This is a genomic window from Fundidesulfovibrio butyratiphilus (genome assembly GCF_054657235.1).
In genome coordinates this window covers 1,000,248-1,113,365 of record NZ_BAAHXA010000001.1, presented here as the reverse complement: position 1 = coordinate 1,113,365, position 113,118 = coordinate 1,000,248, and the positions used below count along the sequence as shown (strand labels likewise).

At 65.1% G+C, this 113,118-nt stretch carries 95 protein-coding genes, 2 tRNA genes, 1 pseudogene and 1 CRISPR repeat array (2 of these 99 running past the window's edge); of the genes and pseudogenes, 39 read left to right on the top strand and 59 right to left on the bottom strand.

What is annotated here, in order from left to right:
- The 3 genes from ACYQ01_RS05420 to gatB all read right to left on the bottom strand — a co-directional run.
- Positions 1-185, bottom strand: the 5' portion of a protein-coding gene (locus tag ACYQ01_RS05420; protein ID WP_459932809.1) for a cupin domain-containing protein. It extends 169 nt beyond the left edge of the window; 185 of the gene's 354 nt are visible here — the first part of the coding sequence; it begins with the start codon at positions 183-185; its stop codon lies beyond the left edge, outside the window.
- A 176-nt stretch (positions 186-361) separates the two neighbouring features.
- Positions 362-1,402, bottom strand: coding sequence for an S-methyl-5-thioribose-1-phosphate isomerase (gene mtnA / locus ACYQ01_RS05415; RefSeq protein ID WP_459932808.1), 1,041 nt, complete (start codon positions 1,400-1,402; stop codon positions 362-364).
- A gap of 169 nt (positions 1,403-1,571) precedes the next feature.
- Positions 1,572-3,002: an Asp-tRNA(Asn)/Glu-tRNA(Gln) amidotransferase subunit GatB gene (gene gatB / locus ACYQ01_RS05410; protein ID WP_459932807.1), complete on the bottom strand. Its 1,431-nt coding sequence runs from the start codon at positions 3,000-3,002 to the stop codon at positions 1,572-1,574.
- 333 nt (positions 3,003-3,335) lie between these two features.
- On the opposite strand from gatB, the gene ACYQ01_RS05405 reads away from it, so the two are divergent.
- Positions 3,336-4,355: a sialate O-acetylesterase gene (locus ACYQ01_RS05405; protein ID WP_459932806.1), complete on the top strand. Its 1,020-nt coding sequence runs from the start codon at positions 3,336-3,338 to the stop codon at positions 4,353-4,355.
- Between the two features lie 195 nt (positions 4,356-4,550).
- Positions 4,551-4,892 (top strand): hypothetical protein, encoded by a 342-nt coding sequence (locus tag ACYQ01_RS05400; RefSeq protein ID WP_459932805.1) that lies wholly within the window; start codon positions 4,551-4,553, stop codon positions 4,890-4,892.
- A 375-nt stretch (positions 4,893-5,267) separates the two neighbouring features.
- Here the strand turns inward: ACYQ01_RS05400 and ACYQ01_RS05395 are convergent, their stop codons facing one another.
- The 3 genes from ACYQ01_RS05395 to ACYQ01_RS05385 all read right to left on the bottom strand — a co-directional run bounded on the left by ACYQ01_RS05395 (position 5,268) and on the right by ACYQ01_RS05385 (position 11,074).
- Positions 5,268-8,474, bottom strand: coding sequence for a UvrD-helicase domain-containing protein (locus ACYQ01_RS05395; protein ID WP_459932804.1), 3,207 nt, complete (start codon positions 8,472-8,474; stop codon positions 5,268-5,270).
- 130 nt (positions 8,475-8,604) lie between these two features.
- Positions 8,605-9,867 (bottom strand): HD-GYP domain-containing protein, encoded by a 1,263-nt coding sequence (locus tag ACYQ01_RS05390; RefSeq protein WP_459932803.1) that lies wholly within the window; start codon positions 9,865-9,867, stop codon positions 8,605-8,607.
- 409 nt (positions 9,868-10,276) lie between these two features.
- Positions 10,277-11,074, bottom strand: coding sequence for a MogA/MoaB family molybdenum cofactor biosynthesis protein (locus tag ACYQ01_RS05385; RefSeq protein WP_459932802.1), 798 nt, complete (start codon positions 11,072-11,074; stop codon positions 10,277-10,279).
- A 191-nt stretch (positions 11,075-11,265) separates the two neighbouring features.
- Between ACYQ01_RS05385 and rfbA the strand changes: the two genes are divergently transcribed.
- The 3 genes from rfbA to ACYQ01_RS05370 all read left to right on the top strand — a co-directional run bounded on the left by rfbA (position 11,266) and on the right by ACYQ01_RS05370 (position 15,632).
- Positions 11,266-12,147, top strand: a complete 882-nt coding sequence (gene rfbA / locus ACYQ01_RS05380) for a glucose-1-phosphate thymidylyltransferase RfbA (RefSeq protein ID WP_459932801.1) — start codon at positions 11,266-11,268, stop codon at positions 12,145-12,147.
- A gap of 2 nt (positions 12,148-12,149) precedes the next feature.
- The gene (gene argJ / locus ACYQ01_RS05375; RefSeq protein WP_459932800.1) at positions 12,150-13,349 is read left to right on the top strand and encodes a bifunctional glutamate N-acetyltransferase/amino-acid acetyltransferase ArgJ; all 1,200 of its coding nucleotides are present in this window, start codon (positions 12,150-12,152) and stop codon (positions 13,347-13,349) included.
- Between the two features lie 297 nt (positions 13,350-13,646).
- A complete protein-coding gene (locus ACYQ01_RS05370; protein WP_459932799.1) occupies positions 13,647-15,632 on the top strand; it encodes an alkyl/aryl-sulfatase in 1,986 nt (661 codons plus the stop codon).
- 244 nt (positions 15,633-15,876) lie between these two features.
- On the opposite strand, the gene ACYQ01_RS05365 is transcribed toward ACYQ01_RS05370, so the two are convergent.
- The 3 genes from ACYQ01_RS05365 to pyk form a co-directional block, all read right to left on the bottom strand.
- The gene (locus ACYQ01_RS05365) at positions 15,877-16,521 is read right to left on the bottom strand and encodes an HAD family hydrolase (RefSeq protein WP_459932798.1); all 645 of its coding nucleotides are present in this window, start codon (positions 16,519-16,521) and stop codon (positions 15,877-15,879) included.
- Positions 16,521-16,988 (bottom strand): L-2-amino-thiazoline-4-carboxylic acid hydrolase, encoded by a 468-nt coding sequence (locus tag ACYQ01_RS05360; RefSeq protein WP_459932797.1) that lies wholly within the window; start codon positions 16,986-16,988, stop codon positions 16,521-16,523. Before ACYQ01_RS05360 ends, ACYQ01_RS05365 begins: the two co-directional genes overlap by 1 nt.
- 96 nt (positions 16,989-17,084) lie before the next feature.
- Positions 17,085-18,506: a pyruvate kinase gene (pyk, locus tag ACYQ01_RS05355; RefSeq protein ID WP_459932796.1), complete on the bottom strand. Its 1,422-nt coding sequence runs from the start codon at positions 18,504-18,506 to the stop codon at positions 17,085-17,087.
- Between the two features lie 216 nt (positions 18,507-18,722).
- On the opposite strand from pyk, the gene ACYQ01_RS05350 reads away from it, so the two are divergent.
- The 4 genes from ACYQ01_RS05350 (at position 18,723) to ACYQ01_RS05335 (ending at position 23,331) form a co-directional block, all read left to right on the top strand.
- A complete protein-coding gene (locus ACYQ01_RS05350) occupies positions 18,723-19,889 on the top strand; it encodes a pyridoxal-phosphate-dependent aminotransferase family protein (RefSeq protein WP_459932795.1) in 1,167 nt (388 codons plus the stop codon).
- 153 nt (positions 19,890-20,042) lie between these two features.
- Positions 20,043-20,363 (top strand): DUF1844 domain-containing protein, encoded by a 321-nt coding sequence (locus tag ACYQ01_RS05345; RefSeq protein ID WP_459932794.1) that lies wholly within the window; start codon positions 20,043-20,045, stop codon positions 20,361-20,363.
- Between the two features lie 180 nt (positions 20,364-20,543).
- Positions 20,544-21,593 (top strand): N-acetyl-gamma-glutamyl-phosphate reductase, encoded by a 1,050-nt coding sequence (argC, locus tag ACYQ01_RS05340; protein ID WP_459932793.1) that lies wholly within the window; start codon positions 20,544-20,546, stop codon positions 21,591-21,593.
- A 427-nt stretch (positions 21,594-22,020) separates the two neighbouring features.
- The gene (locus ACYQ01_RS05335) at positions 22,021-23,331 is read left to right on the top strand and encodes an EAL and HDOD domain-containing protein (RefSeq protein ID WP_459932792.1); all 1,311 of its coding nucleotides are present in this window, start codon (positions 22,021-22,023) and stop codon (positions 23,329-23,331) included.
- 124 nt (positions 23,332-23,455) lie between these two features.
- Here ACYQ01_RS05335 and ACYQ01_RS05330 read toward each other — a convergent pair whose 3' ends face one another.
- From ACYQ01_RS05330 to ACYQ01_RS05225, 22 genes are all read right to left on the bottom strand, one after another.
- Positions 23,456-24,886, bottom strand: coding sequence for an EAL domain-containing protein (locus ACYQ01_RS05330; protein ID WP_459932791.1), 1,431 nt, complete (start codon positions 24,884-24,886; stop codon positions 23,456-23,458).
- Between the two features lie 173 nt (positions 24,887-25,059).
- Positions 25,060-26,367: a phenylacetate--CoA ligase family protein gene (locus ACYQ01_RS05325; protein WP_459932790.1), complete on the bottom strand. Its 1,308-nt coding sequence runs from the start codon at positions 26,365-26,367 to the stop codon at positions 25,060-25,062.
- A 9-nt stretch (positions 26,368-26,376) separates the two neighbouring features.
- A complete protein-coding gene (locus ACYQ01_RS05320) occupies positions 26,377-27,279 on the bottom strand; it encodes an EamA family transporter (protein WP_459932789.1) in 903 nt (300 codons plus the stop codon).
- Positions 27,280-27,579: 300 nt separating this feature from the next.
- A complete protein-coding gene (gene trpA / locus ACYQ01_RS05315; protein ID WP_459932788.1) occupies positions 27,580-28,350 on the bottom strand; it encodes a tryptophan synthase subunit alpha in 771 nt (256 codons plus the stop codon).
- A 195-nt stretch (positions 28,351-28,545) separates the two neighbouring features.
- Positions 28,546-29,718 carry a tryptophan synthase subunit beta gene (gene trpB / locus ACYQ01_RS05310; protein ID WP_459932787.1) on the bottom strand — a complete coding sequence of 391 codons (1,173 nt, stop codon included), beginning with the start codon at positions 29,716-29,718 and terminating at the stop codon, positions 28,546-28,548.
- Positions 29,719-29,788: 70 nt separating this feature from the next.
- Positions 29,789-30,409 (bottom strand): phosphoribosylanthranilate isomerase, encoded by a 621-nt coding sequence (locus ACYQ01_RS05305; protein ID WP_459932786.1) that lies wholly within the window; start codon positions 30,407-30,409, stop codon positions 29,789-29,791.
- Positions 30,410-30,584: 175 nt separating this feature from the next.
- Positions 30,585-31,349 carry an indole-3-glycerol-phosphate synthase gene (locus ACYQ01_RS05300; RefSeq protein WP_459932785.1) on the bottom strand — a complete coding sequence of 255 codons (765 nt, stop codon included), beginning with the start codon at positions 31,347-31,349 and terminating at the stop codon, positions 30,585-30,587.
- The gene (trpD, locus tag ACYQ01_RS05295) at positions 31,342-32,340 is read right to left on the bottom strand and encodes an anthranilate phosphoribosyltransferase (RefSeq protein WP_459932784.1); all 999 of its coding nucleotides are present in this window, start codon (positions 32,338-32,340) and stop codon (positions 31,342-31,344) included. The genes ACYQ01_RS05300 and trpD overlap by 8 nt, the downstream gene beginning before the upstream one ends.
- 68 nt (positions 32,341-32,408) lie before the next feature.
- Positions 32,409-33,116, bottom strand: coding sequence for a DUF2971 domain-containing protein (locus ACYQ01_RS05290; RefSeq protein ID WP_459932783.1), 708 nt, complete (start codon positions 33,114-33,116; stop codon positions 32,409-32,411).
- Positions 33,117-33,131: 15 nt separating this feature from the next.
- The gene (locus ACYQ01_RS05285; RefSeq protein ID WP_459932782.1) at positions 33,132-33,704 is read right to left on the bottom strand and encodes an anthranilate synthase component II; all 573 of its coding nucleotides are present in this window, start codon (positions 33,702-33,704) and stop codon (positions 33,132-33,134) included.
- Positions 33,685-35,097 carry an anthranilate synthase component I family protein gene (locus ACYQ01_RS05280; protein ID WP_459932781.1) on the bottom strand — a complete coding sequence of 471 codons (1,413 nt, stop codon included), beginning with the start codon at positions 35,095-35,097 and terminating at the stop codon, positions 33,685-33,687. The genes ACYQ01_RS05285 and ACYQ01_RS05280 overlap by 20 nt, the downstream gene beginning before the upstream one ends.
- The gene (locus ACYQ01_RS05275; RefSeq protein WP_459932780.1) at positions 35,094-35,873 is read right to left on the bottom strand and encodes a prephenate dehydrogenase/arogenate dehydrogenase family protein; all 780 of its coding nucleotides are present in this window, start codon (positions 35,871-35,873) and stop codon (positions 35,094-35,096) included. Before ACYQ01_RS05275 ends, ACYQ01_RS05280 begins: the two co-directional genes overlap by 4 nt.
- Positions 35,870-37,177, bottom strand: coding sequence for a 3-phosphoshikimate 1-carboxyvinyltransferase (gene aroA / locus ACYQ01_RS05270; protein WP_459932779.1), 1,308 nt, complete (start codon positions 37,175-37,177; stop codon positions 35,870-35,872). Before aroA ends, ACYQ01_RS05275 begins: the two co-directional genes overlap by 4 nt.
- A 5-nt stretch (positions 37,178-37,182) precedes the next feature.
- The gene (pheA, locus tag ACYQ01_RS05265) at positions 37,183-38,349 is read right to left on the bottom strand and encodes a prephenate dehydratase (RefSeq protein ID WP_459932778.1); all 1,167 of its coding nucleotides are present in this window, start codon (positions 38,347-38,349) and stop codon (positions 37,183-37,185) included.
- Position 38,350: 1 nt separating this feature from the next.
- The gene (locus tag ACYQ01_RS05260; RefSeq protein WP_459932777.1) at positions 38,351-39,322 is read right to left on the bottom strand and encodes a 3-dehydroquinate synthase II family protein; all 972 of its coding nucleotides are present in this window, start codon (positions 39,320-39,322) and stop codon (positions 38,351-38,353) included.
- Positions 39,323-39,345: 23 nt separating this feature from the next.
- A complete protein-coding gene (locus ACYQ01_RS05255) occupies positions 39,346-40,143 on the bottom strand; it encodes a 2-amino-3,7-dideoxy-D-threo-hept-6-ulosonate synthase (protein WP_459932776.1) in 798 nt (265 codons plus the stop codon).
- A 339-nt stretch (positions 40,144-40,482) separates the two neighbouring features.
- Positions 40,483-41,247, bottom strand: coding sequence for a M15 family metallopeptidase (locus ACYQ01_RS05250; protein WP_459932775.1), 765 nt, complete (start codon positions 41,245-41,247; stop codon positions 40,483-40,485).
- A gap of 281 nt (positions 41,248-41,528) precedes the next feature.
- Positions 41,529-41,762 (bottom strand): hypothetical protein, encoded by a 234-nt coding sequence (locus ACYQ01_RS05245; protein ID WP_459932774.1) that lies wholly within the window; start codon positions 41,760-41,762, stop codon positions 41,529-41,531.
- Between the two features lie 165 nt (positions 41,763-41,927).
- Complete coding sequence (locus tag ACYQ01_RS05240; protein WP_459932773.1) at positions 41,928-44,435, bottom strand: PP2C family protein-serine/threonine phosphatase; 2,508 nt, start codon at positions 44,433-44,435, stop codon at positions 41,928-41,930.
- Positions 44,432-46,645 (bottom strand): ATP-dependent helicase, encoded by a 2,214-nt coding sequence (locus tag ACYQ01_RS05235; protein WP_459932772.1) that lies wholly within the window; start codon positions 46,643-46,645, stop codon positions 44,432-44,434. The genes ACYQ01_RS05240 and ACYQ01_RS05235 overlap by 4 nt, the downstream gene beginning before the upstream one ends.
- On the bottom strand, positions 46,635-47,990 hold the full coding sequence (locus ACYQ01_RS05230; RefSeq protein ID WP_459932771.1) for an alkaline phosphatase family protein: 1,356 nt from the start codon (positions 47,988-47,990) through the stop codon (positions 46,635-46,637). Before ACYQ01_RS05230 ends, ACYQ01_RS05235 begins: the two co-directional genes overlap by 11 nt.
- Before the next feature lie 576 nt (positions 47,991-48,566).
- A complete protein-coding gene (locus tag ACYQ01_RS05225; RefSeq protein ID WP_459932770.1) occupies positions 48,567-49,766 on the bottom strand; it encodes an amidohydrolase family protein in 1,200 nt (399 codons plus the stop codon).
- 295 nt (positions 49,767-50,061) lie between these two features.
- Here ACYQ01_RS05225 and ACYQ01_RS05220 point away from each other — a divergent pair.
- Both ACYQ01_RS05220 and cas3 read left to right on the top strand, forming a co-directional pair.
- Positions 50,062-50,150 (top strand) — tRNA-Leu (locus ACYQ01_RS05220).
- 105 nt (positions 50,151-50,255) lie between these two features.
- Positions 50,256-52,970, top strand: a complete 2,715-nt coding sequence (gene cas3, locus ACYQ01_RS05215; RefSeq protein ID WP_459932769.1) for a CRISPR-associated helicase Cas3' — start codon at positions 50,256-50,258, stop codon at positions 52,968-52,970.
- 77 nt (positions 52,971-53,047) lie between these two features.
- A CRISPR array of direct repeats spans positions 53,048-53,809; the repeat unit is 29 nt; unit sequence GTGTTCCCCACGCACGTGGGGATGAACCG.
- Between the two features lie 174 nt (positions 53,810-53,983).
- On the opposite strand, the pseudogene ACYQ01_RS05210 reads toward cas3, so the two are convergent.
- From ACYQ01_RS05210 to ACYQ01_RS05115, 20 genes and pseudogenes are all read right to left on the bottom strand, one after another.
- Positions 53,984-54,160 (bottom strand): annotated as a pseudogene (locus ACYQ01_RS05210) (hypothetical protein); the annotation flags it as partial.
- Between the two features lie 502 nt (positions 54,161-54,662).
- Positions 54,663-54,959 carry a type I-E CRISPR-associated endoribonuclease Cas2e gene (cas2e, locus tag ACYQ01_RS05205; protein WP_459932768.1) on the bottom strand — a complete coding sequence of 99 codons (297 nt, stop codon included), beginning with the start codon at positions 54,957-54,959 and terminating at the stop codon, positions 54,663-54,665.
- Positions 54,940-55,851 carry a type I-E CRISPR-associated endonuclease Cas1e gene (cas1e, locus tag ACYQ01_RS05200; RefSeq protein WP_459932767.1) on the bottom strand — a complete coding sequence of 304 codons (912 nt, stop codon included), beginning with the start codon at positions 55,849-55,851 and terminating at the stop codon, positions 54,940-54,942. Before cas1e ends, cas2e begins: the two co-directional genes overlap by 20 nt.
- Positions 55,848-56,522 (bottom strand): type I-E CRISPR-associated protein Cas6/Cse3/CasE, encoded by a 675-nt coding sequence (cas6e, locus tag ACYQ01_RS05195; protein ID WP_459933890.1) that lies wholly within the window; start codon positions 56,520-56,522, stop codon positions 55,848-55,850. Before cas6e ends, cas1e begins: the two co-directional genes overlap by 4 nt.
- Positions 56,522-57,265 (bottom strand): type I-E CRISPR-associated protein Cas5/CasD, encoded by a 744-nt coding sequence (cas5e, locus tag ACYQ01_RS05190; RefSeq protein ID WP_459932766.1) that lies wholly within the window; start codon positions 57,263-57,265, stop codon positions 56,522-56,524. The genes cas6e and cas5e overlap by 1 nt, the downstream gene beginning before the upstream one ends.
- Positions 57,266-57,267: 2 nt before the next feature.
- Positions 57,268-58,428: a type I-E CRISPR-associated protein Cas7/Cse4/CasC gene (gene cas7e / locus ACYQ01_RS05185; protein ID WP_459932765.1), complete on the bottom strand. Its 1,161-nt coding sequence runs from the start codon at positions 58,426-58,428 to the stop codon at positions 57,268-57,270.
- Between the two features lie 10 nt (positions 58,429-58,438).
- On the bottom strand, positions 58,439-58,996 hold the full coding sequence (gene casB, locus ACYQ01_RS05180; RefSeq protein ID WP_459932764.1) for a type I-E CRISPR-associated protein Cse2/CasB: 558 nt from the start codon (positions 58,994-58,996) through the stop codon (positions 58,439-58,441).
- Between the two features lie 8 nt (positions 58,997-59,004).
- Complete coding sequence (gene casA / locus ACYQ01_RS05175) at positions 59,005-60,687, bottom strand: type I-E CRISPR-associated protein Cse1/CasA (protein ID WP_459932763.1); 1,683 nt, start codon at positions 60,685-60,687, stop codon at positions 59,005-59,007.
- A 201-nt stretch (positions 60,688-60,888) separates the two neighbouring features.
- Positions 60,889-62,193, bottom strand: a complete 1,305-nt coding sequence (locus ACYQ01_RS05170) for a hypothetical protein (RefSeq protein WP_459932762.1) — start codon at positions 62,191-62,193, stop codon at positions 60,889-60,891.
- Positions 62,194-62,391: 198 nt separating this feature from the next.
- Entirely contained in the window at positions 62,392-64,545 is a 2,154-nt protein-coding gene (locus tag ACYQ01_RS05165; protein ID WP_459932761.1) for a hypothetical protein, read from the bottom strand.
- A complete protein-coding gene (locus tag ACYQ01_RS05160; protein WP_459932760.1) occupies positions 64,538-65,698 on the bottom strand; it encodes a hypothetical protein in 1,161 nt (386 codons plus the stop codon). Before ACYQ01_RS05160 ends, ACYQ01_RS05165 begins: the two co-directional genes overlap by 8 nt.
- Positions 65,695-67,437, bottom strand: a complete 1,743-nt coding sequence (locus ACYQ01_RS05155; protein WP_459932759.1) for a hypothetical protein — start codon at positions 67,435-67,437, stop codon at positions 65,695-65,697. Before ACYQ01_RS05155 ends, ACYQ01_RS05160 begins: the two co-directional genes overlap by 4 nt.
- A 37-nt stretch (positions 67,438-67,474) precedes the next feature.
- Entirely contained in the window at positions 67,475-67,996 is a 522-nt protein-coding gene (locus ACYQ01_RS05150) for a hypothetical protein (protein ID WP_459932758.1), read from the bottom strand.
- Positions 67,997-68,011: 15 nt separating this feature from the next.
- Positions 68,012-69,148, bottom strand: coding sequence for a phenylacetate--CoA ligase family protein (locus tag ACYQ01_RS05145; RefSeq protein WP_459932757.1), 1,137 nt, complete (start codon positions 69,146-69,148; stop codon positions 68,012-68,014).
- A gap of 104 nt (positions 69,149-69,252) precedes the next feature.
- Complete coding sequence (locus tag ACYQ01_RS05140) at positions 69,253-70,512, bottom strand: phenylacetate--CoA ligase family protein (RefSeq protein WP_459932756.1); 1,260 nt, start codon at positions 70,510-70,512, stop codon at positions 69,253-69,255.
- A gap of 5 nt (positions 70,513-70,517) precedes the next feature.
- A complete protein-coding gene (locus ACYQ01_RS05135) occupies positions 70,518-73,100 on the bottom strand; it encodes a hypothetical protein (protein ID WP_459932755.1) in 2,583 nt (860 codons plus the stop codon).
- A 1-nt stretch (position 73,101) separates the two neighbouring features.
- The gene (locus tag ACYQ01_RS05130) at positions 73,102-74,187 is read right to left on the bottom strand and encodes a hypothetical protein (protein WP_459932754.1); all 1,086 of its coding nucleotides are present in this window, start codon (positions 74,185-74,187) and stop codon (positions 73,102-73,104) included.
- A 2-nt stretch (positions 74,188-74,189) separates the two neighbouring features.
- Positions 74,190-75,773, bottom strand: coding sequence for a hypothetical protein (locus ACYQ01_RS05125; RefSeq protein ID WP_459932753.1), 1,584 nt, complete (start codon positions 75,771-75,773; stop codon positions 74,190-74,192).
- Complete coding sequence (locus ACYQ01_RS05120) at positions 75,763-76,764, bottom strand: RAD55 family ATPase (RefSeq protein ID WP_459932752.1); 1,002 nt, start codon at positions 76,762-76,764, stop codon at positions 75,763-75,765. The genes ACYQ01_RS05125 and ACYQ01_RS05120 overlap by 11 nt, the downstream gene beginning before the upstream one ends.
- A 15-nt stretch (positions 76,765-76,779) precedes the next feature.
- Positions 76,780-78,498 carry a hypothetical protein gene (locus ACYQ01_RS05115; protein WP_459932751.1) on the bottom strand — a complete coding sequence of 573 codons (1,719 nt, stop codon included), beginning with the start codon at positions 78,496-78,498 and terminating at the stop codon, positions 76,780-76,782.
- A 528-nt stretch (positions 78,499-79,026) separates the two neighbouring features.
- On the opposite strand from ACYQ01_RS05115, the gene ACYQ01_RS05110 reads away from it, so the two are divergent.
- The 8 genes from ACYQ01_RS05110 to ACYQ01_RS05075 all read left to right on the top strand — a co-directional run bounded on the left by ACYQ01_RS05110 (position 79,027) and on the right by ACYQ01_RS05075 (position 86,122).
- Positions 79,027-79,917: a radical SAM protein gene (locus ACYQ01_RS05110; RefSeq protein ID WP_459932750.1), complete on the top strand. Its 891-nt coding sequence runs from the start codon at positions 79,027-79,029 to the stop codon at positions 79,915-79,917.
- Positions 79,918-79,936: 19 nt separating this feature from the next.
- On the top strand, positions 79,937-80,983 hold the full coding sequence (locus ACYQ01_RS05105) for a hypothetical protein (protein WP_459932749.1): 1,047 nt from the start codon (positions 79,937-79,939) through the stop codon (positions 80,981-80,983).
- A gap of 77 nt (positions 80,984-81,060) precedes the next feature.
- Complete coding sequence (locus ACYQ01_RS05100; RefSeq protein ID WP_459932748.1) at positions 81,061-81,594, top strand: SLOG cluster 4 domain-containing protein; 534 nt, start codon at positions 81,061-81,063, stop codon at positions 81,592-81,594.
- Positions 81,587-82,282: a hypothetical protein gene (locus tag ACYQ01_RS05095; protein ID WP_459932747.1), complete on the top strand. Its 696-nt coding sequence runs from the start codon at positions 81,587-81,589 to the stop codon at positions 82,280-82,282. The genes ACYQ01_RS05100 and ACYQ01_RS05095 overlap by 8 nt, the downstream gene beginning before the upstream one ends.
- Positions 82,279-82,788 (top strand): pyruvoyl-dependent arginine decarboxylase, encoded by a 510-nt coding sequence (locus ACYQ01_RS05090; RefSeq protein WP_459932746.1) that lies wholly within the window; start codon positions 82,279-82,281, stop codon positions 82,786-82,788. The genes ACYQ01_RS05095 and ACYQ01_RS05090 overlap by 4 nt, the downstream gene beginning before the upstream one ends.
- A gap of 165 nt (positions 82,789-82,953) precedes the next feature.
- Entirely contained in the window at positions 82,954-84,129 is a 1,176-nt protein-coding gene (locus ACYQ01_RS05085) for a 4Fe-4S binding protein (protein WP_459932745.1), read from the top strand.
- Entirely contained in the window at positions 84,126-85,247 is a 1,122-nt protein-coding gene (locus tag ACYQ01_RS05080; RefSeq protein ID WP_459932744.1) for a hypothetical protein, read from the top strand. The genes ACYQ01_RS05085 and ACYQ01_RS05080 overlap by 4 nt, the downstream gene beginning before the upstream one ends.
- A 17-nt stretch (positions 85,248-85,264) precedes the next feature.
- A complete protein-coding gene (locus tag ACYQ01_RS05075) occupies positions 85,265-86,122 on the top strand; it encodes a spore photoproduct lyase family protein (protein WP_459932743.1) in 858 nt (285 codons plus the stop codon).
- A gap of 90 nt (positions 86,123-86,212) precedes the next feature.
- Here ACYQ01_RS05075 and ACYQ01_RS05070 read toward each other — a convergent pair.
- A tRNA-Lys gene (locus tag ACYQ01_RS05070) sits at positions 86,213-86,288 on the bottom strand.
- 200 nt (positions 86,289-86,488) lie between these two features.
- On the opposite strand from ACYQ01_RS05070, the gene ACYQ01_RS05065 reads away from it, so the two are divergent.
- From ACYQ01_RS05065 to ACYQ01_RS05045, 5 genes are all read left to right on the top strand, one after another.
- Positions 86,489-87,532, top strand: a complete 1,044-nt coding sequence (locus tag ACYQ01_RS05065; protein ID WP_459932742.1) for a PSP1 domain-containing protein — start codon at positions 86,489-86,491, stop codon at positions 87,530-87,532.
- Positions 87,533-87,534: 2 nt separating this feature from the next.
- Positions 87,535-89,484, top strand: a complete 1,950-nt coding sequence (gene metG / locus ACYQ01_RS05060) for a methionine--tRNA ligase (RefSeq protein ID WP_459932741.1) — start codon at positions 87,535-87,537, stop codon at positions 89,482-89,484.
- Positions 89,485-89,494: 10 nt separating this feature from the next.
- Positions 89,495-90,031 (top strand): hypothetical protein, encoded by a 537-nt coding sequence (locus ACYQ01_RS05055; RefSeq protein ID WP_459932740.1) that lies wholly within the window; start codon positions 89,495-89,497, stop codon positions 90,029-90,031.
- Between the two features lie 244 nt (positions 90,032-90,275).
- Positions 90,276-90,974, top strand: a complete 699-nt coding sequence (locus ACYQ01_RS05050) for a type 1 glutamine amidotransferase (RefSeq protein ID WP_459932739.1) — start codon at positions 90,276-90,278, stop codon at positions 90,972-90,974.
- Position 90,975: 1 nt separating this feature from the next.
- On the top strand, positions 90,976-91,440 hold the full coding sequence (locus ACYQ01_RS05045; RefSeq protein ID WP_459932738.1) for a pyridoxamine 5'-phosphate oxidase family protein: 465 nt from the start codon (positions 90,976-90,978) through the stop codon (positions 91,438-91,440).
- A gap of 37 nt (positions 91,441-91,477) precedes the next feature.
- On the opposite strand, the gene rlmD is transcribed toward ACYQ01_RS05045, so the two are convergent.
- Entirely contained in the window at positions 91,478-92,821 is a 1,344-nt protein-coding gene (gene rlmD / locus ACYQ01_RS05040) for a 23S rRNA (uracil(1939)-C(5))-methyltransferase RlmD (RefSeq protein WP_459932737.1), read from the bottom strand.
- Positions 92,822-92,906: 85 nt separating this feature from the next.
- Here rlmD and ACYQ01_RS05035 point away from each other — a divergent pair, with 85 nt between their 5' ends.
- Positions 92,907-93,872 carry an SPOR domain-containing protein gene (locus ACYQ01_RS05035; protein WP_459932736.1) on the top strand — a complete coding sequence of 322 codons (966 nt, stop codon included), beginning with the start codon at positions 92,907-92,909 and terminating at the stop codon, positions 93,870-93,872.
- 309 nt (positions 93,873-94,181) lie between these two features.
- Here ACYQ01_RS05035 and ppnP read toward each other — a convergent pair whose 3' ends face one another.
- From ppnP to ACYQ01_RS05020, 3 genes are read right to left on the bottom strand one after another with little or no spacing between them, the layout of a single operon-like run.
- Entirely contained in the window at positions 94,182-94,505 is a 324-nt protein-coding gene (ppnP, locus tag ACYQ01_RS05030; protein ID WP_459932735.1) for a pyrimidine/purine nucleoside phosphorylase, read from the bottom strand.
- Positions 94,506-94,547: 42 nt separating this feature from the next.
- Positions 94,548-95,486, bottom strand: coding sequence for a hypothetical protein (locus ACYQ01_RS05025; protein ID WP_459932734.1), 939 nt, complete (start codon positions 95,484-95,486; stop codon positions 94,548-94,550).
- A 2-nt stretch (positions 95,487-95,488) separates the two neighbouring features.
- A complete protein-coding gene (locus tag ACYQ01_RS05020) occupies positions 95,489-96,472 on the bottom strand; it encodes a pentapeptide repeat-containing protein (RefSeq protein ID WP_459932733.1) in 984 nt (327 codons plus the stop codon).
- 145 nt (positions 96,473-96,617) lie between these two features.
- Here ACYQ01_RS05020 and ACYQ01_RS05015 point away from each other — a divergent pair, with 145 nt between their 5' ends.
- Complete coding sequence (locus tag ACYQ01_RS05015) at positions 96,618-98,144, top strand: sigma 54-interacting transcriptional regulator (protein WP_459932732.1); 1,527 nt, start codon at positions 96,618-96,620, stop codon at positions 98,142-98,144.
- A gap of 291 nt (positions 98,145-98,435) precedes the next feature.
- Here the strand turns inward: ACYQ01_RS05015 and ACYQ01_RS05010 are convergent, their stop codons facing one another.
- Both ACYQ01_RS05010 and ACYQ01_RS05005 read right to left on the bottom strand, forming a co-directional pair.
- The gene (locus ACYQ01_RS05010; protein ID WP_459932731.1) at positions 98,436-99,275 is read right to left on the bottom strand and encodes a cyclase family protein; all 840 of its coding nucleotides are present in this window, start codon (positions 99,273-99,275) and stop codon (positions 98,436-98,438) included.
- A gap of 150 nt (positions 99,276-99,425) precedes the next feature.
- Entirely contained in the window at positions 99,426-101,405 is a 1,980-nt protein-coding gene (locus ACYQ01_RS05005; protein ID WP_459932730.1) for a peptidase U32 family protein, read from the bottom strand.
- A 293-nt stretch (positions 101,406-101,698) separates the two neighbouring features.
- On the opposite strand from ACYQ01_RS05005, the gene ACYQ01_RS05000 reads away from it, so the two are divergent.
- From ACYQ01_RS05000 to ACYQ01_RS04960, 9 genes are all read left to right on the top strand, one after another.
- Positions 101,699-102,886, top strand: a complete 1,188-nt coding sequence (locus ACYQ01_RS05000) for a pyridoxal phosphate-dependent aminotransferase (protein WP_459932729.1) — start codon at positions 101,699-101,701, stop codon at positions 102,884-102,886.
- A 130-nt stretch (positions 102,887-103,016) separates the two neighbouring features.
- Positions 103,017-104,468: a signal recognition particle protein gene (gene ffh, locus ACYQ01_RS04995; RefSeq protein ID WP_459932728.1), complete on the top strand. Its 1,452-nt coding sequence runs from the start codon at positions 103,017-103,019 to the stop codon at positions 104,466-104,468.
- Between the two features lie 119 nt (positions 104,469-104,587).
- Positions 104,588-104,833, top strand: a complete 246-nt coding sequence (gene rpsP / locus ACYQ01_RS04990; RefSeq protein WP_459932727.1) for a 30S ribosomal protein S16 — start codon at positions 104,588-104,590, stop codon at positions 104,831-104,833.
- A 534-nt stretch (positions 104,834-105,367) separates the two neighbouring features.
- Positions 105,368-105,601 (top strand): KH domain-containing protein, encoded by a 234-nt coding sequence (locus tag ACYQ01_RS04985; protein WP_459932726.1) that lies wholly within the window; start codon positions 105,368-105,370, stop codon positions 105,599-105,601.
- 85 nt (positions 105,602-105,686) lie between these two features.
- Positions 105,687-106,217, top strand: a complete 531-nt coding sequence (gene rimM / locus ACYQ01_RS04980; protein ID WP_459932725.1) for a ribosome maturation factor RimM — start codon at positions 105,687-105,689, stop codon at positions 106,215-106,217.
- Between the two features lie 6 nt (positions 106,218-106,223).
- Positions 106,224-107,501, top strand: a complete 1,278-nt coding sequence (gene trmD, locus ACYQ01_RS04975) for a tRNA (guanosine(37)-N1)-methyltransferase TrmD (RefSeq protein WP_459932724.1) — start codon at positions 106,224-106,226, stop codon at positions 107,499-107,501.
- Positions 107,502-107,537: 36 nt separating this feature from the next.
- Positions 107,538-107,891 (top strand): 50S ribosomal protein L19, encoded by a 354-nt coding sequence (rplS, locus tag ACYQ01_RS04970; RefSeq protein ID WP_459932723.1) that lies wholly within the window; start codon positions 107,538-107,540, stop codon positions 107,889-107,891.
- Between the two features lie 403 nt (positions 107,892-108,294).
- Entirely contained in the window at positions 108,295-108,960 is a 666-nt protein-coding gene (rnhB, locus tag ACYQ01_RS04965) for a ribonuclease HII (RefSeq protein WP_459932722.1), read from the top strand.
- A complete protein-coding gene (locus ACYQ01_RS04960) occupies positions 108,942-109,334 on the top strand; it encodes a YraN family protein (RefSeq protein WP_459932721.1) in 393 nt (130 codons plus the stop codon). Before rnhB ends, ACYQ01_RS04960 begins: the two co-directional genes overlap by 19 nt.
- A 9-nt stretch (positions 109,335-109,343) precedes the next feature.
- Here the strand turns inward: ACYQ01_RS04960 and ACYQ01_RS04955 are convergent, their stop codons facing one another.
- The gene (locus ACYQ01_RS04955; protein ID WP_459932720.1) at positions 109,344-109,544 is read right to left on the bottom strand and encodes a hypothetical protein; all 201 of its coding nucleotides are present in this window, start codon (positions 109,542-109,544) and stop codon (positions 109,344-109,346) included.
- A gap of 94 nt (positions 109,545-109,638) precedes the next feature.
- Here ACYQ01_RS04955 and rsmI point away from each other — a divergent pair, with 94 nt between their 5' ends.
- The 4 genes from rsmI to ACYQ01_RS04935 all read left to right on the top strand — a co-directional run.
- Positions 109,639-110,508, top strand: a complete 870-nt coding sequence (gene rsmI / locus ACYQ01_RS04950; RefSeq protein ID WP_459932719.1) for a 16S rRNA (cytidine(1402)-2'-O)-methyltransferase — start codon at positions 109,639-109,641, stop codon at positions 110,506-110,508.
- Complete coding sequence (locus ACYQ01_RS04945; protein ID WP_459932718.1) at positions 110,508-112,025, top strand: two-component system sensor histidine kinase NtrB; 1,518 nt, start codon at positions 110,508-110,510, stop codon at positions 112,023-112,025. The genes rsmI and ACYQ01_RS04945 overlap by 1 nt, the downstream gene beginning before the upstream one ends.
- Positions 112,026-112,124: 99 nt before the next feature.
- The gene (locus ACYQ01_RS04940; RefSeq protein ID WP_459932717.1) at positions 112,125-112,484 is read left to right on the top strand and encodes an Hpt domain-containing protein; all 360 of its coding nucleotides are present in this window, start codon (positions 112,125-112,127) and stop codon (positions 112,482-112,484) included.
- Positions 112,485-112,765: 281 nt separating this feature from the next.
- On the top strand, positions 112,766-113,118 hold the 5' end (the start) of the coding sequence (locus ACYQ01_RS04935) for a glycosyltransferase family 2 protein (protein ID WP_459932716.1). It continues 2,431 nt past the right edge of the window; the window shows 353 of its 2,784 coding nt (coding positions 1-353); its start codon is at positions 112,766-112,768; the stop codon falls past the right edge of the window.

The following is a 113,118-nucleotide window of genomic DNA, read 5'->3' as shown; positions in this document are numbered from 1 at the left end:
ATCTCGTGCTCCCAGGCGTGGGTGTGGCGCGGGGTATGGCCTCCCGGGGCGATCTCGAAGACGCGCATGCAGAAGTTTGACGCGCCGTCGGCCTTGCCGATGACCACGCGGCCTTCAAGACCTTTGGCCGGATCGGTGTTGAACCGGGTGGAGGGAGCCTTGGAGTAGTGATCGAGGTGTTTCACGGGGGGTCTCCTTGCGGGACGGACGTGTCGTCCGCCGGGGATGGCGCCGGGCGGGCACGGTGCGGTCCGCCCGGCGGGGCAAACTGTCTGGATGGGAACGTCTCGAACGCGCGGCGCTTGGTCCTCGGGCGCCGCGACGGGTCTGGCCGAACCTTGCGCGTTCCGGTTCGCCGGCTTCAACCGCCGATGATGCGGGCGATGTTTTCCCGGTAGGGGGCGCGGATGACCCCGCGCTCGGTGACGATGCCCGCGATGAGCTCCGAGGGGGTGACGTCGAAGGCGAAGTTGTACACGCCGACGCCCTTCGGGGTGATCTGGTGCTCGCCGATGTGGGTGACCTCGCGCGGGGTGCGGTCCTCGATGGGAATCTGTGCTCCCGAGGCCATGTTCAGGTCGAAGGTCGAGGCCGGGGCGGCCACGTAGAAGGGCACGCCGAAGTGCTTGGCCAGCAGGGCCACGCCAAAGGTGCCGATCTTGTTGGCCGCGTCGCCGTTGGCCGCGATGCGGTCGGCCCCCACCACCACCTTTTGCACCATGCCGCGCTGCATGAGCAGGGCGCAGGCGTTGTCGCAGGCCACCTTGACGGGCAGTCCGTCCTTGGCCAACTCGTAGGCGGTCAGGCGCGCGCCCTGTAGAAAGGGCCGGGTCTCGTTGGCGATGACCGAAATCTTCTTGCCCTGCTCGAAGGCTCCCCGGATCACGCCCAGGGCCGTGCCGTAGCCGGCCGTGGCCAGGGCGCCGGCGTTGCAGTGGGTCATGACCGTGTCGCCGTCGTCGATCAGATCGGCCCCGTGACGGCCGATGGCCTTGTTGATCTCGATGTCCTGGACGTGAATGTCCTTGGCCATTTCCAGCCATTTGGCCTGCAGGCGGGGCAGACTCAGGTCGGAATCGGCCTGCCAGGCCCGGCGCATGATTTCCACGGCCCAGCGCAGGTTCACGGCCGTGGGTCGGGCTTCTTCGAGGTCGTGCAGGAGTTTTTCCAACCGGGCCTTCCACTGGGCGTCGGCGGGGTCGAGTTCGCGAGCGGCCAGGTAGCAGCCGTAGGCAGCGGTCACGCCGATGGCCGGAGCGCCCCGCACCACCATGGTTTGCAGGGCGTAGATGCAGTCCTTGGTGGTCTTGACCGTGAACATTTCCTCCCGGCCGGGCAGAATGCGTTGGTCGAGCAACAAAAGGGCGTCGTCACCCACGGAAAACTGAATATGGTCGGTCATTGGCGTTTCTCGAAAAGGGTTAGCGGTCCGTTGGAAAAATCAATCCTTGGGGCCTGTTCAAAAACCGCGCCGGCAAGCCGAAAACAAGCAGAGCCGAAGCCCGGTCCCCATACGAAAGGACCCGGTCCTTCCGCAACGACCCGGCCGGAGGGGCGTTTTTCGCAGGCTGCTAGCCGAGCTTCTTGCGAAGCATTTCGTTGACCAGGCCGGGATTGGCCTGGCCTTTGGTGGCCTTCATCACTTGTCCCACGAAAAAGCCCATGAGCTTGGTCTTGCCGCCGCGATAGGCCTCCACCTCGGAGGGGCTGTCGGCCAACACCTTGTCCACGGCCGCCTCCAGCGCGGAAGTGTCCGAAATCTGGACCAGGCCCTTGGCCTTGACCAGTTCCTCGGGGTCGGTCCCGGTGGCGAAGAGTTCGGAGAAGATCTGCTTGCCGATCTTGCCCGAAATGAGCCCCTCGTCCACCAGACGCACGAGTTTGGCCAGGTTGGCCGGAGTGAGGGGCGAGTCCTGGGCGGGCTTTTTGGCCTCGTTGAGTTCGCGGGCCAGCTCGCTCATGATCCAGTTGCAGAGTTTTTTTGGCTGGTCGTAGGCGGCCACGGCGGACTCGAAATAGTCGGCCAGGTCGCGTTCGGCGGTGAGCAGGCCGGAGTCGGCGGAACTCAGGCCGAGTTCGCGCTCGAAGCGCTCCCGCCGGGCCCTGGGCAGTTCGGGCAACTGGGTCCGCCAGGCGTCGATCTTGCCTGCGTCAAGGCGCACGGGCACCAGATCCGGGCAGGGGAAGTACCGGTAGTCGTTGGCTTCTTCCTTGCCGCGCATGGAAACGGTGACGTTTTTTTCGGCGTTGTAGAGCCTGGTTTCCTGCACCACGGGTACGCCGTCCTCCACGCATTCGGTCTGGCGTTCGATCTCGTACTCGATGGCCTTTTGCACGTGGCGGAAGCTGTTCAGGTTCTTGAGCTCGGCCCGGGTGCCGAACTCGCGCTGACCCTTGGGCCGGATGGACACGTTGGCGTCGCACCGGAACGAGCCTTCCTCCATGTTGCCGTCGCAGATGCCCAGATACACCAGGATGGCGCGCAACTCCTTGAGGTAGGCCACGGCCTCGGTCGCGCTTCGCATGTCCGGCTCGGAAACGATTTCGATAAGCGGCACGCAGGACCGGTTGAGGTCCACGTAGCTGGCGTTTTCGCCCTGGGCGTGGATGTTCTTGCCCGCGTCTTCCTCCATGTGGATGCGCGTGACGCCCACGGTCTTGGGGCCGGCCTCGGTGAGGATGTCCACGTGTCCGTGTTCGCAGATGGGCAATTCGTACTGCGAGGTCTGATAGCCCTTGGGCAGGTCGGGGTAGAAATAGTTCTTGCGGGCGAAAACCGAGACGGGATTGATGGCGCAATCCACGGCCAGGCCCATCTTGGCGGCGTATTCCACCACTTTCTCGTTGAGCACGGGCAAAACGCCAGGCATGCCCGAACACACGGGACAGACGTTCTCGTTGGGCTCGGCGCCGAACGTGGTGGAGCAGGTACAGAAAATTTTGCTCTGGGTGCGCAGTTGGGCATGGACTTCCAGTCCGATGACCGCCTCGAACTCGGCCATGAATCGCTCCTTGGCTAGGGGGAATGGCTTGCCTGTGCGTCGGAAAAGTCGAACCGCTCGGCCTGGATTCCGATGGAAAAGGCCGTCATCTCGGGACGGACGCGGTCAGGCGTTGTCCGGTCACGGTCTTACAGGCAGGGCCGGGTCCGGTCAATGGGAAGCGCCCGTCGTCGACGTTGACTTCCGGGCGGGTTTTGTGCTGCACTCCGGAAAAGGTAAGAAGCGCTGTTGTTTTTGTGTCTTTCACGGGAGGGTCTGATCGTGAGGAGTGTTCGAGAGTCGTTTGTTGTGTTTGTCGCTGTTGTTGTTGCAAGTGCGATCGGATTTGGAAGCGTGAATGCGCAGTGCGCTTCAATCGATAAAGATAAATCTGTCGTCGCATGGAATCTTCCTGTTGATAATCAAATCATACAGAGAGAAAGTTCGGGAAATGGGAAAGTACAAATTCAGTTTTCAGGCGGAGCCGATGGTAATGTTGTCGTAAAATTGCAGTCTGAAAACAACAGGATAAAACGGGAGTTGACAGTTCCCCTGGTGGGTGGAAACGGCCAGGGTGCTTTTGTGGACATCCCGCCCGGAATGTATGTCCTGGCGACCGAAGCCTCTGGGAAAAAAGAATCACGACGTATCGGTGTCGGCGACGTATATATTGTGGCGGGACAATCGAATGCGTTGAGTTACTTCGCCGGGCATGCCTGGCCCCGTTCCAACACAAACAAGGTGAGCGCGAACATGGCCGCCGGCATGGACATGCAGACGGGTAACGCTTTGAGCGTCAAACGCTATCCTGACCTTGACCACTTCTTCATGCCCGTAAAGAAAGGGCGATTGACCACGAGCGTCTGCTGGTTCGCCTGCGGCGACATGCTTGTCAGGAATTTTGGCGTTCCAATCGGTTTTGTCAATGTTGCGGTGGGCGGGAGCAATTCCTCGCAATGGCTGCCGGGCGGAAAGAATTTCGCACTCCTTGCCGAAGCCGCCACGCGCTATCCCTGCAGAGCCGTCCTCTGGGTGCAGGGCGAGTCGGACGTTCGCAACCTCTCCCAGGAAAAAAGTTATGAGAACTTGGTTCGTATCATATCGGAAACGCAAAAAATCACAAAAGCGCCCTGGGTCGTGGCCCTCACGTCCTGCCGGGTTGATTCGCCAGGTTCAGAAGCTCCTGTTCGCCAGGCTCAGAAGCAGGTCATTTCTTCAAAACTCGCTTTGCAAGGCCCGGATACGGATACGCTGCGGTACGTCCCGGGCTATACCATCGTGGACGGGCTGGAACTCGTCGGGCCCGGGTTGGATCAGTATGGAAAGATGTGGTACGAGGTGTTGAAACGCTATATCGTCGAAAAGCGTATTTGATGGAAATAGAATTCCCGGGCGATGGGGCGCGGGTATTTTGCCTTGAGCCTGTGGCGTCAGGTGGGCCGCGTTTGGCCTCTGCGCTTTTGAGAGACATCCGTGTGGACAGACCAAGCCCGTCGTCGACGTTGACTTCCGGGCGGGTTTATGCTGCACTCTGAAAAAAGTATCCGTATTTATCACGGGAGCATACCCATGGTCGCATCGATTCTCCGGCTCGCGCCGGTCGTTCTTCTTCTGATCCTGCCGCTTTTTGGTTGCACGGAGTATTCGCAAGGCGGAGGCTACTACGCCCCGCCGCCTCCGGGCTACTACGGCAATCCCTATCAGGGCTACACCCGCTCCCCGCGCTCCTACGACGAGGAATACGCCAACTACAAGGCCTACGAGGAGCGTCGTCGCAAGGTGGAAGTCAATTGCACCATGGGGTGGCAGAACTGCATGAACATGTGCAACGCATCACGCGATCCCCACCAGCGCAACATGTGCGTGGCCAACTGCAACAACGCCAGGAACAACTGCTTGCGGAACTTCTAGCTGCCTGTTGAAAAGTTCCCGCTGGCCGCGTCGCGTAGAAGAAGTCAAACCCGCCGGTATGAGCAATACCGTTCGGGCTTGACTTTTTCTTGCGCCTCGCCGGCGCCTTCTGTTGAACAGGCTGCGAGAATCGACTTTTTTCAACGGGCTGAGAGGGGAAGCAATGTATACCAATCCGACCAATCGAAAGAGGGGGGCCCAACGGGGCGGGCCCCTTTGGCCGCCGGAGACATTTCTTCCCTCGTCCCCCTCCCGCGCCGACATACAGCCCCGCGCCCGGTGACACGCCGTACGCGCCCGGCCCTTCTTCATTCGTGAGCCGGCCATAGCTTTCGCATACCCGGCCCGCGCGTCCCTTCCCCTCCCCGCGCCGTTTCAGCCCAACAGGCCGAGCTGCGTTTCCTTGCGCACGGTCTTGGCCACCATGTGGGAGCGGGTGGCGCCGGCCAGGTCGAGTTTCTTGAGTAGTCGTGAGGGCTTGAGCGTGAGCTGGCGGCCGTAGAGCTCACGCTTCCGGGCGTGGCTCAGGTAGAGGCGCGATTTGGCGCGGGTCAGGCCCACGTAGAAGAGGCGTTCTTCTTCGCGTTCGTCGGGCGGTGTCTCGCCGGGAGAGGGCGTGCCCGTGAGCAGGCCGGCCCCGGCGAAGGGCAGGATGCCGTCCTCCAGGGCGGGCAGAAACACGGCTTCGAACTCCAGGCCCTTGGACGCGTGCAGGGTCATGATGCGCACCTTTTCCGCGCGCCGGCCCACAAGCTCCAACTCGGTCTGCCCGTTGACGAAGGAGAGCAGACCAGGCCATCCGCCCTGGGCGGCGTAGACGTCGCACAGTTGGGCGAACTCTCGGCTTTGCCAGAACAGGCGGTCAAAGGGCTGGATGTCGCGCAGGTGGAGGGCGATCTCCTTGGGACCCCTGGCCAGCACCTGGTCCGGGCAGGTCAGGGGGAGCGCGCCTTCTCTGTCGGTCAGGCCCAGGAATCGGCCGGCCGCGTTCAGAATGGCCTGGACCCGGGCGTCGGCCCAGAAGGCTTCGGCCTCGGGAACGGAGCAGGGCACGCCGAATTGGGTGAGCGCCTTTCGGATGGGGCCCATGAGGCCCTTGAAGCGCACGAGAACGGCCACGTCGCCGGGGGAGAGCCCGGCCCCGGGTCGCGTTCCGGCCAGGGTGGCCGACGTGGGGCCGAGCAATGCGCGAATTTTTTCCGCCATCCAGGAGACTTCCCGCAGGGCAGAAGGCGCGGTGAACTCGACGATTTCTCCGGCTGGGCCCTGGCGCGTGGCCAGGAGACTGGGCGAGTCGGGAAAGACCCCATGGGCCAGATCGAGGATGGCCTGGGTGGAGCGGTAGTTCTCGGCCAGGCTCACCACCGCGAGATCGGGCCAGAAGTCGGTCAGGGTGCGTTCAACATGGCTGACCGCGCCCCGGAAGGCGTAGATGGACTGCTTGGGGTCGCCGATGGCGAAGAGGCTTCGGCCGTGAGCGCCGACCAGGGCGCGCACGATGGCCAATTGCAGGGGGGAAAGATCTTGCGCTTCGTCCACGAGAACGTGCTGGAAGGGGATTTCGGGGACGCCGGATTCGATTTTTTCCAGCCAGAATTCGAGCAGGTCGGTGTAGTCGACCAGGTTCCAGGAGGCCTTTTGCCGGGCGTAACGCGCGGCCGCTTCCCGGGCGGGGTCTGCCGCGGAACTCGGGGCGGGAGTGGTTCCCGGCGGGGCCTGCGCCGCATGGTACGACCCGCCTTGCTCCCGTGGCCGGCGCAGGCATTCCCGATCCAGGCCGAGGTCGCGCCAGGCCTGTTTGCGCTGCGCTCCGGTCAGTTCCGGGTTGGCCTGGGCGAAAAGGCGGGACGCGGCGTCTTCCGAGAGCAGCACCGGTTTTTCGCCGTAGGCTTCGGTCCAGGAGTCGTAGGCCAGGGCGTGCAGGGTGTCGGCCGTCACCGGCAGGGCCCCCAGGCGTTCGCGGAGTTCCTGGGCGGCGCGGCGGGTGAAGGTGACCACCAGCACCGAGCCGGGGGCCGCCCCGTTTTCCACCAGGGAACGGATGCGGGCCACCAGGGTGTGGGTCTTGCCCGTGCCCGGACCGGCCAGCACCAGGGTATGGGCGGACGCGGCGGTCGCGGCCCTGGCCTGGGCGGGGTTGAGCGCCGGAGCGGATGCCGGGGGGGATGCGGGCTCGGGGTCGGGATCGGCCGGGTCGGTGCCGGAGGGAGCGCCGCCGGGCGCATTGTGGCCGGTGGCCTCGGGACGGCTCTTGGCCCGGGCTGGCTGGGCGGCGCGGTCCGGCGGTGGGGCCAGGCCTACGCCCCGCGAGAGGCGGGTCAGTTCGCCGGGGGCGAAGACGCTGATGCGTCCGTACTCGCCGTCGAAGCCGGGGCGGCGAAACACCCGCCCCTGGCGCATGCGGCTGATGGCCTCGGCCAGCAGGGGGCTGTCGGCGGAAAGGTCTTCCAGGGGCGCGTCGGAAAGGATGTGCATTTCCGGCCCCAAGCGTGCGAGGAGTTTGGCCATGTGAGCCCGGACTTTCTTGGTGGCCGGGCCGGCCTGATGAAGTTCGCCCAGCACTTCGGACAGGGGGACGAGCGAGACGAAGCCCGGGCGTCCCGGGGGATGCTTGGGCTCCTGGCGGTCGGCCAGATCCATGACCCGATGCAGCACGCCGATGGTCAGGGGCTTGCCGCAAACGGGGCAGAGTCCGCCCTTGGCCTTGGTTTCCTGGGGGTCCAGGACCACCGAGCAGGCCCGGTGCCCGTCCAGATGGTATTTGCCCTCTTCGGGAAAAAATTCCACCGTGCCCAGGAAGTCGTGCCCCACGCCCTCTCCGCGAAGCGCCCGATAGATGCCTTCGTAGGAGGCCGGGCCGGAAAAGAGGTTGGCCTCGCGTCCGAGCTTTTCGCCCGAGTGCGCGTCGGAGTTGGAGATGAGCCGGAACCGGTCCAGGCTGGAGAGCAGCCAGTTCATTTCGGGATCGGAGGACAGTCCGGTCTCCAGGGCGAAAATTTCGTTGGAAAGCGGCCCGAAGCACTCTTCGATGCTGTCGAATCCGGATTTGGACCCGAACAGGGAGAACCATGGGGTCCAGATGTGGGCGGGCACGAGAAAGGCCAGGGGGTCGGTTTCGAGCACCATCTCCAGCAGGTGGCGGCTGTCCAGGCCCAGGATGGGCCGTCCGTCGGACTGGAGGTTGCCCACCCGTTCGAGCTTGGCGTTGAGCTTGAGCACGGCTTCGAAGCTCGGCATGTACACGAGGTTGTGCACCTTGCGCACCTTGCCGTCGCGCTTGTAGATGGAGCTGATTTCGGCGGACAGAATGAATTTGGAGTCCCCGGGCACGGGGCAGCCGTCCAGCCACGGGATTTCGGCCTCCAGGCCCTTGGGGTCCTTGAGACGATAGAGTCCCTGCCCGTCCTCCACCAGGGTTTCCGAGAGTTCGGAAAGCCAGGCCGGATGCGTAAAGTCGCCCGTGGCCACCACGTCGATTCCCTTGACCCTGGCCCAGGCGGCCAGGTTGCGGGGAGTGAGGCCTTTGCTGGTGGCCCTGGAGTACCGGGAGTGGACGTGCAGGTCGGCCCTGTACAGGTCCATGATATGTTGCCGCCTTTTGTCTTTCCCGAGGGTGTATCCGCTTTGTCCGCCGTGCGCAACGCCGGCGGCGGGGCGACGCTTCAGGCCTCGGGCGCCGTTTCGCACAGGCCGCGCCTGGCGGCCGATGGGCTTACCGGCGCACCTGGCCGCAGGAGGCGGCGAAGCGCTGGAAGTCTGTGCGCGCCTGGTCCTGGGCCTTGCGCCGGGCCGCGTCCACCACGTCCAGGCGGCGGATGAGGGCCAGGGTGACGTCGGGATCGTGCGCGCCCATTCGGGCCGAGTCCTCCATGATGCGCACCGCGCTGGGCAGCGCCATGCCCGCCCGGTAGGGACGGTCCTCGGCCAGGGCGGTGAAGATGTCGGCGATGGCCAACACGCGTGAGCCCAGGTCCAACCCGGGGGCGACCACCTGGTGGGGATACCCCTTGCCGTCCAGGCGTTCATGGTGGTTGACCACCCAGCCGGCCACGGTTTCGAAACCCGGCGCTTTGCACAGGGCCGCGTGGCCGAACAGGGCGTGGTTGCGCATGAGGCGGGTTTCCTCCTCCGTGAGGGCGGCCGGCTTCATGATGATTTCGGCGGGCACGCCCAGCTTGCCCAGGTCGTGCAGTTCGCCGGCCAGCCCCAGCCTGGAGAGGGTGCGGGAGTCCATGCCCATCTCGCGTCCCAGGGCCACGGCCGTGGCGGCCACGCCCAAGGAGTGCGTGGCCGTGAACCGGGAGCGGAAGTCGATCACCTGGGAAAACAGGCGCGACAGGGAGCGCACTTCGCCCGGTTCCAGCCTGGGATTGTGACCGTCCGGGAGCAGGGCGCAGGTGGTTTCCGGGTGGGGGGTGTCCAGGCCGCTCCAGAAGGTCGAATCCGCGGCCAAGTCTTCGAAGGCCTGGACATAGAGGGGATTGAAGGACTTGTCCGCGCCCTGGCGAAGACGCGCGATCAGGCGTTTGCGGTCCACTCCCTTGTTCGAGGCTCGGGGCAGTTGCGTGTCCACCCGGTCGGCCAGGCAGAGCAGGTTGGCCAGTTCGGCTTCGGCGCGCACGGTTTCAGGGCTTTGCAGGGTTTTGGTCCAGGGGTCGTGATGGCGGCGCACCAGTTCTGCGGCGCGGGCCAGGCGGGGATGGCCGTGGAGCAGGCGAAAGCCCACCTCGGCGTGGGTGCGGTCCCAGGCGTCGAAGGCCAGGGCCTGGAGTCGGTCCTGCAGGGAGAACGCGCCCACGTCGTGCACGAGTCCGGCCAGGATGAGCTCGGCCCAGTCCTTGTCGTCGAGGCCCAGGGTTTGTCCGAGCCGGCCGGCGATGGAGCTCACCCGTCCGTGGTGGCCCACCACGGCGGGACTGACCAGGTCCATGGCCGCCGAAAGGCAGCCGATCATGTCGAGCAGGCTCATGCGCATGGGAAGCGTTCCCTTTGATGAGGCGAACAGGTCGTTTCGTCAGGAGGCGTTCGATCCGGGGGGCGAACGCGCTTCCTGCCCTTGGTGCGTCGGGTAGGGGGAAATGCGACAAAAGAACGCCGGTATTTGAAAAGAGAATAATCCGGACCAATCCCATGGGCAAGCGTCCGGACGCGCCCAAAATCGGGAAGAGGCCATGGGACCGCGGCGCGCGGCGCCGGCGGCCGCGCGGCGTGGTTGTCGCGCGCCGGCGTCCTAGCAGCCCGCCCAAAAAGTCGATTCTTGCAGCCTGTGCAAAAAATTTGCTGGCAAGGCGCGCAAAAAAGTCAAGCTCGAAGCGTAGTTGGCATCCGTTGAGGGGGTGCGTTTTTCGCAGCAACGCAGCCAGCAAGGATTTTTCAACAGACTGCTAGGACGGGGCGCAGTCCGAGGGATCGCCCTTGAGCTTGTCCAGGGCATGTTCGATCGCCGGCAGCACGGCCGCAAGATTGTCGCGCACGCCGCCCGGCGACCCCGGAAGATTGAGGACGATGGCGCGTCCGAGGGTCCCGGCCACGGCCCGGGAGATGACGCCGCGCGAGGTGGCCTTGAGACTGGCGATGGTCATGGCCGTCTCGAAGCCGGGCAGCCTTTTTTCGATGACGTCCTGGGTGGCTTCGGGGGTGATGTCGCGCGGGGCCAGGCCCGTGCCTCCGGTGGTGACCACCAGGTCGAAGCGCTGGGTCAGGCAGAGGTCCACCAGCAGCGCCTTGAGCCGGGCCGGCTCGTCGGGCAGGATGTGCCCCTGGATGACCGAGAGGGTCAGGGCCTTGGCCACCACGTCGGCCACCAGGGGGCCGGAGGCGTCGCGGCGCAGTCCGAGCACGCCCTTGTCGGACAGGGTGATCCAGGCCAGGCTCAGGCCCTTGGTCCAGGCGTGCAGGGTGGTGGCCCCGGCGTTGACGGACACCATGTCGAGCGCGTCGGCCAGGACCACGTCCAGGGCCGGTCCGGTTCCCCCCTGGGGCCAGCGCATGCGGCCGGCCACCTGGAACAGGGCGTGCCCCGGGGTGCGGCCCAGGTAGGCTCCGACGGGCAGGGCGGGCAATCCGCCCACGGCGGTGAATGCGGGATGAAGGCCGCCGGCTTGACCGGGGACGAGAAACGCGCGCTGTCCCGTGGGCACGGTCATGGCTTGGTCGATGGCGAGGAGCAAAGTGTCGTGCATGGGGCCGCCTGGTGGTTGCTGGTGGTGCGGGTGGACCGGGCGGGCGCTCGGGGGAAAGCGCGGCCCGGCGGGACGAGCGCCCGGACGTGCGGGAGAAAAAGAAGGGCCCGCGTGGGTCCTGGGGGCGTAAACGGTTGCAAAAAGCGCCGCGTTGGGCCAAAAGCCTCGAAACCTCTTCACGCGAGGAGCACATGAAAGGCATCATCCTGGCCGGCGGCTCCGGCACAAGGCTTTATCCTATCACCAGAGTCATCAGCAAGCAGCTGTTGCCGGTCTACGACAAGCCGATGATTTATTATCCCTTGTCGGTGCTCATGCTGGCGGGCATCCGCGACATCCTGGTCATCTCCACTCCGGGTGATCTGCCCCGGTTCGAAGAAATGCTCGGGGACGGGTCCTTCGTGGGGCTCAATCTTCAGTACAAGGTGCAGCCCAAGCCCGAGGGATTGGCCCAGGCCTTCATCCTGGGCGAGGAGTTCATCGGGAGCGACAAGGTCTGCCTGGTGCTGGGCGACAACATCTTCTACGGCCAGGGCCTGGCCCGGGTGCTGCAACGCTGCGCCCGGCTCGAAAAGGGCGGCGTGGTCTTCGGCTACAAGGTGCGCGACCCGGAACGCTACGGCGTGGTGGAGTTCGACGCCGACCGCAAGGTCATCTCCATCGAAGAAAAGCCCGACAAGCCCAAGAGCAAATTCGCGGTCACGGGCCTGTATTTCTACGACAACGACGTGGTGGACATCGCCAGGAACCTGAAGCCCTCGGATCGGGGAGAGCTCGAAATCACCGATGTCAACAACGCCTATCTGCGACGAGGACAGCTTTCCGTCGAGTTTCTCGGACGCGGCTACGCCTGGCTCGATACCGGGACCCACGAGTCCCTGCATCAGGCCGCGTCCTTTGTTCAGGCCATCCAGGACCGGCAAGGCCTCAAGGTCGCCTGCCTGGAGGAGATAGCCTTTCGCATGGGCTACATCTCGGACGCCCAGCTCGAACATCTGGCCCAGGACATGCTCAAGAACTCCTATGGGCAGTACCTCATGGAGGTCGTCCGCGAGGCCAGGGGAGAAAACTAGCCATGAAAGACGTCATCGCCGTTCCCAAGGGATTTTCCTTCGCCGCCCACGCCGGAGGCCTGCGCTACCAGGGCCGCGACGATCTGACCCTGATGGTTTCGGACCGGCCGGCCGCCGCCGCCGGGGTGTTCACCAAGAATCTCTTCACCGCCGCCCCGGTGACCTGCGCCCGCGAAAACCTGGCCGCCACACAGGGCCGGGCCCGGGCTTTTCTGGTCAACGCCGGCCAGGCCAACGCCTGTACCGGCGCGCAAGGGCTGGAAAATTGCCGTGAAACCCTGGATCTGGTGGGAGCCGCGTTGGGCATCGCCCCCCAAGAGATCCTGCCCGCCTCCACCGGAGTGATCGGGCCGCAATTGCCCATGGAGGTCTTCCGGGCCCAGGTGCCGGGGCTTGCGGCCAAGCTCGGGGTTTCCGGCCCCGTGGACGCGGCCAAGTCCATCACCACCACGGACGCCTTCCCCAAGACGGCCTGGGCCGAGGTGGAACTGGACGACGGGCGCGTCGTCACCCTGTTCGGCATGTGCAAGGGCGCGGGCATGATCTGCCCCAACATGGCCACCATGCTGGGCTTCGTGCTCTGCGACGCCGAGGTCGCCCCCGACGTCTGGCAGGATCTGCTGGGCGCGGCCGTGGACGCCAGCTTCAACGCCGTCACCGTGGACGGCGACACCTCCACCAACGACTGCGTGCTGGCCATGGCCAACGGCGCTTCCGGGGTGGCGTTCGAGTCCGAGGAGGATATCGACGCCCTGGGCATGGCCCTGACCGAAGTCTGCCAGGCCCTGGCCTACATGGTGGTGGAAGACGCCGAAGGCGGCACCAAGGTCATTCGCATCCACGTCACGGGAGCGGCCGACAACGCCCAGGCCGAACTCGCGGCCCGGACCGTGGGGCATTCGCCCCTGGTCAAGACGGCCATGTTCGGGCGCGACGCCAATTGGGGCCGCATCGTGGCCGCCCTGGGCAGAAGCGGGGCCGCGTTCGATCCCGACCGGGTGAGCGTGTCCATCGGCCAGATTCCGGTCTTTGCGGAAGGCCAGCCCGTTCCTGGCGATCTGGACAGCCTGCTCGCCCCCCACATGCGCCGGGGCGAAATCGCCGTGGACATCACCCTGGGCGACGGCGAGGGCGAATATTTGCTCCTGGCCGCCGACCTGACCTACGATTACGTCAAGCTCAACGGCGATTACCGCTCCTAGCGGCGCTGTTCGCAGGGCTTTTCAGGCGGCGTTCCGACCGGTCGGGACGCCGCCTTTCGTTTTTTCGCGTTTCGGCCGGCGACGGGAAGGGCTTTTCCGTACAGACACGGACCGGCGCTTTCGTGTATGGAATCCGCGAACCGAACACGGGACGCCGGGCGCCCGGGAGGTTCCGGCGACGAGGCGTCTCCACGCGCGGGACGCCGGTCTGAAACAAACGCAAAGCGGGGAGTGGCGAAAATGGCGCATGTCGTTGCATCGGGCGGTTCCTACGAGCCCGGCACCAGGAGGAAAAGCGTGGCGACCTTCGTTTGTCTGATGTTTTGTGCCCTGTGGATTTTGTTCCCGACGCGCAGCGCATGCGCCGCCGACCAACCCAAACCCGCCTCCCAGGTCACCTTGGCCGCCAACGCCAAGCTCAAAACCCTGCTGGATTTCGGAGACAAGCAGGATTTCGAGGACGCCACGCGGGGGTTCGTCGCCCCGTTGCCGGACGGCGGCAAGATCGTAGACGCCAAAGGCAAGCCCGTGTGGGACATGACCCGATTCGCCTTTGTCGCCAATCAGGAGAACGCCCCGGACACGGTCAATCCCAGCCTTTGGCGGCAGTCGCGCCTGTGCATGCAGGGCGGGCTTTTCAAGGTGGTGGACGGCATCTATCAGATCCGCAACGCCGACCTTTCGAACATGACCGTCTACGAGGGCAAGACCGGCATCATCGTGGTCGATCCCCTGGTCTCGGCCGAAACGGCCAAGGCCGCCCTGGACTTGTATTACGCCCAGCGACCGAAAAAACCGGTGGTGGCGGTGATCTATTCCCACAGCCACGTGGACCATTACGGCGGCGTGCGCGGCGTGGTGGATGAAAAGGACGTCGTTTCCGGCAAGGTCAAGATCGTCGCGCCCAAGGGCTTTCTGGAGGCGGCCATCACCGAGAACCTGCTGGCCGGTCAGGCCATGGGCCGCCGGGCCGCCTACATGTACGGCAACCTGCTGCCGCCGTCGCCGGTGGGGCAGGTGGGCGCGGGCCTGGGCACGACCACGTCCGAGGGAACCGTGACGCTGATCGCCCCCACTCAGCTCATCACGCACAACGGCCAGACGCTCAATATCGACGGCCTGGACTTCGAGTTCATGCTGGCCGAGGATTCCGAGGCGCCCGCTGAGATGCACTGGTACATCGAGCAGTTCAAGGCCCTGACCGTGGCCGAGAACTGCACCCACACCCTGCACAACACCTACACCCTGCGCGGGGCCAAGATCCGCGATCCCCTGTCCTGGTCCAAGTACCTGAACCAGGCCCTGACGCTTTGGGGAGACAAGTCCGTGGTCATGTACGGCATGCATCACTGGCCCGTGTGGGGAGCCGACCGGGTGAAGCGCATGTTGGCCCTGCAGCGCGACGCCTACCGCTACATCAACGACCAGACCCTGCGCCTGGCCAACCTGGGCTACGGGCCGGACGAACTGGCCGACGCCATGGCCTTTCCCGAGCCCATCCAGAAGTTCTGGGCCCTGCGCGGCTATTACGGCACGCTGTATCACGACGCCAAGGCCACGTTCGTGAAGTACCTGGGCTGGTTCGACGGCAATCCGGCCACGTTGCACGTGCTCGCGCCCGTGGAGCGGGCCAAGAAGTACGTGGAGTACATGGGCGGGGCCGACGCCGTGCTCGAACGCGCCCGCAAGGACTTCGCCAAGGGCGAGTACCGCTTTGTGGCCGAGGTGCTCAACCAGGTGGTGTTCGCCGATCCCAAGAACCAGGCCGCCCGCGACCTGGAAGCCGACGCCCTGGAGCAGATGGGCTATCAGGCCGAGTCCGGGCCCTGGCGCAACTTCTACCTGAGCGGCGCGCAGGACCTGCGCCAGGGCCGCCAGCCCCGGCCCGAGGGACGCGCCACCAACGCCGACGCCATGCGGGCTTTGACCACGGACATGCTTTTCGACTTCCTGGGCGTGCGTCTGGACGGCCCCAAGTCCGCCGGGAAGCGCCTGGCGCTCAACCTGCGCTTTACCGATCTCAAGGAAGACGACGTGCTGATTCTGGAAAACGGCGCGCTGTCCCACACCCTCAAGTCGCAGGACAAGGACGCCGACGCCACCTTGACCATGGACCGCAAGACCTTTCTGGCCCTGGTCATGGGCGCCAAGACCGTGGACCAGGCCGTGGCCGACGCGTCGCTGGCGATGCAGGGCGACAAGGCCGCCTTCGAGACCCTGGTGTCCCTGCTCGACAGGTCCACCGTGTGGTTTAGCCTGGTGACGCCCAGAAACACGCCGTAATCCCCGACCTGGTTCCTGACGCCCCCCGGACGCCCCCGAATCGAGGGGGTCCGGGGAGAATCGTTCCCCCCGGCCGCCGGAAGCGACTGAACGCTTTGTCGCCGAGGCGGAAGAGCAAGACTGAAAGACGTTTCCGGCAGCCAGAGGGGGTGACCCCCTCTGGACTCCCCGGTTGCCTGCTGTATTGGGGACGGCTGGGCCAGGCCACGGACAGGCGCGTCGGGCCGGGGAATGACGGGGCGAATTACAAGTAGTTCAGCACGTCCCGGGGCGCGTAAGCCAAGCGGGTGGCGCCGGAGGCGCGCAGGACGGACTCGGGGCGAAATCCCCAGGTCACGGCCACGGGGGTCATGCCCGCGCCCAGGGCGGCATGCACGTCCATGGGCGAATCCCCCACCAGCAGACAGTCGGCCGGGTTCTGGCCCAACAGCCGAGCGGCGCGGACGGCTCCGGCCGGGTCGGGCTTGCACGGTGTCTGGGGGGTGACCCCCACGCAGGCGGTGAACGGCCAGCGAGCGAAAATGTGGTCCGTGATGAGCTTGGCGAAATCGTCGGGTTTGTTGGAAAGCACCCCCAGGGCCAGACCCTTGTCGGCCAGGGTGTCCAGCAGCTCGGGAATGCCTGGGTAGGGCGCGCTCTTGACGCCCCAGCGCCCCGCGTATTCGCGGCGCATGGCCGTGACCGCGCGGGGAATGTCGTGCTGGGCGCTTTCGGGCAGGGCGCGGCTCACGAGCGTCTCCATGCCGTCGCCCAGAAAGGCGGCGTAGTCCGGCACGGGGTGGGGCGGATACCCCAGGCCGACCAGGGCCGCGTTGCAGGAGTCGGCCAAGTCGTCCAGGGAGTTGAGCAGGGTGCCGTCCAGATCGAAGACAACGGCTTTTGCGGGCATCAGTCTCTCCAGGTAAAGCGAAAGGCGCAGCCGGGCGCGCCTGTGGCAAGGGTTTGCGGCCTTTCCAGGGCCAGTTTCGGGCTGTAGCCCCGGGCGAAGGGCTCGTCGCGTCCGCAGGAGACGAGGCCGACCAGTTCCTCGGGCAGTCCCATGGTCCGGTAGCGCTCCACATAGGCGCAACGGGTCACGGTGAAGGTGAGTTCGCGGCCGGTCTGGCGCGCGTTTTCCACTTCGAGCGCGCCGGAAGCGCGCCAGATGTCCAGGATGGTGGCGAAATGGTCGAAGCTCGGTCCGTTCGGGGCGGTGGCGGCAAAGGCTTGGCCGGCGGTCAGGCCCAGGGCTTCCACGGCTTCGGCCACGGCGGCCAGGGCGGCGGTCTTTCCGGCCTTGGCCGAAAGCGTCAGGTAAAAGGCGCGAAAGATTTGGGCTTCAATGGCGCGCTGTTCGATGAGAGGCGGTGCGTTCATGGCGTACAAAAGCGGCGGGCGGGGCGTGGACCTCGCCGGGGCGCGGGCTTGGGGGTGAAGGAAACGGCGGGAGGCGATCGCCCCCCGCCGGACGGGTCACTTGTAATACAGCTTGATCTCGTTCGTAAACCGTTCGCTCTGTCCGGGAGTGGGCTGCCCGGCCGTGAGCACGGCCGAGTCTCCGGGAGCGAATTCCGGGCTCGCCGCCACGAAGGCTTCGGCCCGGGCCATGTGGGATTCGGCCGTGGCGTCGATGAGCTTGGGGGTCACGCCCCAGACGAAGTTCATGTAGTGCAGCACCGGGGATTCGGGGGTCAGGGCGTAGATGGGCAGGTCGGGCCGGCGCGAGGAGAGCAGGCGCGCGGTGGCTCCCGAGACCGAATGGCTCACCAGGGCCTTGGACTGGGCGTTGCCGGCCAGTATGCAGGCCGCATAGGCCAGGTACTTGGAGGGATTGACCTCCCGGCTGGGGACGTAAGGGCCCTGCATGCGTTCGAGGTAGTAGTTCACGGCGTTGTCGGAAATTTCGCGCATGAAGCGCACGGCCTCCACCGGGTAGTCGCCGACGGCGGTTTCCTCCGAGAGCATGACGCAGTCGGCCCCGTCCAGGATGGCGTTGGCCACGTCCGTGGATTCGGCCCGGGTGGGGATGGGGTTTTTCACCATGGAAAGCAGCATTTGCGTGGCCACTATGGCCGGCTTCTGGGCGTGGCGGCAGGCCCGGATGATCTTTTTCTGGATGATGGGCAGCATGGGGATGGGGCATTCCAGGCCCAGGTCGCCACGGGCCACCATGATGATGTCGGACAGGGCCACGATCTGGTCGATGCGGTCCACGGCGTTCTGGCGTTCGAGCTTGGCCACCACGGGAACCCACACCCCGTGTCCGGCGATTTCGTCCTTGACCTGGCGGATGTCCTGGGCCGACTGCACGAACGAGATGGCCACGGCGTTGATGCCGGCGTCGAGCCCTTCGTGCAGGTCCTTGACGTCTTTTTCCGTGAGGGCGGGCAGGGCGTGGTGCTTGCCGGGAAAGGCGATGCCCTTTCGCGAGGAGAGCACGCCGGCGTTGTTGGCCCGCAGTTCGTAGAGGGCGTCCTTTTTCAATTCGCGGGTGACGGTGAACTGGAGCAGGCCGTCGCTTAGGTTCACGGGCATGTCGGGCTTGAGTCCGGCCAGCAGCTCGGGCATGTCCAGGGGGGCGAACGGCGTGTCCGGGTCTCCGGGGTCTTCGCCGTCCAGGCCCAGGTAGACGAGCTGGCCTTTTTCGATCTGGCGGGGGGCGTTGGCCACCTCGCCGATGCGGGTTTTGGGACCGCACAGATCGCCCAGGGCCGTGAGGGGCACGCCCAACTCGGACTCCACGCGGCGGATGTCCGCGATGACGGGCACGAAGTCTTCCGCCACGCTGTGGGAGAAGTTCAGGCGGAATATGCTGGCTCCGGCCAGGGCCAAGGCCTTGATGGTCTCGTGGTTCATGGAGGCCGGGCCCAGGGTGGCGATGATTTTCGTGGTCATGGGGATCCTCCGATCCGGTGTTTTCCGGACACGATAGCCCACGCCGGGGGCGTTTGGGTAGCCCAAATTCCCTGAAAGCGCCGGTCACAAAACGGATGAATCCCGATGGCGTTTGGTGTACAAGCCCCCCACCGACGCCCTGGGGAGAAAACGCTTCGCTCCTGTCGCGGACCGTTCGCCGGCCCGCCCCAGAGCCGCCCGGCAAGGAGATTTCCCATGCTCAACAGGCAACGACTGCTCACGCCCGGTCCCACGCCGCTTCCCGAGGAAGTGCGTCTGGCCATGGCCCGGGACATGATCCACCATCGCAAGCCTGGCTTTTTGCCCATCGTGGAACGGGTGCGCGAAGGCCTCAAATACCTCTTCGGCACCAGTCAGGAGGTGCTGCCCCTGGCCTGTTCCGGCACCGGCGCCATGACCGCGGCCCTGACCAACCTCTTCGCGCCCGGCGAGAAGATTCTGTGCGTGGAGGCGGGCAAATTCGGCGAACGCTTCGGCGAAATTTGCGACATGCACGGGCAACAGGCCCTGCGCATGCCCGTGGAGTGGGGACAGGCCGTGCGACCGGCCGACGTGGCCGCCGCCCTGGACGCCGATCCGTCCATCAAGGGCGTGTGCGTGCAGGCGTCCGAGACGTCCACCGGGGTGATGCACCCCGTGCGCGAATTGGCCAAGATCACCGGCGCGCGCGAGGTGCTGCTCGTGGTGGACGGCATTTCGTCCGTGGGCATCTCGCCCTGCCCCATGGACGCCTGGGGCGTGGACTGCCTGCTCACCGGCTCGCAGAAGGGGCTCATGCTGCCTCCGGGGTTGGCGTTCGTGGCCCTGTCGGCCAGGGCCTGGGACAAGTGCGCCCGGGTGCCGGCATCCAATTTCTATTTCCAGTTGCAGGGCGAGTTGGAAAAAATCCGCAAGAACCAGACCATGTTCACCCCGGCCATCGGCCTGTTGGTGGGGCTGGACGAAAGCCTGCGCCTGTTTCGCGAATTCGGTCTGGAAAACATGTTCCGCAAGCAGTGGGCCCTCACGTGCATGACCCGGGCCGCCGTTTCGGCCATGGGGGTGGAGTTGTTCGCCAAGGACCACTTCACCTGGGGACTGACCGCCATCCAGATGCCCCTGGGGGTTTCGAGCGCGGACGTGCTCAAGACCGCTTCGGCGGACTTCGGCGTGGTGCTGGCCGCGGGGCAGGGGCACATGAAGGACCGGATCGTGCGCCTGGGACACATGGGCTACGTGGATTTCGGCGACGTGCTGGCCGGTTTGGCCGCGTTTCGCCGGGGCTTTGAAAAGGCCGGCGGATTCGTGGGTTCGGACAACGCCCTGGAACAGGGCATGGTCGCCTACGAGGAGGCCCTTCACAAGGGTCCGGCGGCCTGCTAACAGCGTTGCATGTCGCCGCGAACGCCGGTTTTGGCGCTGGCGGCGGCGCGTGGCGGGCGGCGTTCTTGCGTCCGATCGTAAAAGTCTTAACACAGGGCAATCACGTTTTTCGCACCGGGCGAAAAACCCGCCGCTAGAGGGAGTGACACCGCGATGAGCCAGGAAACCGACGCGAAACCGGACTGCGGCACCTGCCCGGATGGACAGGCCGACTACATGGGGACCTGCCTGCCCTCTGTGGATTTCGCCACTTTCGCCCTTTCGCTCTACATCTCCGCCCTGGTGCACCTGGGGGAAAATCCCGATCCCGAGTCCGGCGCGGTGAAGGTGAGCCTGCCCCTGGCCAAGCACACCATCGACACCCTGGCCATGCTCGAGGAAAAGACCATGGGCAACCTCTCGCCCGACGAGGCCAGGCAGTTGCGCGAGATGCTCTACCACCTGCGCATGTCCTACCTGCGACGAGCCGGCTAGGCTGTTGTCGCCGGGGCCCGGAGATTCCTCCCGGCCTTCGAGAGGCGCGGCCGAACGCCTCGCGCCGCCGGATGTTTCCGCGCGGGCCAAGCGTTTCCCCCCGCCGTCGTCAAGTCATCCCATTTCGTCACTCAAGCCACACCGGGCCCGTCCCTTCGCGGCCCGCACAAGGAGGCGACCATGGCGCGCATTCCCGTCGGACTCGTCGGCATCACCGGATACACCGGCATGGAGCTGGCCAGGATCCTCGTCAACCATCCCGATTTCGAACTGATCAAAGCCACCTCGCGCACCGAGGCCGGCAAGCGCCTGGTGGAGTTTTATCCCTTCGTGCAAAACACCCGGTTGGAAAACGTGGTGCTCTGCCTGCCCGAAGCCAAGGAACTGGCCGGGTGCGAACTGGTTTTTCTGGCCGTGCCCCACGGCGCGGCCATGGACATGGCCGCCGAACTGTTGGCCGCCGGACTCAAGGTGGTGGATTTGAGCGCCGACTTCCGCCTGCGCGATCCCAGCGTCTACGCCGCCTGGTACGGCCAGGCCCACCGTCATCCCCACCTCATCGCCGAAGCGGCCTACGGTCTGCCCGAACGCTACGAGCAGGACATCAAGGCCGCGCGCCTGGTGGCCAACCCGGGGTGCTACCCCACGTCGGTGTTTCTGGGATTGTGGCCGGCCCTGGCCGAAGGGCTCATCGATCCGTCCAGCGTGGTGGCGGACTCCAAGTCCGGGGCGTCGGGAGCCGGGCGCGGGGCCTCGGTGGCGTCCCTGTTCAGCGAAGTGCACGACTCCTTCAGGCCCTACAACCTGGCCAAACACCGCCATACCCCGGAAATGGAACAGGAACTCTCCGCCGTGGCGGGCTGTCCCATGACCATCACCTTCAGCCCGCACCTCGTGCCTCTGCAACGCGGCATTCTCTCCACCCTGTACGCCAAGCTCAAAAATCCCATGGAACAGCAGGATGTCCAGGCCATCTACGAAAAGCACTACCAGGGCCGGCCGTGGGTGCGGGTGCTGCCCGCAGGAAAGTTGCCCGAGACGCGTCACGTGCGCGGCTCCATGTACGCCGACCTGGGCGTGGTGGTGGACAGCCGCACCGGACGCCTCATCGTGGCCAGCGCCATCGACAACATGTGCCGGGGCGCTTCCGGCCAGGCCGTGGCCTGCGCCAACCTTATGTCCGGTCTGCCCGTGGACGCCGGCCTGAACCTGGCTCCGCTCATGCCCTGACGCGGCGTCCGCGAAACGCGCTCGCGCGGGCTTTCGGTCAACGCCGCCTCGGGGGCGTTTGTCTCCATGAACACGCCGCGTGGGGTTTCATGGACGCGGTGCGCCCGGGCGGGAGCCCGCTTCAGGACCTTTCCAAGCCCTCATGACGGCCTGGCCGATTTGTCGGTCGGGCCGTTATTCCTTGGTGCGCGAAAATTCGTTTGCCAGACGAACGCGCTTTGTCGCGGCGATGATTGCATGCATGAACAACCCGCTGGGAACGAGGAAGGATTCTCGGCCGCCATTGCCAACTGGGGCAAGCTGGTATACATTTCAACAAGACTCGTGAATGTATTGCCTTGAAGAAAAGTTTTCGCTTTAAATCTCTCTGGAGAGATACAGAATGAGCGAATGACAGTCGGCTTTCTTTTTGGGAGAAGGTTTGCACATGGACGCTGATCATTCCACTGTCTCGCTGGACGAAACCGCCAGCGAAGCCCTTTTCGTGGCCCGGCAGCCCGTGTTCGACACCCGTATGAATGTTTGGGGATACGAACTCCTGTATCGCCAAGCCGAAACCAGCTCCACGGCGGAATTCGCCGACGGCGCGGCGGCCACCTCGAAAGTGATCGCCGACGGCGTCTCCCTGGGACGTTCCGGGCTTTCCGACATGGAAAAGACCCTGATCAACTTTCCCAGCCGGCTCCTGATCGAGGGGTACGGCTTCGCGTTGCCGCCGGAATGCTGCGTGATCGAGATCCTCGAAACCGTGGAGCCCAGCCCGGAAATTCTCGACTCCCTGGCCCGGCTCAAGGAGGCCGGATACATTCTGGCTCTGGACGATTTCGTGGGCGACGAAGGGCATACGCCCTTTCTCGAACTCGCCGACATCATCAAGGTCGACATGCTGCTGACGCCGCCGGAAAAGCTGCCCGAACTGGCCGCCCGGCTGGCCAGTCCCAAACGCATGCTGCTGGCGGAAAAGGTCGAGGACGACGCCATGCACCGCAAGGCCAAGGATCTGGGGTTTTCGCTTTTTCAGGGCTTTTTCTACCGCAAGCCCGAAATCGTGGTCGGGCGCAAGATGAGCGCCTCCCAGGCGTCCAAGCTGCGTCTCCTGCAGGAACTGGCCAGCGACGACTACGACCTGATCAAGGTCAGCAATATCATCGAAACCGACCTCTCGCTGTCCTACCGGTTGTTGCGCTACATCAACTCGGCCTACTTCGGGCGCAGCCAGTCCATGGAGTCCATTCGCCAGGCCGCCATGTTTCTCGGACAGCGCAACTTGGCCATGTGGCTGCAAGCCGTGATCATGAGCGACATCAACCCCACCGACAAAGGGCGCGAGCTGGTGTTTCTCTCGGTGCGCCGGGCCAAATTCCTGGAGATGCTGGCCCGGAGCCTGAGCAATCCGCCGGCCAAGCCCGACGCCCTGTTCGTCCTGGGGTTGTTTTCGTTTCTCGACAGTCTGCTCGGCCAGCCCATGGCGGAAGTGCTCAAGGATCTGCCGCTTTCCCCGGAGCTCATCCAGGCCCTGCTCGGCCGGCACGGACAGTTCAGCGGAATCCTGGACCTGGCGGAATCCTTTGAAAAGGCCAACTGGCGCAGTGCGCAGCAAACGCTCAAGGGCCTGCACCTGCCTCCGGCCAAGGCTTCCATCCTCAACGCCGACGCCATGCGCTTCGCCGGCGCGTTGGTCCAGAGCGCCAAAAGTCCCATAAAGACCGCGGAGGCCAAGCCGGCCAGGAAGAAGTGAGAACGCGACAACGGCGCCGGGCTGGACCGGCGTTGGCCTTGCGGCGGGGTGGGGTGGAACCGATGCGCTTCCCGAACCCTCGGACCGTGTCGCGGTCACGCTCGTCCTGTGGGCTGTCGGCGAATCACAGCTTGTGGATCAAGGAGGACCAGTCCAGGTCGCCGCACAAGACGCACAGCGCGCCGTCCAGGGAAAAACCGATGGAAACGGTGACGGTGAGTTTCCCGTCGCAGGGCGACACGTAGGGCCTGGTGATCTGGGGGGTGTTGGGGGCCTCCACCGCGCGCCGGAAAAAGGGCTGCATGGCGAGCCGGGCCAGCTTCATGAAGGGCTGGTTGTCGGGCAGGGGATTGAACCGTTTTTTGGTCGGAGACGGACAGCCGCCGTTGCAGTGTACGCAAGGCTTGCCCTCGGCGGCGCGGCATGACGACCGCATGGCCGGTTCGAGGATGAACCCCTTGTTGTCGACGATATAGAGGCGCTTCGCCTCATGAATGTTCAGGAACGCCGCGCCGGCCTCTTCAAAGGCGACGCCCCGTTGCAGCGCCCCGGACATGACTTCGATTGCCTGGGTGAAGGGCGTGATGAACTCTTTGCGGTCGCGTTCGCGCGTATGCAAGGTTTCGCAATGTGCGCTCCACAGGGAGTCGAGCACGCCGGCCAGGGCGTAGGGGTCGGAAAGAGGGCTGGAAGCCGGGCGCGCGAAAAACCATCCCTGGCCGAAGTCGACATTGGATTCCAGCGCGATCAAGGCCTGCTGTTCGGTTTCTATGCCCTCCAGGAGCACCCGCGTTCCCATCTCGTGCAGCATGGCCACCAGGCTCGGCAGGACCTTGCGCACCTTGATGTCCTTCTCGCTCTGGTCGGCGAAGCTTCGGTCGAGCTTGATGATTTCCGGCCGCACGCTCCAGATGCGACTGAAGTTCGAGTCGCCCACGCCGAAGTCGTCCAGCGCGATGCTCAAATTGGCGTCGCGCAGGCTTTTCACGCCCTGGTCGAAACGTTCCTCGTCGGGCACCTTGTTTTCGACCACTTCCACCACGATGCTCCCCGGGTTTACGCCGAGAACGTCCACGAAGGCCGAAAGAAAGCGCTCCGTAAGTCCTTCGTTTCGCGGATCGCCGAACAGGGCGGGGTGGAAGTTGAGAAACAGCCACCCGGGATAGTTCCCGGCGTTGAGCAGGTGCAGCGCCCGGCAGGCCCGGTCCACCAGGGTCAGCTCGTCTCGCTTCTGGGCCAGGGCGAAGAAATCGGGCGGGCTGATGGGGGCGCCTCGCCGCAGCGCTGGCCGAACCAGGGCTTCATGGCCGATGATGCAATTGTGCGTGAAGGAAACGATCGGCTGAAACACGCTGCGGATGACCATGTTTCGCCATGGGGCTTCGATCTCCCCCTGCTCGTTTTTGCGCAAGCGCGCCAGTACCTGCGCGAGGTCAGCGGGAAAGCACGACAAAAAGGCGTCGTTCAACAGCGCGCCATGATCGTCCCGCGAGGGGCTCGGGGCCTTGTCGGTGACGGACTGGTCGTCGGTCGTCTTGTTTACGGAGTCGTTCATGTGGCTGTGTCCCTCGTGACGCTGCTCGCGTTGTCGAGAGTCGCTTCCCGTTAGGCGCAGCGTCCCCTGTTTGCAGGGCGCGAGCCGAATCCGCGGATCGCGGGGAGAGGCCCGGCGCAAAGGTCCCCGTCCGGGGGGCCACGCCGGCTTGCCTCTCCCGTCTTTGTTCCGGACTATTCTTCCTCTTCTCCCGACGCCCGGTCGTCCTGCATGCGTTTGGTCTTGGCGAAGCTGCGGGGCAGTTCGCCCTGGCCCAGCACCTCGACCCAAGCCCGCACGAGCACGTGTTTGCGCAGTTCGATGGAGATGGCCTCCGAGAGGTTCTGGTCGTAGGAGGCGTCGGCGTCGGGGCGGCGCTCCACCTGAAGCAGCATCTGGTCCTTGCCGCCCTTGCGGAAGAGCCGAATGCGGTATTCGCTGCCGACCTGGGGAAAGTGCTCCAGCACATCGGCCACCTGTCCGGGGTAGATGTTCACTCCGCGGAAGATGAACATGTCGTCCGAACGGCCCTGAATGCGGTCGTGACGGGGCAGGTTCAGACCGCAGGAGCATTTCCCGGGGATGATGCGGGTGATGTCGCGGGTGCGGTAGCGGATGAGCGGAGCGGCCTCTTTTCTCAGGCTGGTGAGCACAAGTTCGCCCAACTGTCCGGGCTCCACGGGGCGCAGGGTGTCGGGATCGATGATCTCGGCTATGTAGAGGTCCGCCCAGTAGTGGATGCCTTCGTGGGCCGGGCATTCGAGGCCGGCTCCGGGGCCGTAGAGTTCGGTCATGCCCGAGATGTCGAAGCTGTCTTCGAGGCGAAGCATTTCCATGAAACGTTTGCGCATCTTGGGGGTGTGGGTTTCGGCCCCGAAGATGATCTTTTTCAGGGCGAGCTTGCCTTTCAACTGGCGCTTCTGGGCCTCTTCGCCCATGAGCAGGGCCATGGAAGCCGTGGAGCACAGCACCGTGGCGCGCATGTCTTCGAGCAATTGCAGGTGGATTTCCATATTGCCCGGCCCCACGGGCACGGCCATGGCGCCGAAGTGCTCGCAGCCCAGTTGGAAGCCCACGCCGGCGGTCCACAGGCCGTAGCCCACGGCGATCTGCACCCGGTCCAGGATGGTGAGCCCGGCCAGTTCGTAACAGCGGGCGAACATGTGTTTCCAGGTGTCGATGTCGCCCTGGGTATAGGCCAGCACCTTGCGCTTGCCCGTGGTGCCGGACGAGGCGTGCACGCGCACCACCTGTTCCGGCGGCACGGAAAGAAACGGCAGGGGATAGCCTTCGCGCAGGTCGTCGGCGCTGGTGAAGGGCAGGTTGGGCAGGTCGTCCAGGGTGAGGGCCTGTCCGGGTTGGTATCCGGCCTCGGCCAGGCGATTGCGGTACATGGCGTTGCCGGCGTAGGCGTGGCCCAGTGTCCAGTTCAGGCCGGCGGTCTGTTTGGCGGTCAGTTCGTCCTCGGAGAGCGAGGGAAGAAAACGGTGTGCGGTACCCATTGTATCATCCTATCCTAAGAAGGCTATAAGCAGAACTCCGGCCACCATGAGGGCCGATCCGGCCAGGCGTTGGCGCAAGTCGGGCTCGCCGAGCACCAGTCCGCCCAGCAGCACGGCCACCACGGCGCTCAAGCGCTTGGCCGCTATCACGTAGGGCACGATGGTCATGGTGAGCGCCATCATCTGGCACCAGGCGGTCAGGGCCTCAAGGGCTCCGGCGGCGGTCAGGCTCCAGGGTTTGGTCCATACCTGGGAGAAGCCCCGGCGGCTCACTCGCCAGACGATGGGCGTCAGACACAGCGTGGTCGCCCCGAAGGCCATGGCGATCCAGAAATTGGGGGACGAATTGCGCAGTCCGATCTTGTCGAAGTTGCCCGAGATGGACCACAAAAACGCCACCAGCAGCATGAGTCGTACGCCCCGGTCGCGCAGGAGCGCCCGAAACGGTTCCAGCGGTCCCGAGCGCCAGCGTCCCAGGTTCATGATGTAGGCCCCGCCCACCACGCTGACGATGCCGGCCACGCCCCAGGGTTGCGGCGTTTCGCCCACCATGATCGGCGAGGTGACCAGCAGGAACAGGGGCGTGAAGGTGAGCATGGGCGCGGTCAGCGACAGGTCGCCCAACTCCAGCGCGCGCACGTAGGCGTACAGGGTGAACGAAGCCATCGGTCCGGTCACGGCCAACACGATCCAGAACGTGGGCGTGGGGCGGGGAAGGTCTTCGAGCGTCAAGCCCGCCCCGAGAAACAGGGTCGTGGTCAGGCAGTAGGCCCAGACCACCACGATGGACTCCAAGGCGTTCGGGCCGGTCATGGTCTGCTTGAGGAACAGGTCCTTTACGGCCTGGGCCGTGGCGGCCACCAGCATAAGCCAGAGCCAGAGCGGAGGGCCGTGAAGAACAATCTGGGACATGTCGCCTGCCGGTTGTCGTGCGGATTGGGACCGGGGCGGCGTTTTGGCGCCGCGACCGGGCGTATGTGTCGAAACGAAGCGCAAACGCCCGGCGGGAGCCGGCGCGGCCTCTGCCGGCCGGCTCCCGTCCCCGCCGCGTCCGGCGCAAGCGGGGCAACCTAGCGCAAGGCGTGGCGAAGCGCCAGCCCCGCTTGCCCCCGGACGGAAGGCTTTCCGGGGGCGTTGTCGTCAGGATAGCGCGGAACATGTCGGGATCTTTTGGTTTTTTGAAACCATGACCACGGCCTCGCCTGGGCGGCGCTAGTTTCTCCAGGGCGCGAGGAATTCCTCGCAACTCTTGCCCGAGCGCACATATCCGATCAGGGCGCTGCCGATGACGGCGGCGTCCACGTCGTCGCCGAAGAGCGCCACCTGTTCGGGACGCGAGATGCCAAATCCCAGGGCCAGCGGCACGTCGAAGAAGGGGCGCACCTGGGCCAGTTTGCCGCGCACCTCGTCGGGCAGGCTTTCGCGCACCCCGGTGGTGCCAAGCACCGACACGAAATACACGAATCCTTTGGCCACCTCGGCGTAACGCTTGAGCCGGTCTTCCGGGGTGTTCAAGCCGATGAGGCAGATGATCTCCACCCCGTGCGGAGCCAGGGCCGAGGCCAGGGGTTCGCGTTCCTCCAGGGGCAGGTCGGGCACGATGAGTCCCGTCACCCCGGCGGCGGCCACGTCCGCGCCCAGACGGTCCAGGCCGTAGCGCAGAAAGGGATTGTAGTAGCCCATGAGCACCAGCCCGGCCCGGTAGCGGCCCTTGCGCGCGGCCAGCTCCTGGAGGATCCATTTCAGGGTGACGCCGCGCTCCAGACATTCCAGCGCGGCCATCTCCACCACGGGGCCGTCGGCCACGGGGTCGGAAAAGGGCACGCCGATTTCGATGACGTCGGCTCCGCCACGGTCCAGGGCGTCAAGTTCTTCCCAGAAGCGGGTCTTGTCCGGGAATCCGGCGGGCAGGTAGGGAATCACGGCCTTGCGGCCCTGGGCCTTGGCCTCGCGTATGCGCGTGGTGAGAATCGATTCGCTCATGATGGATATGCCTCCGGCGGCCAGAGGAGGCGCCGCCTCCTCTGGACACCTCCGCCGTGGGGAGTCCCTCCCCCCGGACCCCCCGAATTGGGTGCGACGGCGCGACAAGCGTCCGATCTCGCGAGCCCACATCGGGGGGTCCGGGGGCGGCGTCCGCCCCCGGCAGGGGGTTTGGGGGACGGCGTCCCCCTTTTCTTATTTCTTCGCCTTGTACTCTTCGAGAATGCCCAGGTCCTTGTCCCCGCGTCCGGACAGGCAGACCATGACCTGGCTGCCTTTGGGGATGGATGCGGCGTTTTCCAGCACCCAGGCCACGGCATGGGAGCTTTCCAGGGCCGGGATGATGCCCTCGGCCCGGGTCAGGGTGTTGAAGGCGGCCAGGGCCTGGGCGTCGTTCACCGTGGAGTACGCGGCCCGGCCGGACTCCTGCAGGTGGGCGTGTTCCGGGCCCACGCCGGGGTAGTCCAGGCCCGGGGCCACGGAGTGGGACGGTTCGATTTGTCCGTCCTCGGTCTGGAGCAGCATGCTCATGGCCCCGTGCAGCACGCCCGGCGACCCAAGGCTCAGGGGAGCGGAGTGGTGGCATCCGGGTTCGCCGGTGCCGGCGGCCTCCACGCCCACCAGCTTGACCTCGGAGTGGGGCGCGAATTCGGCGAAGGCCCCGATGGCGTTGGACCCGCCGCCCACGCAGGCCACCACGTAGTCGGGCAGGCGTCCGATGCGTTCCAGGAACTGGGCCTTGGCTTCGCGGCTGATCACGGACTGGAACACTTTCACCAGGGTGGGGAAGGGGTGTGGTCCGGCCGCGGTGCCGAAGCAGTAGTGGGTGGTGCGCTGGTCCGCTATCCATCGACGCAGGGCCGCGTTGATGGCATCCTTCAAGGTCCGGGTGCCGGACTCGATGGGCACCACCTCGGCTCCGAGCAGGTGCATGCGACCCACGTTGTGGGCCTGGCGCACCACGTCCGTGGCGCCCATGTAGACCACGCAGTCGAGCCCCAGCACGGCCGCGGCCGTGGCCGTGGCCACGCCGTGCATGCCGGCCCCGGTTTCGGCCAGAAGCACGGATTTGCCCATGTGTTTGCACAAAAGCCCCTGGCCCAGGGCGTTGTTGATTTTGTGCGCCCCGGTGTGGTTCAGGTCTTCGCGCTTGAGCCACAGGTCGAAACCGAGCTTGGCCGACAGGTTGGGGCAGCGGTACAGGGCCGAGGGCCGGCCCACGTAGTCGGCCAGCAGGGCCTGAAATTCGTTCTGGAAGGCGGGACTGGGCACGATGTCGCGCAGGGCGTCCTCGATTTCCAGGAGCGGGGGCATGAGCAGTTCGGGAACGAACATGCCTCCGAACGATCCAAAATATCCTTTCTGCATGGGAGTCGCCTCCGGCGGCCAGGGGGGAACTGTTTATAAAAAGGTTCCCCCTGGACCCCCTTGAAAAATTTTAAGTGAGCTCGATACGTTGCAGTGCGTGACGGACCTTGTCGATGTCCTTGATTCCGGGAGAGGTCTCCAGGCCGGAGTTCATGTCCACGCCGGAGGGCCTGGCCAAGCGCAAGGCCTGGCTCAGGTTGTCCGGGGACAGGCCTCCGGCCAGAATCCAGGGCTTGGGGGCGCAAAGGCCGGCAAGGGCGGCGAAGTCCAGGCTTGTGCCGTGTCCCCCCCCGCTTGCGCCCGCGTCCAAAAGGACCATGGCGCAGACGTCCGCGTAGCCGGACATTTCGGCGTTCAGAAATTCCATGTCCGGGTGGCGGGTCGGCCAGAACACGCGAATCACCCGCTCGGGCCCCACGGCCCGGCAGAATCCCGGAGACTGGCCCCCGTGCAGTTGGGCCAGGTCGAGGTCGGCCTTGTCCATGATGGCGAGCACCTCGCCCACGGTCTGCTCCACGAACACGCCCACCCGCTTGGCCCGGCCCCGGGGCATGGCCGCCGCCTGTTCCGGACTGATTCGGCGCGGGCTTTTGGCCGCGAAGATGAAGCCCAGAAGGTCGACGCCCAGGGCGTCCAGGGCTTCCACCTGATCGGGGCGGGTCATGCCGCAGACCTTCACCAACGTTTTCATGCTTCGTTTCCTTGCCTGTCCGTGTTTCCGAATCTTTTTCGTCCGATTCGCCGAGTCGCTTCAGGATGTCGAGTCGTCGTCCGTTTTCCCGCCCGCAATCGAAGGGGTCCGGGGGGGAATGATCCCCCCCGGCGGGGGCGAGGGGGCGGCGCCCCCTCTTTTCCCCGTCCCCCCCTCATTTCCCCCGCAGCTTGCGCAGGGCCGCACCGGGGTCGCCGCCGCTCATGAGCGAGGTGCCCACGAGCAGGGCGTCGTAGCCGGCGTCGACCAGTCGAGCCACGTCCTCGGGGGTCTTTATGCCGCTGGCGCTGATCCAGATCTGGTCTTCGTCCTTTTCTTCGATCAGGCCAAGCGACACTCCCAGGTCGGTTGTCAGGGTATCCAGGTCGCGGTTGTTCACCTGGATGATCTCGGGTTCGCAGGCCAGGGCCTTGGCCAGGTCGTCCTCGTCAAAGACTTCGACCACGGCGGCGAGGCCCAGCACCTGGGCGAGATCGATCATTTCGTCGAGTTCGTCCTCTTCGAGCATGCGCGCGATCAGCAGCACGGCCGAAGCCGGAGTGGCCGCCGTGGCGATGACCTGCAGGGGATGCAGGATGAAGTCCTTGCGCAGCATGGGCAGTCCCACCGGGCGGATGCGTTCGAGGAAGTCGATGTGCCCCTTGAAGTAAGTCTCCTCGGTCAGCACCGACAGGGCCGCCGCGCCGGCCTGCTTGTAGGCCAGGGCGGCCTGTTCCGGGGATACGCCGAGCTCGATGTCGCCCCTGGAGGGCGAAGCCCGTTTGTATTCGGCGATGATGGCGCCCGGTCCGCTCTCCCAGAGGGCGCGGAGAAAGTCGGGGCGTTCGCCGGCATAGGGCTCGGGGAGCTTGTCGGCCTTGTCCAGGGCCAGCAGGGCTTCTATTTCGGCCGCCTTGGCGGCCCGGAATTTTTCAAGCATGGATCACATCGCTCCAGAAGCTGGCGGCCACGCGGCTTTTGATGGCGTCGCGGGCCTTGTCCACGCCCTGCTGCAGCGAAAGATCGGATTCCAGCAGGTGCAGGCACATGCCCAGGTTGAGGGTCAACATGTCGCGCATGGCTTCGGGGCCGTCGCCTTCGAGCAATTCGAGCATGACGGCGATGGCTTCGTCCTTGCTGGCCACGGCCACGTCGGAAATCTTGTGCCGGGCGATGCCCAGGTCGGCCGGGTCGACGCGCTGGCGGCGCATCCAGCCCTCGCGCACCCAGACCACCTCGGCCGGTCCGAAGGGGGAGAGTTCGTCGAACCCGCCCGCGCCGTGCACCACGGCGGCGTGGCGCACGCCGGTCAGCGCCAGGGCTTCGGCGATGAGCGGCACGAAGCCGGCCGTGGGCACGCCGAGCAGTTGGTGGGTGGGACGGGCGGGGTTCAAAAGCGGTCCCATGAGGTTAAACAGCGTGCGCGCGCCGAGTTCCTTGCGGATGGGCATGATGCGCTTGAAGGCCGGGTGGAACGTGGGGGCGAAAAGAAACACGAAGTTTCGCTTGTCGAGCGCCGTGGCCACGTCGGTCGGCTCCACGGTGAGGGACAAACCCAGGGCCTCCACCACGTCGGCCGAGCCGCAGGTGGAAGACACCGAACGGTTGCCGTGCTTGACCACCTTGTGCCCGAGCGCGGCCAGGTACAGGGCCACGGCCGTGGAGCAGTTGAACGAGCAGGTGTTGTCCCCACCGGTGCCGCAGGTGTCGATGCGGTCGCCGGTCAGGCCGGGACAGAGCCGGGCCTGTTCCAGGGCGGCGCGCACGCCGCAGGCGATTTCCAGGCCGGTCTCGCGTTTGGTCTTGAGACCCATGAGGAAGGCCCCCACGCAGGAGGCCGGCATTTCGCCGGTATACATGGCCCGAAACGACTCCAAGGCCTGTTCCTCGGTCAGGTCTTTGCCGATGGCCAGATATTCCAGAACGTCCATGGAAGACTCCTTTGTCGACGCGCGAATCCCGCGCGAAAGTAGTCGGTTGCGCGCCCGACGGGCGGTTTCTACAGAAGCGTGGACTGCACCACCTTGCCCTTGAGACCGTGCTGGGCCGCGATGGTTTCGGTGAGCTCCAACTGCCACTTTTCCGAAAGCGGCGACACGTAGATGCGGTCCACCAGGCGCGTGGGCTCCACGGGGAGGTAGTAGCCGTAGGCATCCAGGAGTTTTGCGCTGTCCGGGCCGTCGCGGTTGATGTAGAGCGCTCGGAATTCCTTCTCGTGTTCGAAGGGTTTGCGCTTGATCATGGCGAAGTCGAAAATGTCCTTCATGTTCAGGCTTTCGCGTCCCAGGTCCTTGTAGATCACCTTGCCGGCGGTCAGTTCCTCCCCGGCGATGGCGGCCAGGAAGGTGGAGAGCCGAAAGGTGATGGCGATGGAGTGTCCCGCCCCGCCAAAGAGCTTCCACATGGCCTCGGACTCGTGGTCGCTCAGATGCCAGCAGCACACGAAGACCTTGATGCGCTCCGATTTCAGGTAGCGCTGGTGTTCGGCCACCAGGGCGGCCACCTCGGGGCCGGCCCCGGCCAGGGCGCGGGCCGTGGCGTCGGGGGGCAGCAGGCACTCGTAGGGGTCGTCCAGCTTGTCCACCCGGCGGAAGTAGAGGCGACGCATGAGCAAAAAGTCGAGAAACTTCTCGAAGCGCACGTATTTCCACAGGGTGGCCGCGCCGGTGACGTCGGAGGGCGCGAGGTTGCGAAGCTCCAGGGGCATGACCGTGATCCTTCGCTAGAGAACCTTGTCCGGAAAGTTCGCCAGCAGTTTTTTGCCGTCGGGCGTGAGCACGCTTTCGGGGTGAAACTGCACGCCCACCCAGGGGCGGTCGCGGTAGCGCAGGCCCATGACTTCGTTCTGGTCGGTCCAGGCCGTTATCTCCAGACGCTGGGGGGCCTTGTGGGCGCGCACCAGAAGCGAATGGTAGCGGCAGACCTCCATGGGATTGGGCAGCCCCTCGAAGAGCCCGGTCTCGCGGTGGGTCACCAGGCTGGTCTTGCCGTGCATGATGCGCTCGGCCACCTCCACCGGCGCGCCGGCGTAGTGCCCCAGAATCTGGTGGCCCAGGCACACGCCCAGAACCGGAACGGTCTTGGGCAGTTTCGCCACGAACTCCAGGCAGAGCCCGGCGTTCTCCGGCCGGCTGGGGCCCGGGGATATGCACACCATTTCGAGCGCCGGGTCCGCGGCCAGGTCCAGCACTCGGGGGTCGTCGTTTTTGAGCACCAGCGGGTCGCGGCCCAGCTCCTGGAAGTACTGCACCAGGTTGAAGGTGAAGGAGTCGTAATTATCGATGAGTAAAAACATCGCCTTCCTCCTGGCCGGCCACCACTTCGGCGAGCACGCGGGCCTTGTTGTTGACTTCCTTCCATTCCATTTCCGGGTCCGAATCGTAGACGATGCCGGCTCCGGTCTGCCAGGAGAGCATGCCGTCGCGAATCCACATGGTGCGAATGAGAATGCCGGTGTCCAGGTCGACTTGGCCCTTGTCCAGGCCCAGCCAGCCGATGGCCCCGGCGTAGGGGCCGCGCGGCAGACCTTCGAGCCGGGCGATGAGCTCCATGGCCCAGACCTTGGGCGCGCCCGACACCGTGCCGGCCGGAAACACCGAGCCCAGCACGTCGATGGCGTCCAGGCCGTCCTTGAGCTTGGCCGTGACGTAGGAGGTCATGTGCAGGACGTGGGAGAACTTCTCCACCTGCATGAATTTTTCGACCTTCACGCTGCCGGGCTTGGCGATGCGGCCCAGGTCGTTTCGGCCCAGGTCCACGAGCATCACGTGTTCGGCCCGTTCCTTGGGGTCGGCCAGCATGTCCTGGGCCAGGCGTTCGTCCTCGGCCTCGTCGCGGCCCCTGGGCCGTGTGCCGGCGATGGGGGCTGTGGTGAGCACGCCGCCCTGGCAGCGCACGAGAAATTCCGGCGAGCTGCCCACCAGCGTGATGCGGGGCAGGCGCACGAAAAACATGTAGGGGGAGGGATTCACCTGGCGCAGCCTGCGGTAGAGCCCGAAGGGATCGCCGTGGAAGGGCGCGGTGAACCGGTTGGAGGGCACCATCTGGATGCCCTCGCCCACGCTTATGAGCTCCTTGGCCTCGCGCACCATGGCCTTGTAGCGCTCCTCGCCGGGCAGGTGCATGATGCCGCCGATCTCGGGACGCTCCTGCGGGCGCAGCACCACCGAGGGGTCCAGACGCACGCGCATGCCGCCGCCCAGCGACAGCAGGCAGCAGCGGTGGCGCAGGTGGTCGAAGAGCACCGTGTGGCCGGGCAGCACCAGGGTGCATTCGGCCTCTTCGGGCGGAATCACCTTGGCCAGCTTGGGCTCGAACAGGGCGGCCAGGGCGTAGCCGAAATAGCCGTAGAGCCCGCGCGTGATGGGCGGCAGATCGGTGAACCCTTCGGGCGAGACGACCTCGAGGTCGGCCATGAGGGCGCGCAGACCTTCGAGAAAGGGCTTTCCGTCGTGGGCGGTCAGGTCCTTCAGGCGGTCGTCGCGCACGGTGAGTTCGAGCAGACCGTTCTTGCAACAGGCCGTGAGCCTGAAATCCCAGGCCAGGATGGAATAGCGGCCCAGGCGTCCGTCCACTTCGGCGCTTTCGAGGAGGATTCCCGGCCGGTCGCCCACCAGACTCAGGTAGAGGCTGATGGGTGTCTGCACGTCGGCGGGCAGCCATTTGCCTTCCTGGCGCAGTGTGATCATGGGTTTTTCCTTTCGCATTCGCTTGTGCTCCACCAGCGGCTGGCCCGCTCGACCAGCAGCTCGAAGTCGCCGCCGGCGGCCACGTTCAAGTAGTTGCGGTACGAGCGCACCGCCTCAAGGCTGTAGGGGTTGGCTTCGAAAAGGGCCCGAAACAGGCCCGCGTCTTCCAGTATGAGTTTTTTCGACGCCGCCAGACGCCGGTGAAACGACGGCGTGAGGTAGCGCGCGAAATCCGGGTGGGCCTGTTGGGTCGAGAGATAGGCCACGGTTGTGACGAAATTGAGTCCCTGCACGTAGGCCATGGCCCGGTCGTGTTCGTGGGCGTCGGCCGTGAAGGGGGCGAAGCCCAGCCGGGTCAGAAAGGCCGTGATCCGCTTGAACGCCTCGCCCCCCCGACCCGGACACACCGTCACCTTGAGCGGATCGTCCTCGGACGGGGCCGGGCCGAACAGGGGATGCGTGGCCACCACCGGGCCGGGGTGCGCGGCCAGCATTTCTTCGAGAGGCCGCACCTTGACCGAACACACGTCGGCCAGGATGGTTCGCGCCGGCAGCAGCCGGGCCAAGGCGGCGAGCACCTCGGTCACGGCCTGCGCGGGGACGCATAAAAGGGCCATGTCGCAGGCCGCCAGGTCCCTGGCGGCGGTTTCCAGGTCGAAGGGCGCGTCCACGGGCAGGCAGGTCACGTGGACCCGGCGGCAACGCTCCGTGAGCATGGCCCCCATCTTGCCCGTGGACCCGATAAAAGCCACGGTGTCTATGCTGTCCGCGCTCACCGGATGGTCCTCCATACGTCGAAGAAGTCCGGGAAGCTCTTGGAGACGCAGCCCGGGTCGTCGTGAACCGCTTCCACGCCCTTGAGCGTGGCCAACTGGGTGCTCATGGCCAAACGGTGATCGCCGTAGGTGAGAAACTCCACGCGCCTAGGCGGCGGCGCGGACGCCCCGGTCACGCAAATGCCGTCGGCGAAGGTTTCGGCCTTGGCCCCGAGTCTGCGGGCCTCGGCGGCGCAGGCTTCCAGCCGGTCGGACTCCTTGATGCGCAGGTGGGCCACATTGCGGATCACCGTGGTCCCGCCCGAAAGGGCGGCGGTCATCGCCACGGTGGGCACCAGGTCGGGGCACGAGCCCATGTCGAGCTCCACCCCGCGCAGGCCGTGGCCGGACACGGTGACCGCGCCGTCCTCCCAGTCGATCGCGGCGCCCATGCTGGCCAGAATGTCCAGAATGGCCTTGTCGCCCTGCAGGGAGTCGCGGCGCAGGCCTTCCACCCGCACCGGGCGCGGTCCCAGAGCCCCGGCGGCCAGAAAGTACGAGGCGTTGGACCAGTCGCCCTCCACCCGGTAGGTCCGGGCCTTGTAGCGTGCGGGCTTCACGCGAAAGCGCAGGCCGCCCGGGGCGGCGCTGGCCGTGGCGTAGTCGGCCACGACCCAGCCGTCAGATCCCAGCGTCTCCACCACCACGGGCGCGCCGAAATCGGCCATGACCATGAGGGTGAGGGCCACGTACGGCCAGGAGACCACCTTTTTGCCGCCCACGGCCACCAGGCTCTCCGCCCGGGCCAGGGGCGAGGCCAGAAGCAGGCCCGAAAGGTACTGGCTCGACTCTTCCATGGGCACCACGGACTGTCCGCCGGGCAACCCCCGCGCGGTCATGACGAAGGGGGGAAAGCCGGGCTCGCCCTCCCATTCGAAGCTCGCGCCCAGGGTTTCGAGCACGCCGGTCAACTGGCCGATGGGCCGAAGGTGCATGCGCGGCGCGCCATGCACGCGAAAGCGGCCTTCTCCGGCGGCGGCCACCCCTGTGAGCAGGCGGCAGGTGGTGCCGGACTCGTGCACGTCCAGGTCCGCCGGGTCGGCGACGGGACGCACCGTGCCGGCCACCCCGGAGACGGACCAGCCCGCTTCGGTTTTGGTGAAGTTCGCGCCCATCTGGGTCAGGCAGTGCCGGGTGCGGGCCAGGTCCACGGACTCCAGGGCGTGGGTGACGACGGATGTCCCCTCGGCCAGGGCGGCGGCGATGAAGGCCCGGTGCGACACGGACTTGGAGGCCGGGGCGGCGACGGTGGCTGGCGTTGTCATGGCGCTCATCCTTTTTCCACCACGGCCGAGCTGGAGACGTCCAAATGCGGCCCCACGGGGTAGCTGCCCAGAATGCGCAGGCTGAAGAGTTCGGCCCGAAGGTCGGACAGCATGGCCTTGTACTTGTCCTCGGAAATGTCGCACTCCAGGTCGGCGAAGAAGACGTATTTCCACTTTTCGCCTCGCAGGGGGCGCGATTCGAGCTTGGTCAGGTTGATGCCCTCGTCGGCCAGACGGTTGAGCACGGCCGAGAGCGCGCCGGGTTTGTCCGGCAGGCTGAACAGGATGGAGGTCTTGTCCCGGTTGCCCTGCCGGGTCTCCGCCGGTCCGATGACCAGGAAGCGGGTCCAGTTGTCGGGCAGGTCCTCGATGCGGCTGGCCAGCACATTGAGTCCCAGCATTTCGGCCAGCTTCACGTGGCCGATGGCCGCGGCCTTGGCGTTGTAGGCCACGCGCCTGGCGGCGGCCGCCGTGGAGTCCGTGGGGATGACGCGAGCCTGGGGCAGGTGGGCGCGCAGCCATCCGCCGCACTGGGCCAGGGGCTGGGGATGGGAATAGACTTCCTCGATGCGCGACATGTCCGTGCCCTTGGAGAGCAGGGCGTGGCTGATCTTCGAGTAGAGTTCGGCCTGAATGTAGACCTCGTGGCGCAAGAACAGGTCCAGGCTTTGGCCCACGGTGCCCTGCAGGGAGTTTTCCAGCGGAATGACCCCGAGTTCGGCGTCGCGCAGGGCCACGGCTTCGAACACGTCGTCGATGGTCTTCTTGGGGTCGAAATCGGAACTGCGGCCCAGGTAGCTCACGGCCGCGAAGTAGGAAAACGTGCCTTCGGGACCCAGGTAGGCCACCTTCTGGGTGCGCTGGAGCCGGCGCGAGCTGGACAGGATCTCGCGGTAGATGGCCCGCAGGTGTTCGGCAGGGATGGGGCCCGGGTTCAGGCGCGACAGCGAGTCGAGCACTTCCTTTTCGCGGAAGGGTTTGAACACGGGTTCGTCGCTGCCGGCCTTCACCTGGCCCACCCGGATGGAAAGGGCCGCCCGGCGGTTGAGCAGGTCCAGGATTTCCCGGTCCACGGTGTCGATGGCTTCGCGGGTTTCCGTGAGCACGTTGTCGCGGGCCGGGTCGTCGGCTTCGGCTTCAGGGAGTCTGTTGGCGGTTGGGTCGGTCGTCATGTCAGCACTCCTTGATGTCCTCGCAGATGCGCATGCCGAAATGGCGTCCGGCCTGATCCACCTTGCACAAAATTTCGTCGCCCACCTTGAGGCTCACCACGGACACGGGCTCCCCGCCCGGGCGCGTGAGCCGGATGGTCTCGGCGTTTTGCAAAAATATGGTGCCCTCGGCGTCGCCGACCTTGGCCGTGATGGACAGCATCGGCCTGACTTCGGTCTTGATGCGTCCCACCGTGGCCAGGGTGGCCGCGCCGTCGGCCGAGACGATGAGCACCTCGCGACCGCTGCCGAGCTCTTCGAGATAGGCGGTGCGGTCGCCGGGCATCTGGGCGTAGGCGTGCACGGCCCCGGCGTTCACCCGAAAGGGCCTGGCGGCCACGTACGGGTTGGATTCGGTCTCGGCGTGCACGAGAAAGGTGAAAGCGCTCGAATTGCCCACCAGCATGCCCTGGCCCTTCTTGAGGACGCTCATGGTGTCCACGCAGACCCGGTGCCCCAGTCCGGCCGCGGCGATGGCCGTGACCTTTGCGGTCGCCAGGTCCACGGGGTGCTGGGCCAGCTTGACCTGGGCCACGATGGCCTTGAGGTCGCCGGTCCCTTCCGGGGTGACCACGATCCAGTCCACCCCGCGCTCCAGGATTCCGGCGGCCAGCCTGGCCCGGTCGAGGCTGGCCGCTTCCAGACCCAGGCCCTCGGCCTGGGCCAGGATGTTCTCCACGGGGATGATTTCCCACCCTTCGGCCAGCACCACGCGCCGGCCGGCCTTGAGGGAGGCGGTGGCCGTCTCCTCGTCGCCCTTGTCCGCCAGGGTCACGCGCTCCACGTCTTCCAGGGCGAGCACGTCCACCCGCCCGAGCTGCTTGACCGAATCGACATGCCCGGCTTCCACGATCAGGCCGTCCACGCCGGACTCCAGGGCAAGGGTGACCTGGGCCTTGTCGAAGGGGACGGCCTTGAACCATATGGATTTCATGATGTTTTTCCTTTCCTTTACCCTTAGGCTTTCAGCAGTTCCATGGCCTGGTCCACGTCCCAGTTCAGGTGCACCACCCCGTGCAGGGCCTGCACCAGACGCGAGGGCTGGGCGTACTGGAAGATGTTGCGGCCTATGGAAAGTCCGGCCCCGCCGGCCTGCACCGAGTCGTGGGCCATGACCAGAAGGTCGCGCACGTCGGAAAGCTTGGGCCCGCCGGCGATGACCACCGGGATGCAACAGGCCTCGACCACCCGGGCGAAAGTTTCCATGTCGCCGGTGTAGGGCACCTTGACCACGTCGGCGCCCAGCTCCATGCCCACGCGGGCGCAGTGGCCGACCACCTGGGGATCGTATTCGTCGCTGATCTTGGGGCCGCGCGCGTAGACCATGGCCAGCACCGGCATGCCCCATTCGTTGGCCGTGGACGTCACGTGGCCGAAGTCTTCCAGCATGTGGCGTTCAGTGTCGTCGCCCAGGTTGATGTGCAGGCTCACGCCGTCCGCACCGAGCTTGAGCGCGTCTTCGACGGTTCCGACAAGGGTTTTGGCGTTGGGCATGGGGGAGAGGGTGGTGGAGGCGGAGAGGTGGATGATGAGACCGACGTCGCGACCGCGTTTGCGGTGGGAGCAGCGGACCAGGCCTTTGTGCATGAGCACCGCGTTGGCGCCGCCTTCGGCCACCTGGTTGACGGTCTCGCGCATGTCGAGCAGCCCGTCGATGGGGCCCACGGTGACGCCGTGGTCCATGGGAACGATGATGGTGCGGTTGTTGTTGCGATTGAAAATGCGTTCGAGACGTACGGCTTTGCCGATAAGCATGGGAGTTCCCTCCTGGTTTGCGCTTTTGCCGGGATTCTTGGCTGACGGCGGCCGCGCGAAAGAAAACAAAAAAGGGCCGCCGGCTTATGCCAGCGGCCCTCGGTGTGGCGCGTTTAACAACAGTGGTTAAGCTGCACCCCTTCCCGAACCGCTGGCGCGGCTAAACCAAAAATAAAACCAAAAGGAAAAACCAGCGGTGAAGGGTTGCATGGGCAGGTTGCTACGTGGGGGGCGGGGGGCTTGTCAAGGACAAAAATGAAAATATCGGGCGAAAATGTCGGGGGGGCCGGGGCGTTCTTTCAAAAAGCCCCGGCCGTAGGGCGATAGGGAGGCCGGCAACTACTGCCTGGCCGTCACCGGAAAGTCGAAGCTGGTCTTGGGGTAGCGTTCCTTCTTCAGGGTGAAGTGCCACCACTCGTACTCGTAGGGGCTGAAGCCGTTCTTCAGCATGAGTCCGCGCAAAAGCGCCCGGTTGGCCTTGACTTGCGCGCTCACGAGCGGGCTTTGGCTGTGGGAGAGCTCGTCCATGCAGTCGAAGCCGGTGCCCATGTCGATGGAGCGGTCCTTGAACCGGGCGTCGTAATCGGCGAAGCAGGGCACGAGCTTCTGGCCGGGCGTGTAGGCTTGCGGGGCCGGAGCGTTCAGGGGGATGACGGTCAGGTCCACGGTGGAGCCGCGGGTGTGGCTGGACTTCTTGGCCACGTAGCCCAGTTCGAAGAAGTCCTTCTTGTTCACGCGGGGATAGAATTCGTCCTTGGTGGCCTGGTCGTTCATGACCGCGCTCCAGGACACGAAATCATCCACGGCGCGTTGCGGGCGGTAGCAGTCGTACACCATGAGTCCCAGGCCCATGGGCGCGAGTTCGGCCTGAATGTCCTTGAGAGCCTTGGCGGCTTCGGAGCAGAGAATGCATTCCGGGGCTTCGTAGCCGGACACCGGGCGTCCGAGAAAGTTGTGCGAACCCGCGTAGCGCATGTCCTGCGCAATGGTGGGGTCGACATCGCGCAGGTAGACGAATCCCTTGGGCAGGGGATCGGCCAGGGCGGATTGGGCCAGGACCAGGATCGCCGCGAGGGCGGCGAGGATGAGGGAACGGCGCGGCATGAAGGCTCCTTGTTTTTTTGCCTTTTCTAGCCACCCCGGACCGTGCGGTCCAGCGGAAAGCGCGGATCGCCCCGCAAATGCGCAACCGCCCGGAGCCGCGTTTTTTCCGGTTCGCTACCAGCCTGTTGAAACAGTCGATTCGTGCAGCCTGTTCAAAAAACGCGCTGGCAAGGCGCGAGAAAAAGTCAAGCCCGAAGCGGAGTTGGCATCCGTTGAGGGTTTGAACTTTTTGCAGCAACGCAGCCAGCAAGAATTTTTTAACAGGCTGCTACGCCGCGCCATCAATCGAAGGGCGACTTTGGTTCGGCTTTGGGCTCGACGCTCAAGAATCCCGCGCGGGCCTGGCCCACGGGAACCTGGGCCAAACCGCAGAAGCCGGGAGAATCCTCCTCGGACTGCTCGCCCTGCCAGCGCCACATCATGCACTGGGAGCCCTGGCAGAAGCGCATCTTGCCGTCGGGTGTGGCCAGGAGCGGACAGATGCGAAACCGGGCGTCTTTTTGCGCTATGTACATGCTTTCTCCTCCCCTGTTCTTTCGTCTCCGCTCCGGCAACTCCCGGCGCGAAGCGCCCTCGGCTTGACGCCTCCGCAGCGGACTTCGCAAACGTCCGGCGCGAAGCGACACCTGGGGATGCCAAAGGGAATCATCCCTTTTGGCCGCCGGCGGCTCTTCATTCCTTCACTCTTTCTCTTCCCCATCCACCGCCTTCACCGCCAACAAGGTCACGTCGTCGCGGACCGGGCGGCCTTCGCGAAATACGTCCTGCACGCCGAGCAGGGCGTCCAGCAAGGCGTGCGCGCCCAGGTGGGCGTGTTGGCGCAGGGCTTGGCGCACCCGTTCCTTGCCGAACATCTCCCCGGCGGGATTGCGCGCCTCCCACAGCCCGTCGGAAACCACCAGCAACACCTGCCCCGGCGACAGGGGCGGACGGGACACGCATTCGTAGGTGAAGTCCGAGCCGATGCCCAGGGGAGGCCCCTGGCCGGTGAGCTCCTCGAAGTCGTTGGTCGCGGGGTCGTAGACCAGGGCGGGGTCGTGCCCGGCGCGCACGTAGCGCAGGCCCGAGTCGTCCACCTCCAGGTAGAAGAGGGTCATGAATCGACCCGAACCGTGGGTGTCGCGGGTGAGAAACCGGTTGACATCGCCCACCACCTGGGCCGGGTCTCCGGGCTGCTGGGCGCGCAGGCGCAGGTAGGCCCGGGCCGTGGTCATGTACAGGGCCGCGTCCACCCCGTGGCCGGACACGTCGCCAAGCACCAGGGCGGTGACGCCCGGCGTCGCGCGGGCGTTTTCCACGGCGTCGAAGTAGTCGCCTCCGGTTTCCTCGCAGGGTTGGCTCACGGCGGCCACGTCCAGTCCCGGAGGCTGGGGCAGATGCATGGGCAACAACCCGTGTTGCACCTGTTGGGCCAACACCATGGCCTGGCTCAGGCGCACCTTTTCGCGCAGCTCCGGCACCATGAGGTTGAAGGCCCGTCCCAGGGATTCCATTTCGCCTCCGCCGGCCGGGTGCACCTTCACGTCCAGGTCTCCGGCAGCCACGCGCCGCGCGGCCCGGTCCAGTTGGAGAATGGGGCCGCTCAGGCCGCGCGCCACCAGCCAGGCCGCCAGGATGACGGCGGCCAGGGCCAGCCCGGCCATGTAGCCCGTGGCCTGGAGCTGGTCGGCCACGGTGCGGTCGATGAACGCCCGCGAAGCCTGAGCCTCGGCGGTGATTTCCTCCATGGGCAAAACGTAGACCAGGGCCACCTCGTGGACGCCCAGGGGGGCGAAGGCCACCAGTTGTTGCCTCTTGCGGAACAGGGCTTCGAATCGTCCCGGTTCGTGGGATTTCACGGCGGCCAGCAGACGGGCCTGGGCTTCGGGGGAATCCAGGGTGAACCAGTCCGAAGCCGAGTCGGCGGCTGGCGTCTTGGCGCTCACGGACCCGCTTGGGCCTTGCGCGCCGGCTGAGGCCTTCCGACCGGAGGGGGAGGCCTCGACGGGAAGCGCCCGGGCGGGCTCGGCGTTTCCCGGGCCCTGGCTTGTCGTGGCGCCCCCGGGCGGGGGGGCGGTCCCATGATCGGCCGAGGTTGCGGCGGGACCGGCCGAAGTCGCGGCGGGAACAGTCGAGATCGCTGCGGGATCGGTCGAGGTTGCAGCGGGAGCGGCCGAGGTTGCGGCGGGACCGGCCGAGGTTGCGGCGGGTGCGGCCGAGTTCGCGGCCGGAACGGTCGGCTTCACGGTCTGATCCGTGGGCGTCGCGCCAACGGGGGGCCCGGTTTGGCCTTGCGCGGCGGACGCGCTGTCCGGCGCCGGGGGAGCTGGCGCAGGGGACGCGGCGTCCGCGCCGCCACCGCTTGGGGCGCTCACCCCGGACGGGGCGTCGCGCCGGGGAGAGTCCTCCGCGCCGGCGGGGAGCCGTTTGCCTTCCATCGCCGTGGACTGGGCTCCCACCTGTTCGTCCCGGGGGGCGGGGGCCGGTCGCGGCGCAGGGGCGTTCGTCTTGGGGGCGCGGTTCGCGTTCGGGGGGCGGGCCTCGTTGCGGCCGAGCACCAACAGGCCGTCGCCCCGGCTTCCCAGTTTTTCGGGGTAGACCAGGTAGACCGAAACCACCGGCGAGAGCACGGACAAGCCGTTGCGGCGGTTTTTGAGGTCCAGGGCGGCCATGAGGGCCGTCGCGCCGGCGAAGCGTCCCTCGCGGTCGCGCACGGGACAGGACACCGTGAGCGGGACGCGCTCCGCGTCCGGTTCGGGCCGGGGAAGGGACCAGACCGGGCCGGTGGCGTCCTTGAGGAGATTGAGCCAGGAGGGCAGACGGGGGTCGGCGCTCGTCAGGGGGAAAACCCGACCGTCGAGAAGCGCGGTGGCCTGTTTGGCCACGATATCGCCCAGGCCCCGGGACGCGGCCTGATGGGCTCGCTCGATGCCTTCGACGCCGGGCTGGGGCAGGGCTTTTTCCACTTCCAGGGCCTGGAGGCGTACGGTCTGTTCGAGCAGCTCCCCCTCGCGGCGCAACAGCGCGGCCTGTCCCTGGACCTGCACCAGGGTGAGGGCCATGGCTTTTTCCAGAAGCGTCTGGGCCGAGTTGTCGGCCAGGGTGCGGGCCACGTCTTCGAGCACCTGCTGGCCGCGCAGTCGAAGCCCGACCAGAGGCAGCACGGAAAGCGCCAGCAGCAGGCAGAGAAACTTGATGCGCAGGCTCACGGGTCCTCGCGTTCCAGGTATTCGCCCAGAATGACTTTGAGTCCGAAACCGGGAAAGTTCACCCGGAATTTGCCTTCGCCCAGGTCGGCCACCATCTTCCCCCGGCCGAAGATGCGATGCCGGCAGTGTCCCAGACTTTCGGGTCTGGCCGGGCAGGCCCGGGTCCCGTTCTGGGAGCCGAAGGCCGCGAAATCGGGTCCGTCACCCTGACCGGTGGGGCCGGAGGCGGTCCGGGCGCCGTCTCGTCCAAAGGCCGGGGACGCCCCCGGGCTGGTGAGCGCGCCGCTTAGGGTCTCGCGCCGTTCGGTGTAGAGGTCTTTGGGCAGGTCGCGCACCAGCAGGCTGGGCATGGCCGGCTGGCTGGTCCCGCTGCCCCGGTTGTAGACGCTGCCGGGCGTGAACAGACAGAGCACGTCCTTGGCGCGGGTGAGCGCCACGTAGAGCAGGCGGCGTTCCTCCTCCAGGTCTTCGGCCCGGGCCAGGGCGTGGCGCGAGGGAAAGCGTTCGTCCACCAGGTCGATAACCAAAACCGCCGGCCATTCGAGCCCCTTGGCCGAATGCACCGTGGAAAGCACCACCGCGTCGTCGCGCGTTCCCTTGCGTTCTTCCTCGGGATTTTCCAGGGCCAGGTCGGCCAGGAAGGTCTCCAGGTGGGCGTAGGTGGCCGCGATCTGGCAAAGCTGCTCCAGCCCGGCCAGACGGCGGGGATAGTCCTCGGGGTGCACGCGGGTCAGGGTGGGGGTGTAGAACACCGTGACCCGCTCCAGCATGGACGCCGGACCGCCGGGCTCGCCGCGCAAGTCTTCGAGAAAGGCCATGAGGGCGTCCAGGCCCTTGTGTTTTTTTCGCATGGCCGCCAGGCCTTGCTGGTCGCGCTGGCGCACCAGGGCGATGATCTTGTTGGCGGTCTTTTCCCCCACCTTTTCCAAAAGGGTCAGGCAGCGACGCCAGGCCACGGCGTCCGACGGATTGTGCACCACCCGCAGATGGGCCACGGCGTCCTTGATGTGGGCCGCCTCGGAAAAACGCAGGCCGCCGTACTTCTGAAAGGCGACGCCCTCCTTGCTGAGCGCCAGTTCCAGCGGATAGGACATGTATCCGGCCCGAAAGAGCACCGCGATTTCACACGGCATGTACGTGCGCTTGAGCTCGCGAATCTTGTCCACCACCAGCCGGGCCTGGGTCTGGTCGGAATAGGCCTTGATCATTTCGGGCAGGGGGCCGTCGAGGCGTTCGGTGAAGAGCGTCTTGTCGAACTTCTCCTTGGCCTGGGCCAACACCGCGTTGGTCAGGTTGAGGATGGGCTGGGTGGAGCGGTAGTTCTGTTCCAGACGGATGAGGCGCGTGCCGGGAAACACCGTGGGAAAGCTCAGGATGTTCTCCACGTTGGCCCCCCGGAAGGCGTAGATGGACTGGGCGTCGTCGCCCACGGCCATCACGTTGCCCGCTTCGCCGGCCAGAAGCCGCACGAGCCTGGCCTGCACGCGGTTGGTGTCCTGGTATTCGTCCACCATGATGTAGCGATGGTGGGCGCGCAGGGATTCGAGCAGTTGGGGCTCCTCCAGGAGCACGCGCTCCAGGGTGAAGAGCATGTCGTCGTAGTCGAGCAGGCCGTGGTTTTCCTTGTAGGCCTGGTAGGCGCTGGCCAACTCTTCCAGGGCGTCGGCGTAGGGCAGCAGGTGAAAGGCCTCGCGTCCCAGCACTTCGTGCAGGGTTTGTTCCTTGTTGCGGGCCTTGCTGGAGAGTTCGAGCACGTGGCCCTTCTTGGGAAAGCTCTTGTCGCCCTTGCCCAGGGCCAACTCGGCCATGACCTGCCCCATGACGTCCTCGGCGTCGCCCCGGTCCATGATGGTGAGCGCGCCGGGCAACCCGGCGGCCTGGGGATACCGGCGCAGGGTGGCGAAGGAAAAGGCGTGGAATGTGCCCCCGCGCACGCCGCCCAGCCCCATGCCCAGCAGCCTTTCGGCCCGGCCGAGCATTTCGGCCGCGGCCTTGCGGGTGAAGGTCAGGAGCAAAATGGAGCTGGGATGCACGCCGGTGCGCACCAACCGGGCCAGGCGGTGCACAATGGTGCGGGTCTTGCCCGATCCGGCCCCGGCGATGACCAGAACCGGGCCTTCCAAGGTCTCGACGGCCTGGCGCTGGGCCGGATTGAGCAGGGCGTCTTCGTCTCCGGTCGCGGACTCGAAGGGCAAGGAGTCAAGCGGCATGGGCGTCCTCCCCGCGGTCCAGGCCCAGGTGGGCGATCATCTCCCGACCCACGTCGGCCACGGTTTTCGGCCAAGCCATCCTGCCCGTTTCGCAACCGCTCGCCAGGTCGCCCCGAAGGCTGTCGTGGAAAAAGGCGTCGCCCGGCGTGTGGCAGCCGTAGCGGCCGTGGAGCCCGGCCAATTCCTGGCGGTCGAATTTGCCCGTGAGGCTGAAACCCGGACTGGGTTCGCACACGATGTCCGGAGCGTCTGCCAGGCGGGGGCCCTGGTAAATGTCGCGAGAGCGGTGCGCGCGGGTCAGCGGGCGGCGTCCCTCCACCTGCATGGCCGGGAGTTCCCGGCAAAGGTCTTCGGCCAGCCGGTCGGCGTCCGCGCGGTCCAGTATGCCGTCGGGAAAGCGATCCTTGGCGTTCAGGTAGATGCGCCCGGCGTCCAGGGCGAAGGCGGCGGTTTTGTCCGGCCGGATGGCCCGGCTGTCGTTTTCGTCGCAGGCTTCCCGTGCGAGCGCGAGCAGGCCGCGCTCACGCAGCCAAACGTTCAAGTCCACCTCGGCCAGGCAGGTTGTGAAGCCGTGATCGGCCAGGGCCATGAGCCGCTTGGGGCCGGGCAGGGAGTCGAAACGATCCAGCAGGCGGCCGATGACGCGATCCCAGGCTTCCAACAGTTCGGCGAAAGCCTCGTGCAGGGGGTGGTTGGCGTTTTCCACTTCCGGATAGAAAAAGTGAAAGATCCTGTCCGTCTCGGTGAGCACGAAGACGAAAAGATCCCAGTCCAGATCCGGCCAGAAGAGGTCCAGGGCCTTGGACCGGCTGGCCAGCGTGGTGCGGCATTGGTCGATGAGGTAATAGGCGTCGGACGCGCCGCGTGCGGTGTCGGCCTCCAACAGGTAGCCTTCCCCGGCCAGGATGGAGGACAGAAAGCCCGGATGCACCGCGCGGGTGAGTTCCGGGGCCACGAATCCCGCCACCAGCATGCCGGACATGGGCTTGGCCGGGTAGGCGCCGGGGAGGTTGACCACGCGGGCCGAGAGCCCCGCTTCGGCCAGGCGTTCGAAGAGGGTGGGGGCGGTCAGGTCCGAGGAGTCGATCAGCGACTGGGCGTAGGTGGCGTGGTCGAGCTTGGAAAACCCGAATACGCCGTGCCCGCCCGGGCCGACCCCGGTGGAAAAGGAGCCCCAGTTGACCGGAGAGAGGTCGGGCAGTTCGGCCCGGATGGCCTTCGCCCCGGGCGAGAGGGCCAGCCGGGCGAGATTGGGATAGCGGCCGGAGGCGGAGAGTTTTCGAGCCAGGCCCAGGGGCAGGCCGTCGAGCCCCAGGACCACCAGGCGATTTCGGCGAGTGTGCATGGCCCCCCATAGCAGTCCGATGCTCCGGGGCCAAGTCCCGCCGCCTGGCGACCGGAGCGGTTTGGGAGACAATGGCGCGGAGGTCGCGCGGGCTGGGTCTGTTTTTTTGCTCAAGGTTATTTATTTGCTCTTGTCGCCCTGGACAGGGGGGGAACGGTGGTTATCTTGTGAGTACTGGTCAAGGCAAGAAGAGCAACCTCAACGGAGGGAAGTCCATTGGGCCATTTCGCGTCAGCGAGGCCGGGACGTTAGAAGCGAGAATGCGCGGGCCGTTGCGAACGGAAGAGTGGCTCTTCCGACCGCGGCAAACCTCACAGGGGGTAACCCGAAATCAAAACGCTTCGAAAAGTGCTCAGGCCATGATGAGAGGAAACGCCGTAAGGCGGTAACGAAACATGAAAGACATTCCTAGGGAATAGACGTCCCGGCCCCCGTATACGGGTAATATCGCAAAAAACGCGCCCCGCCTCGAAAGAGGCGGGGCGCTCGTTTTTGTGGCGGGCGTTCGGTTGTGTGCACTTCCTCCGCTGTTTTCCCCAGGCGATTGCAACGTAGCCGTCCGTCGCGTCTTCAGGTTCAGGCCTGGTTCAGCCAGGACGCGGCGTCTTCCTGCGACCAGTGGGCATGGGCCTGGAGAAAAGCCAGGTGGTTGACGATGTTTTCGCCGGGTTCGTTCGGGTCGATGCCCAAAAAAACGCGCGGATTGTGGGAGCACATCAGGGAAAAGTTGTCCTGGATCGCGGCGGAGAACATGAAACCGCTCCAGTAATCCACCTCCTGGCAGTTCATGCGCAAGAGCCAGGTATCCGTGCCCCACAGCACCTGGGACCGGCAATCGGGATCAGCCAGGATGGCCGCCAGGCTGGCGAAATAGGCCGTGCCGGTGGACGGGGAAAGGGCCGTGTCGTGATAGGACACGTCGGCGAACACCCGGTCGGGATAGGCCTTCATGAGTTGGAGGATGAGTCCCGTCCAGTGATTCGGATCAAAAACATCGGGGGTGAGGAAGTTCTCCGCCCCGCCGAAGTGGCCGAAACAGATTTTCAGGTCGGGATGGGTGTCCAGAAAGCCGTCGCCCACATCGACCAGGCCCCACAGCGCGGGGTCGCAGTTCCGGGTGGCCGAGTCGTCCTGCTTGAAGCCTCCCCTGTTGCAGTGCATGAGCAGCGGATAGCCGTGCTCGGCGCAAAAGGACAGGATTTCCGTCATGCCTGGCGCGCTTAAATCGTACCCCAGGCTGGGATAGAGCTTCACGCCCACGAATCCGCCTCGGAGCAGGTTGTCCTTGGCCTTCTCCACAAACCCCTCCCGGAAGGGATTGACCGCGTAGAAGGGCAGTATTCTCCCCGGATGGCGGATTATCTGACGTTTCGTGCCTTCCAGCTGGCTTTCGAAAAGCGGATCGCGACCGGTCTGGTGCGCGACGAGAATGTCCATCATGAGGGGGACGAAGGCGACATCCTTATGGAGCTGGTTCATCATGTCGTCAGTCACCTTGTCCATGTCCTTGAGCATGGCCACGTGCAGGGCTTCCCAGAAAACTTTGGCTTTTCCCAGGAGGGTGTTGGTCCAGGCCGAAGAAAAGTCGCCGGGATCGCTGCCCACGGAGTCGAATCCGCCCTGGGTTTTCATGAACCGTTCGAGCCTATGCACGATCTGGGCGGCGAAATCCGATGTCAAACCGGCGTCTTCCAGACGTTTGGCCAGGATGTAGGCCGTGGAGGGGTTGAATATCGACTGCAGATTGAACACGTGGCAATGGCAGTTGAAACGCATGGCTGCCTCCTGGCGCCGGCTTCCGGCCGGCGGCTGGTTTACGGTGAACAGGGTTTTTCGTTCGTCTGTATAGTCGACATGCTTTTGCTGCGCGAAAAATATCCTTCAGGCGAAGGATAAGGCATCGTTTTCGCGAAAAGTCAATGGAAATTACGCGTGCGGTTCGGCCCGTGGCCTAGTTGTTCCGAGTTCCGGACGGGCCGAGGGGGCAGGCCTGGATCCGGTTGGCTCCCGCCGAGCTCTTTCAAGCCGTTGACGCGGGCCGCCCCCCAAGGCTAGGAGAAATGTCCCTTTAGCCCGAGTGGTGGAATTGGTAGACACCAGGGACTTAAAATCCCTTGCTCCGTGAGGGGCGTGCCGGTTCGAGTCCGGCCTCGGGCACCAGGGTTTCAAGGGAGCGTGTGCGACAGGCCGATTTTCCAAAGCGGAAAATCGGCCTGTTTGACTTTTGGCCTTACCTGGAGTCAGTCTCATACAGGGAGGGACTCCATGACCGACGCCGTCTTTGCGCCGTACTGGGGCAAGACCGCCGGGCCGGGCGAGGCCGGCTGGCATCGTCTTGCCTACCATTGTCTCGATGTGGCCGCCGTGGGGCAGGCCTGTCTGGAACGGGGCGGGTTCGCGCGCCTGGTTTCCACGGGCGACCCGGAATTCGACCACAGCGGCCTTGGACCCTGGATCGGCTTTCTGCTCGCCCTGCACGACCTGGGCAAGTTCGCCCGCAGCTTTCAGGAGAAGCGCCCCGATATTTTGGCCGCCCTCGGCCGCGAGGCCACGGGCGGCGCGGGCGGGTTTCGCCACGACGCGCTGGGCGGTGCCTTCTGGAGCGCGCGACGGCGCAAGGCCTTTGCCGGGAAAGGCGGCGCGTGCGCGGCGGCGGCTGCCGAGTTGGACTGGGACGTGCTCGACGCCCTGACCCCGGCTGTGTTCGGCCATCACGGCGCGCCGGTCGGCGCTTATCCGAAACTCATCCTGACGGAGCACTTCACGCCCGGCGACGAGGCTGCGGCCTTGGCCTTCGTGCGGGCGGCCTTCCGCCTTTTCGGCCTGGAAGCGCACCCCTGGCCCTCCCTGGGCGAGGTGGCGGCCAAGCGTCTCTCCTGGGGGCTGGCGGGACTGGCCGTGCTGGCCGACTGGATCGGCTCGGACGCGCGCGCCTTTCCCCTGCGCGACGAGCCCATGGCCCTGGACCGCTATTTTGAGAATCACGCCAGGCCCCAGGCCGAGGCGGCCCTGCGCGCAAGCGGCGTGCCCGCGCCAGGAGCCGCGCCCTGGCGGGGCTTTTCCGGGCTTTATCCGGAAATCGTCCGGCCGAGTCCCCTTCAGGATTTCGTCAGCGCTATGGATCTGGGGCACGGGCCCAGCCTGCACATTCTGGAAGACGTGACCGGCTCGGGCAAGACCGAGGCCGCCCTGGCCCTGGTCCATCGCCTGCTGGACGCGGACCGCGCCGCGAGCGTCTATGTGGGCCTGCCCACCCAGGCCACGGCCAGCGCCATGTACGGCCGCATGCGTCAGGGCTCCCGTCGGCTCTTTGTCCCGGGTTCGACCCCCAGCCTGGTGCTGGCCCATGCCTCGCGCGACATGGACCCCGCCTTTCGCCGGTCGATCGGTTTCGAGGACATTCCGGTCCGTGGGGGCGTGGAGCCCTTTGAGGGGCAGGCCGCCTGCGCCGCGTGGTTGGCCGACAACCGCAAGAAGGCCCTGCTTGCGGCCGTGGGGGTGGGCACGCTGGATCAGGCCCTCCTTGGAGCGCTGCCTGCGCGCCACCAATGCCTGAGGCTCCTGGGCCTTGGGCGCGGCGTGCTGGTGGCCGACGAGGTGCACGCCTACGATCCCTACACCACCAAGCTTGTCGAGGCGCTCCTGAGCTTTCAAGCGGCCTTGGGCGGCAGTGCGGTGCTGCTTTCGGCCACGCTGCCGACCGGGGTCAAGCGGTCCCTGGCCCGGGCTTTTGCCCAAGGACTGGGCGCGCCCATCCCCAGTCTGGGCAGTCCGGACTATCCGTTGGTCACGAGCCTGGACGGCGCGGGCGGCGTGCGGGAGGCGCGCGTGGACTCCCGGGCGGATGTCTCGCGATTTACGCGCGTCGAACGTCTGGCCACGCCGGAAGACGCTTTGCAAACGCTCGCGGCCGCCGCTCGGGCCGGGGCCTGCGCCCTGTACGTGCGCAACACCGTGGACGACGCGGTGGCCGCTCATCGGGCGCTCAGCGGCATGCTGCCCGATAGGGTGGAGCTTTTTCACGCCCGTTTCGCTTTGGGCGATCGCCAGGATGTGGAGGCGCGCATCCTGAAGTCCTTCGGCCGCGACAGCACGCCCGAGCAACGTCAGGGGCGGGTGGTCGTGGCCACCCAGGTGGCCGAGCAGTCCCTGGACGTGGATTTCGATCTGGTGGTGAGCGACCTGGCCCCCATGGAGTGTCTGGTGCAGCGGGCCGGACGCGGCATGCGCCATGCGGGGCGCACCCGGCCCGAGGGCTACGGCGAGTCCCGGCTTCTGGTGGTTTCGCCTGACCCGAACGGCGATATACGCCGGGACTGGTACGCGGCCTTGTTTCCCGTCGGAGCCTTCGTCTATCCTGATCATGCCCGTCTCTGGCTCACGGCGTGCCGGTTGTTCCGGGCCGGAGGGTTCGATCTGTCCCGCGAAGGCCGCGACCTCATGGAAACCGTCTACGGCGACGCGGCCGAGCCCGTGCCCGAGGCCCTGGAGCCCACGCTTCTGGCGGTGGAGGGCGCGCAGTATGCGGAAAAAGCCCTGGCCTGGGACAAGGCCCTGTGTGTGGACGCGGGCTACGGGCCGGACCAGGCGGCCTGGCAGGACGACGAGGCCGCGGTCACCCGCCTGGGTGACGAGCGGGTGACGGTGCGCCTTTTCCGGCTGGAGGGGGGCACGGTGAGGCTTTGGCGGCAGGATGAAAGCCCGGAGACGGCCGCCCGCTTGTCGGATGTGTCGGTGCGTCGTGTTCGTCTGGCCGAGACGGCTGTCCCGGCCGACGCGGGCGTGGCCTGCGCCCTGGCTGATGCCGAGCGGAGCCTGCCTGGCGGCGGTTACGTGCTGGCCGCGCTGCTGGAGCCGGACCCCGAAGCCGGGGAGGAAGACGTCTGGAGCTTTTCAGGCAAAGACAGGGAAGACCGACCGGTGCGGGCATGGTATTCCACACTGCGCGGCCTGGAATGGCGCTTGGGTAACGGCTCGTAAAATTTATCAGAATACAGAGTTCCGGTAGAATGACAAGAGGTGGACTTTGTGTGGAAAGCCATATAGTTACAAGAAGAGTGTTCCCCACGCACGTGGGGATGAACCCGGCACGCACAGTAGGCGGGGCAGTATTTTCCAGTGTTCCCCACGCACGTGGGGATGAACCGCTGGCGCAAATTCAGTTTGACGAGTGGTCGGAGTGTTCCCCACGCACGTGGGGATGAACCGACGGTCACCATCCTGCGCTCCTGCGGCGGTGAGTGTTCCCCACGCACGTGGGGATGAACCGGGAATCCACGCCTCCTCCCCCCTGATTTTTGTGTGTTCCCCACGCACGTGGGGATGAACCGCCCAGCTGGTGCCGGCCGTGGTGGCTCAGCTCGTGTTCCCCACGCACGTGGGGATGAACCGCTGGTGCGCGCTGGACGTGGCCGGCGCGGCATGTGTTCCCCACGCACGTGGGGATGAACCGTAGAAGGCAAATCATGCGGTCCGCCTGGTCGCGGTGTTCCCCACGCACGTGGGGATGAACCGTCCGGTCCCGTCGAAGCGTTCGAGGCACTCCTGTGTTCCCCACGCACGTGGGGATGAACCGCCGCCTAGCCCCTTTCCGCGGCAAGAGCGCCGGTGTTCCCCACGCACGTGGGGATGAACCGTCAGACACGGAAAAATGTTCGTCGAGCGGGCTGTGTTCCCCACGCACGTGGGGATGAACCCAAGCGCGCACGGACGTGCTACACGGAAAGCGCGTGTTCCCCACGCACGTGGGGATGAACCGCGCTCGTTAATCGTCAAAAGCGCCCTTTCAAGGTGTTCCCCACGCACGTGGGGATGAACCGGTTCCTTTGCCCTCCTTGCCTGCGATGTCGCAACGTTCCCCACGCACGCGGGGCTAAGCAGGTTTGTTCCTGTGGGAGCTGATCGGGCAACATGCAGAGGGTTTGGTTGTTTCGGTTGCCGTTTTTGGCGTAGCGACGCCAGCTTCTTGTGGCGGTAGCTCGTTCAGCGCGCGGGCGCTGGTTTTCTTTCTCCAGGCTTTGCAGGCGGCGCGCTTTCGCCTTGTTCAACCCGCCGAACGTGCTGCGGCATTTGGAAAACGTCACGTCGGATATCCTGTTCTGACGGCTCAGCCTTGCCACGGCCACAGCAGCGTCGGTCTGCTTGAAAATGCCAATGCTCTGCTCTTCGGTGAAACGGCCCCTTTACCGGTTCATCCCCACGTGCGTGGGGAACGCCACCTGCTGACCGGCAACCGGCCGGGCGGGGCCGGTTCATCCCCACGTGCGTGGGGAACGCTAAAGTGATTCCTGGAATATCTATATTCCAATCGGTTCATCCCCACGTGCGTGGGGAACGCTGAAGAAATTTGAAAAAAACAATTAAATAAATCGGTTCATCCCCACGTGCGTGGGGAACGCTGAAATGGCGAACCTAAATATTGAACATTTTCCGGTTCATCCCCACGTGCGTGGGGAACGCATGTCGGCGCGGGCACAAGGTCGAGACGTAGCCGGTTCATCCCCACGTGCGTGGGGAACGCAGGAGGCGTGGATTCCCTTGGCGTCATGGCACCGGTTCATCCCCACGTGCGTGGGGAACGCTCTTGTGGTAGTGGCGCAATTTTCCACAACAAAAAGTGACGTTGCGAATCTACCGGTTTTAAGCCATGAATACAAATTCAACATTTGTCTTTCACGCTTCCGGCTCCGACGCCTTGGGCATGAACCACACCAGTCTCACGCCGTCGAGTTCCGACGGCACGCGGCGGTTGGGGCCCAGTGTTTTGAAGTCGAAGCCCGATTCCGTTGGCGCGGACCAGGCCATCACCGCGTTGCCGTCCTCAAGGCCGGCTTCCACCTGCTCCCAGAGCATGGCCCGCACCTTGGACGAATAGTCGCCCACGTACACCCCGGCCCGCACTTCCAAAAGCCACACCGCCAGCCGACCGCGCAGGCGCGGCGGCGCGTTTTCAACCACGATGACCACCATCGCCCAAGCCCTCCTCGTCCTTGAAGGCCGGTCCCACCGCGTCGCCTGGCGGCTCGGGCGGGGGCTTGCCCCCTGCGGCCAGCACCTCGTGAATGGCCGGAATCAGCAGGTCGAGCAGCCGCGTCTTGCGGAACGCATCCCGGCAGCCGCGCCGCACGGCCCCTTCGATGTCCTCGGGAGGATCGGCCGCGACCTTGAAGGCCACCGGAACCACCGTGTCGAACTTGAAGAGGTCCGCCACGTCGTAGACAAACGAGAGCGGCTTGCCCGTGTGCAGAAATCCGATGGCCGGCGCATACCCGGCGGCAAGCACGGCCGCTTCACACAGGCCGTACAGGCACGACGTGGCCGAGCTGAGCGCACGGTTGGCCAGGTCGCCCTTGGTCCAGTCCTTGGGATCGTAGCGGCGGCCCCGCCACGCCACGCCGTGACGCGCCGCCAGAAGTTCATACGTGCGCTTGACGCGCGCCCCCTCCATGCCGCGCAACTGGTCCACGCCGCGCTTTTCGGGCGGCGGCTCGCCGAAGCGCATCTCGAACATCTTGCGCACAACCTTGAGCCTGGCTTCGGGATCGAGGGCCAGCGCGGCCTGATGCAAGAGCCGGTCGGAACGCGCCCCACCGGGCTGGCCGGAAGAGTACAGCCGCACTCCGGCCTCGCCCACCCACACCAGAAGCGTGCCGGCCTGGGCCGCCAGCACCGCAGCCGCGTGGGAAAGGCGCGTGCCCGGTTCAAGCATCAGGCAGGCCACGCCCCCCACGGGGATGTGCTGGCGCGCGCCGCGCGCATCCACCACCACGAACGCGCCGTCCAGCACGTCGATCCGGCCCTTTTCCAGAAACAGCACCGACAGCCGCTCCTTGAGGGCCAGCGGCGACAATCGGGGCATCATGTCCGGTGGGGCCTGAGCAGCAAGAGCCCGCAGCCGAACCCCTTGGCCGGGCCCACCCCCTGGCGCAGAGCCTGTTCCAGAAGCGCCGGATCGCGCACCACCAGCACGCCGGAGATATCCAGCGTGGCCAGATGCACCCGCCTGCGCTCGCCCCGGCCGGTCTTGGTGAAGTCGAGCAGGCTGTAGCCTTCGGCTCGCAGGGTGTCCGCCGCAACCTCCACTCCGAGCCGTTCGGCCCGGGCCAGAAACCAGGCCGAACCGGCCTGTTGCGCCAGCACGGACTCGCGCGGCCGGTCCTTTTTCTCTACGCCCTGGGCTTCAAGCTTCTTCTTGTGGTCCATCACCACGTCGTGGCGTTTCTGGCGGCCGTTCACCCACTCGGTGCGCACGGGGTTCACCCGCACGGCGAAGTCGAGCGCCAGTCCCCGGCGCAGTTTGGGCGCAAAGGGCTTGGTCTGGGTGGCGAACCCGTCGCGAACCTGGGGCGGTCGGGCCGACAGGCAGAGAAACTCCGGCAGGCCGGCGGTTTCGGTCAGGCGATAGAGAAAGTCCCGCTCGCGGTCGGGCCGATCGGCAAAGAGCGACCACACGGCCCGGTGCAGGGCGTATTCCGAGCCGGCCAGCATCTCGGGCAAGGCGACTTGGGTCATGCGTATGCGCGAAAAGTACATCACGAATCCTCCCAGGGGGCCGGGTCCACGGCGCTTGCGCGCTCGTCCCGGTCCCGGTAGAGCCAGCGGCCCCGGTGGATCAGGGCGTCGCGGCGGCTGGCCACATGGTCGGCGACCGGGCCGTCCGGGCCTTCCCAGAAGAGCCGGACTTTGGTTTGGCGCCCGCCGGGCAGACGCCCCCGCACGAGTCGGCCCGGCGCGTAGCGCGCAAAGGCCTGGGCCAGACCCTCGGCCTCCACCACCCGGGGGGCGCAGGGCAGCCCCGGCGGACACGACTTGCGCCCCAGGTAGGGCGCAAACACGGGACGCCGCAGGGCCTGGGCCAGGGCCTCCAGGGAGTGCGGCGCGCGCTCGCCCGCGGGCCGCAGGCAGGCCGTGAACAGGGCGTCCTGCAGGTAGTGGCGCGTGGAAAGGATGGTCAGGGGCGACTCGCCGGGCTTGAGGCCCTTTGTCAGCTCCTGGCGGCGCGAGGCGAAGCGCCCTCGTTTGCCGGGCCGGGTCTGGGCGGTGTGGAAGTCGAACAGCGGCGCGCCGGGCGCGTCCTGGCGCACGGCGAACCAGTAGCCCCGGTCCAGTGCGGCCAGGGCCTCGCCGTCGTCGCGGGTGATGCCCAGCGCCCCGGCCACGAGTCCCAGCACTGCGGATTTGCTGGGATGGGGCCAACTGTCGCGTATCTCTCCCGGGCAGACGCCGCCGTAGGATTGCAGCGGCCCGTACAATTGGAACAGCAGGTAGGCGGCCATGCTCAGTCTCCGGCCGCGAAGTCGAGAATGTCCTGAAGCGACCCCTCGCCGGTGAGGGCGTTCAAGGTCCGGCTGTCCAGGGCGTCGAGTCCGTAGACCGTGTTCATTCTGTCGCGGGTGGCGAGCAGCGTCTGGACCGCATCCTCCAGCACGTTTCGGCCCTCCACGGGCTTGACGAAGGCGGCGGTCAGGCTGCGGGGCTGGTCCGGGCCCTTTTCGGCCAGGATGAAGCTCGCATAGGCCCGCGAGGCGAAGCTGTTCTGTTTGCCGGTGGGGGCCACGGTGGCCATGGCCTGCACCAGGGCGCGCAGGGCCCTGGCGGCGAGGTCGGCGTCGCCGCCCAGGTTCGCGGCCAGCAGGTCCTTGTCGATGCAGGCGTAGAGGTAGAACACGCCCGAGCCGAACTCGGTCACGCCCATGTGCCCCGCGCCCATGTCCTCGCGGTTGAGGTCGTCCACGGCGGTGAAGAAGTCGTCCTCCACGGCCACGCGCTCCACCGAGAAGGCGTGGCCCACCTGGCAGGCGGCCTCCACGTTGAAGGCGGGTTCGTCGGCCAGCATGCGGCCGAACAGGGCGATGTCGGCCGCGTGCAGGTTCTTGCGCAAGAGCTGCAAGGCGTCCTTCCCCGGGGCCTTGCCGTCGGCGCGCACCGCTTCCGCCAGGGCGGCTATGGCCGCCACCTCCTCGGGGGCGAAATGGGCCAACTGTTTCAGCTTGAGCTCGCGCAGGGGTTGGGCTTCGGCCTGCGCCCCGGCGGAGGGGTCCGGGGCCGCCTCCTTGTCCGCGTCCTTGTCGGGTTTGGCGGCGTCGAGCTTGCCGAACACCTCGGCGATGGCCTTGGCCGCCTCGCGGGCGGGCTTGTCCTTGAGCGGAGGCAGGGCCTTGCCGCCCGCGCGCGCATACACCAGGTCTTCGAGGGCGATCCCTTCGGTCAGGGCCTTGTAGACGAAAATTCCCATCTCCTTGGTGCGCACGCCCAGGTTGCCGGCCAGGGCCCGTTCCCAGAGTTCGGAGGTGCGCCAGGCCCGCTTGAGGCTCTGGGACGACACGCGCAGCCGCTCCACGCCGCCCACGGCGCAGGTTTTGGGCCGGCCCATGTCGTCGCGGTTGAGGTTGGCGGGGGGGTAGGCCGTCAAGAGGTGCATCTGGATGAACGTGGTCATGGAGCGTTCCTTATTGTTTGTCGGAGGTGGTGGCGGGGGAGGACTGGCCGTAATACTGGAAAGTCCAGTCGCGGCGGGTATTGTCGTCCCAGTAGAGGGCGGCCCGGGTCAGGCTTTTCACGCCCACCGGCTCGCCGGCCAGGCGCACGGCCCGCACGAAGCCGGCCAAAAGCTTGTCCGGCTCCCAGGCTTCGAGGCCGAGCAGCCTGCGAAACCGGGCCAGGACCATGCGCGCCTCGCTCTGGCCGGGCCTTGGCCTGCCGAGCAGGGCGGGCATGTCCGCCGCCTTGGGGTCGTGGTCGCGCACGTGGGCCAGGGCCGCGCAGGCCAGGCCCAGACGCAGGGCCAGGTCCGTATCCGGTCGGCCGTCTTTTTTGGGCGCGCCGAGAACGCGCCACAGCCGCTGAAAGGCGCGCGTGACGAGGGCCTGGTCAGGAGTGCGACAGCGACGCAGCTCCGCCGCCAGGCCCCGGTCGCCACGGGGATCGGTCAACTCCGCGTGCCATGTGTCGACGGCGTCCCAGGCGAAGGAGTCGCCATATCGGGGGAAGATGTTCGTGTCTGCCATGGAGCCTCCTAGGCGGCCTTGCCCCGGCCGCGCCTGGCGGGTTTCTTTTCGGGCATGGGCAGGCCAAGGGCTTGGGCCATCTCCTTGTCCGCGGCGGTGAGCTTGATGGAGAGCCACTTTTCCTTGTTCACGATTTCTTGGGGGGCCTTCTTCCAGTCGGCCACGGCATCGCGGGTGCGGCGGTAGATGGTAAGCGCCGTGCGCCGCAGCTCGCAAAGCCAGGCCCGCCTGGCGTCCTCGGTCTGTCCGACCTCGGCCAGGGCCTGCCCCACGGCCACAACGCCCGCGTGAAAGGCCGCCCCGGAAAGCGCCCAGAATTGTTGGCCCACGGTCTGAAGCGCATTGGCGTCCACCTTGGGGTCCGCCTTTTCGTACAGGCCGTAGCGCACGGCCTGGCGCAAGGCGCGCGCCGCCGCCTCGGCCGCTTGGACCAGACGCAACACTTCCTGAAAATACCGGTCCGCATCCACGTTTGCTGGCGCGGCCAGCACCGGCATGGTCCCTTCGTCCCAGGACCTGGCCTTCATGTTGTCCATGTCCGGTCCGAAGGCCCACAGCCGGAACTCCACGCCGTTGTCCGGGTCCAACTGCTCCATGCGTTTGTTCATGGCGTAGGCCACGATGCGGGCCGGTTCGCGCCCGCCGTCGCCCTCCGCGACAACGGCTCCGCGCCACAGGCGGTAGCCCACGCCCTCGGGCGTGCCCTTCAGGGAGAGCAGCCCTCCCTTGGTCTGCGAGTAGGGGGTGAGGGGATGCCGCCAGGAGGGGCCGTAGTTGGTTCCGTAGTTCTTGGCCCGAAACCCCGTGACCGCAGGCGCGCCCGCCTGGCCGCACAGGTCGCAGGGGGCGGGATCGTGGTCCGGCTCGAACTCCAGGCGGATGCGCCGGGGCATGCCCCAGTAGGCGTGCAGGGGGTCGACCTGTCCGGGGTGGATGGCCTGCCCCTTTTCGCTGGTGCGGGTGGGGGCCAACCAGGGAAAGACGCCGAACTCGCGCGGGAAGGGACCGCCGTCGCGCCAGGTTCCCACCACGGTTTCGGGAAACACGTTGGCCCACACCGTGTGCCAGAGCGTCTGCACCGCGCGGCGCGGCGACTCCTGCGGGGTGTCGTCAGCCACGCCCGCCGGCAGCGCCAGCGTGGTCAGGGGGCCGCCGCCGCGCAGCCCCGTGCGGTGTCCCACCCCGCCCGAGGGCGCGTTGGTCTGCAAGGTAAAGAGGGCGGCGGCCGCGCAGGCCGGGCACAGGCGCTCCACCCGGCCGCGCTTGATAAAGAAGTCCGTGTTGTCGCGCAGGGCCTTGTCGCCTGGCGTCTCCACGAAGAGCGCGGCCACGCGCGAGGACGCGCCCGCCTCGGCCGGGGTGAGGGTCAGGTCCTGCATGAAGCGGGGACCGTCGCCGTCCAGAAAGAAGGCGTCGGCTTGGGCGGCCAGCCTGGTCCGCAGCTCGTCCGGCGCGGGCGGAGCGTTCCAGAGTCTGCGCCAGGCCTTTTCGTCGGCCGGGGCGAAGGCGGTCTGCATGAGCCCGATGAGGAACTGGACGACCCCGCCGTTTAAGTCCGCCCGGGGAAAGTCCAGGTTCACCACCGTGTCGTCGAGGATATTCGCGACGATGCCCCAGGGCGCGATACGCGCCGGGCCGGACTCTCGTCGCCGGACAAACAGCCAGGGCTCCTCAAGAAGGTTGTAGGCCATAGGGTCTCCTGAATAGTAGAACGATACGATGTATTGCCACAGGCGAATGTGGTACAAAGAATCAGGGATAAGTCAACGTTCTTTCGCCAGGCGAAATTCGCAGGGCGAAAGCGGCGAAGAAAAGAAGGCCGCCCGGCAGTGATAACAGGCCGGGCGGCAATTCGGTTGGAAGAGAAAGGTTTGAGGGCCCGCGCGTCTCTGCTACCCGGCGGGGATGCCGAAGATGGTCACGCCCAGGCAGATCAGGCCGAGGAGGCCGTAGAGCACGCCCCTGGGCCAGGATGCGGGACAGGGAGCGACCTTGCGCAACACCAGGATCGCCACCACGCATTGCAGCACGTAAAAAAGCGCGAAGGCGCGCGAAGCATAGCTGATGATCTGGTATACATCGGTCAGCCAGGTTATGATGATGGCGGCCACGGAGACCACCAGATAGTTGCATTGTACGGGGACCAGGCCCTTGAGGATGGTTTCGAGCAGGCCGGAACAGCCGGCGTCGTCTGCCGTGGCCGCGGAAAACTGGCTGCCTACGGCCGTAAGCGTGAGAAGCAGGGGCAGGATAGGGGCCACCACGCCGGAATAGTTGACAATAGCGGTGATTCCCGCACTATTGTCCAGCCCGGTCCGGTCGATGACAAGCGCCATCAGCCCCACGAACACCACGTAGATGGCGGCGGATATCAACTGCGCCGCGCGCATTGTCCGGATACGCTCCTCGGCCGAATGCTCGGAGCCCAGAAAGCGGGACGTCTCGAATCCCTGGACCACAATGAGCAGCCCCATGATCAGACGGATCATCTGTCCGTAATCCCCGGGCAAAGCAATCGGCGTCAGATGCCAGTCGCCGTCCATGGCCGCGCTCGCGTTGTAATGGATCAACCCGGCTATCAAGGCCGCGATCATGGCCAGATTCATCCCCACCACCACGCGCTCCACGCGTTCAATGCCTCGGAGTCCGCGGATCGTTCCCACGGTGCCGATGGCCGTCAGGATCAGGGTCACCAGAATCTTGCCGTACAACGCCGAATCCACGGAAAAATATTTCAGGCCAAACCCGGCCAGGAGTTGCAGATAATAGGAAACGGAGATGCAGTAGGCCCCCGCCAGCACAATGTGGGACGCCTTTTCCAGCACGCCGGCGCTCCCGGCGGGGCCGACCTGCTGCGCGGCACGGCAGTGGCCCACGTGCCGGGGATGCTGGGCCAGGTCGACCGGCGCAGCGACGCTGTGCTGGGCAAAGAGCGGTTCGCCGTAGCGGATGTTGAAGCGCACGACCGATCCCACCCCGTAGGCCAGGACGAGCAGTCCGCTCATGGCCCAGACCGCGTAGTTGCCCACATTGGCGTACAACAGGGGCGCACAGATCAGGAATCCGGAACCCATGATCGAGGCCAGCGGCGTAATTGTGGCCCGCCAGGCCGAGGACTCCACCAGGGGACGGTAGAAAAGCAGAAAGCCGCCCACCACAAGGACGGTGGCGATGACGACAAGGCTGGAAAACGGCACGTTGAATCTCCTTTCCCGTGCGATGCGGAGAGGATGGAAGCGAAGAGGGTGGTACTGGACACGCGGGAAAAGGGCAACCGGGCGACGCTGCGCCCTTGGCGCGTACGCGACGCAAAAGCCCTTGATCCGTGTGGGACGCGCCGGTTCGAGTCCGGCCGTGGACGCCGTGCGCAGCGCGGTCCCGCAGGGGTGCCCTCTTTATCTGTAGGAGTACGGGAACAGCGCTTTGACGTGGTGCGCGACGTAGGCGAGAGAATCGGCCGGGGACCGGCATGCGCGCAGCCCCGCGAAATGGGATGGGCAGACTCCATAGGCCTGGGTGGCGCTCAGGGCCTCTTTTGTCTGCTCGGCCAGGGAAGCCAGACATTCCGGCTCTTCGTCGACCAGCGCGCAGAGGGGCAAAAGCGCCATGATGCGAATGGTGGTTTTGCTTGCGGGGTGAAGGCAGCATGCAATGGAGGTCCTCCAGAACTCTTCGCGTCTGGAAGGGGCCGGGCTGATTCTGCCAAGATTATAGGTCAGCAATTGCACGGGGTGCTGCCAGCCCTGCCTGGCGACATACGCGGCGCTCTCGGTCTCAACCCATTTCAGGTACCCGGGCAAGGGGGTTCCGGTGTCGGCCAGGAATCTGGCAAGCGCCAGGTGCTGGTAGGGATTCAGCCCTTCCGGGTCCACGGCGTCCGGGCTCGGGACATCCAGGTACGCCAGGAGCGCCTTTTGGGCCTCCGGGAAACGTTCGGCGTCCAGATAGGCATACATCTCGTGCAGGTACTGGCGCAGCCAATCCGCCTTGTGCTCTTTTGCCGGCTCCCCGAAAGCCTTTCGGGCCATTCGGGCGTACGCGCCTACCCGCTCGGGCGGGCCGCCGCGGAATCCGTAATCCTGGGCGAGCGCTCCAAACAGACTGCCCAGTTGCGAATCCTCGACGTCCTGTCCCGGAAACAATTGCGTATGGATTGTTTCAATGGTGTTTCTGAGGGCGTCCAAGTCTTTCCACCCTGTGTAATGCTCGCACAAGAAATGGAACCCGTTGTGACGCCAGCCCACCAGATTGCAAATGACGCTAAAGAACTGTTTGTGCTGCCGTTCGTTTTGAGGCTTGGCCGACTTGGCTATGCGGCATATTTTGTCATGCCAGAATGCAGCATTTTCTATGTCGCCGCAATGGTTTGCCGCGTTTTGATGCAAAAGGGCGATGTCCAGGGCCAGATTCGTGCGCTCTTTTTCGATGAGGTCGTCCACCAGCTCCGGCCCGAGAACCGACAGGATGGATTCAATCCGGCCAATGGGTTTTTCGGCCCGTTCGAGCAGGGCCTTTGTCTTCATGATGACGAATTCGAGGGTTCCTTCCTCTTTGGCGTCCAGGTCCAGCAATCGTTGCGCGATAAAGTCGCGGTTGTGTTCCAGTATGGGACAGACGGCCTCGGGGGTATCGGCGAGATTTTTCAGCCAGCCTGTTCCCTGGCCAAGAAATTCGGTGAGATTTCTCCCCTGGCCCGGGGCGTGCGCGTTCCAACAGAGGATGGCCTTGTCCAGGGAATCGACCGGGAGGGCTTCGACCGGACCCTCTTCTTCCGGGAGGGGGGCGCCGCCGGCTGGACGCGGAAAGAGAAAGGACCTGAAGTGACCCTGGCAGGCCTGGCGTTTCAGCGCAATGGTTTCGCGCTGGACCGCGTGCAGGGTTCTATCCGGGGCGACCACCCCTGTGGCCACCATCCGGGGCGACCGGCTTCCCCTGGCGCAGTCGCAAAAACCCAGGAAGGTTGGCAAGCCGATGGATGCGCCGGCGATGGCCATGCCTTGGGAACAGGGATCAAGGATAGGCCAGAAAATGTAGCGGCCAGGGCTTGCGGTATCCGTTCGGGCCAATTCGGCGGCGGTCTCGACGGCTGAAACGGCGGCCTCGTCCAACCGCCGTCGGGTTCGTCCCAGAAACAGGGTCGCGTTGTCAAAATCCCGTGCGTACCCGAGCATGGTAAAGACCAGGCTCCCCCGATTTTCCCCGGGATGGGCCAGTGGAAGCGCGATCATGTTCCATTGCCAGGGACGCAGGGTCTCCAGCGGCTGATTAAGGCCCAGGGCCTCCCCGACGAGGTCTTCCCGGGCGGCCAGCCAGTTCCATGCGGCGGCGTCCGAGGGCCCCAGCAACAGACTGGCTCCGATGTATTGCAGAAAAAGGGGCGCCGCGTCGTCCGCGAGCTTTTCCAGGATGCCGCTTGCCTGCTCCCGGAACAGGCCGTCCTCCATGCCGCAGAGTTCCGGCTGGGGGATCCGCATCAAATGGAGCGCCCAAGGCAAGTACGAAGCCTCCAACCGACAGGCCAGGTCCTCCAGGGGGGAACTCTTAGGCATTGCCGATCACCAGCACCTGGATTCGGCTGTCCTCCGGCAGTTCCTTCGCGTTTTCGAATCGGGCCAGGAATCGAGCGCCTCCGGGCAGGAGATGGGTCTCTCTCGCCCGGGCAAGCCGTTGCGGATCGGGCCGGTCTTCCCGGCGGACAAGGTCCACGACAAGCGCGCAGTCTTCCGGCAGCCGCTGCGCGAAAGCGCCCTCGATGAAGAGCTGTCCCTCCACGATATCCCTTCTCGCCACTGTCGTCGCCACCGGCCTGGCCGCCAGGCCCGTCCCCTTGGGAACGACGTAAATCGCCTGGATCTTCTCTCCGCCTTCCTCGTCTCCCCATCCGGCCGCAAGAGACGGCGGGGGGGAAGCGCCAAGCAGGAGGGTCAGCGGGTCCGACACATTCGTCGGAAACGTCCAGTCCGGCAGTAGGGCGACGAGACCCTGGCCCAGCTTCGTCAGGAGACGGGAGAGCCGGGCCGCGGGAGTGTCGGCCGACAGGGCGACGGCGGCTTCCAGTTCCTCGACGACGCGGAAGGTGGACGGGATTGCGAAACGCGAGGCCACGTCGATTTCCAGCTCGCGGAAGTGGTCGAGGATGGCGTCCCCCTTCGCGCCCGCGAGAGGCCTGCCTGAAGTCGACAGCACCAGGTCGAGCTGGGCGGGCTCCACCTCGCCCGCAAGGGTCTCCATGTCGTCGGCGTGGAGGGAATAGTGGTTCCAGGCTTCGGCGAAGCCATAGCGGTCGGACAACCAGACGTCGCCTTCGCCGGCCAGAAGCCTGTCGTGGTAGAGTTGCGCCGCCAGGAAGGCATGGCCCTCTCCCAGGCGCTTTAGAAGGAGGACCGCCGGCGGATTGAAGTACCGCCCGGACCGACTCCAACCGCCATGGTCGCGGGACAGGAACCATACCTGTCCCGGCCGGGGAGGCGCCGTCGGCCTGTCCGGAATCTGCTTGCGGAGTTCGGAGTGCAACCGTTTCCATGGTCCGATTTCGCGCGCCATGTCCAGCCGTTCGCGGCAGGCCGGGCAGGCCCGGACGTGGCGGTCCCGGTCCGGATCGTTCGCCGTGGAAAATAGGACCTGATCGGGGGGGCAGGTACGCAGGCACAACGCGGTCTGCAACGCCAGGATCCGGCGTGACTTTTCGATGTCAATCTTCATGTGGGCGTTCCCCCGCTGGGAGTGTTCGAGTCATGCCCGCTCATCCCGTCCCGTAACGTGTTTTTGCAGTGCTCCAGAAGATTTTCATAAAATTGGCGTCGTTCTTCCTCCTCAAGGTCGTCAGGTGTCAGGCCCTTCCAGACCATTTGCTCCTTGATAATGGAGACGATCCGATTCAGATGCTGTTTGATGGAAGCGCTCGATTTGAACCCTTCTTGCGCGGCGATGTCCACGTCCTTCAGGTCGAGACCGAATTTCTTGTGGAAGATGCGAAGTTGTACGGGAGTACAGGCGTTCGCCACGTCTTTCGCCAACTCGGCGAGGAGTCTTTTGGTCCTTGCCGATATCGGACGCGGAACGTCCTCGTCGAGGGGGTCGGGAGGGACGTCCGCCATATCCAGGGGCGTTTCTTCCATGCTGAGGGAGCGCAGTTGAAACCAGGAGTCGATGTAGCGGACAAGTTGCCGGACGTAGAGGAAGAATCCCTCTTTGCCCACGCCCTTCCAGAAAAACTCCGCCAGCAGAAGCATGATTTCGCGTCGACTGATGGCCGCCGCGCCCTGGAGACTTCCGTCCGGGTTCCGTCCCCGCCTGGATTCGGTTTCCGCAATGCGGGCATGGATAGCCGGGGAGGGGGGGAAGTCCCGTGGCTCTATTTCCTCCTGGCCGACGTTGGGGAGGGGGCGAAAGGGACCGTCGGCAAAGGAGTAGTACGCCCCGTATTTGCGATAAACCAGGCGCGCGGGGGGAGTGCCGGCTTTGCGCAAGGCGTCGACCATGCGTTGTCGCAGGTTGCCGGTGCTCTGGGTGGACAGGAAGCCGGAGGCGGGTTCCGGGGTGTCCGCTCCGATATCCGCGTCGAACAGATCGGTCTCGCGGGGTTCGGCCTCAGGGTCCCGGAAATTTGCCCGGTCCGCGGCTCGGGCCGGCGCGGGCTCGGACGGGCGGTTTTTTCCGTCGGATTTCGCTTGCGTTTCCATTTCCGCGGGGAGGCGGAACCAGTGCGTGGCAAAACGCACGCACTCCCGGACAGGCACGAGGTATTCCCCCCCCATGTCGCGGCAGGTCTGTCGCCAGAAGTGTCTGGCCACCTCCAGCAGGGCTTCGCGGGCGGCGGGAAGCGGGCTGCTGCCGGGCCGGGTGCCTCCGGGGGGCGGGGGCCATGTTCGAAAGTCCCGGTCCTGCCAAGCCGACGTCGGCGTAACCATGTCCCCGCCGTTTCCAAAGGAGAAGAACAGGTTGTCCGCCAGGGTTTCGTAGCGTGCGCCGGTTTCGGGCGGGGCCTTACGCAGGACCTTGCACATATGACGATGGTAGGCGTGGAACGGACTGTTTGACCACGTGTCTCTCTTGTTCAAGGCGTGGTCCAGGAGTTCTCCGCGGAGACGGAAGAAGAACATCCGCATGTCGCCTTTTCTGAGGGACTCCTCGAAGGAGATGTCGTTGAGAAGGCTTTTGCCCTTTTGATTCGGTTTTTCCGCTTTCTCGGCGTTTACTTCTTCCACCCCCCAGATGAGCTCGGCCATGAGCATCGCCAGGCGCTCAACCTTGTCCTCGCGCGTGTCGTACCCGGAAAAGCCGAACACATTCCGGACGGCGCGATCGGGCAGGTCGTATCGACCCGATTCAAGCTCTTTCAGAAATATTTTCGCGCAAGCCAGGAGATCCTGCCAGAAACCCTCCTGCGCTCGGCGCGCGGCAGAGGAAAGGCGGGTATCGCCTGCCGTACCGGGGGGCATCGACGCCCTCCCTTCGCTTTTCGGGGGCGCGCTGCCGTCAGGCCGGGTCATCGCAGGCCTCGCGGGGGCTGTGGATATCGGTCTGGCGCACGATTCCCATGCACCACAAATCGGGGAGCAGGTCCTGAATGTGGTCCAGGCGATTGGAGAGCGGAAAGCCAAGCTCCATCAGAATATATGTTGTCTTGTGCAGTGTTCTTCCCGTGGGGAAGAGCGCGGTTCCCCCGAGAACATAGGGAAATTGGCTGTGTTCCCGGGACGTGCACGGGGAAAAGCGGTTTGCGCCGTCACCAATTTTTTCCGTGAGGAAGAGAAAATGGGTGCCTTGCGGGTCGTTGCGCGCCGTGGTGGAATAAGGGAATTTGCGCCCGGTGATCTGGTGCAGGGTGGTGTTGGTGGCGCCGGGGAACAAGCCGTTCTTGCGCCACAGGGACGGATTTGTCTTCATCGCCCTGACGAAATCGCCAGGCGCAAGGGAAAGCGCGTCCTTTTCTTCCGGGACCTGATCCCCCCCGGAGAAAAGCGCCTCTCGGAAACTGTCATACCCCGCGTTGCTCATGGTTCAAACTCCGTATCAGCGAATTTCCTCGATCCTCAAGAACGGCTTGCGATGATACGCCAAGTCGTCGCACGAGGGTTCAATGATTCTGACCTCTCCCACGACGATATCGCCAAGGTCCACAAGGTCCTTGATGTCCAGGGACGCCCGGCGCAAACGGTCGCGCAGGGAGTCTTCGATCGTGTCCGCCTCCGCCGAGCCGAGCAATGAAGAATCCTGGGTCGGCACCAGCAGGTCGAGCCTGATCGGACCGCCGCGCGGAAAGTGCGCCCGCAGACACGGACGCGGGATCAAGCGGTCCAGGTAGGGGGCCATGACTTCATGGATCTCGGTATTGGTGATCTGCACTCCGGCGGGTAGGAACAGCGTCTCCCGTATCCTGCCCAGCACCTTGAGCCGGGGCGATGGATACCCGCACCGGCAGGGCCTTTCGTCGATAAGCCCCAGGTCCCCGGTTCGAAAGCGGATCATGGGCATGATTTCCTGCATCAGGCTCGTGACGACGATTTCGCCCATGGCGCCGGGACCGACCGGCCTGCCGTTCACCAGGTTGACGATCTCCAGCCTGACGCTGCCCTGCACGAAGTGGTAGCCGTCCTGGGCGCAACACTCGGTGCCGACGATGCACTCGGTCAGGCCGTAGGCGTCCCGGGTCTTGCCGCCGAACCGGTTTTCGATCCGGCTTCTGGTGTAGGGGGAGAGCGGTTCGCCCGTGGTTTCCAGAATGCGTTGCGGGGGCAAGTCCATGTCCAGCTTGCCCAACTCCTCGAAGACGCTCGGCGTGGAGGACATGACTCGGGGGTTGAAGGACGTGGCCGCGATGGACCAGAGGTCCTTTGGCGTCTGGGTGTTCACCGGCAAGACCTGCAATCCGGCCCGCTCCATGCCGAGCATGGTGATGCGCCCCACCGACCAGAGGTTCATCGGCAGGATGAGCATGGCCCGTTCTCCGGGCTCCAGTCCCTCTATCTGGCAGAAATCGCGGCAGGTGCCGATGATCCGCTCAAGGTCGTGGTCGCCCATGAAGATGACCTTGGGCTTCCCGTGGGTTCCGCTGCTGAAGAAAGCGGTGCGGGCCGAAACGATGGCCGCTCCCATCAACTCCACGGGGCGCTCGCTGATCAAATCCCTGGTTTCCAGGAAGGGGATCAAATCGGGGTCCGAAAACAGCCTGTTGATGGAGAGGCCCTTGTACTTTTTCTGGTACAGGGGGATTCGGCAGGCCGCCTCCAGAACGCGATGGAACTCCAGGTATCTCAGAGGGGTTCCCTCCTCAGGTCCGTGACCGATTCCTTGGTCTTGCGCGCCTGCCCGGAAACGCCGAGCGTCCCGGGCGGCACCAGTTCCGCTGCAAGCTCGACCGAGCCGCTCGCCACCACGTCAAGCAGGTCGATGGAGGATTGCATGATCGCCGAGCGCACCATTTCCCGGGTTTCGGCGTCAATCCTGTCCGTCTCCACCCGGACCAGCAGCTCCTCGCGGCCGTCCTGTCCGTCCTGGATCGTGGCCGCCATGCCGCAGATTTCAAAGGGCATGGACGCCAGCCCCGCGTGAAACTGGTGCAGCGAGCAGGTGACGCCCCCGAACAGGGTGAATCGGTGGGCCTCCCTGCCGGCAAAGCGTATTTTCGGGAACGGCAGGCCGCAGGGACACGGTGTGTCCACGAGGGTCCCCAGGTCGCCCAGCTTGCATCGAATCATGCTGGTCGCCTCGTATCCGGCGATGCGGGTGATGCAGACATGGCCCGTGGCGCCGGCGGGCAGGGGGCGGTCCGCATCGTCGACCACCTCCACGACAAGCATGTCGTCCCAGAAGTGGTAGCCGTCGCACTCGCCGCATTCCACGCCGATGATGGCCTCGGTGGCCGCATACAGGGAGGTGACTTGCCCGCCGAAAGCGGCCAGAAGCTTGCCGCGCAGGCTCCCGGAAAGGCGCTCGCCGGTCAGAAGGAGGTTCAGCGGCTGTGAGACGCCGCCATGGCGCAGCAGCAGCCGGGCCATGGACGGCGTGGTGACGACGTCGGTCACCCCGAGTTGGTCGACGATGGAAATGGTTTCCTGGAGGGACTGCGGTCTGAGTCCAAGGCTTACGGACATGGCGCCGAGCAGCTCCCCGGCTTCCTGGACGGAGTCGCCGGTGGACCAGGGGCCGAAGGGCAGGACCGTCGCAATGATGGACGACGGGCCGATGCCGGCGATCTGCAGACACCTGGCGCGGTATCCTATATTGACCAGCCAGTCCTGGGTGGAATAGGTGACCATCTTCGGCCTTCCGCCCGTTCCGCCGCTCATGTAGGTCCGCCCCCCGCCCGAGAACGTCGAGCCGCTGTGGCGGAATTTCCTGATGGCGAACCGGTCCAGGCCGATGCTGGGCAGGGGAGGCTGCTCGAACGTGACCATGCGTGTCCGGGGAGCGCCCTGCGCGCTCAGCAGCCGCTGTATGGCGGCATGGCGAGACGCTTCGATTTCGCTCCTGGTCCGCTTGAACCATCCGAGCTGGAGCCACGGGTTTTCCATGCGCGTCAGGCCTGGGTCGACGGTTGAGCCGGGGCTTGTTCGAACCGGTCCAGGATGCCGGGAACGTTGTTCGACAGGCTGGTTTCGAGAAGGGCGTCCAGTTCGGCCCTGGTCGGCAAGCCGTTGGCGATCGAGGACCGGGCCATCTGCTCGTCGAAGCGGGCGCGGCAGGCGCAGGCGCTGTTTCGCCGGAGGGCCAAGAGGGTGTCCTGGAAGGGCTGCCCCTGGTTGAAGGCGATATGGGCCCGCCTGTACTCGCCCACACAGCGGGGGCAGGTGGTGGCATGCACCAGCGGGTGAGGCATGGCGCGCATCAGCCCCTTGAGCAGGACCCGCTGGCGGTCCTGTTTTTTGAGGGCCGCTATCACCTCCACCGCCAGCCAGAGGCTGGGGAGTTGATAGAGTCCCGTCCGACGGTGCAGGGCGTAGGACAGGGTGTTGGGCTGCATGTTCGCGACCATGAGGATGGCGAACTCCGCGCCTTGGGAGAACGCGTAGTTGATGGTTTCCACCGCTTCGGCCACGTGCAGGCCCCAATCGATTTCCGCGGTGAGCGCGTCCACTCCCAGGAACGGCTTGCCCAGCAACACGTAGCAGTCGAAGGGGAACGCGGCCCGATGCAGAGCTTGCGCCGCTTCTTCGAACACCCGCGTCGGGTAGCCTTTGTTGAGGCAGGTATAGCGGACGGTGTCGGAGTAGCTCTCCAGTCCCAAGCCGACGGACACCTCGCCGCCGAACGCCTCGCGCACTTCCCGAAGCGTGTCGCTGTCGCGGCAGAATTCAGGCCGCGATTCGAAATTCATGGCCTGATAGCCGGCATCCCGGAGCTTGCGCAGGATTTCCAGGCGGGTCGGGGCGGGAATCTCGTTGTCGTCAAAGAACGAACCGGCCGTGGAGAACGTCCAGAACGGATAGTCCGACGCGGGAAGCACATGCATGGCGCACTCTGTCTGCTTCACCAGCTCTTCGGGGGGAACGGCGTTGTCCCTGGCGGTGGCGACCTCGTTGTAGTTGCAGGTCGTGCATCCTCCGCCCTGAAGCAGCCAGCGGCAGTTGCGGCTGTTCAGGGTGACCAGGGGCATGTCGTAGGGCTGCCCGCGCCAGACGTTTTCCTCGCTGTAAATGTTCGGAAGCGGCTGTCGGCCCTGCTTTCGAATTTTCTGAACCGCCTCATTCACATGTCTGTAGAATTTCATGCTCGTTGAATGCCTTCCGGTAAAGAGGGTCTCGCTATCGTCTTCGGGCATCTCTTCCCCCTCTCGGCGTACCGTGAGCAGGGCGGCCATGACCCGAAGATACAAACTGCTCAGGGGCTTCGCGGGCGGCAGGGCCGAAACGTGCGCAAGTTCATCGCCGAGAAACACGATCAAGTCGATGAGCGTCCTTCGCTGACAACGGGCGAAATAGGCCAGATCCTCGCCTTCCGGCAAGTGTCCGGGGATGCCGGACGCCGTCTCGATGCAACGGGTGGCGTTGATGTCCTTTTTCTCCGGATGAGCCGCGTGCGCGCGCATTTGGCACAGCCGCCCCAAGACCGTCCCATGGTGCTTGAGCCGCCAGAGATAGGGCCGGGCGCCGGAGGCGGACTTGTTCTTCTCGAACCACTTTTGCGCTTCGCGAACATCTTTGGGGAAAAGGGATGCCGCAAGGATCGTTTCCCGCCTGTACGGAAACGCTGGATCAAGCGGGGCGAGTTCCGCGCTGCCCAATGTGGCGATTTCGTAGGGATACATAAGCGATTTGCACAATCGCAAGCAATCCCATGGCTCCAAATCCCTGCTTCTGGCGGGCGGGGGCGGGGGAGTGTAGCGGCCCGCGCGGGGCAGTTCCCGGATGAGCTTGCGAATGACCGTCAACGCATGCTGAACAAGGGCAAACTGCACTTCCAGGAGCACGCCGTCCAACTCGGGCGGGAGGGCGCGTGGACCCGCCGGATGCAGCACGGGGTTCTTGTCCAAAGCGCGCAGCAGGGTCAAAGCGACGCTGGGCGCAACATGGTGGGTTTGCTCTTGGGCCAGGGCGTTGCAGGCTTTGATGACCACGCTCCGCAGCGGGTACGCCAGTGGGCCGATATCCGCGCCGAGCAGGAAGATGAGTCCCGCTAGGTGTTCGATGTGCAACGGCTTCCAGTCGGATACGGGATTGTCCGCAAGCTGTTGCGTATACGGTCCTGTCAGCGCCAGGAGCCGCGCATGGTAACGGGCGGCCTGTTCCGTGTGGAGGTTCGTCGCCCGGTGGAAGGCCACCCCGCCCAGGGCGGGCATGGCGTCGGACATGACGCTGCGAAGCGATTCGTCGAAAAGATCCGGGTTGCGGTCCAGAAGTTCCGCGAGGTCGTTGGCGGGAGACAGACGCTGCATCAGCCAGGTGAGAATATACTCCCTGCGCTGGCGTTTTTCCTTGGGGAGGCCGAGGGCTATGAACGCTGCCGGGCAGGTCGCGCGACAACGCCGCCGCAGTTCGTACCCCGTGCAGGGGAGCCCTTCGGAAAAACGGAATTTCGCCAGGGCGATCGCGGGAGTCTTGTCGCTTGAACAGAACCTGCGGATGGCCTCGATCCCCGACGAGTCGACGTCCTTGCCGAGCATGTCATTTTTTCCAAACGACAATCGGCACGACTTGGCACGGGAACTTTCTGGAAAGCGAGGCGTCTTCCCGCAATCCGTCGAAGCAATCGTCAAACTCGTCCGGCAGATAGCGACAGCCGTTCTCCAGGCAGTAGAAGCGACGCGACGTGTCTTCGGTGTGTTTCGTGTAGTCCCGGCTGTATTCCGAAAAGCGTTTGTATTTGTCGGAGCAGACGCCGATCTTGGCGCCAAGGTCGTCGGTGTCCTTGAACTTCACGCCGTCTCTGGTTCCTGAGGGGGCAACCATTTGATAGGTGGCGTATGGAGCCGTTGTGCGCAGGACGCCGAGAAGGTCGACCCGGACGAATTGCTCTTCTGAGCGTGGCTCCTTGATCTTCAGCGTTTCTTTCGGGAGTTTGGAAAGGTTGTTCCACAGTCCTGAGGAATACAAACACTGAATGGCCGCGTAGATGGGAGTGTCCCTGTAGCAATCGGAGCCGGAGAATCCCGTATCGTCGGGGTAGGGCAGTTCAATGGGATTGCTGTCCAGAAGCCAGTTCTTTATGTAGTGCGGAGAACCAAGGCGTTTTTCATCCTGCTCGACCAACCCGCCGGTGGCCAGGACGTCATCGATGGGCACCAACGCGTCACGAATGTAGATGATGTCTCCATCGGATTTGCTTGTCCGGGGATCGGTCAACGTCTTGACTTGATTGGCCAGGCTGAAAAATCTGGCGACCCACTGGTCGTTGACCTTCTTGTCCTTTTCAAGCTCGTCGTCATAGTTGGGAATACCGCTCAGCGCCCCGCACAACTCTCTTCGTGCCCGTTTGTTGAGAATGCTGGCAATGTTGAAGGCCAGCTCCGAAGGTGGGAGTTCCTTGATGCTTTGGAGGAAATGAACCCGCGTTTCGTTTCGCAGGGAGTAGCTGCCGAATACCTTCTGGCTCTCGGACGGCCAGCAGAGACCGTAGCCTATCCGCATTTCGTACATGCTGCTGTTGTCGCACGAGAGAACAACCTCAAGCGCCGCTCCGACGATCAGTTGCTTGTCGATATATATCAGAATTCCTTCAGGGTGTTCGTATGAATCGCCGTAGATGCTCATGGTCATTCTCCCCGCAGGATGCAGCGTGAGCGCAGCACTGGGCTGTCAAGAATCATGCAGTTGCCTTTCTCCTCATCCGTGAGATGCAGGAGTTCCATGCGGCTGACCGACAGGGTGTCCTCCAGCCATTTCTTGTCGTGCTCCGAGGATATGGAGCCGACGATCCTGTGCTTGAAGAATTTCATGGCCAAAGCGTCAACCTGAGACGGATGACGGCTTGTGGTCAGGATGCGAACCGGCGTCCCGGAAACCGTGGAGAGCAGGTCCAACAGCAGCTTCCTGACCGGCATGGCCAGGGGACCCGACGTGTCGTCGGACTGCCTGGGCAGGCACTCCTCGGCGCGGTCCAGTATCCAGAGGATGCCCTCCTGGATGGGGGGAGGGTCGGCGCGGGCCACGTTCAGGATCGCCCGGGTCATGTCCAGGCACAGTGACAACGCCGTGTCGCGGCCGATCTTGGTCATGTCCAGGGCCAGCCAGTTCCCGCGTCGTTCGGCTTCCGCCCCCAGGTTGTTTTCCTCGATGGATCGCAGCAGGCCGCAAATGTAGTCCGATTCCCGCAGCGAGATCCGGCTTCCCTTTTCCTCTTGGCTCCACTGTTCGAAAAGACTGGACAATCCGGGCGGGGAGTCTTCCCCGGCGTTTGGATTCGCATCCTTCTGACCGGCGAGCATCTGCGCGAGGGTTTGGTCGCGGGCTCCTTTTTCATGTAAAAAGAAGTTCACGCACTTCAGCACGTTTGGCGGCTGGTCGCCCAGGGCGGCGATGAGGTCGTTGCTTCGGTAGGTGCTGACCCCGAACCCCCGGGGGATCATGGCCGCCAGATGCCCGGGGTCGAGCCATCGCCGCTCGGGGCAGGGCAGATGCCGTTCCCAGGCTTCGGGGTTTTCGGTGAAGAGAATCTTGAACGCTTTTTCCGGCACCGCCGTTCTTGCGGCGCGCTCGGCGAGGTCCACGGCCAGCCCGGGCTTGGAGCTGAAGAGGATGGCATGGCCGCACAGGTCGGCGTCGTTCAAGGCGACGGGAAATCCCTTCGTGCCCGCATGCCCCGTGACCGTGCTGCCGATCACCGCCTCGCCGCCGTCCGACGGCTCCCGCATGAGCAGGGATTTGCGCAGAATGTCCTCGTCTGCCAGAAAAACCTTGAGGAATCCGCGCGGGTGGAACGTGGAAGAGCCGCGGACCAGTTCCGCGACGGCGGCGACGGGCATGTCGCCGAGGCGAACCGTCAGGTGCTGGTTCTTTTTGACATCTTTTTCCGCGTACGAGGTTTCGTAGAGCAGATGCGCCTTTTCCTCGTTGCACACGACCTGCTTCAGGGCGGCGATGTCCCCCCCCGCGGACCGGTAGGAGGTGACGCGAAAGAGGTACAGATCCTCCCCGGCTGGAGAAGCGTTTTCAATTCGCGGCTCTTTGTAGGCGTAGAGGTAGGTGCCTATGCCCACTTGAGGCGGCGACAAGGATTTTCCTTTCGTGTCGTTGAACCGGATGCTGTCCACGAGCAGTATCGTCGCCGTCGTTCCCTCAAAGGCATAGACAAAGCCGACAAGGCGGCTGTGCAGGGCGTGATGGGCGTCATTGGTCACTGAACACCTCGCCGATCCATTGGATGCCGTCCCGGTCGATGGAGTACGCCTTGGGGGCCGTGAAGTGTTTTCGGCCCCGCATCTTCAGGATGCGAATCGTCCGGACGAGTTCCCCGGTGCCGTAGTCGCGGTAGCCCAGCAGGAGCACGCCTCTGGCGATGAACCGTTCAAGGTCTCCCAGCCTGGACCCCCGGCCCGTGGCGATGCCGCCGTCGGGCGAGGCCTCTGCCGTGAAAATGGAGGTGACGCCCTGGGATTCGAGTTCCTGCTTCAGGGAGAGCAGTTCCTTTCTCGCCTTGAGGCTTTCGTCGGTTCCGGAAGCGCCGAACTGGGCGAGGAGCGGCATGATGGAGTCAATGCCCACCCGCAGCCGGGGGCGCGGAGCCCCTCCGCCCCGGCCGGACTCCTGCACGAACGTTTTGACTTGGCGAATGATGTCGGAGACGGCCAGGGAGCACTCCGCGGTGTCGTCTTCCTCTTCCTCGCTTTCCTCTCCCCGCGCTTTTTCCTTGTCGTACAGCTTTTGGCCGTAGGGCTGGATATGCCGCATGAATTCGAGGGGGTCCCTCTCGCGGCGCCGAAACCACGCCGAAAGGTCCGGCGACAGGTTCAGGCTATCCGGCGGCCGGCCGGCCAGGTGGTGCACTCCGTCGTAAATGACCAAACGGCCGCTGACCACGGCGTCGTACAGGTCGAACCCTTGCCCGTTTCCGAAGTCCCAGTTCCGGTAGTCGCTCAAGATGTTGAGCGCCGACTCTTCCAGGCTTATGAACAGCGAGATCGGTTCGCCGTCGCGGTGGTCGGGGTCTTCCAGGGATTCCTTCACTCCCTGCCGCAAGAACTGCATGAGGAAGGTCGTCTTGCCGCATCCGGCGTAGCCCGCGAAGACAATGGTCGAACCGCAGGGAAAGCCCTTGGGGTTCAGCAGGGTGTCGAACTGCTCCACCCCCATCCGAACCGAATCCTCGCCTTCTTTAATCGTATGCTCCATGGCGCACCTTTCGTTCTATCTTTCGCCAGGCGAGAGAATTTTCCCGTCCAGGACTTCCCGCACCGCTTCCGGCAACAGGGAGATACTGCCCAAATGGGGGACCGTATGGATGGAGTACCAGGCCCCGGACTTGGGCATGTTCGGAATCCGTTCGATGCGGTGGTACAACCGGCGAACGCCGAACACGTCATGCTCGGCCAACTTGACGATGCCGTCCATGGTCTGGCGAAGCCTGTTCTCGTAGCGGGGTTCGAGGACGTTTTTCTGAAACAGGGCCAGCATGGCGGTGATGCCCTTGCTGCTCTTTCCTTCCGTCCCTTCGTCCTTGAGTTCCCAGAGTTCGCGGCGAAGCAGGTCCTGGAGGAGGTCGAACGCCACGGCCTCTCCGAGGATACTGCTGAGGGTCGAATAGGAGTTGATGATGATGACCGGCCCCACGTGCTCGGGAGCGCTCTCGTCCGGGTCGCGTTCCTCCGGGGGGATGGGGGCCTTGTAGCGGTTGCGGGCGCATGCGATGACCTGACGGATTTTCCCCGCGAAAAGGGTCGGGTTTTTGGGCGATTCCTGGTGCACGCCGCCTTCCAGCCCGTCATCTTGCTGGGCCGCGTTTCTTCGGAGCGCTTCGGTGGCGACCTGGCTTGTCTTCCCGTAGATGTAGTAGAATTTTCCCTCTTTCATCGAACGCCGGATGAGGTCGGGGGCGTCTTCGTTGATGTTTTCAATGGCGGCCTCGAAGCTGTCGTAGGTGTCGTCCAGGGAGATGACGACAAACTGTCTCCCGTCCGCGAGACCGCGCAGGATGACCTGAAGCAGCCAGGGATAGATGGACAGGGTCTGCGCTTCGCATTCGATGCCGATGGCGTAGGCTTGGTAGAATCCGCTCACCACCTTCTTGTCTTCGCCTTCCGGACGCGTCAGGGGACCGTCGAGACCGGCAAATCCGAAACGGAAATTCGTGATGGACCGGCAGTCGATATTTTCGGTCTCCTCGTCGATCTCGGGGGCGAGCTTCAGGGACAGCCGTTCCTCGATGGGGAGGGCTTTGCAGCGGCCGCAGATGTGGTCGAGCAGGGGGGCGCTTTCCTCGACGTGGTCCTTGCCGATCTCCATGAAATACCCCTCGAGGTCCCGTATGCTTAACGGCTCGCCCTCTTCGAGGAGCAGCATTTCCTCCCAGGAGCGGAACTGGGAGGCGGCCCCGCCCTTGACGACCTTGAGGAACGCCTCGCGCTCGCCCGCCCATTCCTCCTTGGCCAGCCGCAGTTCGCTCACATGGTCCGCAAGGGAGCAGACCGCCCCGATGTCGTGCTCGCTGTGCCTGTCGGGATCGATATGCACAAGGATGAGGCCGATGGGTTTTACGGACTTCAGCAGGCGCAGAAAGTGGGCCGGGGAGAGGGGGGAGGCGCAGCGTTGCAGAATGTCGGAAAGCGGAACGGCCAGGACGTCTATGTGGGATTCCTTTTGGATCTCGCGCGCTATGGCCGTATAACTCAGATCGTTAGTGAAGTCTTTCAGGTCGATCTGCCATTGCCTGTCGCCCTCGTCAAAAAGATTGATGCAGCGAGCCGTTTTCCCTTGCGAGTGGCACTGGTCGGTCACCCAGGAGAGGCATTGCCATGCCTCGAACGCGCCTTTGAGGATCAAGATGTTGGGGGAGCCCTGTTTTATCGCATCGCTTTCGAGTTTGGGAAAGAGACGGCGAACAGGAGCCAGCCAGTTATTCTTCTCCACACGGACCTCCGGCTGAAAACACACGGGGCAGGAGATGACCTCGCGCCGATACACCTCATTGTTCAAGAAATTCAGTATACCTTATATGGTGTTAGAATACGTAATGCTGTTTGAAAGGTCAATGGATTGCGCTTGGACGAGAAAAGGTTTTCCGTTCGCCACGTTGTATGGCTGCACGGCAAACACGGGACAAGATCTTCTAACTGTTCGTATTGTATGACATATTATTTTACTTTCTGTTGAAAGTCCCCGCTGGCCGCCCGGCCGGAAAAAACGCCCCCCCTCGTCTCTGCCAACTCCGCTTAGGAATTGACTTTTTCTCGCGCCTTGCCCGTGATCCGCTCCCTCCCCTGATTGACTGGCCGTTTGGCAAGGCCCTTCCCGTCTCGCGAGCCTGAGGCCGACGCGCCTGCGGGACGCCCCCACGAAAAAATTTTTCTTCCGTTGATGAAGATCCGCACACCGTCTCGGGATGAGCGTTTCAACATGGGAAACGAAAAAACAACCGCAAGACATATGGAGGCATGTATGCAGATTATCTACAGCCTTACCAATCACTGTCCCTTCAAATGCGGAATCTGTTCGATGAACGCGGGCCCCTCCCGGGAACCCTTCCACCCTCAGGCTCGTGAAATCTGTCGGAATGTGGCGGATCTCACGCACCTCTACCCGGATGTCGAGTTCGACCTGTCCGGCGGCGATCCGCTGGCTCCGGAGGTGCTCCCCCTCACCCTGGACGCCCTCGATATCCTGGGGCCGCAACGGTGCAGCGTGTCCACCACGGGCTTCACCCTCACTTCCGCCATGCTCCAGGACTTCCCCCGCGTGCAGGGCTTCGACTTCACGGTGGAAATCGGCCCGGATTTCGCCCCCAGGGATCGCCGTCCCACGGGGTACCACCGCTCCACCAGGCGCGGGCTCGAACTCTGCGCCAAGCAGGGGTTTCGCGTCTCCGCCTTCACGGTCCTCACGCACGACACGGCCACGGCCGACAACCTGCGCAACATTCAGACGTTTCTGGAGAACAACGGGGTCAACCACTGGGTCTGGCTTCCCCTGTTCCGGGTCGGCCGGGCCGCCCTGAAACATCGGCGCCTGTGGGAATACCCCGCGCCCGAGGAGCTTCGGGACAGTCTGCACCCCGGGAAAGTTCAGCCCAAGCTGCAGCACACCCTGAGCGGTGAGGGCCACTGTCACGCCGGCAAGGAGGTCCTGTACGTGAGCCCCGATGGCCTGCTGGCCACGTGCCCTTGGGCCCTGGACGCGCAAGGCGCTCCGCGCAAGGATTTTCTCCTGGGCGACCTGACCCGTTCCCCCATCGCGAGCCTGCTGAAAAGGGAGCTGCCCAAGGGGACCTGTCCGGCCGAGTACGATTTTCCGGGGCGGTCCTTCGCTTTCGCCCCTCTCTCGCTGACCTGAAACACCCGGGAGGTCTCGTATGTCCGATAGAACCATGGGACAAGCGTTCGTGATGGCTTCTTGCGCCCTGGAATCCGGGGTGCTGGCCGCCGGCCTGGTCGCCGGGCTTCCCCTCCACAGCCTGGCCCTGCTCATGGCGGCGGCGCAGGGGGGATACATCCTCGTGGACCTCCGGGTGGGCGAGGGGTGGTCCGAACGGCGTTGGGCCGCCTTGGCGTTCGTCTCCGCCTTCGCGCTGGTCTTCGCCGGAAGCCCCGCGGCGTGGCCCCTCGCCATGCCCGCGGCCCTGGCCTACTCGATGGCGACGCAGACCCTCAGACGGGCCAGGGCGGTGAGCGCCCCCCTGGCGCTCCAGGACAAGGCTCTCTTTCGCTACGTGGGTTACCTCCTGGGCGGCCTGGCCGCCCTGTCGGGGGGAATCCCCCTGGCCCTGCTCGCCGCGCCCGCGGCCCTGGTCTATGCGGGGGCGTCCCGGGAGAAACCCGCGCGCGCCGTCTACGCCTACCGGGTCAGGGGAGCGCGGAGCCTGCTCTGGTTCGTCTTCCTGCATCACGCCCAGTACTTCGTCTTCGTCTACGCCTTCCTGCATGCGGCCTGCCTGGGGCTGGGCGTGCCCCCCGTACTCGTAGGCGGCCTGATCCTGATGGGATGGGCGGGATATACGCTTGTGGAGTTGGCCGCCCTGAACCTTCGTCTGCCCGGGCGTTCGACCATCCTGATCGGACACGTCCTGAACGGCGTCGCCCTGGCGGGCATGGCGAGGTACCTGCTGCGGGAAGACCTGTCCGCCAGCGTGGCCATGTGGGTCCTGACCGGAGTGTTTGGCGGCACGGCCTATCTGCACACCCAACTGCGCACCCGCGCCGTGGCCGACACGACCGGAACCCGGAACATGGCGGAACATGCCGGGCATATCCTGGGGCCTTGCCTGTGCGCCATCCTGTCCGGCCTGGGCGGCGACTCCCTGACGCCGTTCTGGGTGGGAGCCGTGCTGTCGCTGCTTTCCGCCGTGGCCGCCGCGCGCATCACCCTGGATGAAGAAGCCGGGCCTTGCCCGCGCCCGTGATCGCCTTCCCCGGAGGAGGGCCGGTATTTCGGCAGAGACAGTTCCACAAGAAAACCGTGAACGGAGGATCGTGCCACATGAATGCGAAGCGTAAAAAAAAGGTCGCCGTCATCGGGCCGGACGCGGATCTCGCCAATCAAGCCGCGCTCATGGAAGCCGCCCGGAGCGCCGGAAGAATGCTTGCCGAGCGGGGACTGGTCGTACTCGTCGGAGGCGGAGGGGGCTTCATGGCGGCCACGGTGGAAGGCGCCCGGCAAGCCGGAGGAACGACCATGGCTTTCACGGCGGTCGGGGGCGACCGCTCCGGCGCGGACCTGGTCATCGACACGGGGCTCGGCTGGGGCGGGCATTCCCTGGAGATGATCCGGGCCTGCGACGGGGTCCTGGCCGTGGCCGGCGGCGTCGGAACCATGCAGGAACTCTGCCTGGCCTACCTGCACGAACGGCCGATGGTGGCCCTGACCGGGCACGGCGGGTGGGTGGATTTTCTCCACCTCTCCGGAAAGACCTTCCTGGATGAACGTCGGATCAGGGCGATGGTCTTCCTGGACGATCCCGCGCAGGCCGTGGAAACGCTTTCCTCCCTGCTGAACGGAGGCGGCCATGACTGAAACCCGTGAACGACGCATGGAAAGGCTCCTGGCGGAGGGGAGCCGGCTCCACGACCGGAGCTACCCCTTCGGACACGATAGGCTCTATGGCGAGAGCGTCCGCTGCCTGGCCGGCGCACTGGCCGCGCTTGACGAGGCCGAAGATCCCGGCCTGGGCGCGGAGATCCGATACCGCCTGGAAGACGCCATGGGCGATCACGCCTACTACCTGGAAGAAAACTACGCCCAGGCCGCGGCCCACTACCGCGCGGCGGCGTCGCTCGCGGCCGGGATGATCCGGGCCGGACACGCGGGGCCCTGGTCGGACCGGGAGCGCTTCGCCACGGCCATGGCCGAGGAGTCCATCGGGCTCACGGACGCCGACGGGGACAGGCCGGCCGACGCCCTTCGGCGCTATTGCCGGGCGCTGCTCCTCTATGCCGCGCAAGACACGGTCTACGATCGGCACAGCGCCCAGGGCCTGGTCGGCGAGATCCTCAAGACCCTCGGCAAGGCCCTGGGGCCGGGCATGCCCGCCCTGGCCGAACAGGTGCTCCAGGACTCCTTGCGGTATTTCGATCTCGCTCTCGACTCCAACCGGCTGTGGAGCGGGTCGGGGGTTTCCGACAACTACGAGCGGTGGCGTGAACAAATCCTGGGCATGATCACGGACCTGCGGAGCAGGCAAACACAAGGAGGAGCGCGATGAACGGCACGAACGCCTCGATGCTCGCAACGGCCGAATCCGGCAATCTGGTCGTGCCCGGGCGCTACTTTCTCGGCGCCGGGACCGGGGACGCCCCGCTGGCCCTGTGCGCCTTCGACCGGGCGCTGCTTTCCGGCGGCGTCGGCAATGTCAATCTCGTTCGGCTTTCCAGCATCCTGCCGCCGCGCTGTCGGAGGGTCGACCCGTTTCCTCTCCCCCAGGGGGCTCTCGTCCCGGTGGCCTACGGGTTCAGGATTTCGGAAACCCCGGGCGAGATCGTCGCGGCGGCCGTGGCCATCGCCTTTCCGACGGACAAGGACCATGCCGCGCTGATCATGGAGCACTCCGGGGCGGGAACCGCCGAGGAAATCGAAGGACGCGTGCGGCGCATGGCCGCTGAGAACATCGAACACCGGGGGCTGCGCGTGGAAAGCGTCCTCAGTCTGTCGATCCAGCACCACGTGGAGCGGGTCGGCTGCGCCTTCGCCTGTGTGGTGCTGATCCCCTAGCGGCCTGTCGAAAAATCCTCGCTGACGGCGTCGCCGGGGCAAACGCAACCCGCAACGGATGCCGACGACGCTTCGGGTTTGCATTGTTCTCGCGCCCGTCGGCGGGTTTTTTGAACCGTCCGCAAAAAACGAATTTTTCAACGGCCTCCCAAGGAGTCTGCAAACATGAACGGACACTTGCGCTGCACCCTGGCCGGCTTGAGCCTGCCCAGCCCGATCGTGGTCGCGTCCTGCCCGGCCGCCGAAAGCGTCGACTTGATCGAGTCCGCCGAGGATCGCGGCGCCGGAGCCGTGGTGTTGAAGTCGCTTTCCGACGGCCCGGAGCCGGCGACGTCGGGAGGGGCCCGCAGGATACGCTACAAGCCGGAACTCGGGATGTTCATGCTGTCCTCGAAGGGCAGGGAATTGCACGGGTTCGAGGGCGCCAGGACCCTGTGCCGCGAAGCGGCGGCCAGGGTGTCCATTCCCCTGATCGCGAGCATCGCCCCCGTGAACCTGCGTGCCGACCCTTGGGAGAAATACGCCGCCGGCATGGTCGAGGCCGGAGCCGCCGCGATCCAGGTCGACGGCTACTACCTGCCTCGCCTGTGGAGCCACCAAGGGACCGCCGACCTGCATCGGTTCCTGGAGGGCTTGGGAAAGGCGGCGGGCGCGCCCGTGTTCATGAAGCTGAACGCCTCCCTGCCCCTGATCTGGGTGGAGGAAGTCAGGGACACGTTGCCCGTGCAGGGGTGGTCGCTGCTCGATTCCGTCCGGGTCGCCCCGCCCCTGGCTGAACCGGACCTGTCGCCGGACTTCGACGGAGTTCGGCGGGTGGGCATGTGTTCCCTGGCCGGACGATGGCTTGCGCCCCTGGCCCTGGAATACACGCGGGTCCTGGCCGGCCGGGGCAAGGCCGTCCTGGGCGGGGGCGGGGTCGTGAACGGCGGGGACGCCATGGATTTCCTGGTCCGCGGCGCGGACGCCGTTCAGGTGGCGACAGCCGTCCTGGTTCACGGAATGGACTGGATCCGGCGTTGCGGCGGGGCGATCGAAGCCCGTCTCGGGGGGCGGGAGCTGTCGTCCTTTTTGGCAAGGCATCGGGGAGGGCTTGTCCGCGGGGAAAAGGGGCTCGGCACGGATACCGTCAGGGCTGTCGCCGTCGTCGATCCACTCCGTTGCACACGATGTGGGCGGTGCCTCCTCCAAACCATGTGCCAGGCTGTCGAAGTGGACCCCGCCGGGCTCCCGCGCATCATCCCGTCCTCCTGCGAGGGCTGCGGATTCTGCCGGGACCTCTGCCCGGTGGGGGCGATCGAAGTTTTCCCCGTCAACCGGCGGGAGGAAAGGAGAACATCATGACCGATATGACCTCGATCCGGAACGATCTGTCCAACGTCATGCGACATATCCATCGTGACAACCGGCGGTCCGGCCAGGCGGTCGTTTCCGGGGGCATGGACCATGGCGGAGCCGCCATCTACTACGAGGAGGCCACCTACGAGGGCCGTCCCTACAACCTGCCCCTGATCATCCTGAAGACGGCGCCTTGCCGCTGGCTCCTGAGCCATGGCGGCTGCACCACCTGCAACTACCAGCAGGTGGCCAGCTTCAAGCCGGTGGACCCGGACCGGGTCCTGGAGCAACTGGACGACGCCCTGCACCGTCTGGGAGGGCCGGGCCGGTATCCGTATCTGCACCTGACGTCCTCGGGGTCTTTTCTGGACCCCCGCGAGATCGGCGACGATCTGCTGGTGCGCCTTTGCGACCGGCTGCACCGCTACGGCGTCGAATTGCTGAGCACCGAGTGTCGGGCCGACCTGCTCGACGACAGCCGCCGGCTGGACCTGTTTAGGCGCGCCTTTCCCGGCCGGATCTCGGTCGGCATCGGCGTGGAGTCGCAAAACGAAGTGGTCCGCAACCTGTGCATGTTCAAGGGGGTGACGAACGCCCAGGTCGAGACGGCCTTTCGGAATCTCAAGGAGCGGGACATGGATTTTCACGCCTATATCCTGCTCGGCAAGCCGTTTCTCACCGAGGGCGAAAATGTGCGGGACGCCCTGGAAACGGTCCGGTTCACCCTGGAGAGGGGGGGCAGCGCCCTGCTCATGCTCGCCAATCTCCAGCCCAACACCCTCACCCACGCGATGTGGCGGGCGGGACGCTACGCGCTGCCCAGCCTCTGGGCTCCGATAGAGGTTCTCGAACGCCTCGATCCGCAGCAGCGGAGCTGGGTTTCCGTCAAGGGGATCGACAAGGCCGTGCCGCAGCCGATGGTCTTTCAGAAAAGTTGCGACGTCTGCACCCCGATCGTGCGCAACGCCTTGGTCGGCTACAACTGGACCATGGACTACCGGATCATCGAGCAGGTCCTGACGTGCTGTCCCTGTCGGGAGGAGTGGAGAAACGCATTGGCCGACGATCCTCGGCCGGTGCCGCAACGCGTGGCGGAAGGCTTGGCTCAACTCAAGGCGCTGTAAGGACAGGAGACACAATCATGAAGTTCAATCTCGGCATCGTTTCGGCCCGGAAGATGATCACGAAAAGCAAGCTCCCCGGGGCGGAATACGTCGTCAATCCGTACATCGGCTGCACGCATGGCTGCGCGTACTGCTATGCCCGCTTCATGGGAAGGTTCACTGGCCACGCCGGTGAGCCGTGGGGGAGCTATCTCGACATCAAGTCCTTTGACTCCGGGCAGTTGCTGAAGGACTTCGCCCGGCTGCCAAAGGGTGTCACGGTTTTTCTGGGCAGCGTCACCGATGCCTACCAGCAGATCGAACGGCGCGAGAAGAAGACCAGGGCCGTCCTGGAACTGGCCGCCCTTCAATCCGTTCAGCTCTCCACCCTGACCAAGTCGGACCTTGTCCTTCGGGACCTGGATCTGTGGCGTCGTCTCAAGGGGGCCTCGGTGGGGTTCAGCTTCAGCATGCTCGACGACGCCTCGGCCAGGCTCTTCGAACGGCGGACCTCCAGGGTGCGCAAGCGGATGGAGGCCATGCGTCGAATGCACGAAGAGGGGATCGACGTCTATGCGTTCATCGGTCCCATCCTGCCGCTGTACACCGACCTGAAGCCCCTCATGACCGAACTGGCGGGGTCCTGCTCCGGGGTCATGGCCGAAGTCCTCAACCTGCGCTGCGGCAACCGGAGCGATCTGGAAGACGCCCTGGCGAGGGAGAATCCTGAGAAGGCCCGACGCTTTTTCGCCCTGGCCCGGGATACGGAGTACTGGATGGAGACGCGGCGGGCGTATGAAGGCCTGTGCAGCGACCTCGGGCTGCAAAACCTCGGGTTCTTCGATCACAGCGGCGCGACGGGGATCAGCCAGTCGGAAGGGCGGCGTCGGCAGTAGGGGAGGGCCTGGCGCTGGACGCGGTGTTCCCGGTGGAGAACATGCAAACGAAGAAGGGGTTAGCCTTTTGGGCTAACCCCTTCATATATTTGGTGGGCCATGTAGGACTCGAACCTACAACCAATGGATTAAGAGTCCACTGCTCTACCAATTGAGCTAATGACCCGTGCCGCGTGGACGTTTCGTCCGACGGGAAGAAAGCGTTTACGCGTGGCCGCTTTGGTTGTCAACAGACGAATTCACTTTTTTTAAAAAAACTTCTCGAAGCGGCCCCGAGGGTTGTGTTTGAAGTTCACGGCGATTGACGCTATCATGACATGTTTCGTCAACCAACACCAAACAGCCTGCGGGCCTCTCGGATAAATCATGAGTTATTTTCTGGGCTTGAGATTTCGCGACAATGGGCAGCTCTACTATTTTGAAGCCGGCCCGTTCGAGCTCAAATGCAGGGCCAAGGTTTTGGTCAAGACCGAGCAGGGCGTCGCCATGGCCCAGGTGGCGGCCGTGCTCGAATCCCCGCCCGCAGGCCTCGAGATGGAAGAGATCAAGCCCATCCTGCGTCCGGCCGACGAGGAAGACCTTGTTCAGCACCGGGAAAATCTCGAACTCGCCCAGGAAGGCCTGCGCTATTGCCGTCAGTGCATTGCCGATCGGGCCCTGGACATGAAGCTCGTGGACGTGGAGATCCTCCACGACCGGTCCAAGATGGTCTTTTATTTCACCGCTCCGGGTCGTATCGACTTTCGGGAGCTGGTCAAGGACCTGGTCAAGGCCTACCGCACCCGCATCGAGCTGCGTCAGATCGGGGTGCGCCACGAGACCCAGATGGTGGGAGCCATAGGCAACTGCGGACAGATGTGCTGCTGCGCCCGGTTTATTCGCAAGTTTCAGCCCGTGACCATCAAAATGGCCAAGGAGCAAAATCTTTTTCTCAATCCGGCCAAGATCTCGGGCATGTGCGGCCGGCTTTTGTGCTGCCTGGCCTATGAGCAGAACTCCTACGAGGAGTTCCAGCGCCGCTGCCCCAAGTTCGGCAAGAAGTACCAGACCACCCAGGGCCCCGTGAAGGTGTTGCGCTCCAACATTTTTCGCGAAACGCTTTCGGTGCTCACCGAAGACGGCGACGAGCGTGAGCTCACCCTGGACGAATGGCGCGCCCTGGCCGGCGAGGTCTGGACTCCCTACATAACCCCGCAGCAGGCCCCCGCGCAGCGCCACGACCGGCAGGAACGCGCCCCCAGGCCTGTCTCCGGGGGCGACCAGGCCGGCCGCAACGGCGAATCCGAGCCGGCCGAAGGCCCGGACGGCGATCCGTCGCGCACCCGCGCCAAACGCAAACGCAAACGCAAGCCCAAGACCCGGCGTCCCGAAGAGGGCGGGGGCGAGGCCAAAGAACAACCCGGAGAGTGAACGTGGAGCGCTTCTACCTGACCACGCCCATCTATTACGTCAACGCCCGGCCCCATCTGGGGCATGCCCATACCACCATCCTGGCCGACGCCATGGTGCGTTTCAACCGGCTGATGGGCCGCGATGCCTGTCTGATAACCGGCACGGACGAGCACGGCGACAAGATCGTCAAGGCCGCCCAGGCCGCGGGCAGCGAACCCAAGGCCTATTGCGACACCATCAGCGCCGCTTTTCGCGCCTTGTGGCCCAAGCTCGAAATCGAACCCGACCGTTTCGTGCGCACCACGGACGAAGCCCACAAACGCAAGGTGCAAACGGCGCTGCAACGGGTGTACGACGCGGGCGATATCTATTTCGGCGAGTACGGCGGCCACTACTGTTTCGGCTGCGAGCGCTTCTATACGGAAAAGGAGCTGGTCAACGGCCTGTGCCCCGACCACCTGACCAAGCCGGAATACATCGCGGAAAAGAACTACTTTTTCCGCATGTCCAAATACCAGGGATGGCTTCTCGACCACATCAAGGCCAACCCCGACTTCGTGCGCCCGGAACAGTACCGCTCCGAGGTGCTGGCCCTCCTGGAAAGCGGGGCCCTGGAAGACCTGTGCATCTCCCGACCCAAGTCCCGCCTGGACTGGGGCGTGGAACTGCCCTTTGACACGAATTACGTCACCTACGTCTGGTTCGACGCGCTGTTGAGCTACCTTTCCGCGCTGGACTGGCCCGACGGCGAGGACACGGCCCGCTACTGGCCCGCCGCCCACCATCTGGTGGCCAAGGACATCCTCAAGCCCCACGCCGTGTTCTGGCCCACCATGCTCAAGGCCATGGGCATGGAGCCCTACCAGGACCTCACCGTGCACGGCTATTGGCTGATCAAGGAAACCAAGATGTCCAAGTCCCTGGGCAACGTGGTGGACCCGCTGGCCATGGCCGAAAAGTACGGTGTGGCCGGGTTCCGGTATTTCCTGCTGCGCGAGATGAGCCTGGGACACGATTCCTCGTTTTCCGAAGAAGCCGTGGCCGGGCGCTTCAACGCGGACCTGGCCAACGATCTGGGCAACCTCTTCAACCGCGCGCTTTCCATGACCCACCGCTATTTCGGCGGCCGCGTCCCGCAGGCCGGACAGGGCGGACCCGACGAGGAGGAACTCATCGGGCTGGCCCGGCAGGCCTGCGAGAACTTCCAGCGCCTCTTCGGCCGCTTCCAGACCGCCCGGGCCCTGGACGCCCTGTGGGAGCTGGTGCGCGGACTCAACAAGTACATCGACACCCAGGCCCCCTGGGCGCTGTACAAGGAAAAGAACTCCTCGCGCCTGGCCACGGTCATGTACACCCTGCTCGAATGCATGCGCAAAGTGGCCGCGCATCTGCTGCCGGTCATGCCTTCGGCCGCGGCGACCATGCTCGAACAATTGGGCGTGTCGTCCAAGCCCGGAGACGTGCGCCTGGACACCGAGGTCGACATCTGGGGCACCCTGGTGGCCGGCGGGGAGGTGAGCGCCGCCTCGACCCTGTTCCCCCGGGTGGAGCTGGCCCCGCAGGAGCCCAAGCCCGCAGCCCAGCCGGACAAGGCCGCCAAGGCCAAGGCCGACACGGAGCGGGAAGCGGCCTCCCCGGGCAAACCCGAGGTGGATTTCGAGGATTTTCAAAAGCTCGACCTCAAGGTGGGCACGGTGGTGGAAGTGGCTCCCGTGCCCAAGGCCGACAAGCTCCTGCTGGTGAGCGTGGACCTGGGCGAGGGCGCGCCTCGCCAGGTGGTGGCCGGAATCGCCGAATTCTGGAAACCCGCCGATCTGGTGGGGCGCCAAGTGGTGGTGGTGGCGAATCTGAAGCCGCGCAAGCTGCGCGGCGTGGTCTCGCGGGGGATGATTCTGGCCGTGCGCCGCGAGGGCGGACTCGAACTGTTGGCCCCGTCGGCCCAGGTGGTTCCGGGCAGCGCGGTCTCGTAAGGAGCTTGCCATGGTCCGGATTGTCAGCTTTCCGAAGCGACCCAGGGTCGCGAACTGGGCGGTCTGGCTGCTGTACCTTGCCGCCTGTCTCGGTATTGTCAAATACGTTCTCTTGATGGGAGCGACTCCAGACGACGCGTCGGTTCCCATTGCGCAGACGTTTCGTCTGGCGTTGGAGCTCGCGGTCTGGCTGCTGTTCACGTTTTTTGCCGGCATCGGCTTCCGGTGGTCCTGCTACGTCATTGTGCTGGTCGTCGGGCTCAACGCCTTCGGAGCCGTTTACGGAGTCGCCAAGGGCTTGATCCCGGCGGATCTGTTTCTCCTGGCGACCAACGCCATGCAGGTCGTGGGGGCGGTGTTGCTCTTCACGCGTCAATCCTCCCAGTGGTTTGCCGCCATGCGGATCGCCCGCAAGGAGCTCAAGGCCAACATGAAGGCCGATCGGATCGAGGAAGCCGGACGCAGGGCCGAACGCAAGGCCCAGACCCGGGAGCTCAAGGAGCGGCAAAAGTCCGAAAAGAACGGAAGCGGAAAGACAAAAGAGTAAAAAGCGGGAGGGCCGTCCGCCATGATGGTCCCTCCCGATCTCCGTGAGCCGGCGCTGTGCGGGACGGCGGGCGCGAGACTCCAGGCCGCGCCGCGAAAGTCGCGCCGGCGAGCGGGCGCGCGAACGGCCCGGGCAAAAGGCCGGGCGTTGCGCGGGTCCGGGCCGGGCCGTGGCCAAAATCCGACCGTTTCGGTTTCTCTTGACCTCGCGGGGGCATCGGGTACACCTGCCCCAGGAGGTCCGTATGCGTATTCACACGTTTGAACACGTGCCGTTCGAAGGCCCTGCCGCCATCGCGGAGTCCGCGGCGAAACATGGGCATCCTTTGGTCCGCACTCGGCTTTTCGCTGGTGATCCTCTCCCCTCGGTCAAGGATTTCGACCTCCTGGTGGTCATGGGCGGTCCCATGGGCGTCCATGACGAACGCCAATACGATTGGCTGGCGGCGGAAAAGCAGTTCCTGCGCCAGGCCATGGCCGCTGGGCGCAGCGTGCTGGGCGTGTGTCTGGGGGCCCAACTCCTGGCCGAAGCCCTGGGCGCGGCCGTGGACAAAAACCCCGAGCGCGAGATCGGCTGGTTGCCCGTGCGCTTGACGCCCTGGGGCAAGAGCTCGCCGGCGTTCGCGGGATTTCCCGAAGCGTTTTCACCCTTTCATTGGCACGGCGACACGTTCGCCATCGCTCGCGGGGCCTCGTGCCTGGCTTCGAGCGAGGCCTGCGCGAACCAGGCCTTTGCCGTGGGGGCCAAGCTGGTGGGATTGCAGTTCCATTTGGAGACCACCACCGAAAGCATGGAATCGCTCATCGCCAACTGCGCGGACGAGCTGGCCCCGGGAGGAGCGTATGTGCAGACCGCCGAGGCCATGCGCGCCAAGACCGAAGCCCTGCCGGCCCTGAACGCCCTGATGGACCGGTTGCTGGTCAACATGGCCCGGGAGATCTGACATGCGCAAGGCCAAGCGGGAAATCAAGGACAAGTCCCTGGTGGAGGCGCTGTTGCGCCGCTGCCGCATTCTTCATCTGGCCCTGTGGGACGGCGAACGTCCCTACGCGGTGACGGTGAACTTCGGCTATGCCGAGGGCGCGGTGTTTTTTCACTGCGCCCCGGAGGGGCGCAAGATCGAGTGCCTGCGCAAAAACGGCTTGGTGAGTTTCCAGGCCGTGGCCGAATACGAGCTGGTGCGACAGGTGAAGGGGTGCGGGTACACCACGCACTACAAGTCGATCAGCGGGTTCGGCACGGCCTGCGAGCTGGCCGATCCGGCCGAGAAGACCGCCGCCCTGAACGTGATCATGGCCCAGCACGAAGGTCCCACCGGCGAGTACCCGCCGGAGGTTCTCGAACGCACGGCCGTGGTGCGCATTGACGTGCGGGAGATGACCGGCAAGTCCAATCCGGCCCCGGAGTAGGGCCAGGGCCGTGCCCGCGAGGCGTCCGTTGCCGGCGTCAGCGCCGAACCAGCGCGGCCACGCATTCCACGTGGGGGGTCTGGGGGAACATGTCCACCGGCGTGACGCTTTCCACGGCGTAGGCCGGGGAGAGCCGGTCCAGGTCCCGGGCCAGCGTGGCCGGATCGCAGGAAACGTAGACGACTTTTCGGGCGCCCGCGGCCGCCAAAAGCGGCGGCGCTTCGGGGTGGAGCCCGGCGCGCGGCGGATCGAGCACGATGAGGTCCGGCCTATCGGGCGGCGCCTTCAGGACGTCCAGGATGTCGCGCGCGTGAAAGCGCGCCAGTTCCAGGCCGTTGCGGGTCGCGTTGGCCGTGGCGTCCTTTACGGCCCGGAGATTTTGTTCGAAACCGTCCACCGAGACGCCGGCCCTGGCCAGGGGCAGGCTCAGGCTGCCCACGCCGCAGTAGAGGTCCCAGGCGGTCATGTTCGGGGCCGGTTGGGCGGCGTGCAACAGGGTTTCGATCAGGCGTTCGGCCCCGCCGGTGTTGGTCTGAAAGAACGATTCGGCCGAGACCTGGAAGGCCAGCCCCCCGAGCGTTTCGACCAGATGGTCCCGGCCCAGGGCCCAGGCGCGGCGTTCGGCCAGGGCGTAGTCCGAGCGGGCCTTGCGCAGGCCCAGGATCACGCCGGACACCACGCCCTTGAAGCGTTGGAGCACCTCGCGTCCGAGGGGGAGCAGGCTGTCCGGCCTGACGTTTCCCGACACGATGAGCTGCACGAGCCACCGGTTTTCGGCCACGCTGTGACGCAACACGGCATGCCGCCACACGCCGCGTCCCGTGCGATGGTCGTAGGCTCCCAGGCCGCTTTGTTGGGCCACGTCGCGCACGGCTTCCAGAATGTCCATGGCCGGGGAGGGCAGGAGCGGGCAGCTGTCCACCTCCACCACCCGGTCGGGGCCGCGTCTGGCCTTGAGTCCCAGCGTGGGACCCGGACCGAAGGCGAACTCCATCTTGTTGCGGTAGCCCAGAGGGGATGGCGAGGGCACGGTCGGGCCGGGTTCGACGGAAAGTCCGCCCAGGCGGCTCAACTGCTCGGCCACGATCTCGCGCTTGAAGGCCAGTTGCGAGGCGTAGAGGGCGTGTTGCCAGGCGCAGCCGCCGCAGAGGCCAAAATGCGGGCAGGGAGGGTCGCACGCGTGGGGGGAGGGGACGAGCACTTCCGCCAATTCGGCCCAGGGGCCGGGGCGAAGAAATTTCGTCTTGCGGGCCAGAATGGTCGATCCGGGCAAAGCGCCCTCCACGAGAAAGACTTGGCCCTGCTTTCGGGCCAGTCCGGCCCCGCCGGCTACCGTTTTTTCGATTTCGAGTTCGACTCTCTGGTCGTTGGACAGGCTCATGGCTCCAGTGTGCCCCGGCGGCCCCGGTCTGGCAAGGGTTGAGGGATTGTCCCGCGTGGTATACGGGAGCGCCGTGGGGGTGAAGATGGCCCGTGCGCCTTTCTTGTTTGTCATCTTGCTTCTGGCCTGCGCCAATGCGGCCTGGGGGCAGCGGGACTGGCAGGTCCGCTCCATTTGCGACATGAGCCGGGTGGGCCTGGACAGGGCCTGCCGCTGCATTTCCGTGGCGTCCGAGGTGGTGATGCTTTTGGCCGACAAGGCCGGCCCGGAAAATGTGGCCCTGGTGGCCGATTTTGTGGACAACCTGCAAAAAAGCGGCGTGAACTGGGAATCGCCCTGCCCGGATGCGCGGCGTTGCCCGGATTCGGCCTACACCATTCGCTACGCTTTTGTTCCCAAAACCGAGGCCGTGGTGTCGCGCCACCGCACCTTTTCGGTTTCCGTATGCCGCGACAACGGCCAGGGAGCGCCCGTGCCGGCATGCGTCTGCCGCAAGACCCTGCTCACCACCCTGCAGGAATTGACCGAACGCGCCCGGAAGGAAGGCGCCATGCTCGCCGTGCTGGACTGCACCGGACAGGACGAGGACCAAAGCGGCGCGGGTCTTTCCCAGAGCATCGAACTCACCTATGCGTTTGTGGACCAACCCGCCGGGGTTCCCGTGGCGGGCGACGATCCGCTGAAAGCGGCGAGCGAGGCGGCGTCCGAGTTGTACGCCGTGTCTCCGGGAGCGCCCGCCCTGGCCCGGACGGGCGAACGGCCTCGCTCCCAGCGGGACCTGGAAGGCTCGGATGCGAAACCGGGCGTTTCCGGCTCGACGCCTCCGGCCGGGCGGATGGTGGTGATGCGGGTGGCCGCGCTGCCCAACGTGGTGCAGGCCGAGACCTTGGCGGATCGGCTTCGCGCCCAGGGCGTGGAGGCCTTTTTCGAGCTGGCCCAGGCCAACGGCCGGGAATTCTACTGGGTGTTGGCCAAAAGTTCGGACCCTCCCCAGGAATTCAAGCGCCGGCTGGCCGCACTGGGCTTTCCCGGCGCGCAGGAGCGGCGCTGAAGTCCGGCGGCCGGACCGGACGCCTTGGCGTTTGGGCGGCCCGCGCCGGGAGCGTCATCGCTTTGCCGTAACGCCTTCGCCGGCGGCTGTTTTCCCGCGTCCTTGCGCTTCGGTCTTGACGCATCAGCGGGGGGCCCGTTGCCGGTCCCTGAACGTTTTCAGAGGCTTGGGGGAGGGACTCCTCGGGTACAGGCGATCCCTTTCCCCCAGGTCTTCACGCGCTTCTTTCTCTTTTTCTTCCCCACAGCTTGGCACCGCGCGCCCCGGGACAGCTCCGAAAGGGCGACGGCGCTTCATCAGCGGGCGAACCTATCCGAAAATGCACAGATACTGAGCCGGCTCGCCGACCACTTCGGCGTCGAAGGACGAATTGCCCGGGATGCGAAAGCTCTGTCCCGCCTTGTACACGCCCCATTCGTCCTCTCCGGCGATGCGGGCGCGCACCGTGCCGGCCGTGATGGCCATGACTTCCGGGTCGCCGGTGTTGAAGGCGTAGGTGCCGGGCAGCATCACGCCGAGCGAGCGGCGTTTTCCCGTGGCGTCCCAGAAGGTGTGGCTCACCACTTTGCCCTCGAAAAAGATGTTGGCCAAAGTCTGTACGGTCACGTTGTCGAAGCGTTCCGCTGGGGTCATGGGGTCTTCTCCGGGGTTATGAAGGTTGGATGGGGACGCGGATCAGCCGCAATGCATGAGCGGCAGGGCTCCCAGTTCGAAACCGCCCGCCTGGGGCCGTCCCAGTTCGAACGTGTGGTCCGCCAGGTCGAAGGGGCCGGCCTCGTCCACCAGCACGGCCCCGGGGGGGAACCGCAGACGAATGCCCTTGGGTTCGAGCACCGTTTCGTCGCACAGGTTGGGAATCATGGCCGGGGCGAAAAGTTGTTTGGACCCGTCGGCAAGGATCACGGCCACCGTGTGCATGGTGGTTGTGAGGGCCAGGAGGCTTCCGTTCGGGGCGAAGGTCAGGGAATTGGTGTCGCCGTGTACGCCGCTGGCTTCGGGGTCGAAGGCCATCATGGCGCCGATGGGGGTCGGCGTCTCCGAGGGCTCGGCCGGTTCGTAGGAAGCCAGTGCGCCGTCTTCGTGGAACGTCATGCCCATGCGGGCCTTGCGCCGGCCCACGGGCGTGTTGATCTCCACGATTTCGCCCGGCCACAGGGTCAGGCCGATGAGGCGTCCGGCCGGCGAGAAGCGTATGCCGACCAGCTTTGCCGTGACCGGTCCGGCCGGGGTGATGAGGCTCACCGGCCCGGCCAGGCTGGTTTCCTCTTCAACCGTCCAGTAGCCTGAAAGCTTGCCGTTCAAGGGAAACAGCCTGTGCAGGCTGCCGTCGGGATGAAACGTGAGCAGCTCGGCTTCCATGGGGCCGAGGGGGGTGGAAACCTTGGTCCGGTTTTCCAGGGCGATGGTGCGGATCGCGCCGCCGCGATGGAAGGTCAGGGGCTCCACTTTGGGGCGGCGCATGTCGTCGGTGGTGTGCTGGGGCGTAAGCGGCCCCAGGGGGGTGTGCACGGTGAAGGGACCGGAGGCGGTCACGCTGGTGACCCCGTCCGACGCGTCGCGCTCCACAAAGGCGAGCGGCCCCAGCCGTCCGTAGGGTGTATCCAAGAAGTCCACGTTCAACCTCCCCTGCGGGCGAGTTTGCCCGAAAAGATGGAAACCAGGCCGCCGAGCATCACATATCCCAGAATCACCTCCGCCAGCACCACCAGCGAGGCCGTGTGGGTGACCGGGGCGATGTCGCCGAACCCCAGGGTCGTGAAGGTGACCCCGCTGAAATAGACCAGGGTGACGAAGGAGAAAGGCAGGCTTTGAAACAGGAAATGCTTCGGCCCCAGACAATAATAAACAAAGGCGAAAAACAGGGCGAAAAACAGCGACCACAGGGCCCATCGCCTGGTGGATCTCCCGCAGTCGGAAAGCGCCCACCAAACCACCATGAGCAGGCGGTGGCGGGGCGAATCGAAATACTCTTCGAGAAAGTCCTGGTCTTGCAGAAAAACCTTGAAGCGCTGGCTTCCGTAACACGACGAGGCGTTGACGCCCTTGACCCGCATGGTGGTGTCGAGCATCAAGTCCTTGAAATACCGTCGCAGCCGGCCGACCCGGAAGCCGATGCGCCGCACCAGGGGGAAAAAGATGCCCGTGTCGTAGCGCACGTTCATGACCTGGGCGCCCGTGAGGTCGGCGCCGGAGAGGTTGGCCCCGCTGAGGTTGGCGTCGGCCAGGTTGGCGTAGGCGAAGGTGGTGTTGGTGAGTTCCGCCCGGATCAGGTTGGCGCAGGTCAGGTTGGCCCGGGAAAACACGGCGTCGTCGGCCAGGGCGCGGGTCAGGGACGCGGCGCGCAGGTCCGCGTGGTGGAGCCGGGCGAAGGAAAGCTTGGCCCGTTTGAGTTCGGCGAAGGCCAAGTTGGCCCGGTCGAGCTTGGTCAGGTTGAGGGAGGCCCGGTTCAGGTTGGCCCGTGACAGGTTGGCCCCGCGCAGGTCGGCCCCGGAGAGGTCGGCGCGGGAAAGGTCCACCGGGACGCGGGGATTTTCCCTGCGCCAGGCGTTCCAGGCTTTCACCCCGCGGGCGAGTATTTCGAGTTGTCCCTTGTCGGCCATGCGTACGTCCTGAACCGGAAACCGTTATCGGGGCGCACGATACGGTCTTGCGACCATAAGGGCAAGGGAGGGCGCTTGTGAAAAGAACCGGGAAACACGGCGCCGACGATTGCTATGCGTTTGACTTGCGGATAAGAAGGCTTTCATGCCGGGAAAGACGATTCTCTTCGTGGCCCAGGCCCACGCAGTCACCGCCTTGTCGGGCCACTTCAAGGAAGCCGGAATCGAGGCGGGCATCGCCGAGTCCCTGGCTGGAGCCTTGGCTTTTGTCAAAAAAACCCGGCCGAGTCTGATTTTTTCCCAGGCCAAGATCGGCGGAGTCTACCAAGCCTCGTCCCTGTTGGCCGCCGGCCGCGAAGAGACCGATTTCCCCCCGGTGGTCGTTTTCACCGCCAGGGGCAACGCCGAGGAAGCCCGCCAACTGCTCGAACAGGGGGCCAAGGACTACTGGCTCGAACCGCTGGACTGGGAAAAGATTCTGGCCGTGCTGCCCGACGACGAGCCCGAAGAAACCCCGCCGACTCCCGCCGTTTCGCCTCCCCCCAAGGGCGTGTCGCCCCCCGCTCCCGCCACGAACGGACGACCGACGCCGGCCGCGCCCGTCCAGGGACAGACCGGCGAGCGCTTCGCCATCATCGGCGCGCATCCGGCCATTTTGCGGGTGTTGGCCCTGGCCAAGCAAGTGGCCAGAAGCCGGGCCACGGTGCTCATTTCCGGCGAGTCCGGCACCGGAAAGGAAATGTTCGCCCGCTACCTGCACGCCCATTCCGACCGGGCGGGCAAGCCGTTCGTGGCGCTCAACTGCGCGGCCCTGCCCGAACACCTGCTCGAAAGCGAGTTGTTCGGGCACGAAAAAGGCGCCTTCACCGGAGCCATTGCCCGCAAGCTGGGCAAGTTCGAGCTGGCCGCCGGGGGCACCATTCTGCTCGACGAAATTTCCGAGATGGACCTGGGGCTCCAGGCCAAGCTTTTGCGCGTGCTGCAAGAGGGCGAGTTCGACCGGGTGGGCGGGGTCGAGACCGTGAAGGTGGACGTGCGCGTTCTGGCCACCACCAACCGTCGCCTCGAACAGTACGTCGAAGAGGGCAAGTTCCGCCAGGACCTGTACTACCGTCTGAACGTCATTCCGCTCAAACTGCCGGCGCTGAGCGAACGCGGACAGGACGTCCTGCGTCTGGCCGGCTACTTTGTGGACAAATACCGCAAGGCCTACGGCCTGCCCAAGCTGGCCTTTTCCGACGAGGCCATCGCGTGGCTCACCTCCTACGACTGGCCGGGCAATGTGCGCGAGCTGCAGAACCTCATGGAACGCGCCGTGCTTCTGGCCGGAGCCGGACCCATCACCAAGGCGCACTTTCTTCTCGAAGGCGAGGAGGCCCCGCTCTACGAGGACATTCCCGAAGAGCCGGCCGTCCTTATGGAGCGCGTCAGTTCGGTCAACGCGGAAGGCCAGGAAGAACAGCCGGGCGACGCCGGTCAGGCCGGACAGGGCCAAGCCGCCTTTCTCGAAGGCGTGGTGCCGCTCGACGTGCTGGAACGCCAGATGATCCTCAAAAGCCTGGACCAAACGTCCGGCAACCGCACGCAGGCCGCCCAACTGCTGGGCATCTCCGTGCGCACCCTTCGCAACAAGCTCAACGAATACCGCCAGTTGGGATTGAACATCCCCTGACGGCCGCAGGGCTCCCGAACGATAAGCAAGGACGACGGGGCCTGACTGACGGATCGTCGGCCAGGGGGCTTTCGCATGCGGAGTCGTTAGCAGCCCGCCCAAAAAGTCTATTCTTGCAGCCTGTTCAAAAAACGTGCTGGCAAGAATTTTTCAATGGGCTGTGTAAGACGCCTTCGGCGGCCAACGGGGCGCGCCCCCTTTGGGATCCCTTTCACCTTCGCGACGTGAGCGGCTGTTTTTTCTTTTTTGCGGCACCCTCGAATCGCTTTGTTTTTCAAAGGGAAAAGCAATCTAGGGCAGGATCGCGAATACCCGGGCGGGAAATCCTGAGCCGTCCTTGGGCTTGGGGAAGGTGACCACGATCAGGGCGCCGGCCTCCGGCGTCTGGTCGAGGTTGGCCAGAAGTTCGATCTGGTAGTGGTTGTTCTTCAGAATGTAGGTTTCCAGCGCGTAATCGTCTTTGGAAGTGGCCAGTCCGGGGTCGGTGTCGGTCGTCTCGTGGCCCGAAGCCGTGATCTTGCGCTCCTCGTAGAGGTAGCGCAGCACCTCCATGCTCCAGCCCGGATAGTGGGCCACGCCCCGGGCGTCCCGGTTCTGCATGGCGTCCCCGTCCGGCCAGCGCTTGGACCAATCGGTTCGCATGGCCACGAACGCGCCTTCGGGAATCGGGCCGTGACGCTTCTCCCAGTCCCTGACGTCGGCCATGGTGACGACGTAGTCCGGGTTCTTGGCCGCGGCTTCGTGCGCGTCGATCACCACAAGGGGCAGGATCATTTCCTTCAGGTCGATCCGGTCCACGGTGCGCAATCCCTGGGCGAAGTGGGCCGGCGGGTCGACATGGGTGCCCCACTGGCCGACATGGGTGTAGGACTGGGCGTAGAAGCCGGCTCCCAGCTTGCCCTTTCCGGGATCGTACCAGTAGAGCGTCTCCCGTTTTTCGTCGGGGAAGCCCTTCCAGTGCGGAATTCCCGGTGAAAAGGCGTGGGTCAGGTCGACGAAACGCTTTTCTTTCAGGACGTTCCAGGCGTCTTCGAGCGTGAGCTTTTCCCCCGCCATGGCGCAAGGGACGAAGGCCATAGCCATCCCTATCGCCAGGACAAGCGGGCCGGCGTGACGCATCGCGCTGTTCATGATCGCCCCCTCCTTCCTGTGCGGCTCGTTTCCGTCGTCTTCGTCCAACAACAGAGCCGGATAAAGTTTTTTTGGGGAAGGAGGGGGGCTCGGGGGGAGGAAACCCCTTGTGTTCACACAAGGGGTTTCCTCCCCCCGTCTTCTTCTTCCCTACAACAACCCCACTTCCCAGTTGAACAGGCCGCCGCGATCCTTTTGCAGGATGCTCTTGGGCAGGGGTTCGCGCATGTGGATGAGGTGCAGGTAGCCGGCCTTGGTCAGCTCGGCCTCTTTGTCGTGCAGGTCGATTTCCCAGTTCGGGTAGATCCAGAAGTTCTGTCCGTAGCGGGTGACCCAGCAGATTTCGCCTTTGGGGCTGGCGATGGGCTCGCAACTCTTGACCTCCTGGGTCATGGTGCGGCTCACGCCCAGGGGCCAGTAGCCGTGGGTGACCACGCCCAGGGGCAGGGGGCTCTTCTTGGGCAGGCCGAGAATCTCCTCGCCTGAAAGCTCGGGGCTCACCACCGCGCCGTCGAAGCCCAGGCTCTTGAGGGCGTCCAGGGCCAGGATGTTGGCGGTGTTGCAGAACGGTCCGGCCCACAATTCCATTTCGCGGCGCTTGCGGCCGAGCAAGGCGGTCTGCCACGGAGCGTTGAGCACGAATTTTTTGCCCCCGCGCTTGAGGATGATTTCCAGGATGTCCTGGAAGTCCTTTTCCTCGTTGGGCCAGACCACCGGGGGCATCCACCACCAGACCATGCCGGCCTTGCCCAGGGGCAGGTGCTGGGTCTTGGTGGCCGAAACCCACACCCCGGCCGCTCCCCGGCTGGGGCCCGAGGGCAACTGCCGCCAGACGTGAATGCTCTCGGTCCTGGCTCCCCGGGGCAGCTTGGCCGGGGCGGGCGCCTTGGGCTCGAAGGACGACTCAATGGAGCCGGGATCGGGCAGCTTGTCCAACTCCTGTTCGAGCGCGCGAACGCGGGTCACCAGCTCGGGCTCGCGCCGGTCGATCAAAAAGGCCAGCATGCCGGCCTTGGGTCGGGTCTTGGCCGCCGGGTTGGGTGGCAGGTCGAAGCGTCCGCCCTTGGGGATGCTCTTGGTCACCCGCACCACCTGGTGTCCGGGTTCGTCCTCGTACCCCACCCGTATCAGGTCCCCGGGGATGAGGATCTCCCGGGGATTGATGAAGTATTTGCGTCCTTCGCGCAGGCTCAGGCGTCCCACCAGGCGTCCCGATCCGGTCTGGGCCGAGGAATCCACCGGGGCCTTGGGTTTCTGGGGCAGAAACCCGTAGTGCGTGGCCGGCCGGCCCAGGGACTGGTCCAGAAAATCCAGCGCGGCCTTCTTGGCGTGGGGATCGTCCGGGGCGTCGCGCAGCACGCGGTAGGCGCTGGTGGTGTAAAAGACGTAGTGGGGGCCTTTCTTGCGGCCTTCGATTTTCCAGGCGGCGATCTGAGGGATGGTGAGAAGCGTCTTGGCCAGAATGTCCAGGGAGAGGTCCTGGCAGGAAAAGTACCGGCTGGACTGCCCCTTGCGGGTGAAAACCCGGCGACACGGCTGCACGCAGCGTCCGCGCAGCCCGCTTTTGCCGCCCAGAAAGCTCGACCAGTAGCAGCGTCCCGACACGTTGTGGCACAGCGCGCCATGCACGAACACTTCCAGGGTCACCCCCTCGGGGCAGGCGGCGGCCATCTGGCGGATTTCGTCCAGGTTGAGCTCGCGCGGCAGCACCACGCGGCTTATGCCCAGCCCGGGCATGAGGGCCAGGGCCGAGGGACTGGAGACGTTGGCCAGGGTGGAAAGATGCAATTCGCCCGCGAACCCGGCCTGCCGGGCCAGGGAAGCCACGGCCATGTCCTGCAGGATGAGGCCGTCGGGGCGCACGTGGCGGGCCAGGCGGTCGATGAGGCGTCCGGCCTTGGGTTCCTCCCCGGGTTTGACCAGGGTGTTCAGGGCCACGTAGACGCGCCGGTCCTTGGCGTGGCCCAGGGCGGTCAGGCGGGAAAGCTCCTGGATGGAGAAGTTGTCGGCCTGCATGCGGGCAGAGAAGTGCTTGAGGCCGCAGTATATGGCGTCGGCTCCGGCGGAAAGCGCGGCCAGAAAGGCGGCTTGGCCTCCGGCCGGCGCGAGGATTTCGGGGGTGTGGGTCATGGAAGAATTGGTAATCTCTCGAACGGGGTTTGAAAAGAGCCGCCCGCAAGGGGCGGCGGCCGGAGCGCGTCATGAAAGCCCGGACGCCCGACATGGGGCGGCGCGGGGGCTGTTTTCAAGTGAGGCCGTCGCGCTCGGGCTTGCCGGTTGGGCGTCCGTGTCCGGAACTTCGAACGGCCGGCCGCGAGCAGCGGGGGGATGTACGCGCAAACGCCCTGTCTGGCAAGCCCCGGCGGCTTGCGCTGGGACGGTTTGCAGGATAGGGGTTTCCTTCAACATTTTGGAGGTGGCCGATGAGCATGCTCAGTGAGAAGATTGCCGATTCCCTGGCCAGAGGTTCCGCGATCCGTAAGATGTTCGAGCTTGGAGCCGAACTCAAGAAAATTCACGGTGCGGACAAGGTGTATGACTTCAGCCTGGGCAATCCCGACCTGCCCCCGCCCCCCGCGGTAGGACAGGCCCTGGCCGAAATCGCCAAGGAAGCCGACAAGCCCTTCAGCGTAGGCTACATGCCCAACGCCGGCTACCCCGACGTGCGCGAAGCCCTCGCCGTCCACGCCGGCAAGGAACAGAGCGTTCCCTACTCCGGACAAGACATCGTGATGACCTGCGGCGCGGCCGGCGGGCTCAACTGCTTCTTTCGCGCCGTGCTCGATCCGGGCGAAGAGGTCATCTGTCCCAGCCCCTATTTCGTCGAATACGGGTTCTACGTGGGCAACCATGGCGGCAAGCTGGTCACCGTGCCTTCCAAGCTGCCCAGCTTCGACCTGGATGTCGACGCCCTCCTGGGAGCGATCAACGAAAAGACCCGGGTGGTGATGATCAACTCGCCCAACAACCCCACGGGTGTGATCTATCCCGAAGCGACCCTGAAAGCCCTGGCCGACGGCCTGATGGCCGAAAACGCCAAGCGCAAACGTCCCATCTATCTGCTCTCCGACGAGCCGTACCGCTTTCTGGCTTACGACGGCGCGGTGGTTCCCTCGCTGCCCAAGCTCTATCCCTTCACGGTTGTGGGCACGTCGTTTTCCAAGAATCTGTCCCTGCCCGGCGAGCGGGTGGGCTACCTGGCCGTGGCTCCGAACATGCCGGACAAGGGCGAACTGGTGGACGGACTGGTGTTCGCCAACCGCACCCTGGGCTTCGTCAACGCCCCGTGCATCGGCCAGCGTCTGATCCAGCGCGTGCTGGGCAGCCAGGTGGACGCCGCGGTCTACGCCGAGCGCCGCGCGGCCATGGCCAAGGTGCTCACCGACGCGGGGTACGAGTTCACCATGCCCCAGGGCGCGTTCTACTTTTTTCCCAAGGCTCCGGGCGGAAACGACGCGGCCTTCGTGGACAAGCTCACGGCCCAGCGCGTGCTGGCCGCTCCCGGCGCGGGCTTCGGCCTGCCGGGCTACTTCCGCCTGGCCTTCTGCGTGGACCGCAAGGTCATCGAAAATTCGGCCGAAGGCTTCAAGAAGGCCAAAGAGGGCTGCTAGAGAGCACGCGAAACAATCAGTGCGCGGCCTTGGCATTGGCCCGGCCCCGCCCCGCCTCGTCCAGTCGGGACTTGACTTGCCCTCCTCCTGTCGATAAGGAGGAGGGCTTTATTTTCAGGGAAGGGTGCCCATGTTCGAAAGCCTGACAGACCGCCTCGACTCGGTATTTAAGAAAATACGCGGCCACGCGCGCCTCGACGAAACCAACGTGCAGGAAGCCCTGCGCGAGGTGCGGTTGGCGCTTTTGGAGGCCGATGTCAACTTCAAGGTGGTCAAGGGCTTCACCGAGCGGGTACGCGAGCGCGCCCTGGGCCAGGACGTGATGAAGTCCCTCACGCCCGGTCAGATGGTGGTCAAGATCGTCCACGAGGAGATCATCAATCTGCTGGGCGGCGAGGCCAAGCCGCTGGACCTGACTTCCAGGCCCCTGGTGGTCATGATGGTGGGCCTGCAAGGTTCGGGCAAGACCACCAGCACCGCCAAGCTGGCCCTGTGGCTGCGGCGCGAACACAAGCGCAAACCCTATCTGGTGCCCGCCGACGTCTACCGCCCGGCGGCCATCGAGCAGTTGCACAAGCTGGCCTCCCAGCTGGATTTTCCGGCCTATCCCTCCACCACGGATATGAAGCCGGAAGACATCTGCAAGGACGCCCTGAACAAGGCCGCCGAAGCCGGCTGCGACGTGGTGATCTTGGACACCGCCGGCCGTCTGCACATCGACGAGCCCCTCATGGATGAACTGGCCGCCATCAAGGCCGGCGTGCATCCGCAAGAGATTCTCTTCGTGGCCGATGCCATGACCGGTCAGGACGCCGTGAACGTGGCCGACAGCTTCAACCAGCGCCTGGACATCTCGGGCGTGGTGCTCACCAAGATGGACGGCGACGCCAGGGGCGGCGCGGCCCTTTCCATCAAGGAAGTCACGGGCAAGCCCGTGAAATTTGTGGGCGTGGGCGAAAAGGCCTCGGAATTCGAGATTTTCCACCCCGACCGGGCGGCTTCCCGCATCCTGGGCATGGGCGACATCCTCTCGCTCATCGAAAAGGCCCAGACCGAATTCGACGCGAGCGAAGCCGAGGAAATGCAGCGCAAGCTGCGCCAGGCCCAGTTCACCCTGGACGATTTTCGCACCCAGATGAAACGGGTGAAGAAACTCGGCTCGTTGGAGTCCATTCTCAAGCTCATTCCGGGTATGGGCAAGCTCACCAAGCAACTGGGCGAAATCCAGATGCCCGACAAGGAGATGGCGCGGCTTGAAGCCATCATCGGCTCCATGACCGTCAAGGAGCGCAAGGACCCCAAGATCATAAACCCCAGCCGCAAGGAGCGCATCGCCAAGGGCTCGGGGACCTCGGTCGGGGACGTCACTTCGCTTTTGAAGAATTTCGAGCAGATGCGTCTCATGATGCAGCGCATGATGGGAGGCGGCAAGATGCCCGCCATGCCGGGTGGGCGCATGCCCATGGGCCTGGGCGGACCGAACATGGCCGGTATGGCCGGCGCCCTGGCCGGAGCCGGCAGGCCAAGCCCCACCAAAAAGAAAAAAGACAAGCGCGAAAAGCGCAAGAAGAAGCGGCGCTAGCGACCGCCACGTCAGGAACACCCGGGCGTCGGGACAGGAAGCGACTTTCCTGCCGCAGCCCAGGCGAACCCTGTTCGCCACAACCAAACGTCATCACCTTCCCCAAGGGAGAACACAACATGGCCATGAAGATCCGTTTGACCCGCATGGGTTCCAAGAAGCGTCCTTTCTATCGCATCGTCGCCGTGGACAGCGCCACCCGTCGCGACGGCCGCGCGCTCGACTACGTGGGCTACTACAACCCCATGGTTCAGCCCGCCGAGGTGAAAGTGGACGCCGAAAAGATCAAGCTCTGGATGGAGCGTGGCGCCAAACCCTCCGACACGGTTCGGGCCCTGCTGAGCAAGATCGGCACGCAGGAGTAGGGACGGGCGGTCCCCGTCGGCCGGTTGGAACACTGCGCCGGCCGCGTTGTTTCGTGAGAGTCGAACCCCGCGTGCGCGAACCGCGCGGCGGGGAGTTGGCTTTCACGTCTTGCGCGTTCGGCGAAAAGTGTCGCCGCCTTGCCGCACGCGGCCCTGGCGCGGAAAACGTGCGGAGTCGGTGAACGATAGCTCGGTGAACGATACCGATGGGCGCGCGGGAAAGGCCGTCAGACCTGGCGGGCGACGTGCGTCCGGTTCAACCCCGAGGGCGCTCCGCCGGGAGGGCCGAACCGAACGTGCGGCGGACGGCGTCTCGCAAGCTCGGCCCCGCAAGCTCGGCCCAGGACGGTTAGCCTCGGGCGGTCCGTCCCGAAAAGTCCGTCCCGAAAGGTCCGCCGCATGCGGCCAGGCCGGGACGGGTGTCGGATCGGCCGGGCGCGGCGTTTCGGCCGGGCGTGACTCGCCGGGCAAGGCCGCGGGAGCGCGTTCGAAGCCCAACCCCTGGCGGACGTTCGCTCGCGCCAAGGAGAAGCGGTGCAGAAGGAACTCATAGAATACGTGGTCAAGGCGTTGGTGGACAGCCCGGACGCCGTGGAAGTCAAGGAAGTCGAAGGCGAGCAGACCTCGGTCATCGAATTGCGCGTGGCCAAGGAGGACCTGGGCAAGGTCATCGGCAAGCAGGGCCGCACGGCTCGGGCCATGCGCACGTTGCTCGGCGCGGCTTCGACCAAGTCGGGCAAGCGCTCGGTTCTGGAAATCCTCGAATAGTCCGGCCGGGGCCCGCGTCATCGGTCGGCGGGCTCGCCGTCGTCGGACGATCCGTTTCGCCACGGCAGGGAAGGAGGGCGCCGAGGTGTCGCCTCATGACAAGTTCGTGGCCATCGGACGGGTGGTCAAGCCGCACGGCGTCAGGGGGGAGCTCTGCGTGGAAAACCACGCCAGCTCCGCGGATCTGTACGCCGTGGGCCGGGTCCTGTGGCTGCGCTTGCCCCAAAAGTCGGGCCAGGGCCTGACCGTGGTCGGTGTGCGCCCCCATCAGGGCAGGCTGCTGGTGACCTTGGAGGGCGTGGCCGATCGCGACCGGGCCGAGTCCCTGCGCGGCGCCGAAGTGCTGGCGGAGGCGGGCGATCTGCCCCCCCCGGGTGAGGACGAAATCTATCTGCACGAGATCGAAGGGTTCGCCGTGGTGCTGGAAAACGGTGACCCCGTGGGCGTGCTGGAGGGCTTTCTGGATCTGCCCGGCCAGGACGTGTGGAGCATCCGCTCCCCTCAGGGCAAGGAGGTCCTGCTTCCGGCCAACGACGAGACCGTGGCCGGCATCGACGTCGAAGCCCGCACCGTGACCGTGACTCCCCCGCCGGGTCTTCTCGACCTGTACCGCTGAACCATCGTGCGTTTTTCCATCGTCACGCTTTTTCCCGAATTTTTCGACTCGCCCCTGTCCTGTGGTCTCATGGGCAAGGCCCGTCAACAGGGTCTGGTGGAGGTCGGGCTGGTCAATCCGCGCGACTTTTCCCTGGACAAGCACCGTTCCGTGGACGACAGACCCTATGGAGGCGGTCCCGGCATGGTCATGAGCCCGGTCCCGCTGGCGGCGGCCCTGCGCTCCATAGAACGGCCCGGACGCATGATGCTTTTGTCGCCGCGCGGGCGTCCCCTGGACCAGCGTCTGGCCCGCGAACTGTGCTCCGCGCGCGAGCTGACCGTGATCTGCGGCCGCTACGAGGGCGTCGACGAACGGCTGCTCGAACTCTTCCCCATCGAGCTGGTGAGCGTGGGCGACTTCGTGCTCTCGGGCGGGGAGGCGGCCTGCCTGTGCCTCATGGAATCCGTGGCCCGGTTGGCCCCCGGGTTCATGGGCAAGGAGGAGTCCGGTGAGGAGGAGAGCTTCAGTCAGGGCCTGCTCGAATACCCGCACTTCACCCGGCCCGAAGTGTTCGAGGGGCTTGCCGTCCCGCCGGTGCTGCTGGGCGGGGATCACGCCAAGGTGGCCTGTTGGCGACGTGAAATGGCCCTGACCCAAACCATGAACCGTCGCCCGGACATCCTGGCCGACGCGTTTCTCACCGGCGCGGATCGGCGTTTTCTGGCCGGGCTGCGTCGCACCAGCCTGGGGCGAAACCTGCATCTGGCCTTGGTTCATGGGCCTGTGCTCAATAAATTCGGTCACAGGGTCACTGTGTCCTTGACCAATTTGGACCTGCACGATATAGCCCGCATTTCCCGGACGTATGGCCTGAGCGGGTATCATGTGGTGACGCCGCTCGCGGACCAGCGTGACCTGGCCGCCACCCTGGTGTCCCACTGGACGCAAGGACCCGGCGGACAGGCCAACCCCGATCGGGCCGAGGCCCTGGGTGTTGTGCGGGTGTGCGCCAGCCTGCAAGAGGCCATCACGACGGTGGCCGAAAGCGCTGGACAAGCCCCGCTGGTGCTGGCCACCAGCGCCAGGCCGGACGGGGGAGTGACCCCCGCCGAGGTACGCCGGACGCTTGAGGAAAAGCCGGTACTGCTGGTTTTCGGCACGGGATCGGGGTTGGCCCCCGAAGCCCTGGCCTTGACCGACGGGCTGGTCGCTCCGGTCAGGCCCTACGGGGCCTACAACCACCTGTCGGTGCGTTCGGCGGCGGCCATACTGGTCGACCGCGTGTTGTCGGATATTTTTTAGCCCCTCCAAGGCGGCTTGAGACAAGGAGATACGGCCATGGACATCATTCGTCAGCTCGAAACCGAACATCTTCGCTTGGATATGCCCAAGTTCAAGGCCGGCGACACGGTGAAGGTGCACTTCCGCATTCTGGAGGGCGAGAAAGAACGCATCCAGGTTTTTCAGGGCGCGGTGCTGCGTTTTCGTCGGGGCACCACCGGCTGCACCTTCACGGTGCGCAAGGTGTCCGACGGCGTGGGCGTGGAGCGCATTTTCCCCATGCACTCGCCGTTTATCGAGCGCGTGGAGGTCATGAGCGAAGGCAAGGTGCGTCGTTCGCGCCTGTACTACCTGCGCAAACTCAAGGGCAAGGCTTCGCGCATCAAGACCAAGAACGCCTGGGGCAACTAGTCCCGCAACGTATTTCGCGCCGTGTCCCCGGCGCGCAAGCCGCTTCGGCGGCGGGGAATTCGTGGGGGAAGGCCTTTGGCGACAGAGGTCTCTCCCCTTTTTTCGTTTGCGCCGGCCGATCTTCGGCGCGGACACGGCGAACAGCCACGCTCGGACCTGGAAGAGGGCCGAAGCGGGTCCTCTTTTCCCTCAGGTGGAATCAAATTGGGCAGAGGAACGTGAGCACGTATCTTTTTCACGGTTTCCCCGCGGCGTTGTCGATCGCCGTCAGGGGCGGTCCGACGTTCGGACGCGCCCCGTTGGGGGCTGCGACGGACGCTGGCCCCTTGGCCTTGCGGGGCGTTTCCCGACTGTTTTCGCGTGCGCCCCGGAGCCGGGGCGTGCCGTGCTTGCGGGAGGGCTCGTGAGCCCCTGCCGGGCGCTCGATCCGGGAACCGCTTCGCTCGCGGACCGGAGGTTCACCGCCGGAGTGGACGAGGCCGGTCGGGGATGCCTGGCCGGGCCGGTGGTGGCCGGGGCGGTGGTCCTGCCCGCGCGTTTCGACCTGCCCGGCCTGGACGACTCGAAAAAGCTCAGCCAGACCAAACGGGAAGTTTTGGAGCCGGCCATCAAGGTCCAGGCCCTGGCCTGGGGCCTGGGTGTGGTTTGGCCGTGGGACATCGACCGCATCAACATCCTTCAGGCCACGTTTCTCGCCATGGCCCGGGCGGTGCGGGCCCTGGGCGCGGTCCCGGCCAAGCTGGTGATCGACGGGAACAAGATCATCCCTTCCCACGTGCTGTCCCTGGAGGGCGTGGCGCAACGCGCCGTGGTGGGGGGGGACGGACTGGTGCCCGCCGTGTCCGCCGCTTCGGTGCTGGCCAAGGTCTTTCGCGACCGACTCATGCGCTCTCTGGATCGCCGCTATCCAGGCTACGGCCTGGCCGGTCACAAGGGCTACGGGGCCAAGGCCCATCTGGCCGCCTTGGCGGCCAAGGGACCGTGCCGGCAGCACCGCCTGACCTTTCGGGGCGTGACGCCCCGGGCCGAGGCCATTCGTCAGGAACGGGCGTGTCTGCCGGGCATCTGACCTTCGGCCGCCAGGGGGAAGACCTGGCCGTGGCCCTGCTGGAGCGTTCGGGGTATCGGGTCGTGGCCCGGAACTGGCGGTGTCCCAGGGGCGAGGTGGACATCATCGCCGCCCACGGCGCGACCTTGGTCTTTGTGGAAGTGAAAAGCCGCGACGGCCGAAGCCTGGGAACCGGGGCCGAAGCCGTGGGCCGGACCAAGCGGGCGCGCCTGGTGCGGGCGGCGGCGCACTACCTGAGCGAAACCGATCAGTGGAGCCGGCCCTGCCGGTTCGACGTGGTGAGCGTGGTGCGACGGGGCCGGGAGCTTTCGGCGCAAGTGCTGGAAAACGCGTTCGAGGCGGAAGAGATCACCCGGGCTTGGCAACCCTGGTGACGGCGCGGCTCAGGCCGTCAGGGGCCCCAGGATGCGCCCCTTGCCGTCGTTTTCGAACACCCCGGTCCAGCCATTGACCGACACCGGGGCGGACGGCGCGGGATTTTGTTCGAACGCAACCTGGGCGGCCTGGACCACGTTTTCGGTCATCAGGCTCTTGGCGGAGGGGGTCACGGAGATGGGCCCCATGGAGTGGGTTGCGTCGACCATAGGTCATGAATAGGCGCGAGATTCGTCCGGGTCAAGCGCGCGGCTTGAAATCCCGGCCTTTGCGTGAAATAGTTCCCAAGAGGACGCGACAGACATGGTTGACGAGACCACGACCCCGGCCACGCTCTGGGTGGTGGCCACGCCTTTGGGCAATGCGGCGGACATGTCCGAGCGGGCCCGGCGTATTCTGGGACGGGTCGCCGTGGTGTTCTGCGAGGACACCCGGCGCGCGGCTCGGCTTTTTGCGTCCCAGGGGTTGCCCCCCGGACGGTTCCTGTCGCTCTACGACCACAACGAGGCCGGACGCATTCCCCAGGCGCTCGACCTGCTTTCCGCAGGGAGCGAAGCCGCGCTCATTTCCGACGCGGGCACGCCGGTGCTCTCCGATCCGGGATATCTGCTGGTGCGGGCCTGCCGCGAGGCGGGGTTCCGGGTGCGCCCGGTTCCGGGGCCGTGCGCGGCGGCGGCCGCGCTCATGGCCAGCGGGCTGGCGGCCCAACCGTTCGCGTTTTTGGGGTTTTTGCCCCGCAAATCCGGCGACATCCGCAAGGCGTTCGAGCGGTTCGCCGGATGCGCGTGCACGCTGGTGTTTTTTGAACGCAAGGACCGTCTGGGCCAAAGCCTGGCCGTGGCGCTCGAAACCCTGGGACCGCGCGAATGCGCCATCGCCCGCGAGATCACCAAGATCCACGAGGAGTTTCGCGTGGGCCGTCTGGAGGATTTCGCCGGCAAGGAGCTCGACCTTCTGGGCGAGATCACCGTGGTGTTGGGGCCGCCCCTGGAAGAGGCCAGGGCCCGCGACGAGGATGTGGATCGGGTGCTGGCCGCGGAACTGGCCGCCGGAGGAAAACCGCGCGAAATGGCCAGGCGCGCGGCCGCTCGTTTGGCCGGACTCGGCGTCAAGGAGGCCTACGAACGCTTGATGGCCCTGCGCCAGGATCAAGACTTACCGGGAGGGCGATGATGAACGGCGAACGCCTGCCTTCGGACTACTGTCTTTGGGATTTGGACGACAACTCCTTCGAAGTGGGCATTCTCGGCACGGGGCCGGGGTTTCGGGCCATGCTCGACATTCTCTTCGACCCCGCCATCGGCGAGTTTTTGCCCCCCTTGCATCTGTGCGCCCTGTCCGAGCCCGGCGTGGAAAAGGAAAAGCTCAACGATCCGCGTATCGTCTCCGTGCCGATTTTCAACACCTACAAGGAAATGCTGGCCGCCCACCCCGAAATCAACCTGCTCATCGAGCTGGCCGGTCAGCGCTACAAGGCGCGCCAGATCGCGTCCTCCCTGCCCGAGTCGGTGGTGTTCATCGATCACACGTCTTCGTTTTTTCTTTGCGCGCTGAGCAAATTCGGCACCATGAGCGCCCGCTGCCGTACCCGTCTCGACAGCCAGCAGGCCCTCATACAGGCTATCGTGGACGAGGTGCCCGAAGACATTATTTTGCTCGACCACATGGGACTGGTGGTGGACTGCAACCGGAGCGTGATGCAGCGAAGCGGCGAGTCCAAACAGACCCTGCTGCGCAAGCCCTGTTGGGAGGTCATGGCCCTGGACGAAAACATGCCGTTTTGCCGTCCCGATTCCATGAGTTGTCCGTTTCACACGGCCTTGAAAACGGGCAAAAAGGCCGAGGCCCTGGAAACGCGGGTCGGCAAGGACGGCCGGCTGCGCTACTTTCGGGTCTACGCCTACCCCATTTACGAGGCCAGCGGATCGGTGGGGCATGTTCTGGTCATGCGTCGCGACATCACCAGCCGTACCGAAGAGGAAAAACGGGCCCAGCAGGACGAAAAAATGGGCGTCGTGGGCAAAATGGGCCAATATCTGGCCCATGAGATCCGAAATCCCCTGTTCGCCATCGGCGGATTCGCCAATTCGCTGCTCAAGTCCTCGCATCTCGACGAGCGTGAGCGGGAAAAGGTGCACATCATCCTGGAAGAGACGGCCAGGCTGGACAGAATCCTCAAGGAAATTCTCGGATTCACCAAACCGTCCGATATCGCTCCCGACCGGGTGAACCCGGCGGCCCTGGCCGCGGAGGCCGTGGAGGCCGTGCGTTCGAGCTTCACGGGAACGGACGTGAGCCTGGTGTTCATTCCCGGAAAGGACTTGCCCTTGTGCCAGGCCGATGCCGACACCCTGAAACGCTGCCTCATCCACCTGGTGCACAACGCCCTGGAGGCCATCGACGGGCCCGGCGAGGTGGAAGTGAGCGCCTTTATGCGGGACGGCTGGCCCATTCTCTGCGTGCGCGATACCGGACGCGGCATGAATTCGCAGGTGCTCGAAAAAATCTTCAGTCCGTTTTTTTCCACCAAAGGCCGGGGAGGGGGATTGGGGCTGGCCATGATCCGCAAGTCCCTGGAAGACTGGGGCGGCACGGTGGAGGTGACCAGTCTGGAAGGCCAGGGCACCACCGTGTGCCTGAAATTGGCCCCCGTTCTGGCAGTTGATGAAGCATCAGCTCAAAATAATTGAATAAAGTCAATACGGAAAAGCGTATCTCCGTGCCATTGACGCGGGCCGGCATTATGCTACCCTATCGATCAATCAAACCAGCCGAGGATATACTCGCCTATGAATGCCGATGGCTCCTCCCTGATCGACCCCCGAAAGCTCCTTGCTCATTTTGAAGGCGACAAAGACCTTTTCGCCGAGGTGGTCGAGGTTTTTACCGCCGAGACCCCCGAGCGATTGGAGAAGTTCCGTGCCGCCATGTCCGAGCGCGACCTTTCCCAGCTCGTGCGCTTGGCCCATTCGCTGAAAGGCGCCAGCGCCACCTTGCAGGCCGAACCGTTGCGCCAAGCCAGCTACCTTCTGGAAACCGCCGCGCGCTCCGGCGAACAGGACGGTTTGGAGGAATTGGTGGTCCGGGTGGCCGACTGCCTGGTGCGTACCTCCGAGGCCATGCGGACAGTGGATATCAACAGTCTGTAACTTTTGGTTTTTTGGGCGTTGGTCTGTCGGATTTCTGTCAAGTGAAAATATCGTAACCGAGAAAAGGGTAATTTTTGTAACCGGAAGCCCTTTTCGCGAGACCGTCGCTTCCAGCCCCTCACAACTCCACGCTTTTTCGATCTGGCATACCGTTTGCTAATGACGCCGAACACGCCACGCGCGGCCAAGCCGCCCAGGCGGATTCAGGCGGCGGACAAGACGCCGCCGCCGGCGTAAACCAAACGAATATGCGGCCAACAGGCCGAAAGGACAAGGCTTCCATGTTCCAGATCGAAGGCGGAAACGCGACCCACGGCATTTTCGAACGCCCCCGGGTACACGGACGTTTTCTGTTCCACGGCGACGCCAAGTTTTTCATCAAGGGCGTGACCTACGGTCCGTTCCCGGAAAACGAAAACGGCGAGCCTCTGCCCGAAGCCGAACGTGTGGCCGAGGACTTCCGCCTCATGCGCGCCATCGGCGTGAACTCCATTCGCGTGTACTACGTGCCGCCCAAGTGGTTTCTCGACACCGCCGCCCGGCACGGTATTCACGTGATGGTGGGGGTGCCCTGGCCGCAGCACCTGTGTTTTCTCGACCAGTGGGAAGTCAAGGAACAGATCAAGGACGCCAT

What these genes read in the sequence shown, in the direction of transcription:
- rfbA (WP_459932801.1), top strand. Translation starts at nt 11,266, where the DNA reads ATGAAAGGCATCATCCTGGCCGGCGGCTCCGGCACAAGGCTTTATCCT.
- ACYQ01_RS05075 (WP_459932743.1), top strand. Translation starts at nt 85,265, where the DNA reads ATGAAGTTCAATCTCGGCATCGTTTCGGCCCGGAAGATGATCACGAAA.
- cas7e (WP_459932765.1), bottom strand. Translation starts at nt 58,428, where the DNA reads ATGACCACGTTCATCCAGATGCACCTCTTGACGGCCTACCCCCCCGCC.
- ACYQ01_RS05395 (WP_459932804.1), bottom strand. Translation starts at nt 8,474, where the DNA reads ATGGACCTGTACAGGGCCGACCTGCACGTCCACTCCCGGTACTCCAGG.
- ACYQ01_RS05090 (WP_459932746.1), top strand. Translation starts at nt 82,279, where the DNA reads ATGAACGGCACGAACGCCTCGATGCTCGCAACGGCCGAATCCGGCAAT.
- trpB (WP_459932787.1), bottom strand. Translation starts at nt 29,718, where the DNA reads ATGCAGAAAGGATATTTTGGATCGTTCGGAGGCATGTTCGTTCCCGAA.
- ACYQ01_RS05280 (WP_459932781.1), bottom strand. Translation starts at nt 35,097, where the DNA reads ATGATCACACTGCGCCAGGAAGGCAAATGGCTGCCCGCCGACGTGCAG.
- cas3 (WP_459932769.1), top strand. Translation starts at nt 50,256, where the DNA reads ATGACCGACGCCGTCTTTGCGCCGTACTGGGGCAAGACCGCCGGGCCG.
- ACYQ01_RS05130 (WP_459932754.1), bottom strand. Translation starts at nt 74,187, where the DNA reads ATGAGCATCTACGGCGATTCATACGAACACCCTGAAGGAATTCTGATA.
- gatB (WP_459932807.1), bottom strand. Translation starts at nt 3,002, where the DNA reads ATGGCCGAGTTCGAGGCGGTCATCGGACTGGAAGTCCATGCCCAACTG.
- ACYQ01_RS05105 (WP_459932749.1), top strand. Translation starts at nt 79,937, where the DNA reads ATGTCCGATAGAACCATGGGACAAGCGTTCGTGATGGCTTCTTGCGCC.
- ACYQ01_RS05015 (WP_459932732.1), top strand. Translation starts at nt 96,618, where the DNA reads ATGCCGGGAAAGACGATTCTCTTCGTGGCCCAGGCCCACGCAGTCACC.
- ACYQ01_RS05305 (WP_459932786.1), bottom strand. Translation starts at nt 30,409, where the DNA reads ATGAAAACGTTGGTGAAGGTCTGCGGCATGACCCGCCCCGATCAGGTG.
- rsmI (WP_459932719.1), top strand. Translation starts at nt 109,639, where the DNA reads ATGGTTGACGAGACCACGACCCCGGCCACGCTCTGGGTGGTGGCCACG.
- argC (WP_459932793.1), top strand. Translation starts at nt 20,544, where the DNA reads ATGGCGCGCATTCCCGTCGGACTCGTCGGCATCACCGGATACACCGGC.
- ACYQ01_RS05010 (WP_459932731.1), bottom strand. Translation starts at nt 99,275, where the DNA reads ATGAACAGCGCGATGCGTCACGCCGGCCCGCTTGTCCTGGCGATAGGG.
- pyk (WP_459932796.1), bottom strand. Translation starts at nt 18,506, where the DNA reads ATGACCACGAAAATCATCGCCACCCTGGGCCCGGCCTCCATGAACCAC.
- ffh (WP_459932728.1), top strand. Translation starts at nt 103,017, where the DNA reads ATGTTCGAAAGCCTGACAGACCGCCTCGACTCGGTATTTAAGAAAATA.
- ACYQ01_RS05095 (WP_459932747.1), top strand. Translation starts at nt 81,587, where the DNA reads ATGACTGAAACCCGTGAACGACGCATGGAAAGGCTCCTGGCGGAGGGG.
- rpsP (WP_459932727.1), top strand. Translation starts at nt 104,588, where the DNA reads ATGGCCATGAAGATCCGTTTGACCCGCATGGGTTCCAAGAAGCGTCCT.
- aroA (WP_459932779.1), bottom strand. Translation starts at nt 37,177, where the DNA reads ATGACAACGCCAGCCACCGTCGCCGCCCCGGCCTCCAAGTCCGTGTCG.
- argJ (WP_459932800.1), top strand. Translation starts at nt 12,150, where the DNA reads ATGAAAGACGTCATCGCCGTTCCCAAGGGATTTTCCTTCGCCGCCCAC.
- ACYQ01_RS05235 (WP_459932772.1), bottom strand. Translation starts at nt 46,645, where the DNA reads ATGCCGCTTGACTCCTTGCCCTTCGAGTCCGCGACCGGAGACGAAGAC.
- ACYQ01_RS05110 (WP_459932750.1), top strand. Translation starts at nt 79,027, where the DNA reads ATGCAGATTATCTACAGCCTTACCAATCACTGTCCCTTCAAATGCGGA.
- trpA (WP_459932788.1), bottom strand. Translation starts at nt 28,350, where the DNA reads ATGAGCGAATCGATTCTCACCACGCGCATACGCGAGGCCAAGGCCCAG.
- ACYQ01_RS05160 (WP_459932760.1), bottom strand. Translation starts at nt 65,698, where the DNA reads ATGAAGATTGACATCGAAAAGTCACGCCGGATCCTGGCGTTGCAGACC.
- ACYQ01_RS05390 (WP_459932803.1), bottom strand. Translation starts at nt 9,867, where the DNA reads ATGCGCATGAGCCTGCTCGACATGATCGGCTGCCTTTCGGCGGCCATG.
- cas6e (WP_459933890.1), bottom strand. Translation starts at nt 56,522, where the DNA reads ATGTACTTTTCGCGCATACGCATGACCCAAGTCGCCTTGCCCGAGATG.
- mtnA (WP_459932808.1), bottom strand. Translation starts at nt 1,402, where the DNA reads ATGACCGACCATATTCAGTTTTCCGTGGGTGACGACGCCCTTTTGTTG.
- ACYQ01_RS05050 (WP_459932739.1), top strand. Translation starts at nt 90,276, where the DNA reads ATGCGTATTCACACGTTTGAACACGTGCCGTTCGAAGGCCCTGCCGCC.
- ACYQ01_RS05290 (WP_459932783.1), bottom strand. Translation starts at nt 33,116, where the DNA reads ATGCCCCTGGAGCTTCGCAACCTCGCGCCCTCCGACGTCACCGGCGCG.
- ACYQ01_RS05360 (WP_459932797.1), bottom strand. Translation starts at nt 16,988, where the DNA reads ATGAACGCACCGCCTCTCATCGAACAGCGCGCCATTGAAGCCCAAATC.
- ACYQ01_RS05100 (WP_459932748.1), top strand. Translation starts at nt 81,061, where the DNA reads ATGAATGCGAAGCGTAAAAAAAAGGTCGCCGTCATCGGGCCGGACGCG.
- ACYQ01_RS05065 (WP_459932742.1), top strand. Translation starts at nt 86,489, where the DNA reads ATGAGTTATTTTCTGGGCTTGAGATTTCGCGACAATGGGCAGCTCTAC.
- ACYQ01_RS05260 (WP_459932777.1), bottom strand. Translation starts at nt 39,322, where the DNA reads ATGAAATCCATATGGTTCAAGGCCGTCCCCTTCGACAAGGCCCAGGTC.
- ACYQ01_RS05285 (WP_459932782.1), bottom strand. Translation starts at nt 33,704, where the DNA reads ATGTTTTTACTCATCGATAATTACGACTCCTTCACCTTCAACCTGGTG.
- ACYQ01_RS04940 (WP_459932717.1), top strand. Translation starts at nt 112,125, where the DNA reads ATGAATGCCGATGGCTCCTCCCTGATCGACCCCCGAAAGCTCCTTGCT.
- ACYQ01_RS05000 (WP_459932729.1), top strand. Translation starts at nt 101,699, where the DNA reads ATGAGCATGCTCAGTGAGAAGATTGCCGATTCCCTGGCCAGAGGTTCC.
- ACYQ01_RS05245 (WP_459932774.1), bottom strand. Translation starts at nt 41,762, where the DNA reads ATGTACATAGCGCAAAAAGACGCCCGGTTTCGCATCTGTCCGCTCCTG.
- ACYQ01_RS05045 (WP_459932738.1), top strand. Translation starts at nt 90,976, where the DNA reads ATGCGCAAGGCCAAGCGGGAAATCAAGGACAAGTCCCTGGTGGAGGCG.
- ACYQ01_RS05230 (WP_459932771.1), bottom strand. Translation starts at nt 47,990, where the DNA reads ATGCACACTCGCCGAAATCGCCTGGTGGTCCTGGGGCTCGACGGCCTG.
- ACYQ01_RS05250 (WP_459932775.1), bottom strand. Translation starts at nt 41,247, where the DNA reads ATGCCGCGCCGTTCCCTCATCCTCGCCGCCCTCGCGGCGATCCTGGTC.
- ACYQ01_RS05350 (WP_459932795.1), top strand. Translation starts at nt 18,723, where the DNA reads ATGCTCAACAGGCAACGACTGCTCACGCCCGGTCCCACGCCGCTTCCC.
- pheA (WP_459932778.1), bottom strand. Translation starts at nt 38,349, where the DNA reads ATGACGACCGACCCAACCGCCAACAGACTCCCTGAAGCCGAAGCCGAC.
- ACYQ01_RS05085 (WP_459932745.1), top strand. Translation starts at nt 82,954, where the DNA reads ATGAACGGACACTTGCGCTGCACCCTGGCCGGCTTGAGCCTGCCCAGC.
- cas5e (WP_459932766.1), bottom strand. Translation starts at nt 57,265, where the DNA reads ATGGCCGCCTACCTGCTGTTCCAATTGTACGGGCCGCTGCAATCCTAC.
- ACYQ01_RS05335 (WP_459932792.1), top strand. Translation starts at nt 22,021, where the DNA reads ATGGACGCTGATCATTCCACTGTCTCGCTGGACGAAACCGCCAGCGAA.
- ACYQ01_RS04955 (WP_459932720.1), bottom strand. Translation starts at nt 109,544, where the DNA reads ATGGTCGACGCAACCCACTCCATGGGGCCCATCTCCGTGACCCCCTCC.
- ACYQ01_RS05150 (WP_459932758.1), bottom strand. Translation starts at nt 67,996, where the DNA reads ATGAGCAACGCGGGGTATGACAGTTTCCGAGAGGCGCTTTTCTCCGGG.
- ACYQ01_RS05320 (WP_459932789.1), bottom strand. Translation starts at nt 27,279, where the DNA reads ATGTCCCAGATTGTTCTTCACGGCCCTCCGCTCTGGCTCTGGCTTATG.
- cas1e (WP_459932767.1), bottom strand. Translation starts at nt 55,851, where the DNA reads ATGATGCCCCGATTGTCGCCGCTGGCCCTCAAGGAGCGGCTGTCGGTG.
- ACYQ01_RS05345 (WP_459932794.1), top strand. Translation starts at nt 20,043, where the DNA reads ATGAGCCAGGAAACCGACGCGAAACCGGACTGCGGCACCTGCCCGGAT.
- ACYQ01_RS05020 (WP_459932733.1), bottom strand. Translation starts at nt 96,472, where the DNA reads ATGGCCGACAAGGGACAACTCGAAATACTCGCCCGCGGGGTGAAAGCC.
- cas2e (WP_459932768.1), bottom strand. Translation starts at nt 54,959, where the DNA reads ATGGTGGTCATCGTGGTTGAAAACGCGCCGCCGCGCCTGCGCGGTCGG.
- ACYQ01_RS05055 (WP_459932740.1), top strand. Translation starts at nt 89,495, where the DNA reads ATGGTCCGGATTGTCAGCTTTCCGAAGCGACCCAGGGTCGCGAACTGG.
- ACYQ01_RS05255 (WP_459932776.1), bottom strand. Translation starts at nt 40,143, where the DNA reads ATGCTTATCGGCAAAGCCGTACGTCTCGAACGCATTTTCAATCGCAAC.
- ACYQ01_RS05325 (WP_459932790.1), bottom strand. Translation starts at nt 26,367, where the DNA reads ATGGGTACCGCACACCGTTTTCTTCCCTCGCTCTCCGAGGACGAACTG.
- ACYQ01_RS05365 (WP_459932798.1), bottom strand. Translation starts at nt 16,521, where the DNA reads ATGCCCGCAAAAGCCGTTGTCTTCGATCTGGACGGCACCCTGCTCAAC.
- casB (WP_459932764.1), bottom strand. Translation starts at nt 58,996, where the DNA reads ATGGCAGACACGAACATCTTCCCCCGATATGGCGACTCCTTCGCCTGG.
- casA (WP_459932763.1), bottom strand. Translation starts at nt 60,687, where the DNA reads ATGGCCTACAACCTTCTTGAGGAGCCCTGGCTGTTTGTCCGGCGACGA.
- ACYQ01_RS05140 (WP_459932756.1), bottom strand. Translation starts at nt 70,512, where the DNA reads ATGGAAAACCCGTGGCTCCAGCTCGGATGGTTCAAGCGGACCAGGAGC.
- ppnP (WP_459932735.1), bottom strand. Translation starts at nt 94,505, where the DNA reads ATGACCCCAGCGGAACGCTTCGACAACGTGACCGTACAGACTTTGGCC.
- ACYQ01_RS05385 (WP_459932802.1), bottom strand. Translation starts at nt 11,074, where the DNA reads ATGCACGACACTTTGCTCCTCGCCATCGACCAAGCCATGACCGTGCCC.
- ACYQ01_RS05035 (WP_459932736.1), top strand. Translation starts at nt 92,907, where the DNA reads ATGGCCCGTGCGCCTTTCTTGTTTGTCATCTTGCTTCTGGCCTGCGCC.
- ACYQ01_RS05080 (WP_459932744.1), top strand. Translation starts at nt 84,126, where the DNA reads ATGACCGATATGACCTCGATCCGGAACGATCTGTCCAACGTCATGCGA.
- ACYQ01_RS05165 (WP_459932761.1), bottom strand. Translation starts at nt 64,545, where the DNA reads ATGCCTAAGAGTTCCCCCCTGGAGGACCTGGCCTGTCGGTTGGAGGCT.
- ACYQ01_RS05155 (WP_459932759.1), bottom strand. Translation starts at nt 67,437, where the DNA reads ATGCCCCCCGGTACGGCAGGCGATACCCGCCTTTCCTCTGCCGCGCGC.
- ACYQ01_RS05120 (WP_459932752.1), bottom strand. Translation starts at nt 76,764, where the DNA reads ATGGAGCATACGATTAAAGAAGGCGAGGATTCGGTTCGGATGGGGGTG.
- ACYQ01_RS05225 (WP_459932770.1), bottom strand. Translation starts at nt 49,766, where the DNA reads ATGCGTTTCAACTGCCATTGCCACGTGTTCAATCTGCAGTCGATATTC.
- trpD (WP_459932784.1), bottom strand. Translation starts at nt 32,340, where the DNA reads ATGGACGTTCTGGAATATCTGGCCATCGGCAAAGACCTGACCGAGGAA.
- rplS (WP_459932723.1), top strand. Translation starts at nt 107,538, where the DNA reads ATGGACATCATTCGTCAGCTCGAAACCGAACATCTTCGCTTGGATATG.
- ACYQ01_RS05005 (WP_459932730.1), bottom strand. Translation starts at nt 101,405, where the DNA reads ATGACCCACACCCCCGAAATCCTCGCGCCGGCCGGAGGCCAAGCCGCC.
- ACYQ01_RS05135 (WP_459932755.1), bottom strand. Translation starts at nt 73,100, where the DNA reads ATGCTCGGCAAGGACGTCGACTCGTCGGGGATCGAGGCCATCCGCAGG.
- ACYQ01_RS05400 (WP_459932805.1), top strand. Translation starts at nt 4,551, where the DNA reads ATGGTCGCATCGATTCTCCGGCTCGCGCCGGTCGTTCTTCTTCTGATC.
- ACYQ01_RS05300 (WP_459932785.1), bottom strand. Translation starts at nt 31,349, where the DNA reads ATGCTTGAAAAATTCCGGGCCGCCAAGGCGGCCGAAATAGAAGCCCTG.
- ACYQ01_RS04945 (WP_459932718.1), top strand. Translation starts at nt 110,508, where the DNA reads ATGAACGGCGAACGCCTGCCTTCGGACTACTGTCTTTGGGATTTGGAC.
- rlmD (WP_459932737.1), bottom strand. Translation starts at nt 92,821, where the DNA reads ATGAGCCTGTCCAACGACCAGAGAGTCGAACTCGAAATCGAAAAAACG.
- ACYQ01_RS05330 (WP_459932791.1), bottom strand. Translation starts at nt 24,886, where the DNA reads ATGAACGACTCCGTAAACAAGACGACCGACGACCAGTCCGTCACCGAC.